Source organism: Candidatus Liberibacter africanus PTSAPSY (assembly GCF_001021085.1).
Classification (GTDB): domain Bacteria; phylum Pseudomonadota; class Alphaproteobacteria; order Rhizobiales; family Rhizobiaceae; genus Liberibacter; species Liberibacter africanus.
On record NZ_CP004021.1, the window covers coordinates 237,843 to 353,185 of the forward strand.

Here is a 115,343-nt window from a genome sequence, read left to right on the forward strand (position 1 = left end):
ACAAACCATCGCAGAAATCGGTGATCAACCAAAAGAACAGTCACCCTCTTCTCCTGTATATTCTCGTAAAGTTGATCAGTGGCAACGTTCTTATGCTACTGGAAAACGCAAAACTTCTATCGCACGCGTATGGATCAAGAGTGGCACTGGGAAATTTACAATTAATTATGTAGATATATCAAAATATTTTACACAGGATTTATTGATATTAAACATAAAAAGACCTTTCAACACAGTATCTCAAGATAATATGTATGATGTTTTTGCCACTGTATCTGGAGGAGGATTTTCTGGACAGGCCAACGCCATATGTCATGGCATTGCAAAAGCTCTAACGTACTTTCAACCAGAGCTAAGACCACAAATCAAAAAAGGTGGATTTTTGACACGAGATAGCCGTATTGTCGAACGTAAGAAGTACGGAAAAGCTAAGGCACGTCGTAGTTTCCAATTTTCTAAGCGCTAATATACTGGATTTTTATTTTAATAACTATACGATATGCGTAAATTTGTGGGAGTTGTATATCTTTATTTTCTATTGCAAAATAAATATTTTCACTGAATATTTAGTGCCATTAATAAAAAAAAATTCTGCTATTGTTGATGTAAATGATACGCATTATTCTGTGTTTTTGTGAAACCAATGTATAAGATTTTCATAGACGGAGAACATGGAACAACTGGATTGAAGATTCGTGATCGCATATTGCGACGCAAAGATTTGCATCTTCTCTCTATCCCAGTTGCAGAAAGGCACAATGTTCAATTGCGAGAAGATCTTTTAAATACAGCAGATGTTGCAATTCTTTGTTTGCCAGATGTAGCATCGCTAGAGACTGTCCAATTAATTAAGAAAAATGGTATAAATAGTCGCATTATTGACACCTCAACTGCGCATCGCATTGCGCCAGATTGGGTATATGGATTTCCTGAGATGGATAAGTCCCAAAAAGAAAAAATACGATCAGCACGCTATATATCTAATCCAGGATGTTATGCTACAGGAGCGATCGCAATTTTACGCCCATTACGTAAAACAAAAATTCTACCTGATGGATACCCTATTACTATAAATGCTGTTTCTGGATATACAGGAGGAGGAAAAAAATTAATATCCCGCATGGAACAAAAAAATATGCCGGATTCAATTAGTAGCAATCATTTTCTTTATAACCTCAATCTTCCGCATAAACATTTGCCAGAAATAATCCAGCATAGCTTGATAGAAAGTTATCCTATATTTTTACCATCAGTAGGTCGTTTCCCTCAAGGAATCGCTATTCAAATTCCACTTAACATAGAACAGCTTTCTTGGAAAACAAATCTAGAAGAAGTACACCATATTTTTCAAGAATATTATACTGGACAAGATGTAGTTTCCATTATCCCATTAGAAGAAAGCAAAAAATGTGATACTATAGATTGTGAAATGATGGCCGGAAATGACAGGCTGCATCTTTTCTTCTTTGGCTCATCTGAGTTACCATACATCAATATTATAGCCGTTCTTGATAACCTTGGAAAAGGAGCATCAGGAGCAGCGATTCAAAACATGGATTTGCTTCTTTCTTCTATTTGAAAAATAAAATAAATAATTGCAAAAAATAATAACTATACAATCAAGAATATTCCACAGAATCAAAATAAAGACCCTCTGAAGGAGATAAAGGCCCGCATTCTTTGCGATCTCGAGATTTTAATGCCTTTAATAAATCATCTGGCGTCCATTTTCCCTCACCTACTAATTTTAAACTACCTACAAAAGATCGTATTTGCGTATGCAAAAAACTCCGTGCAACAACCCTAATTTCAATTAAATCATTACATGAACTAATGTCAAAATGGTCAATTGTACGTATGGGAGATGTTGCCTGACAATTAATTGATCGAAAAGTAGTAAAATCATGCCGACCAATCAAATGTTGTGCCGCTATTCTCATTTTTTCACAATCTAACGGCTTAGGAATCCACCACGCACGTCCTTTTTCAAGAGCCAAAGGTGCTTGTCTAGTAATAATACGATAAAGATAACTACGACGAATCGCTGAAAAACGCGCATGGAATTGTTGATTCACTACTCTCACATTTAGTATAGAAACAGTATCAGATATCCTCAAATAAGCATTCAATGCTTTGCATAATATCTCTGGGCTCCATTCTCTCACTAAATCAAAAATGAGCGACCTGTCCAAGAGCATGAACCCCTGAATCGGTACGACCTGCACCATGCACAGTTACATCTTCGCCTGTTACTAAAAAAATGGCTTTTTCTATAGATCCTTGAATTGAAGACCCATTTTTCTGCCTTTGCCAACCAAAATAGCCATTTCCATTATATTCAATGATTAAACAATAACGTATCATCAACCAACTATGCAGCCCACTATGATAGAAGATCCTAAAATTAAATCTTCAATATTCAATGCCTTACCTCCTGCTCGTTGCAAACGCATAATACACACTGCTCCATGACTACATGCTATTGTAAAATTTTTGTCAATAATCTCACCAGGCATGCCTACACCATCTACTAATTGAGATTCCAATAATTTAACACGCTCACATTTACTTCCAATCATCATTTCTAACCATGCTCCTGGGAAAGGTGATAGCGCTCTAATATGATTATGAACATTTTCCGCAGATTGAAAAAAATCAACACGTGTCTCATCTTTAGCAATCTTTTCAGCAATAGCCATTTCCATTATATTCAATGATTAAACAATAACTTATCATCAACCAACTATGCAGCCCACTATTATCGGAGATCCTAAAATAAAATCTTCGATATTCAATGCCTTACCCCCTGCTCGTTGCAAACGCATAATACGCACCGCTCCATGACTACATGCTATTGTAAAATTTTTGTCAATAATCTCACCAGGCATGCCTACACCATCTACTAATTGAGATTCCAATAATTTAACACGCTCACATTTACTTCCAATCATCATTTCTAACCATGCTCCTGGGAAAGGTGATAGCGCTCTAATATGATTATGAACATTTTCCGCAGATTGAAAAAAATCAACACGTGTCTCATCTTTAGCAATCTTTTCAGCATATGTAATACCATTCGTGTCTTGAGGTAAAAGAGGAAGGTCATTTTTCTCAAGTTTATCCATAGCCTCCACCATCGCATTGGCACAAAGAATACTTAAATCTTGTTGCAATAATCCTGCGGTAACATTCAAAGATATTGGAATTTTTTTTAACAAGAGCAACTGAACCTGAATCCAAGTGCTCATCCATTTTCATGATTGCAACTCCAGTCTCACTATCACCAGCCATAATAGCACGCTGTATTGGAGCTGCTCCACGCCAACGCGGCAATAAAGATGCATGACCATTGTAAAACCCTAACTTCGTCGTATCTAAAATAAGCTTGGGAATAAGCAATCCATATGCAACTACTACGGCAACATCAGCATTAAAACTCAAGAATTGTTCATATTCTTCTTGGCCAAGCTTATGAGGAACAAACACACTAACACACAATTCCTGTGCTTTTTTATACACAGCAGAAGATACATCTTTTAAACCACGTCTTCCAGCTGGACGTGAAGGCCTCGTATACACAGATACAATCTGATGAGAAGAAGAAGCAAGAGCTTGTAAAGTAGAAGCCGCAAACTCTGATGTGCCCATAAAAACAACTCGCAATATTAATAACATCCTTTTTTATATTAATTAAAAGTTGAATCGCGTTACTTAGCTAATTTTGAAAACTTGTTTATCACCATATCACGTTTCAAACGTGATATGTGATCTATAAATAAGACCCCATTCAGATGATCAATTTCATGCTGCAAGCAAGTAGCTAATAGCCCATCAGCATATATAATATTAGGCTGTGCATTACGATCCATATATCTGACAGTTATAAAAGACGCTCTCTTTACATCAGCCCTATAATCTGGAATAGACAAACAACCTTCTTGATAAACTGAAAAACCATCCGATCGCGACAGTATAGTAGGATTAATAAGCACCATCGCCCCCCCATTATCAGCACAATCCTGCAAATCAATTACAATTACTCTGTATAAAACTCCAATTTGAACAGCCGCTAATCCAATACCTTCAGCAGAATACATAACTTCAAACATATTATCTATTAAGTTCATAATCTCCGAATCGATTTTCTCTATCGGACGAGATATTCTCCGTAAAATAGGATTTGGTAAAATAACAAGAGATCTTTTATCCATGGACTTATTTGTTCTCATTCTATCTAAATACTAAAGCTTTATAATCTTGATTGACACTTTATAGAAAAAAATATCAATTATGTATATAGTTTTGAAAATACTTAGTAAATTTTTAAAAAGAGAAATTAATTTTCTAGCTATCTAAAACCCACAATAAAATAAAATTTTTACTGATTTTGATATAAAAATATTTTCAATCATTTAATCAACATCATGAATTTATTAAGAGAAAATACAATTATGCGTATCTCCTAAGATGTACTAATCAAGAGCATAAATATTGGTATTAATTGACAAATGATTAAAAAAATGCTATAAATAGCGAGGTTTATGTAGCATATATATGCTATAAACGAGTTGTCAGGATTTATCCAACATAATTAACTTGCGATTTCAGTGTCGAGTTTTTGCAATTTTATTTCTGTATTTTAACAGAAAGTTCCTGATAAAGATATTCTTAAAAAATCAATTACTTAGTAATCTTAGGGGAGAGAACAAGATGTTCATAGCGTTGCCTCGTAACAATGCTTTAAAAACAAAAAAGGACGAATAATGAAGTGGTGTTTTTTACTCATAAATATAGTATTTAGTATTTTATCTTCTGTTCTTGTAAAAATTTCCACCATATCTCAAACAGGAGATATTAACACAGATCATTCGGTGCGCTTCGCAAATAATAAATTCTTCTGGCTTGGATTTTTCTTCTATGCCACAAGTTTCTTTTCATATATTATGGTCGTTGCACAGTTCCCACTACAAATTGCACAAACTATCGTTACTGCAGCTATTATAATAATTATTACCTTTATTTCATCTTTTGTATGGCATGAACCGTTTGATTGGAAAACTGGAATGGGGATAATACTTATTACCATCGGCATAGCATTGATATCATTTTGCAAAATATGATAGAGCCATTCCACCAAGAAAACAATTATCCCCTAAGCAAAAACATCTTTGATGCATTGAACAATAACTTTTCAAAAATCTATGGATAATACACATACTGATCAATGATCTAAATATAAACGATCTATCATCTGAGAAGCATTAAACCGATCATGCATACCATATGTTGATTGCCAATTACCAAAAAACCTTGCTTCCAGAAATATATCAGCTATATCGCTCATATCCACTTGATAAAGTGCAGCAGCAGAAGAAGCTACCGCTATTTTTTCAACCAAAAATCGCGCTGATCCCTTATCTTCTTTACATAAGGAAACCAAATCTTGTAGAAGAGAAACTACTTTTTTACCAGATAGACTAAGATCTTTTTCTAGATTAGCAAAGAGATGTTCAAATAAATTTGATCCTTTTTCCAAAATCTTAAGAACATCTAATACCATTGCATTGCCAGAACCTAATAAAATAGAATTAGCAGGAGATTCTCTATAATGACGCCCAATAGCACGTTCTTCTACATAACCAGAACCTCCAATACATTCCATTGCCTCTGCAATAATTGTCGGCGATATTTTACAACACCAATATTTAGTAATGGGCGCCATAATACGCGCATAAGCAGCTTCTTCAGAACGTGACTTGGCTTCATCAAAAGCATTAGCTAATCGAAAAGAAAGGGCTGTTGCAGCGGCAACATCCAAAGATATATCCGCTAAGACTCGCTTCATCACTGGTTGATCAATTAGAATACCACCATCAACATAACGTCTACGAGCATAATGAATGGCTTCAGCAAGGGAAGCACGCATTCCAGCGACAGACATAATAGCACAATCCAAATATACCAATATTTTCATGTCCTCGACAGGACTTGCATTGACCCCAAGTTCTCCAAGCAAAAATCCAAAAGTATTAGAAAATTCTACTTCAACAGTAGCATTAGATCTATTCCCAACTTTATTCTTTAATCTTTGATAGAAAAGACCATTAGGAGAACCATCTTCCAAAATCCTTGGAACCAAAAAACAACCAAAAAGCCCCTCTACTCGTGCAAGCATAATAAAAGCATCACTCATAGGAGATGATAAAAACCATTTATGTCCCGATAAACAATAGATACCATCACTGATCTTTTGACCCTGAGAAGTGATAGCAGCTATATCAGTCCCCCCTTTTTTCTCAGTTAATCCCAGCCCTATTGTCACAGAATTTTTCTGCATAGGCGCCTTATTAGTAGAATCATACTCCCTAGAAAATATTTTAGGAGCCCAATCTTTGTGTACGCTTGGAGTGGTCATTAATGCAACCATGGATGCACTAGTCATACTGGGAGAAATGAGATGTCCAGCTTCTAATTGAGCCATTAAATACAAACGTGCTGCTCTTATTTTATGTACTTGTTTGCGAACTACAGGCTTAAAACTTCTATCCCAAATAGAACAATGCAAACCATCATGTATAGAACGACGCAATAAGACATGCCAAGATGGATGAAATTCAATCCTATCCCAACGTTCTCCACCAGGACCATACGCATGCAACTGTGGAACATTATGATTCGCCATACGTGCTAATTCTTGTGCAGAAAAAGAAAAAACATATTGCCCTAATTCTTCAAGCTCCTTATGGAAAGCGCTGGGGAAATTTGCAGCAAGAGCAACAAGTAAAGAATCACCACGATATGCATTTGTGCCCATAAAAAGAGGTGGCTGATTCAATGCAGAAAGGGAATCTGATGGTTTATGTGCTTGATTCATAGCTTATCTTCGATCAATTTATTTAAATAACGTGAGAGGACACTTAATAATGTCACCGCCCAATTTAATTCCCTACAAATGTAAAATTATTTACAAATATAAACTGTTTTCCTAAAAATAGTCTAATAAAATCTGTCTCAAGTTTCCTTCTCTCTGTTATTAACAATTATTCTTCTTTATGTTAAGCAAAAGTAGTGGCTTTTTTTTGGAGAGCATGTGATGTATTCGTTTCCTTTGTACAATTTTGTTACTGTGAAAGATCTTTCTGCACAAGACGTAAATTACTTATTGGATCGCGCAAATAAATATTTTCAAATAAACCGCCAACTTAATCCACCAATCATGGAGTCGCGTGGTTTAACCCAAATTAACCTTTTCTTAGAGACATCAACGCGCACTCAAACTTCTTTTGAAATAGCAGGAAAACTTCTAGGACTCAATGTAATAAATATTAATATAAAAAATTCTTCTATGAAAAAGGGAGAAAACATTGCTGATACCATCGCTACACTCAATGCTACACGACCTAATATTATTGTAATCCGCCATCCATGTTCTGGTGCGATAAATTCTTTGATTCATAACATTGAAGGCACTAGCATCATCAACGCAGGTGATGGTACACATGAGCATCCATCTCAAGCATTGCTTGATGCTTTTGCTATTCGCCATTTTAAGGGACAAATATCTAATTTACATATAGCAATTTGCGGAGATATTTTACACTCAAGAGTTGCGAGATCTAATATTATTCTCCTTAATGCCATGGGGGCACGCGTACGCGTCATCGCCCCGATAACATTACTCCCAACCAATATATCTCATATGGGAGTAGAAGTTTTTCATGACATGAAAAAAGGATTAAAAGATGTCGATGTAATTATAATATTACGCATGCAACAAGAAAGAATGTCACAATCTCTTGTTCCATCAATGAGAGAGTATAGACATATGTATTCTCTTGACAATGAAAAGCTTCAATATGCTAAAAAAGAAGCGCTTGTTATGCATCCTGGACCCATAAATCGTAATTGCGAAATTTCATCTTGTGTGGCAAATGGATCACAAAGCATTATTCAATATCAAGTTGAAATAGGAATAGCTATTCGTATGGCCATCATCGAAGCGCTTATTGCAAACCAAAATAACATAAAAAAGAAAGAACTATGACATCGTTTATTTTAAATAATGCACGCATTATCGATCCCAGCCGAGATGTCGATGAAATTGGGGCAATCATTGTTGAAGATGGTATTATTGTAGCTTCTGGCGCTGAAGTTATTAATAAACAATTTCCAAAATCTTCTCCAGTACGTGATTGCACAGGACTTGTTGCAGCTCCTGGATTAATTGATGCACGAGTAACCCTTGCAGGACCACCGGAAAAATATAGTGAGAATATTTTTACTTTATCCAACGAAGCAGTGGCAGGAGGTGTGACATCTGTTATCCTAATGCCTTTAGGAATATCTTCTTTCAGTGACGAATATACTTTCATCAAATATGCCTTAAAAGATATACGAGCGAATTCCATCATTCATGTATACCCAACAGCTGGACTAACACATCAAATGGAAGGGAAAAAAATCAATGAAATACGCCTTCTACAAGAACAAGGTGTAGTCAGTTTCGTACAAAGCCCCGTGAGCATATACGACACACAGGTTCTTCTTAATTCCATGAAGTACGCCCATATGCTTAACGCGATAGTCGCACTCGATACCCATGATTATTTTCTTGATTCACAAGGAACTATCAACGAAGGTATAATCGCCAATTCTCTAGGATTGGTAGGAATAACCTCAATATCTGAAACCATACCCCTAACACGAGATTTACTGATAGCACAACACACTGGAGGGCACTATCACGCTTCTGTTATTTCCACACCTGAATCAATAGCTATATTAAAAAATGCAAAAGAAAATAACACAAAAGCAACATGTGGTATTTCAATCAACAATCTTGTATTAAATGAAAACGATGTCGCAATGTATAATAGCTTGTGCAAGGTATTACCTCCATTACGTTCTGAAGAAGATCGTATGAGTCTCGTTGAATCACTTGCAAAAGGTGATATAGACATCATCGTTTCTGACCATACTCCCCGCAAAATAGATACAAAGCTTGTGCCTTTTCCCGAGGCAAGTTTTGGATCAATAGGACTGGAAACAATGTTATCAGCAGCATTGCAATTATTTCATAGTCAAAAGATATCTCTTAAAAATCTCATTTATGCCATGTCAACACGCCCTGCTCAAATCTTTAATCTTCCAGGCGGCACATTACAGCCTAAGGCAACCGCTGATATTGCATTAATAGATTTAGACTATCAATGGACTGTGCAAAAAAATGATCCGCCATCTATTTATAGAAACACTGCTTTTGATAAAGCATTTTTTACAGGCAGAGTCGTAGAAACCTACGTCTCAGGAAAAAAGGTTTATACATTAGAAAGCTGATCCATTTATGTATAATTTACAATTTTCATCCTACCAATTCACCGCACAAATAATATCAATTATTCTAAGCTATATTATCGGCTCCATACCTTTTGGATTATTGCTCACACGCATGCTTGGATTTAAAGATATCCGATATACCGGATCTGGAAATATCGGTGCCACGAACGTACTAAGAAACAGCAATAAAAAACTTGCTGCCATTACTCTCTTTCTTGACGCAATCAAAGCAACTATTACTTTTATAATTGTCAATAAATTATTTAATTACAACGTTGGATCCCTTGCAGGATTTGCAGCATTTTTAGGACATATATTCCCTATATGGCTTAAATTCAAAGGCGGGAAAGGAGTATCCACATACCTTGGCTTCTTAATCGCAGTAAGATCAGATATAGCCATTCTTCTTGTAGTTATCTGGGTATCTTCTGCCTTAACTACAGGTTATTCTTCACTTTCATCTCTTTTTTCAATATTGATTATCACAATTGTAATATGGATCAAATATCCAGAAATCAATATACCTATCATATTTACATTAATGACTATAATAGTTTATTGGAAACATATAGAAAATATCAAACGTCTAATCTTAGGATCAGAACAAAAAATCATTTTTAAAAATAGAAATTTTATTAAAAGAAAGTAATAATGCAAAAAAACAATCCTCCTAAAAGAGGAGTATATCTGACAGATGATCAAAAAGTTTCTTGGTTACGTTTGATTCGCAGTGATAATATCGGCCCCGCAACCTTTCGAGATATGATTAATTATTTCGGTTCAGCGGAACAAGCTTTAGAGATGATTCCCGAACTTACACAACAAGGCGGTATAAACAAAAAGGCGCGCGTTTATCCAAAAGAATTAGCAGAAAAAGAAATAGAAATCGCACACTCCTACGGAGCACAATTTGTTGCTCTTAGTGAGCCAAACTATCCACCAGCGCTCCGTTATATAGATTGTCCTCCTCCTTTGCTATCCATAAAAGGAAATCTAAACGCAGTATGCAAAAAACCTGCTGTAGGAATTGTTGGCACACGCTATCCTTCTATAAGTGGGATAAAGTTCACAGAAAAAATTGCTCGTGAAATCGGCGCTGAAGACTATAGCATTGTATCAGGATTAGCACTAGGTATAGATGCCGCTGCTCATCGTGCTGCTCTCAAAACAGGAACTATTGCTGTGATGGCCGGAGGATTAGATCGTCTCTATCCACCAGAAAATCGTAGTTTATTAGAAGATATTTTGAGCAATGAAGGCATAGCAATTAGCGAAATGCCTTTTGGATGGGAACCTCGAGCATATGATTTTCCACGTCGTAATCGCCTCATTGCAGGCATAGGATTAGGATTAATAGTGATCGAAGCAGCCAAAAGATCAGGATCCCTTATAACATCTAGAATTGCAGGAGAATATGGAAGACTGGTTTTCTCAGTTCCTGGATCACCCTTAGACCCTCGCTGCGAAGGAACAAATCAGCTTATCAAAGACGTAGCAACCCTTATCACCTCTGCTCATGACGTTCTTCAAATGCTACATTCACAAGTAGAACAGAACTTCTTTTCATCATCATCATCAGATATAAATAAAACAAAAGACCTTAATATCGCCAATGGCATTGAATACACTCAAGATGAAAGAATGAGAATAACACAATCTTTAAATAACGTCCCAATCCATATAGATGATATCATCCATCATACAGGAATAAACGCTACCATTGTATATCTTGTGCTCTTAGAGTTAGATTTAGCTGGCAAACTATGCCATCATCCTGAAGGAAAGGTGTCGTTAACAATGCAATTTCCATCATCTCAATGACTCTGAAAGAAATCTAACTGTATACCTAAACACAATAATGCAATATATGGGGATTAATTGCGAAAAGGAAAATAATCTATCAAGACTGTATAAATTAAATTATCCATCACAGTATTGGTTATGGAATAACCATTATCAAAAAATCGAGTAATATGTTAGAATTGCATACTTGTATAGAGATTGAAAAATGAATGTTATAATTGTAGAATCGCCAGCCAAAGCAAAAACGATCAGCAAATATGTGGGATCAAATTATAAAGTACTATCATCTTTTGGACATATACGTGATTTACCTTCCAAAAAAGGATCAGTCCTCCCGGATAAAAACTTTGAAATGATTTGGGAAATTGATCCCTCATCTCAAAAACATCTAAACAATATATTCCGTGCCGTTAAATCATCTACATCCCTCATTCTTGCAACCGATCCCGATAGAGAAGGAGAAGCCATCTCTTGGCATATTTTAGATGTTCTTAGGCAAAATAACCTCATCGAAAACACAAAGATTCAACGCGTATCTTTTAATGCTATCACCAAAAAAACAGTATTACATGCTATAAACAATCCACGTGATATCAATATAGATCTCGTTCATGCTTATCTAGCTCGACGAGCATTGGATTATCTTGTGGGTTTTAATCTTTCACCAATTTTATGGCAAAAACTTCCAGGAGCTCGTTCAGCAGGTAGAGTCCAATCTGTAGCTTTACGCCTCATATGTGATCGCGAAAATCAAATAGAATGTTTTTCTTCAGAAGAATATTGGTCACTCTCAGCCTTATTAGAAACGCCTCATGGCGATCAATTTACAGCATATCTCACAGAATTTAATGGCAAACGCATCGAAAAAAAGTCTATCAGCAATAAAAAAGAAGCAGATGAAATACTCTCTTTCTTGAAAAAAGCCACTTATATTGTGAAAAAAGTTGAGAAAAAACCCGTAAAGCGCAATCCTTGGCCTGCATTTACCACCTCTACTCTTCAACAAACTGCCTCATCTAGATTGGGCTTTTCTGCTACACATACTATGCGCATAGCACAAAAGCTCTATGAAGGAATCGATGTTAACGGTGAAATTATTGGTTTAATTACCTATATGAGAACTGACGGCGTCCATATATCTACTGATGCTCTTGAAGAAGTACGCCATTCCATCTCTTCCAATTATGGGAATAATTATCTCCCTGAAAAACCAAGAATATACTCTTCTAAATCCAAAAATGCCCAAGAAGCACATGAAGCTATCCGCCCTACTGACTTTAATTTGTCACCGTCACAAATGGAGCAGTTTCTGGATTTCGAACAACTTCAGCTTTATACTTTGATATGGAAACGCAGTGTTGCTAGTCAGATGGCTTCTGCTGAATTTGAACGCACAACTTTTAGTATTGATGCTACATATAAGGATCAAATTGCACATATGACAACCATTGGTTCTTGTTTATGTTTTGATGGATTTCTAAAAGTATGGGACTATCAAACTGATCAAGAAAAAAAATCAAAGGAGAATATACTTCTTACGCGCATAAATAATAATACACAACTTATTACCAAAGAAACCAATGCATCTCAGCACTTTACCGAATCTCCGCCACGATATTCAGAATCTTCTTTAATCAAAAAAATGGAAGAAATAGGAATTGGACGACCCTCTACCTATGCCGTGACTTTAGAAACACTCAATAAAAGAAAATATGTCATTACCGAACAACGCAAGATTTTACCGCAAAATACAGGTAGGATCGTTACAGCCTTTTTAAAAAATTTCTTCGGGCAATATATAGAATATGATTTCACAGCAGATCTTGAAGAAAAATTAGATGAAATATCCACTGGTAAATTGGATTGGCAAAAAGTTTTACATGAATTTTGGGAAAAATTTATTGAGAAAATTGACAGCATAAAAGATCTTAGAATCTCAAATGTCTTGGATATTTTGAATGACACCTTATCCTCTGTAATATTTCCCCCTAAAGACACTAATGAAAACAATCGTACATGTCCTGGATGCAAAATCCATCCTTTATCTTTAAAACTCAGCAGTAAATATGGAGCTTTTGTTGGGTGTACTAATTATCCAGAATGTAAGTATACACGTCAATTGACGTCAAAACAAGAAGATACCTCTGAAATAAAAGAACCTATACTTCTCGGAGAAGATCCAGAAACAAAAGATCCTATCACATTACGATCAGGACGTTTTGGCTTTTATGTACAACGAGGCGATGGTAAGGATAGCAAGCGTTGTGCTCTACCCAAAAGTTGGGGACATGAGAGTATAGATTATGACAAAGCTATGTCTTTATTATCTTTACCAAAAGAAATAGGCATACATCCTGAAACTCAAAAAAACATCACCGCCGGTATTGGAAAATATGGCGGCTATCTCAACCACAATGGAAATTATACTAAATTAGAATCAATAGAACAGGTCCTAACAATCAATCTTGATCAAGCAGTTTCTCATATTACAAAAGATATGAATAACGAAAAAACCTCTCAAAGAAGGTCTAAAAACCAAGGCAATGTGATAGGTGTTCACCCAGAAGGCGGGTCTATCACGATTCGTCACGGACGTTATGGACCTTATCTTAATTGGAAAAAAATTAATGCAAGCCTTTCAAAACAAAAAAATCCTGATACAATCGATCTAGAAAGTGCCATAAACATTCTAACAGAAAAAATCAATCCTAAGAAAAAATAAAAAGCAATATAATCGCCAATTTTGTAAAAGCTGTCCTTGACTATTGTGTCTAAAATATTATCCTAGAATTGCGGTTCACGTTTTCAGAATTATATAAACAGTATTCGCATGATTGTTATAACATGTTTATTTGTTGAAAAGAATATGGCGTCATGGCATTCAAAATCGCGGTTGTTGGTGCAACAGGAAATGTTGGAAGGGAAATGCTCAATATTGTATATGAGCGTGGTTTCCCTGTTAGTGAAATCGTAGCATTAGCTTCCGAACGTTCAGTTGGTACCAAACTCCCATTTGGGGATAAAACAATTGAAGTACAAGATGTCAATTCCTACGATTTTTCTAATACAAATATTTGTCTTATGTCAGCAGGCAATGCATTATCTACTAAAATATCCCCCCAAATAGCAAAAACAGGTTGTATTGTTATAGATAACTCCTCTGCATGGCGATATCACCCTGATGTGCCTCTCATTGTACCTGAAGTTAATCCTGAAACGATATCTTTGGCTTCTCGCAAAAATATTATAGCAAATCCTAATTGTTCAACAATTCAGCTTGTAGTAGCACTAAAACCTTTGCATGATCTTGCAATAATCAAGCGTGTCATCGTCTCAACGTATCAATCTGTTTCTGGAGCCGGTAAAAAAGGTGTAAATGAACTTATCAGTCAAACGGAATCCGTTCTAGCACAAAAAAAAATCAAAAATCAAGTTTTTACCAAAAATATTGCGTTTAACATCATCCCACATATAGATGTTTTTCTAGATGATGGTTATACAAAAGAAGAATGGAAAGTTATAGTAGAAACGAAAAAAATTTTAGACCAAAACATAAAGGTTAGCTGCACAGCTGCCCGCGTTCCCGTTTTCATAGGTCACTCGGAGTCTGTGAATATAGAATTTGAAAAAGATATCTCTATCCAAAGCGCAATAAATGCTATAAACCAATCTTTAGGATGTGTAGTAGTAGACAAAATAGAAAAAAGCGGATACACTACACCTATTGAGTGTATAGGCAGAGACCCTGTATTCGTTTCACGGATTAGAAAAGATCCTACTGTCAAAAGTGGACTGAATTTATGGATTGTTGCAAATAATCTGCGCAAAGGGGCAGCGTTAAACGCCGTGCAAATTGCTGAACTTTTAGTATAAAAAGGTTGAGACAAACAATAAGTAGTACCCTCTAATCTATTTCCGTATATTAAGAGAAAGGTTGCATGATGTCTTTTAGAGAAATAAAATCCTTGTTCCTGCTATTTACAATACTAATGTATCCAACATTATCACAAGCAATTTGCTCCGAATCTCCCGATCGATTTAACGAATGGATATCAGATACACGCGAGCAAGCTTTAAAAAATGGCGTTCATAAAGAAATTGCTGATGAAGTATTTTCTAATCTCCAATATCGAGAGGCAACTATTAATGCAGATAGAAAAATGTTTTCCTCTCCACCACTATCTTTCAAAGAATACCTAGAAACCATTCCTTACTCTACTATCATTGCTACCGGTAAACAATTGAAGAAAAAGAATGAAGAAGCATTTAGACATCTTAAGCGTAAATATGGAGTTCCAGCAGGTGTCATAATATCTTTGTGGGGATTAGAAAGTAGTTTTGGAACAAGAATGGGGAAAGTTCCTATACTTTCAACTCTTGCTACACTTGCCTATGACTGTCGTCGTTCTAAATTCTTTACCGAAGAGTTTTTTGCTGCCCTTTATCTTGTAGATAAAAATATCATATCCCCTACATCCCTTGGTGCCATGTATGGAGAAATTGGACAATTTCAGTTCCTTCCAAGCAATGTAAAGAAATTTGCCGTAGATGCAGATGAAGATGGTCAAGCAAATTTAATAGAATCTCCTACAGATGCAATTGTATCAGCAGCTAATTTCTTATCAAAAAATGGATGGGTAAGATGCAAAGGATATCAGCCTACAGAGGCAAATTTTGCAACTCTAAAACGTTGGAATTCTTCTACAAATTATATTAAAACAGTTGCATATATAGCAGCACACATTGATGGTATAAAACTAAATCGTAAATATGACTAATTCGTCATAGAAGATAAATAAACTTTCCAAATCACTAAACATTTTAATTTTTTAGTGATTTGGAAAAAGTCAAAATACTGACCTTCTCTGCCCCTGCTTTCTTTAATGCAACATCAGCAAATTTCGCTGTTGAACCTGTTGTATAAACATCATCTATCAAAACAACTTTTGATCCGTCCACATACTTATAGAAATATTGAGGAACATTAAATGCATTATGCAAGTTCCTTTTTCTAGCAGATAAAGATAAATCTACCTGCTGTTTAGTAAAACGATGGCGCACTAAAATTCCAGAAATAAATGGCTTTTTTGCATACTCAGCAATAAGTCGCGCGAGTTCTGCTGACTGATTGTATCGTCGGCAAATAAGACGAAACCGATGCAATGGAATAGCAACAATCAAATCAGAATCCATTACTAGATCCTTCCCCGAACGGAACATCCACTTAGCCATCATAATAGCCAAGTCAGTTCTATCATGGTATTTTAAAAGGCGCACTAAAACACGCGACATATCGCAGTAAACAGTTACAGAACATATATGATTTAATAGGGAATCATCTTTATCATTGGTATTATTTTTATCGTCCAAAATATTATCAGTAGAAGATATAAAATAAACTTTTGACCAACAATGTGCACATAAACAAAAACGACGATCTATCACTCTATTACAAACTGGACAAATAGTAGGATAGATATAATAAAATAATTTCCCGATAATAGACTTTATTATCTGCGTCGCTGAGAGCATATATAAAAAATCTTTCAAAATAATTATTAAAATAACTGTCCGATTTATATGTTCGAACCACAAAAGATCTATGAAATGTTCATTACCATCATCAATACATCCAGTCGTAAAAATACTGAATGAATACAGCGCTTATCTCAACTAATTGCACTACAAAAAAACAAAATATATATCATGCAAACGATATTTTTTGCACATATTAGTTAAATCTTGGACAATTCATTAAAATGCAAAAAAAATTATTAATCACAAGCAATCTTAAAAAAATAATAAAAATTAATATGGTAAATCAAGGTACTTAGAAAAATTCTTTTTTACCAGGTATCCTTAATCACAAAAAGATCTTTTTGAATATTGAATAAAATAAATTGACAATAAAGGAATAAAATTCAAAATAGACCACGTGCCCAGGTGGCGGAATCGGTATACGCGCAGGTTTCAGATACCTGTACCGCAAGGTGTGGAGGTTCAAGTCCTCTCCTGGGCACCAAAAAATAGTTATCTATATTGTTATTTAAATATCTATTTTAATTTTTCAAAACATGGAATACTGAGTCATTTTATATAGTCTCTTTCTTTGAAAAACATCATATATAATAATTATCCCCCCGCCCACCACCGAAAGGTCAGATAAAAATTATATTCTTCAATTCAAAAAAACACTTCCATATTAATGAATATAGATACTCAAGTGAGTGATTTATTTTTAGTTTTTCTTAATAACTTGTAAGACATTTTCAGGAGAAGAAATTTCATACGGATCTGTAGCATGATTGTCAGAAAATCCCTCTTCTATAAACCAACGTGTCACTACCATATTTTCGATAAGAGCTCCATAGCGCCAAGAACGAAATCCAAATCCTACATTATCTTTGCAAACGAGCATTCCCATTTTACGTGTAAACTCACCAGAACCATCAGGCAATAACTTAACATTTTTAATCTCTAAACTTTTACCCCAAGCATTCATAACAAAAGCATCATTAACCGAGAGGCAATAAACCTCATCAATTCCATGACAACGCAAATCTTCATAAATCTTTTCAAAACCAGGAAGCTGCCGATTAGAACAAGTAGGAGTGAAAGCTCCTGGCAAAGCAAAAAGAAACACTTTTTTATTTGAAAATAAATCTTGCGTACTTACATCTTTCCATTGAAAATCTTTAGAGCCATCTGGCAATTCTTTGCTAACACGTGTATGGAAAATAACTTCTGGTATTGTAAATTTTCTCATTTTTCACAGACTCCTAATCATTAGTATATGTATAAAAAACAACAATATCATACATTAAAAAGACACTTCATTCAACGAGCAACTCATTTGATAACTATATAGAAAGATATGCCATAATCTTATCAGATCAAAAGATAGACTATTCTATCTTTGCATATCCTGCTTATATAAAAGTACTTTCATTAGCGTACAGCATTATGAAATTTAAAACACTATAATAGCAATTTAAATGATAAAAATTTTTAGGTTAAAACCACTCATCTATATGTATAAAAAACCATACCATGGACATTAAATGATCGTATAATAAAGGAAATTTTCATACTGTTGATAATCAATCAACACTTATAAATCATATGTTATAAATCATATGTTTAAAATTAATATTCATTAAATCTATTTAATTGAGGAATAAGAATGCATTAACAAGACAAAAGACCTAATAGGTTCTATAATTATCTCGAAAAAATAAATAGCTTATACCGACCGAACCTAGTAATTGCTGAAATGGTGAGTCATTGATTCCACGCAACTATTTTTATATTCTCCCCTAACTTTCTCAATTATAAATAATAGTATAGACCGAATTAATTGCAACTATGTTGATTCATCGCTTGTGTTTCAGAAACAGGGAGAATAAAATTACTAATAGATATTTCTTAAGGAATAATGCTATTTACTATTTAAAAGCAAAACTGTTAAAGACATAAGATTCGTTGTAGATGATATCTAGAAATAAAATGTTCATTCATGTATTAATGAAGATATTTCTGTTTAAATAAATGGTAATGTTATAAAGATCAAACTAGTATTTTAAGATAGCGGTTCTATACGATGAGTCAAAAAATTTTGCTCGCTGAAGACGACAATGATATGCGGCGTTTCTTAATAAAAGCTTTAGGGAAAGCTGGGTATGAAGTAATATCCTGCAATAATGGAGCTAGCGCATATGATAAAGTGCGTGAAGAACCTTTTTCTTTGCTTTTAACGGATATTGTAATGCCAGAAATGGATGGTATCGAGTTAGCACGTCGAGCAACTGAATTAGATCCTGATTTAAAAGTAATGTTTATTACAGGATTTGCTGCCGTTGCTTTAAATCCTGATTCCAATGCTCCTAAAAATGCAAAAGTTCTATCAAAACCTTTTCATTTACGAGACCTCGTTAATGAAGTAAATAGGTTGTTAACTATATAAAATAAAATGTAAAACCAATAAATTAGTTGACGAAATTAGATAATATGTTTTAGAAATGATACATATACGACTATTTGAAAAAGGGCATGTAGTTCATTGGTAGAACACTACGTTGACATCGTAGGGGTAACAAGTTCGATTCTTGTCATGCCCACCATTGAAAATTTAAGTTGTTGATTTAACGGTATTTTTTATAATGTTTGATCGCCTCTTTGGGAAGGTAAGACTAACGTTTTACTTCCTTCTTCAATTATAAACCTTTTTGATGTATAGTAGAGGGAAAAGGAACGGAAGAAATACAATGAATAAAGCAGCCGATATACCATCCGGAGACAAGGAAAAGTACGTTACCAAATTAGATCTCTTGAATAAAGATCATGAACACTTAAGCGAAAAAATAGACAGAGTAGATCATAGGGTTGATAAATTTGAACAGATAATAGATAGACTCTCTGATAGAATAGATACCCGATTTGATAAAATCGATACTTGGTTTGAAAAAATAGATAGCCGGTTTGAAAAAATAAATTTACGTTTTGAAAATATACGTGTTGAGATGCAGAATATTATTTGGAAAATACCAGCCATACTTGCGGTTATCATGACAACTTTAAGCGGAGTAGCTAAATTATTCCACTGGATCTAACCCCTCCTCTTCTGCACGATTTTGTCCGTGTACCAAAAGACAAAAATGCACGCAATAATCCCTTATTCAAAGGGAGTAAGAACAGCAAGAAGACTTTGACTAAAGAGGTTCTCTTTTACCCCCCACCATACCAATAAGGGATAAATGATACTCCAAAAAACGGTCGTCAGAGGCCGAACCATTGCCGTGAATCTTAAACCCATTGAACACCGCTTTTGTCATGCCCACAATTGATAAAGAAAATTTCGGAACATGTGCTATTTCAATATTAGAATTGAATTACAAATTTTATAGTATGAAGCACTATCATTTTGTATAACATATATTTTTTATGAAAATAGTTATGGAGTAAAAAGAAAATATTTAAGTAATTTTCAGAAAACTTATTCTGGTTAAAGAGTCATTGATTTTACATTATAAAACCATTTAGGATATATAATACGACAATATCGCTATATATTTTAGGAATTTTATTTTGCAAAATAATTGATCTATTCGACAAACTATATTTTTGCACAATATTTACAATAATATTATTAAATACCAAAGTGAATAAAAACTGTGTCAATCATTATTGATGAGACTATACAACTATTAAATGGATATTTTATACCTTCTTTTGATGATTAAGAATAATTAGCCATCCATAAAAACGAATGAGTCGCTGGGGAAAAGTATCCACTAATCCCAAGAACTCCTCTCTTATTTTTTATAATTTTATGAAAGTGATAAAAAAACAGTCAAAACATTTTATTAATATGCATTATTATATTATTTATTGAAGAGACTTGGACAGCGCACAAAGTAAGAAAAACGAAAGTTATGTATTTACGCAATGGATGCTATGTTGTCTGCAGTAAAACAATACCAAAAAACAAAAGAGTAAAATTATTTACCTTGAAGCATTCTGCGCAACATAAAGATGAATTAAATTCAATAAAAATTCTTAATTATCATAAAATAGCTAGTTATTATTTTTTAAATCCTGTAGCAAGCATAAACATTTCTACTGATTCTGTACGAGATGCCATTGGTTTAATATGGATAACTTTTTGAAAATTTTTTTTGAGCAGACAAAGTATATCGTTCGTCGTTCCTCCTTGAAACGTTTTAACAAGAAAATCGCCACCTACATTCAACGTTTCCAAAGCAAAAAATGCTGCAGCTTCACATAAACTCATAGTACGCAAATGATCAATTTTACGATTACCAATAGTCGGATATGCCATGTCAGACAATACAAGATCAGGATTTCCACCTATCGCCTGATGTATAAATTCCCAAGAATTTAAATCTAAAAAATCAAATTTGAAAAATTTAACCCCTATAATAGGTTCCATTTCCAATATATCTATAGCAACTACACGAATATTTTTATCATTAGAACCAGTAATACGTGCCGCTACTTGTGACCAACTTCCTGGATAAGATCCAAGATCAACAATACGTCTATTAGATTGAAGTATCCGGTGTTTTTCATTAATCTGGAGCAATTTATACGCAGAGCGTGCGCGCCAACCTTCTAATTGTGCTTTTTGCACATAAGGATCATTAATATGGCGATTCAACCAATTTCGCGAAGATCCTTGACAAGAATCATTCTTTACCTTCTGAGTTAAACTACGTCGTAAAGAACTACTAGATAATTTGACCATAAATTTTATTTTTTCCCTATTGTAAAAAATACTTTTGATATCAAAGTTATTTTGTTATCACGAGAGATCCTTCTAAAAATACCTTTTCCCAAGCACTATAAATTTGTACAAATAAAAAATAATCGAAAACAATATATTATGTCAAATATTCATAATAGTAAAATATAAATAATCAAATCAAAAGAGTGAATGTTAATGTATATTGACAAAAAAAGAGAGAATATTGACCTTTTAATGAATTTATAGTTTAAAAACCACAAATTTTTATCTATAGTCAATGTACTGGGGAATAGTTCAATGGCAGAACGACGGACTCTGACTCCGTTAATCTTGGTTCGAATCCAAGTTCCCCAACCAAATATCAAATGCATTTAATAACAGTATAATGTTTTTTGATTATTAAAAACCGATGGGTAAATAGCAAAAAACTGAATCAGCGTTCATTTGACATGTTCATTGTTTGTTTTATATATTCACCAAAACCGTAAAAAAATTAGATGGCAAATCTTCCCTATAATCTGAAAATATTTATAGCTAATTAACATAGGAAAATGAACAATTATATCTTAGTTGGTCTTATTATCTGTTTTATAAATGTATAATAAAGCCCATCGATAAATTACTTGTACCCATTCATGTCAAATTGATGGATAAAAGCACTCATATTAGCTGTATATTATTTTGATATTCAAAATAAAAACCTGCTATTAATGTGAACCTATTCAGGATGAGTATCAGCAATGAAATTGCATATACTTAAATAGAAATAAATATTCAATTATCTATCAACCCTACCCTGTAAATTACTTTTGTATGTCTTTTACCATTATTCAAGATTATTAAAAAAGTACAGACACCCATAACAGTATAAATGTAGTGTCATGATTTTGAAATATTTCAAAGATTTAAACAGTAGGTGTTTTGTCTTTGTGTGAAAAATGACGAATAAAAATTGTGACTAAAATCAACCACAATAATCCACTTGATAAATTCAACAAATTGAAAGCATATTCACGCCCCCATAGATAAATAATCTTAGAAGCCTCAATACCTAAAATAAATACTATCATACCGATCATCGACATAGCAGCAGAAACAGTCCCTTTGCTAATATCACTGGAAAATAATGTTAGTCTAGTCAAACAGGCATTAGATATACCAAGACCAAATGTATATAAACTTAAACCAGCTGTAATCCATATAAAATCACTTGATGGGTAAAGTTCTGAACCTAAAAAAGCAACTATCAGACCAATAATCATGGGCTTTTCACTCAATTTTATCAGATTAATGAGAGTTATTTTTTCGGTTAAATAACTCAACGTGAAATTACCAACAATTAGTCCACCTAAAACAGGTACTTGTAAAAAAGAATAGGTAATAATCGAAAGCCCTTTTCCACTAATAAGAATAACAGGAGAAAGAGCGATCCAAGCAAACAATGGAACATTTGCTAATCCTATTGCAAGTGAACCATTAATAAAAAGTTTATTTTTTAGCACATCCTTATAATCACATCCTAGACGATAAAAGGATAATGTTTCTCCTTTCTTCTGTACTGTTTCTGGCATAAACAACAACAAACCTACGAATGAAAATAAAGATACAATCGCAACAATTACAAACATACCCTGCCAAGGAAGAATGTTAACTAATACTGCACCAACCAATGGACCCAGCAGAGGAGAAACCAACGCAATATTTGCCATCAGCGCAATAATTTTAACACAAATTTTTTCCTCAAACGCCTCTTGAATCGTCGCATAACCAACAGAACCAATAAAACATAATCCTATGCCTTGTAGGAATCTCATGAACATGAACTGCTCAATGCTTGAAGAAAATAGAATTGCAAAACAGCTAATAATAAAGAAAATAACACCTAGAAGCATAACCGGACGTCTTCCACGTATATCTGACAAAGGCCCAAAAAACCATTGTAATAGAACACCTCCAGCGAGATAAGCAGTGAACGAAGTAGGAACCCATTCAATCCCTGCGTTGAAATTTGCTACGATCTCCAACATAGCTGGCTGAATCATATCATTAGCGATATAAGCAGCGAATTCAAATATTGCCAAACTCAAAGAAAATAATATACTATCACGTTTTGATAAAGATGGCATACACATAAATCCTTATTAATATATACAACAGACCTATCCAGATAAGTGAAGATCTAATAGCAAATAACGCATTAAATTTAATTTAATTTCACTAATTTATTAGAAGCTTTTCTTTAAACCAAATGATAAATCAATGCCTGATTTTTCTTTCTCATATTTATAATTCACAGATGTTTTTGCTTGTAATCCGCGAGGCATATCATATCTAACTTCAACACCAGAAGAAAATAGATTATTTTTTGGCGATTCATTAGATTTCACCTTCCAAAAATACTGTCCTCCTAAAGAAACGCTGACATCTTGTAAAACGCTCATCTTATATCCACCAAAAACAGAATATCTAGATTGATCATAATAAGAATTAGCACCACTAGCCCATATAGCGCCAAAATCAACAGTACCTTTATTACCCAAAGAAGAACTGACATTACCACGCATAACTATGTTTTTAGTCTTAACATCATAACCACCAGTAACCGTAGAAGTCATATTTCCAAGAGCGTACGAAGCCATATAACCAAGACCAAACCCCTGTTTATTATCTGTTTTTTGCAAAAGATCCACAGAAATACCTGCTTTGTAACTACCATAACTACGTTGATAAGCAAGAGATGTCATCTTATCTAAATCATCATTAACATTACGTAGAACAGCCGAATCATAAACAGAACTAACTTCATCACTCCAAGGAGTATAATGACCTACCTTTAACCCATTCATACTGACATATAACTGATCCAAAACAAATTTAATAGATGGAAGAGTAAATGAAATAGAGCGAATACTAGGATTAGAAAAGCCTATCGATGACAAATCCGAAGCTTCCATATTCCACTTTGTATTACCTTTAATAGGCCCAAAAATAGTAGGCTGCATCAAACCTAATTCAACCATTCCTTTTATAGGAAACTTATGAAGAGAAGTAGTGCTGGCACCATTTGCCCACTGATGGACAAAACTTCCACCAATAGATCCATTCGATTTCACATAAGGCAAAAAATCACTTATTTTACTATAACCTTTCTCGCAATTATTGCGACAAATAACTGCTTTATTCTTACGAACTTCCGCGAAAGATTCGCTGTAAGAAATAATCGCAAAAACAGCAACAGATCCTAAAAAAAATTTTTTACATTTCATAACATATCCTATCTAATTTATACTCAAATCAAGATCATAGTTTTTACCAAAATGCTCAATACAGAACGAGCAAACGACAAGACAAACCACACTTATCATCCCATCTAACAACGGGCATAAGTAAAAGTTAACAAAAAAACAATAAATAATTTAATTAATTCACATCTTTATTTTTTTTGTTAAAAATGTAGCATATAAGGTATATAATGGTGTATTTTTATCGCTTGTTTCATGCAAATATATTTAATTCCTGTTTCATGATAAATATCAAAAATGGAAAACAGATAACGCGTATTCAAAATACACACAGACATAAAGTGGTATTATCAACTTATATTTTTCTGTTATTGACCGGATAAAATACGATTTTACGCATCAAAATCTCAGTCAAAGCAATATATTATCTGTATATCCAAAAAAATGATAGATATCAAAAGTGCATGAAACATACAAAGTATAGAGGAGAAATAACTATTTTTAAAACCATTAATTACATATTTCTCACTCTATCAATGTATATAAAAGATTATTAACTCAGGAAGAACGCAAAACCGCATTCGTGCTTTGAAAAACATTTTCTATAATACGCTTTGTCAATTCCTGAATTTCATCATCACGCAAAGTTTCTTTCATAGGCTGTATCGAAACTTCAAGTGCAACAGATTTTTTATCTATCCCTAATGATTCACCTGAAAAAACATCAAAAACCCTAACATCAGTTATTATGTTACAATCAACTTTTTTAACTGCATCAACCAACATACTTGAAGGAACAGATCGATCTACAACAAAAGAAAAATCACGCTTTATTGGATGCAATGAAGAAAGATGAAGGATTCCTTTCGTTTTTGTACGTTTCTTCTGCGAAACAGGAATAGAATCAATATAAATCTCAAAACCACAAATAGGATTAGATAATCCAAAAAAATATAAAATTTGAGGATGAAATTCTCCAAAATATCCTAGAACTGTTTTCCCTAGTTTAATCGTCCCAGAAAGCCCTGGATGATACCATGAAGGTGCAACCGGCTCAATATGAAGAGAATCTACAGAAACAAAAGGCTCAAGGACAGCTAATGCATCTGCTTTAGCATCAAATACATCTACATTTCTACATCTTGCCCCAGATTTTTCAAACCAAAATCTTCCAAACCCTTCAATACAAGAGGATCCCTTTCTAATGCCTGCAGCCATACATTTTTGTCCTTCAGGCCTATCATTTTCATAAACATGAGACACCTCAAATATAGAAAGATCCGCAATAGAACGATCAACATTACAGTTAACGGCTTTCAATAAACCAGGGAAAAGAGAAGTACGCATATCAGACATCTCTACAGAAATTGGATTTAAAATCTCCAACTCAGAATGCCCTCCTCCAAAAAGAACTGACTGTTCTTTAGAAATAAAAGACCACGTTATTACTTCCATCATAGCACGAGAAGCAAGTACTCGCTTAGCGTAACGAATCCTATTCTGTTGCACAGACAAAGGTCTTTTATCCTCCACTTGCACGAGAGGGAGCGGTTTACTTGTAATACGGTCTACGCCATAAATGCGCAAAATTTCCTCTACTAAATCAGCTTTTTCTTCCACATCCCCACGCCATGAAGGGGCGGAAACCGTGAAAGCACCTTTTCCCTCCTCAATATAAAATCCTAATTTCTCCAAAATACGTAAACTATCTTCGACAGGAACATCTATACCTGCCAATCGCTTAACATCAGAATTCATAAATGAAATTTTATGCGGTTTATAGGTTTTATTCTTTGCAATATGAATATCAGAAGCTTTTCCACCACATAAAGAAAGTACTAAAGATACTGCATGCTTCATGATAGGAATCATATCCTGTGAATCAACCCCACGCTCAAAACGATATCGAGAATCAGTATTGATCCCTAAAGCATGTCCAGAATGCGCTATATTACGAGGATCCCATAAAGCAACCTCAAGCAAAACATCTATGGTATCATTATCACAAGAAGCATGCTTTCCACCTATAATTCCAGCAATAGATTCGACAACATCATCGGATGCAACTACTACATTATTTGAAGATAAATCATATTCTTGATCATTTAGAGCTAGGATTTTTTCACCTATACGTGCACGACGAATTGTAAGATCACCAACTATTTTAGAAGCATCAAACACATGCGAAGGATATCCTCGATCTAAAGAAATGTAGTTTGTGATATCCACGAGAGTACTGATAGAACGTAATCCAACAGCTTCTAATCGTCGACGCATCCAATCAGGAGCAACACCATTGCGCACACCTTTAATGCAACACATTGCAAATCCCTGACACAAATTCGCATCATCTAAATCTAGTCGAATTTCTAACGGAAATGATTCAGATGAAGAAAAAATGGGCGTATCTATTTCCTTGAATTTTCCTAAACCAGTAGCAGCCAAATCGAACGCAATACCACGCACACCAGTACAATCAGCTCGATTAGGAGTCAATGAAACATCAATGATCGGATCTGAAAGCCCTAAATAATCAATTAATTTGCCACCTACAGGAGCATCAATTGGCAACTCCATTATATTACTACAATTATTTGAGAGCATCAATTCTTTTTCAGAACACATCATGCCTGCACTTTTCACACCACGAATCGTGCTAACATCGATTTTCTTGTTACTTTCTGGAATACAACTTCCTGGAGGAGCCCATACTCCTAATAATCCAACACGAACATTAGGAGCACCACAAACAACTTGAATGGGATCTTGCTTGCCTACATCAATTTGAAGTATTGAAAGGTGATCTGAATCAGCATTTTGTTCTACAGATAATATTTTTACTATTGTAAAAGGAATTAAAGAAGAACGATCATCAACCTTTTCAACTTCAAGCCCAATAGAAGTCAATTTATCGCATATTTTTTCAATACTCACATCTGTATCAAGATGATCTTTTAGCCAAGATAGTGTGAATTTCAAGGAAAAAGTCTCCTATTTTAAATGAGAAAACAAGGGGGGAACATCAAGAGGAGAAAAACCATAGTGATCAACCCAACGTACATCAGCTTCAAAAAAATCACGAACATCTGACATACCGTATTTTAGCATTGCTATACGCTCAAGCCCTATTCCCCAAGCAAATCCTTGATAAACATCTGGATCAATGCCGACACCACGTAACACTCTAGGATCAACCATACCACATCCTAAAATTTCCATCCATTCCGTCCCTTGATCGAACTTTATTACATTTCCCAAACGACTGTATCGAATATCAACTTCAAAAGAAGGTTCTGTAAAAGGGAAAAAAGAAGGACGAAAACGCATCTCAAGAGAACTTACTTCAAAAAATGCTTTGCAAAAGGACTCCAAAACCCACCGAAGATTTGCAATAGTTGCAGATTGATCGACAACCAACCCCTCAATTTGATGAAACATCGGAGAATGCGTCGAATCGGAATCCCTCCGGTAGGTTTTCCCTGGAATAACCACTTTGAGTGGTAGATCACGAGATTCCATAAGCCGAATCTGAACTGGAGAAGTATGCGTACGCAACAATTTATTCTTTCCTTCTGCAGTACCGGGCATAAAAAAAGTATCGTGCATCTGTCGCGCAGGATGTTCATTTGGAAAGTTCAACGCAGTAAAATTATAGTAATCACTCTCAATATCAGACCCCTCTTCCAAGGAAAATCCCATATCCATAAAAATACAAGTTACTTCATCAATAACTTGTGTCAGCGGATGAATCCTTCCTCGGCGACATGGAGAAGAAAAAACTGGCAAAGACACATCCACAGATTGAGATGATACTTGTTCAGAAATCAACTGATCACGTATAAACTCTTTGCGAGAAGATATCTTTTCAGAAATATCAAGTTTAAACTGATTGAGAATAGCTCCTCTAGAGCGAACCTTATCTGGATCCAATCCCTTTAAATCCCTTAAAAGAGAAGATATAGAGCCATTTTTCCCCAAAGCAGCAACACGAATTGCATTAAGAGAATTCATATCAGTAACAGATGAAATAGATTCATAAAGAGAAGATCTCATCCTCTCGATATCATCTTCAAAACGATCATTTCCAGTCATATACCCCCCCAATCCAAATTATAATTAATCTAAAAAAACTAGACCTAGGGAGAAAAACTACATTGATACGAAGAGATAAATGATAAAATCTCTCAACCCTACGCTGTCTTGTGCGATAAATTAGATTCTGAAATATCAACAAATCTTTTAAAACAATCTGGCTTCGCAATGGCAATCTCAGAGAGGACTTTACGATCAAGAACTACGCCTGCTTTATTCAAACCATCAATAAACTGGGAATAATTTAAACCATATAGACGAACAGCTGCATTAATGCGCTGAATCCAAAGAGACCTAAAATCACGCTTTTTAGTTCTACGATCACGATACGCATACTGCAAAGAACGATCTACTGCTGCTTTAGCGACACGTATGGTATTCTTACGGCGCCCATAAAAACCTTTAGCGGCTTTCAAAACTTTTTTATGTTTAGCGTTAGAAACAACGCCTCTCTTAATACGAGTCATTATCTCACCCCTTCAAAAGACGGAATAGCTTATCTAAAAGAATTAAATACCATTCGGCAAATAATTCCTTATAATTTTTTTTGCATCAGCGGGTGCCAGAACCATAGCCCCACGTGCATTCCTAATAAACTTATTTGATCTCTTGATCATCCCGTGACGCTTTCCAGCAGCTTGCGCCTTAACTTTTCCAGTAGCAGTAGTGCTGAAACGCTTCTTAGAAGAAGAATGCGTTTTCATCTTAGGCATTTATCACCTCAACCTCAAAAACAAACATAAAATTTATCAACACTAAAACAAGAATCAATAAAACCATAATAATTGATTCTAAAACTACGCAAACTAGGAAAGATAGTCAAGAAAATATAGAAAAATAAAATCAGACGCATTTCGAAGACAAAATCATATTCATCTGCCTTCCTTCTAATTTAGGATCACAATCAATCCTAGACACTTCACTAACATACTCTTTTATATCCTCTAGGAGTTTATATCCTAGGTTCTGATGCATAATTTCACGCCCACGAAACTTGACGGAAATTTTTACTTTACAGCCATCCCTTAAAAATCCATCTATAGCTTTAAGCTTAACTTGAAAATCATGCGGATCAATAACGGGACGAATCTTTACTTCTTTTATCCCAGTACTTTTTTGCTTTTTACGTGCTTCCGCTGCATTTTTTTGTATAGTATATTTTAATTTTCGCAAATCAAGTATCTTGCAAATAGAAGGGGTAACCGAAGAATCAATCTCAACAAGATCCAAGTTACTCTCCCTAGCCATTCTTAAAGCCTCAGAAGAACTGATCTCATTACTTTGACCATCAGCTGTAATAAGCTTAACAACCTCAGGATTATGCAACAAAACCTCATCGTTAACACGATAATTATCTTTAGAGCCTACATCTAATTTAGATGATCTAGATATCTTGCGAATCGCCATATTATCCTTTACTAAAAAACGTCTTCAAAAATATGCAGTAACTACACATTTTAGTCAAGCATATTTAAATGTTATCAAAAGAACTTTAACCACCAATAAGAAGCAAAGATCAAAATAGTTCGTTAAGAACACCATAATATTCTTTCACAAAATTCTATCATTATCAAAAATAACTTTCAAACTTGTAAATTGAGAAAATACTTCTTTTTCTTTTGCGACAATGACAATCTCTTGCTATAGTTATAAAATGCAGAAAAAACCTACCCCCCTATCAAGAATACGCAATTTTTCTATAGTAGCCCATATTGACCATGGAAAATCAACTCTTGCCGATCGATTTATTCAATACTGTAGAGGGCTTACTGAACGCGAAATGTCATCACAAGTCCTTGACAACATGGATATAGAACGCGAACGAGGAATTACAATTAAGGCACAAACAGTTCGCCTCACTTATACGGCTGAAGATGCTCAAGATTATCAATTAAATCTCATAGATACCCCAGGACATGTGGATTTTACATATGAGGTTTCTCGCTCTCTTTCAGCATGCGAAGGATCTCTACTAGTTGTGGATGCATCTCAGGGCGTGGAGGCACAGACTCTTGCAAATGTTTACCAAGCAATTGATAATAATCATGAACTTATCACTGTTCTTAACAAAGCAGATCTTCCATCAGCGGATCCAGATCGTGTAAAAAAACAAATTGAAGAAACAATCGGAATTAGCACAGAAGATGCCTTACTTGTTTCAGCAAAAACAGGAGAAGGAATACCTTTACTTCTAGAAAAGATTGTCCAACGATTACCGCCCCCTATAAGCCCAGAAGGAGAAAATTCTCCCCTTAAAGCCCTGCTAATTGATAGTTGGTATAACAGTTATCTTGGTGTCATGGTTCTAGTGCGAATTATAAACGGGAAACTGACCAAAGGACAATCTATACGATTAATGGGAACTAATGCAAAATACCAAGTAGAACGCATTGGAATTTTAACACCTAAAATGATAGATGTAGAAGCGTTATATCCCGGAGAAATTGGAACCATCATAGCCTCAATTAAGGACGTATCACACACACGTGTTGGCGATACCATAACCGACGATAATACGCCTACTACTTCCGCCTTACCCGGATTCAAACCAATACAACCCGTAGTGTTTTGTGGAATTTTTCCTGTTGACGCTACCCAATTTGAAAATTTACGAACAGCGATCAATAAATTACGCCTTAATGACGCATCTTTTTCTTTTGAATTAGAAAATTCCACCGCCCTAGGGTTTGGTTTTAGATGCGGATTTCTCGGTCTCCTGCATCTAGAAATCATTCAAGAACGCCTCGAAAGGGAATTTGACTTAGATCTCATCGGCACTTCTCCATCTGTCGTATACCAGCTGCATATGCATAATGGTAATATGCTAGAGCTCAGCAATCCAATAGATATGCCAGATGCAACTAAAATTTCTGAATTGCGAGAGCCTTGGATTAAAGTAACCATCATAACACCAAGCGAATATCTAGGGCATATTCTTAAACTATGCCAAGAAAGACGTGGAATACAAATAAACATGAGTCACGTAAGCAATCGCACGGTGCTGACATACGAACTGCCTCTCAATGAAGTTATTTTCGATTTTTATGATCGCCTAAAATCAGTCTCAAAGGGATACGCATCTTTCGATTATCATGTAATTGATTATAGAGAAAGTGATCTAGTAAAGTTAACTATCCTAGTTAATAACGAAACAATAGATGCACTTTCCATATTAGTCCACCGTTCCATTTCTGAAAAACGTGGTCGCGCGATATGTGAAAAATTAAAAAATCTCATTCCACAACAAATGTTTCAAATAGCAATTCAGGCAGCAATCGGAGGTCGTATAATCGCGAGAGAAACTGTAAAAGCACGCCGCAAAGATGTGACAGCAAAGTGCTATGGAGGAGATATAACACGTAAACGCAAATTATTAGAAAAACAAAAAAAAGGAAAGAAACTCATGCGCCGCTTTGGAAAAGTAGATATACCACAAAATGCCTTTATTTCTATTTTGAAAACCAACAACGAATAAACCATATAGCAATATAACGCCACCAATATATCACACACCAAATAGAGCACTTTATCCTTTTTTAATGTCATAACATCCTTTTTCTACATTTTAAATGTTATTGCGTATTTGTCTTTTACTCGTTTACTCATGAAACATTTAATTCCAAAATTAGATAGACAAAGATCACGGATAGAAGAAATACAAAATACACGACATCATAAGCAAAAACAGCTAACCTCTTGATGTTCTCTGTTTTAAAAGTGGCAAAGTAATGAATAAAAAATTTATAATGATAGCCTTGAATAGGCTTAGCTATTGATGATATGAAGCAATATTATTTCTCAAGTCTATGTGGGATTTTATAGGGCCTACTATTCATTTGAAAGTATCATTAACTTTATCTATAAAATCGTATTTTAGCCTTCTATCGAATCTACAAATATATTGAAAGATCTGTGATGGATATTCTTTTTGACACGAAATTAATTAATATAAATCGCCTACGATCTTTTCGACAAAAAAACTTTTCTTCTTATTTCCTTTTAGACAGAGTAGCTAAAGAACTCGCCTTTCGACTGAATATGATCAACCAAAATTTCGAAAATGCCCTAGAATTACATGGCATAACAGGAATAGTTGGATCTACATGTATGGAAAAAAATAATATTCAGCGCATGATCCGCACCGAAATATCAGAAGAATTTTCTAATTCAAAAGATGAATTTATCACCTGTCCACTAGAGGAAATTCCATTAATTTCTAAACCCATTGACTTAATTTTATCTCCTCTAAATATACATATCATCAATGATACTTTAGCAACACTTCTAAAAATTAACCATACACTAATACCAGGAGGAGTTTTTTTAGCAGCAATTCCCGGAACAGGAACTCTCCTTGAACTTCGTAAATCATTGCTCAAGGCGGAAACAGAATTAACTGGCGGTGCTAGCCCCCGAATCATTCCATTCATGGATATTAAAAGCACAGGAGCACTCATCCAAAAAGCTGGATTCATTTCTCCCATTATAGATCAAGATACTTACACCGTATACTACAAATCAATGTTTCACCTAATGCATGATCTACGTAGAATGGGTATGTCTAATCCCCTTATCAATCGAAGCAAAATCCCTCCTCATAAATCACTTTTCAAACACGCTTCTAAAATATATACAGCAGAAAACTCTGATTCAACGGGAAACATAACCGCTAGTTTTTCTATTATTTACGTTATCGGATGGAAACCTGTTTCTAAAAAGATATAGACATAAATACACCATATCAAAAAACAATACCAAATAAACAATACACCTCTGAAAGAAAAAACTTTTTCTCATTCCAACACTAAAGAAAATCTATATCAAATAACACGTTTTAAAACTAAAGATTAAAAAATTTAACACGATGATCTTAATATCAATAATTTAAAGACCCCCATCTAAATAGGGGGTCTTATAAGGTTACTTATTCCTTACTAATAAGTCGTGTGTATTCTCCATTTAACTTAACAATCACATATAACCAAACAAACGTAAGGACCAAAAAGATAGCAGTTAAAATAGGAGAAATACTCGAAAAAGTTGCCATAGGAAATATCGTAAAGATAGAAAACTGAATTATAGCTCCACCAGACTTAGCAAGCCTTCCTCCTATAACATCTACTACTGCCTTACCCTTGATTCTAAATTCATCATCCAAAGGAATAAAGGCCATTTCCTTAGTCGCATCAAACATCGTATATTTAGTTGCCTTACTCAAAACATTCTGTAAAGCACCTAAAAAAACTGCTAATGCCAAAGGAGTTATTTTTATAATATTTTCTGTTATAGGCAAAAGACTGTTTTCACAAATAACAAACACAAAAAATCCACCTCCTGTAATCAATATCATTAAAGGAGTGAGGATAGCGGAAGTAAACCATCTAAATCTTTTTAAAATATTACTCCCTAGAATCATAAACATAATAGTCACAACACCAGTCCATTGTACAAACTGACCCATGAAATACGCATAATCACCCTGTGCTGGATATAATTGTCGAATTTTTGCTTTCCAAGGACCTTCAACCAAATTGATGGTAGTTCCATAGCAAATTACTAGCAAAATGATATAACCCAAGTACTTAGACTGCAACGCCATCTTTATACTGTCAAATACTGATAACTTTAATTTTTGCTTGAGAGCGCCCTTTTTAGGAGAATATTGATTCGGATCCGTTAAAACATATACATTCATCCATCTGTATATGGCCATCAGCAAAACACTAGAAAATATTAACGTAAGCATCGAATAAGAAATCATTTCATCATTCGAAAGACTGGAAAACTTTACTATAATACTACCAGCAAGTATCAAACCTATATTACCAACTAATCCAAAAGTCGCATAAAAACGGCTTGCCTCTTCTGTCTTGGTAATTCTATTTGCAAATTGCCAAAACATAAGATTAATCATCACAGCACCCCAAAGCTCTGCAAAAACATAAAACAGAGCAAAAGACCACTTGCCAACTAAATAAATAAACCATTTACAATAAGGCAATGAATCTGCTAACGCACGCACCGATTCTGCAGAAGGATGGATAAAATCACGATACGGATAGAGAATAAAAGCAAAAACTGCGAAAAAAGAAACGAAGAAACAAGTAACTACATAAAAAAGTTTCTCACCATCTAAAATATTAGATAACTTCATATACACAACAGTAAAAAGAATCGCGGAAGGAAGAACACACCATAACTTCACGAAACTTATTACTTCTGCCCCCATATTCGGAATAATCAAAGTATCTTTCAAAGGCCTCAAAGTACTAAAATTAAATAATACAAGAAACATCATAAGGGTCATAGGGATAAATTTCTTCGCCTCTGACATCTTCACGGCACAAAAAATCTGCCATATTTTCAACAAAAAATTACATGTCTTCTGATTGCATACCACGATAAAAATCTTTCAAAAGAGGTTAAAGCCTAATACTCACGACAATTGTTTTTGAATCAAATACTTTCATCAAGTTTGACTTAAAAAAAAAGTATTTATACATATAATATCAAACCAACTGAACACAAGTATTACTTATCGTATTAATAATACTTTTTCCACATTTGATACAATAACAAGGATTTAATTCCAATTTTAAAACGACAGTATCTTATGCATCTCAAGAGAAAAAATAAAATTTTTCATTTTATAATACAATTAATCACGGTTATCTCAATATATTGCAAAAGAGAATATTCCCACCATAAAATCTCTTGTCAATAAGAACAAAAATAGGCAACAACACAGACCCAATGTTCTAATAATACTATACTAAAGGAAAAAGATGAGCAGCCATAAGACACATATATAATCTTATTCATCTTAATAATGTAGATTATTCCACTAAAATCAGAATGAAAAATCACATGTTATAGAAAATAATCTTTATATACTTTGTAATCATTGTAAAAATGATTCCCATCCACGTAATCAACAACGCGACTTGAAAAAGAAATGGAAAAATAAACTACTACTATACCAAATAAAAACCAAACGTTACCGCTGCTCCATTTTATACCTAATGAAACAATTTTATCTCTAAAAGTTATATGATCAATACTATGTTCCATAATCATTTTCTCCCCTATTCTGGATTTTAAATTATTTAGTCCAAGAAAAGATATATTTTATTAAGGTTAAATACTTCCTAATAAATAGAAAACATTCTTCCCATTAATCTAAATGCCGTCTATGTAAAGAATAGTTGCGCAATAAAGAAATAAGGGGCTGGTCTGCTGGCAGTATAGAATAATTTTGCAAATCCTTAAGAGTTACCCATTGTATTTTCTGTCCTTCACAAGATTGTGGAATTCCCTCAAAATAATGACAAACAAAAAAAGGCATTAAAAGATGAAATTTCTCGTATGGATGACTGATAAAAGTCAGGGGAATCAATGAACATGGATTAACAACAATGGCCAATTCCTCAAACAATTCTCGTACTATCGCCTCTTCTGGCGTTTCTCCAGCTTCGATCTTTCCTCCCGGAAACTCCCAAAAACCCCCATGCGATCTATTCTCAGGACGATGAGAAAGTAAAACTTTTCCATTTGATTCAAAAACTGCGCACGCAGTTACCAATAATATTTTTTTTACATCCATAAAAATTCCATTTTTCATAACGACATGATAAATTGTTGCAGAGAACTAACAACACAAGCATTTGGAAACTCCAACAACAAAAGAAACACTTCCTTTGCATAATAAAACTTGCCGAAAAATTCCCGTAAAAATCCACACGATATCAAGAAATATTAACTTTGAATGCTGCTATTAAAATGCACATATTCTTGGCTAAAATCACACGTCCAAGCAGTATGGACTCCATTTCCAATCTGAAGATCAACTGCAATCGACACACATTCCCCTTGCATGATCGAATGAACTTTTTCCTGAGAAAAACCAATCTCTGGTTCACCATTATGCGCAATTCTTACATCTCCAAACCAAATAGATAATCTATCACGGTCTACTAATTCGCCAGATTTTCCAACAGCCATAACTATACGCCCCCACCATCCAATAGACCCGCCAGCAAAAGCGGTTTTAATTAAAGGAGAATTAGCAATAGAGAGAGCTATTTTCTTAGCAGATGCAGAGTTTTCAGCCCCCTTAACGGCGATTTCAAGAAGCTTTGACGCCCCCTCTCCATCGCATACTACTTGCAGAGCTAAATCCTTTAACAGATCAAAAAGGGCATGACGAAAAACAGACAAACGCTTGTCGTTTACGTCCGTAATAGACAAAATATTACTAGGGATAGTGCCTGTGGAAAACAATAAAAGAGTGTCAGAAGTTGAGGTGTCACTATCTACGGTAATGGAATTAAAGCTATGCTCCACCCCTTCAGATAAAAGATTTTGTAATACAAGAGGAGAAATATCAATATCTGTTACAACAAATGCAAGAGTAGTAGCCATGTCAGGAGCAATCATCCCCGCTCCTTTCGCCATACCATTGATTGTGACTTGAACTCCATCTATATCCACGGTACGAACTGCAGTTTTAGGATATTTATCTGTAGTCATCATCGCTTTAGCAGAATCAAGCCAAGAATCATCATTAGCATCGTTCAACATTTTACTAAAAACACCGTCGAAAACAGCAGATTCCAAGAATTCACCTATCGTACCAGTAGAAGCAACATAAACCTCATTTTCCTCGCAAGATATAAGGCGAGATACGGACTGAGCGACATAACGCACAGTATCCCGCCCTCTTTTACCTGTAAATGCATTAGCAATCCCAGAATTCACTACTAATGCCCTCGCAACACCATGAGATAAATTTTCTCGACAGAAATCCACTGGCGCTGATGAACAACGTGAACGAGTAAAAACGCCAGCCACAGATGCCGGCTTATCAAATACCATCAAAAAAACATCATCCCGTCCAATATATTTTATGCCTAAAGCGGCAGTAGATAACCTTACTCCTTTTATTGGTGAAAGAATCGGAATAACACGAGATCGCGACATAAAAGGAGAACAAGTAGTAGGAGACATCACATCGATCCAATCTAAATTTATCAAGAAATTACATTCGTTTTGATTTATAAAAATATCTAAACATTGATATGTTATTATCAATTGATAAATCAAAGGAACATTTATATTCATATTTACAGGTAAAGTATAGCTATACAAAAAAATTACAGCATCTGGATCCGTTGACATCAAACAAAAGATGATTGTATCTAAGTGTTACAGACCAAAACATTTACGCGTAATATATCGAAGACTTCCGAGTAACAACAATATATTAATACGGAATATTCTTTGAAGAGGAAAACATTTTTATGCTCAGTCATCTAGCAAAGATGGCAAGTAAGTTATTCACTCCTTCGAATGAACGAAGCTTGCGATCCTATTATGCAAAGGTTGTTGCAATAAACAACCTTGAAAAAGACATTGTCCAGCTATCCGATGATGCCCTTTCAAACAAAACATTAGAATTCAAAAAACGCATCAGTCATGGAGAAACGCTAGACGATCTATTAATCCCCGCATTTGCCGTGGTACGTGAGGTTGCTCGTCGAACTCTCAATATGCGTCCCTTTGATGTGCAAATATTAGGAGGGATGATACTTCACAAGGGTTGCGTGGCAGAAATGAAAACAGGTGAAGGTAAAACTTTAGCTGCTGCCCTTCCTACTTATTTAAACGCATTATCTGGCAAAGGCGTGCACGTCGTCACTGTTAATGATTATCTTGCTCGTAGAGATTCCAAGACAATGTCCCCTATCTATGAGTTTCTTGGTCTTTCAACAGGCGTTGTTGTCCACGATCTCCCTGACAACGAACGCCGATCCGCTTATGCCTGCGACATAACCTATATCACCAATAACGAACTTGGCTTTGATTACTTACGTGATAATATGCAATATACACGCGCAGACATGGTGCAACGTGGTCACAATTTTGCTATAATTGATGAAGTAGATTCCATTCTCATTGATGAGGCACGCACCCCTCTCATTATATCAGGACCAGTAGAAGATCAGTCTGATCTATATAAAACTATTGATTCAATCATCACCCGTCTACATCCTTCTGATTACGAAATTGACGAAAAACAACGAACCGTAACCTTTTCTGAGAAAGGAACTGAAAAAATAGAAGGGTTATTACATAGCTCAGACCTTCTAAAATCAGGAGGACTTTACGATTTTGAAAATGTAGCAATCGTTCATCTCATCAACAACGCACTTAAATCACATACTCTTTTCCTCCGAGACAGAGATTACATAGTCAAAAACGACGAAGTTGTCATCATTGATGAGTTCACTGGACGTATGACGCCAGGAAGAAGATATTCTGACGGACAACATCAGGCTCTAGAAGCGAAGGAGCACGTTACCATACACCCTGAGAATCAAACTCTCTCCTCTATTACATTTCAAAACTATTTTTTAAAATATAACAAATTATCTGGGATGACTGGAACAGCATCTACCGAGGCCGAAGAGCTCGCCAGTATTTATAATTTAGATGTTATCGAGATTCCTACCAATGCTCCAGTAATTCGTATTGATGAACATGATGAAATATATCGAACCTCCGAAGAGAAATATGACGCCATCATTGAGGAAATTATAAATGCACATCAAAAAGGACAGCCAGTTCTTGTAGGAACATCTTCAATCGAAAAATCAGAATTTCTAGCAGACCAACTTCGCAAGCATAAATTTAAAAATTTTCAAATTCTTAACGCCCTCTATCACGAACAAGAAGCCTATATTATTTCTCAAGCTGGAATCCCTAGCACTGTCACTATTGCCACTAATATGGCCGGCAGAGGAACCGATATCCAGCTCGGAGGAAATGCTGCTATGCGCATTGAACACGAGTTGTCCGATATTACCGACGAGAAAATACGGAGTAAGAGTATAAAGACAATCCATGCGGAAGTCCAATCTCTCAAAGAAAAAGCTATTGCTGCAGGCGGTCTTTATGTAATATCCGCAGAACGCCATGAAAGTAGACGCATAGACAATCAGCTACGCGGACGATCAGGCCGTCAGGGTGACCCTGGGAGAACGAAATTCTATTTATCTCTTCAAGATGATTTGATGCGTATATTTGGATCAAATCGCATGGACAAATTTTTACAAAAAGTAGGTTTGCAAAAGGGAGAGGCCATTATTCATCCATGGATTAATAAGGCAATTGAACGTGCTCAACAAAAAGTTGAAGCGCGTAATTTTGAAACAAGAAAAAATCTACTTAAATATGATGATGTCCTTAACGAGCAACGTAAAATAATTTTTGAACAACGTCTTGAAGTAATAGATGCAAAAAATATCTTAGAAATTATTTTTGATATGCGTCACGATACATTACACAATGTCATCGAACAATGCATTCCACAGAACTCATATCCAGAAAAATGGAATATTGAGAAATTAGACGCCGAAATTTATGAAATACTTGGAATCCATTTGCCTATATTAGAATGGCGCAATGAAAATGACATGGATCATAATGAAATGTCCAAAAGGATCATCGAAAAATCCGACAACATAGCCAAAGAACTAGAAAATTCTTTCGGGACAGAAAAGATGGAGGCCATAGGACGCCATATCCTCCTCTATACTTTGGACTCTTGTTGGCGCGAACATATAACAAGATTAGAGCATTCACGATCTATCATAGGATTTCGTGGTTATGCACAGCGAGATCCATTACAAGAATACAAATCAGAAGCATTTGATTGTTTCGACATGCTACTGATTAATTTACGAAGAGATGTAATTTCTCAAATCATGCGCATTAATCCGGATAACATTATCGATGAATCGGAGGATAACCCACCTATTTCTAAATACAATATAGCAAATGATCCTGATAGTCATATTGCACACACAATAAATGAAAAAGATGTATCCAACGTATCAGAAAAAAGAAAAATTAAACGCAATGATCCGTGCCCTTGTGGAAATGGGAAAAAATACAAACATTGCCATGGATCATATACTTAAAAAAAGGGATAATCAGTAAAAAAATATTATCACTTCATTACTATAAAATGATGATTTTAATAGAACCTTTGTTATGCAAAATAAAACCGTTTTTGTTGTTGGAGGCGCCGGATACATCGGCGCTCATACTTGTCGCCTCCTATATGAAAGAGGATTTCTGCCCGTCGTATTAGACAATTTATCAAGCGGACATGCTGAATTTGTTTTATGGGGTCCATTGGAAAAAGTAGACATCTGTAATCATGAAAGTCTTCGCAAAGTTTTTGCAAAGTACAAGCCAGCATCCGTAATGCACTTCGCAGGATTGACTAGCGTCAGTGAATCTGTGAGAAATCCTGCATTGTTTTATAATATTAATGTTATTGGTAGTTTAAATCTCATCGAAACCGCGATAGAAGCGAATGTTCAAAGATTTATATTTTCTTCTACTTGCGCAACATATGGCATACCTCAAAGCGCAATAATTACAGAAAATCACCCGCAAAAAGCAACCACCCCTTATGGATATACGAAATACGTAGTAGAAAGAGAGCTACTAAAGCATAATAAAGTTAATGGCATGCGATCTATTATACTGAGATATTTCAATGCAGCTGGCGCAACATTTGATAGCATAATTGGAGAATGGCATAATCCTGAAACTCACATTATTCCATTAGCAATTAAAACGGCCATGGGTTATCAGAAGTTTTTCGAAATTTTTGGACAAGATTATGAAACAGTTGATGGAACTTGTTTGCGTGATTACGTTCATGTCCTTGATTTAGCTAACGCACATATCATGTCGTTAGAATACTTATTAAATAGAGGCGAGAATATGGCCCTAAACCTTGGAACTGGAACAGGAAGCACAGTCAAAGAGATTATATCTACCATTCAATCAATGTATAAATGTACGCTTCCTATTTCTTACAAACCAAGACGCATAGGAGATTCCCCTTCTCTCATATCCAACAATCAAAAGGCGAAAAAAATTTTAGGGTGGAATCCACAATACAAACTACATGATATTATAAAATCTGCTTGGAACTGGCATCTCAAATATCCTCAATCACTGACAAATCAGCATGAATAAAACAAATCGTCGCGGTCTTCCTGTTCGCGGGCAGCGCACTCATACAAACTCTCGCACTAGAAAGAAGTCAGGTAAGGGCGGAGTATCTAGAAAAGAGATAGTCTTCGTGGTTTAATTTTTTTAAGTTTTAAGGAGTTTAATAAGTACTATTACCAAGTTCAAATGTTTTTCAATATCTTCAATCTTGAGATGAAAATAGGCGAAAAAATTTTAGGGTAGAATCCACAATACAAACTACATGATATTATAAAATCTGCTTGGAACTGGCACCTCAAATATCCTCAATCACCGATAAATCAGCATTAATAAACAAATCGTCGCGGTCTTCCTGTTCGCGGGCAGCGCACTCATACAACCGCTCGTACTAGAAAGAAGTCAGGTAAGGGCGGAGTCTCTAGAAAAGAGATAGTCTTCGTGGTTTAATTTTTTGAAGTTTTAAGGAGTTTAACAAGTACTATTACCAAGTTAAAATGTTTTCAATATCTTCAATCTTGAGATAAAAAATAGGCGAAAAAAATTTTAGGGTGTAATCCACAATACAAACTACATGATATTATAAAATCTGCTTGGAACTGGCATCTCAAATATCCTCAATCACTGACAAATCAGCATGAATAAAACAAATCGTCGCGGTCTTCCTGTTCGCGGGCATCGCACTCATACAAACGCTCGTACTAGAAAGCACTCATACAAATGCTCGCACTAGAAAGAAGTCAGGTAAGGGTGGAGTCTCTAGAAAAGAGATAGTCTTCGTGGTTTAATTTTTTTAAGTTTTAAGGAGTTTAATAAGTACTATTACCAAGTTCAAATGTTTTTCAATATCTTCAATCTTGAGATGAAAATATTTGAGCTCATTTATTCTTCAACTATGCCGTGAGTAATGAATATTTATTCATGATCACTTATCGAAAAAAAACATAATAATCACTTTTCAGTTCAATCCTTTTGTTTCATGAATATTAACTCACAATTATCAAAATAAACTATAGAAATAACTTAATCGAATACAATCTTAATATCTCCATACATTGAGTATCATAAAGCTTGATAGCCTCTTGATTTTTGAAATAAATGCATGTACCGTCTTTGTCTTGAATGAGTGTTTTGGTTGCGTCCACTAATATTTTTTTTGCAAAAAGCCAGAAATATTTTAGGATAAACCAGATTATTCGTTGATATATCAGATCTATATGATGAATTAAAGAAACATAGGAATAAAAACGCTAAAAAAGGCAATTAAGTATGAATCTCTACGAGCATGTTTTCCTCTTGCGACAAGATATCCCAAGTCAACAGATTAAGGATACAATCGGACGGTATCAATCCTTGGTTAAGGAAAATGGTGGCGAGGTTCGTTTGGTAAACGAATGGGGAATGCGAACCATTGCATATCACATCAAAAAACATCGTAAGGCCTATTACGTTTTAATGAATATTGCCTCTCCTCCTGCTACTATCCATGAACTGGAACGAAAGATGCGTATTGATGAAAATGTTTTACGCTATCTTACTGTTACAGTTGCTTCTCATGAAGATTCACCCACTTTAACAATGCACAGAAATGATCGCGACGATCGAAATGAGCGATTTTCCAAAGATCGCAACGCTGATCGTAAGCAAAATGTTCCCGAAGAAAAATCTTTATCATAGGAGTTATTAAACGTGGCTGAAGTTGCACCTGTCCCTTTATTACGCAGACATATGAGTAATCGCCGCAAATCTTGTCCTTTTTCTGGCAAAGATGCGCCCCGTATTGATTATAAAGATGTTCGCCTTTTAAACCGTTTTTTATCTCAACGTGGAAAAATAATTCCCTCTCGTATTTCTTCTGTTTCTCATAAAAAGCAACGCGAACTGGCTAAAGCAATCAAGATAGCACGGTATCTTGGATTAATTGCTTATGTAAATCTCTAGATTTTGCATATATTGGGTGTCAGTATGCTTTTTCATTAGAGCTAGTCCATATGTTTTTGTGTATTTTAGAAAGCATTATTTTTTATTTTTTATCTGTATTTCAGCAGTTTTTATATACTATTCCGCAACAAAGTATAAGACTTAATGCTTGCTGATACATCGTAATTTGTGATAATAATCTAGTGACTGTCACGCAGAACATATTTTATACGTAAAAACTTTTGCAAAGGAAAAACTAATGGAAGTAATTCTTCTTCAGAAGATGGCTAATCTTGGACCTATGGGTAAAATAGTCAAGGTTAAAAACGGTTATGCACGTAATTATCTATTGCCAATGAAAAAAGCCTTGCGCGCTAATGAGAAAAATAAAGCAATTTTCGAATATCAGCGTTCAATTCTAGAAGCAAAAGACCTTGAAAAAAAGATCCAATTTGAAGAAATGGCTACGATTTTAGAAAAGAAAGATTTCTTCCTCATCCGTTCTGCAGGAGAAACAGGGAATCTTTATGGATCAGTTTCGAGCCGCGATATAGCTGATTTATTGGCAGAAGAAGGTTTTCAAATTAATCGTGGGCAAATTGATCTAAGATCACCTATAAAATCAATCGGAACACACAATATAACTATATTACTCCATGCTGATGTTTCTACTAAAATTACGGTAAGTATCGCTCGTTCTTCCGAAGAAATAATCCAGAAGGAAAAAACATTAGAAAAAGCAGAAGCAGATACAAAAGCAGAAGCAGAGTCCGAAGCAGAAGAAGTAAATAGTTAAATTCATTCTATCTCATCACTAGGGATTCTATTATACGATGAATCCCAAAATCTCTTAATTTTGTATTAAAATGAAAGCAGTAGTATCATTCTTACCCTAGATGAGTAATCAGGAGAGTTTTCCTTTTCTTGAGATTACTCATAGTTATTTTTAGTGTAAACATTTTGATAATATTGGAAACTAGAAAATGATTAATACTTCTCAAAATATCATTTTACCTGTTCCTCAAAGAGAGCCCCCTCAACATCGAGAATCTCCTAATAACATTGAAGCAGAACAAGCTCTTTTAGGAGCTATTCTAGTGAACAATGATGCTTTTTATCGAGTGTCAGATTTTTTAAAACCGTGGCATTTTTTTGAAGGAATTCATCAAAAGATTTTTGAAATAGCAGGCAAGTTAATCCATATGGGGAAAACAGCTAATCCTGTTACGATTAAAACTTTCTTGTCTACTACAGATATGTTAGGGGATCTGACGGTACCACAGTATTTAGCACGCCTAGCTTCTGAAGCAGTTTCAATAATAAATTCCGAAGATTATGGCCGAACGATATACGGATTAGCACTACGCCGTACTCTGATCACTATTGGCGAAGAAATGGTAAATGCCGCTTACAAGGCCTCTCTTGACCTCCCCCCTTCAATTCAAATAGAAGAAGCAGAACGCAAACTATTCGATTTAGCAGAAAATGGTCGATATAATGGAGGATTTCATACATTTTCTGATGCGATGACAGCTGCCATTGATATGGCTGGACAAGCCTTTCGTAGAGATGGAAGACTAGCTGGAATTTCTACAGGAATTCAAACTCTTGATAAACAAATGGGAGGATTACAACGTTCCGATCTGATAGTTATTGCAGGACGTCCAGGTATGGGGAAAACATCCTTAGCAACGAATATTGCCTATAATGTTGCAGATGCGTATAAAGAGGAACTACAAGAAGATGGGTCCTACAAAACTATTAATGGGGGAATTGTTGGATTCTATTCTTTGGAAATGTCTTCTGAACAACTCGCCACCCGTATTATTTCTGAACAAACAGAAGTTCCATCCTCAAAAATACGAAGAGGAGAACTAACACAACCTGATTATGAGAAAATAGTTGCTTGCTCTCAAGTAATGCAAAAACTACCACTCTATATTGATCAAACTGGTGGCATTTCTATGAGTCAATTAGCAACACGTGCACGTCGGTTAAAACGCCAACGCGGACTTGATCTCCTAATTATAGACTATATACAACTTATGACAACATCTAGGAAAGTAGAAGAAAATCGTGTCTTAGAAATAACAGGTATTACCATGGCATTAAAAGCTCTAGCAAAAGAACTTGACATACCAATTATTGCCCTGTCACAACTTTCTCGACAAGTAGAAAATCGTGATAACAAACGACCTCAACTCTCAGATTTGCGCGAATCCGGCTCCATTGAACAGGATGCAGATGTAGTGCTATTTGTCATTCGTGATGAATATTATGTGAAAAACAGAGAACCTACGAATAAAGATGATGTCCTCGCTTATACAAAATGGCAGGAAGATCTTAAACGAGTAAAGGGTATTGCGGATATTATTATAGCCAAACAGCGTCATGGACCAACAGGCACAGTTACCCTTGCATTTCAATCAGAATTTACACGATTTTCCGCACTATCTGATTCATCTTATGATAACATAGAAAATTTTAACCCATAATAAAAAAATTTTTCACATGCATTCAAACGAATTTCTGAAACTTACAATTGATCTTACAGCCCTTAAAAATAATTGGCATAGTGTGAATCAACTTTCTGGTAGCGCAAGAACAGCAGCAGTAGTAAAAGACGATGCATATGGACTTGGCCTTGAGAAAATAGCTATAGCGCTCTACAATGCTGGAGCACAGGATTTTTTTGTGACCGATGTAGCAGAAGGAGTGAAGCTACGTTCATACCTCCCAAAAGCAAAAATTTTTGTTTTATATGGAATAAATCCAGGAGAGGAAAAGCATCTCTTTAATGCAAATTTAATACCTGTTATCTCCTCCATTTCTCAGCTTTCTTTTTACGGAAAGTTAATATCCAGTGGCGTTTGTCATCCTTATGCCTTGCAAGTAGATACAGGCTTCAATAGATTAGGACTCAGTCTGGAAGAAGCATTAGATTTTGCGCAAAATTATTTGAATAAAAAATCAGATAATCTATCTCTTATAATGAGTCATCTTGCTTGTGCCGATGATCCAAAATCTCATGTAAATTCCGTACAATTAAAGAGATTTCGTACTCTTGTCACATATTATAAAGGCGTAGAAGCAAGTTTAGTTTCTTCAGCAGGAATATTACTAGGTTCAGATTATCACTTTCAACTAACTCGTCCTGGCATATCATTGTACGGAGGAACTCATACAATAAATAAATCACATCCTATGGAAACTGTTGTAACAGCAGAAGCGCGTATTATTCAAATCCGTAAATCGCTTGCAGGAGAAATAATCAGCTACGGAGGGGGAAAAAAATTGACACGTAATAGCCTAATAGCTGTTGCATCTATTGGATACGCTGATGGTTATCCTTTAACTATGTCAAGATTAGACTCAAAAAACAAACCTTTTTTATTTTCTGGAGGAGAAGGCTTCGTTAAAGGGTATACAGCCCCTGTTTTAGGGAAAATAACAATGGACATGACAATGTTTGACATTACTGATTCTCCTGGCATAAAAGTGGGGGACTATATCCAGGTTTTTGGATCTCATATCAAATTAGACGATGTTGCCGTTGCATCTGGAACTACTAATTATGATCTTCTCGTTAGAATAGGTAAACGCTATGCCAAGTTTTACAGATAAATAATGTCTGAAAATATAATTAATCCAAATCATTGATGTGAAAATTTGAAAGTAATCCAATAAATGGCAAAAATACGCTCTCAATACTTTTGTCAAACCTGTGGTGCAATTCATTCGCGTTGGATTGGAAAATGCGATTCATGTAATGAGTGGAATACAATTGTTGAAGACAATTCCAGAAAAGAAAACGATCAAAGATTTAATAAAACAATTGGTAAATCCATCCCTCTTGTTATGCTATCGGAAGAACTAATAGAAGAGGAATTACGCATTCACACTCATATTGGTGAGCTTGACCGTGTCACAGGAGGAGGATTCGTACGTGGTTCAGTCATATTAGTAGGAGGAGATCCAGGAATTGGAAAATCCACCTTACTCATGCAAACAGCAGCATCTTTAGCATATAAAAACAACCGAATAACCTATGTATCTGGTGAAGAGGCAATAGGACAGATTAGATTACGTGCCCAACGATTAAATACCATTAATAGCTCTGTCTATATAGCTATTGAAACCAATGTTGAAGATATCATAGCCACTCTTTCGGAAAACGAAAAACCCGATCTTGTTATCATAGATTCTATCCAAACTTTATGGAGCCAAACAGCCGAATCTTCTCCTGGAACAGTGATACAGGTGCGTACCAGTGTTCAAGCAATGATTCAATATGCAAAAACGAACAGTGTTGCTATGGTATTAGTTGGACATGTTACTAAAGAAGGACAAATCGCAGGACCACGAGTTATTGAACATATGGTAGATGCGGTCTTATATTTTGAAGGTGGGACACGAAACACACAATATGATTATCGTATATTGCGAAGTGTTAAGAATCGTTTTGGACCAACCGATGAAATAGGTGTTTTTGAAATGTCTGATAAAGGACTCCAAGAGGTATCCGATCCTTCTAAAATATTTTTATCAGATCGAGATTCGACATCTCCAGGAACAGCTGTTTTCGCTGGGATAGAGGGTACACGGGCTCTTTTAGTAGAGATACAATCTTTGGTTGTCCCAACTTCTCTCGGCATGCCTCGTCGTACCGTCGTCGGATGGGATTCATCTCGCTTAGCAATGATTTTAGCTGTATTAGAAGCACGTTGTAATATCAAGTTTGGAAATCATGATGTTCATCTTAATGTCGCTGGTGGTTATCGCATTTCAGAACCAGCTGCTGATGTTGCCGTTGCTGCAGCATTAATTTCATCTATACTGTCCATACCTCTACCAAGTGATTTTATCTACTTCGGGGAAGTAAGTTTATCGGGATCTATCAGAGCTGTTGGACATATGCAACAAAGGATAAAAGAAGCAGAAAAAATAGGATTTTTATCAGGAATATTCCCAGAACCTTCCAAAGGAGAGTGGAAAAATGGAACTTTCGATTGTCAACACATCAAAAACCTTAATGATCTAGTCGAAAAAATAACTTCTCTTCAAAAAATAGAAAAAAAACCATAATGAAAAACAGGAGATTAAATTAATAATGGAAATAACATATTTCGATATTGGTTGCTTTATATTTATATTTATTTCGTCCATATTGGCAATGGCTAGGGGAATATTGAATGAACTGATTTCTTTGACTAATTGGATTTTGGCTGCCATAATGACCCGTTTTTTATATCCGACGCTCTTAGGAAAGGTGTCGGGCATTATGAAAAACAAACAAATAGAAATGATCGCAACTATCGTACCATTATTCTTATTTATATTGATTGCTGTATCTGTTTTATTAAACATAATAAGCAAGCCGATTCGTATCCGCTCTGTGTTGTTAGATAAAATATTAGGGTGTTTTTTTGGAGGAATTCGCGGAATATTTCTGCTTGTAATTGCAGTTTCCTGCTGGAATTTAACTGTATATGACGGCACCGAACCTGAATGGATTAAAAAGTCTATATCTAAAAAATATTTAGATCATATGGAGAAACAATTTAAATCAATCATTCAATAAAATTAAAAAGTATATATTAAAATATATTAGTAGTTTAATTTAAAAAATCATTGATATCTCCCACATATAAAAACTATACATGAGGTGATATGTTCTTTAACAAAAAAAGCATCAACTAATGCTAAGAATAGAATTGCTCACCCTTGAATATACAGAAAGAAACGATGAATACCTCTTTTAAATCCATATGTTCTAATCGAAAAAATTACAATCAGATAAACGAGAAGTGCGGAGTATTTGGAATCCTTGGACATCCAGATGCTGCAACCTTAACCGCTATCGGATTACATGCTCTTCAACACCGTGGACAAGAAGCTACTGGAATAATATCTTTCAATGGCAATAAGTTCCACTCTGAAAGACATTTGGGATTAGTTGGAGATCACTTTACTAATCCAGAAACGTTATCTTTATTGCCAGGGAATATGGCTATTGGACATGTCCGATATTCCACCACAGGTGATCACATAACAAGAAATATACAGCCATTGTTTGCAGATCTGCAAGTAGGAGGAATTGCTATCGCACATAATGGCAATTTTACAAATGGTTTATCTTTACGGAAAAAACTCATTTCTAGTGGAGCTATTTTTCAATCTACTTCTGATACAGAAGTTATCCTACATCTCATTGCACGATCTCAAAAAAAAGGATCTTGTGAACGTTTTATTGATTCTTTACAGCATGTACAAGGTTCGTATGCAATGCTCGCTCTAACACGCACTAAATTAATTGCTACACGTGATCCCATAGGAATTCGTCCACTCATCATGGGTGAGTTACATGGCAAGCCTATTTTTTGTTCTGAAACATGCGCTCTTGAGATCACGGGAGCCAAATACATTCGCGACGTAGAAAACGGAGAAACCGTTGTATGTGAACTTCAAGAAAACGGTTCTATCTCCATTAAATCTTATAAAAATCCTTCTCCATCTCCTGAACGTATGTGTATTTTTGAATATGTTTATTTTGCACGACCTGATTCGATGGTTAGTGGACGTAGTATCTATGTATCTCGCCAAAATATGGGTAAAAATCTCGCAAAAGAATCTCCTGTTGATGCTGATATTGTTGTTCCAATTCCAGATGGAGGAGTTCCTGCGGCTATAGGATATGCAAAAGAAAGTGGTATTCCTTTTGAAATAGGTATTATTAGAAATCATTATGTCGGACGTACTTTTATTGAACCTTCTCATCATATTCGCGCTTTTGGTGTTAAACTCAAACATTCTGCGAACCCTACAATTCTCGCAGGAAAACGCGTTGTACTCATCGATGATTCAATCGTTCGTGGAACTACATCTGTAAAAATCGTACAAATGATACGAAGTGCAGGTGCTATAGAAGTGCACCTTCGAGTAGCTAGCCCAATGATATTATACCCTGATTTTTATGGCATAGATATTCCAGATCCTGATACACTTCTAGCTAATAAATATTCTTCTTTACAAGAAATGTGTAAGTTTATAGGCGTAGATTCTTTAGGATTTTTATCTGTAGATGGTTTATATAAAGCTATTTGCGGTGCACCGCGTGATCCCCAAAAACCTGCTTTTTCTGATCACTGTTTTACAGGAGATTATCCTACTCCCCTTGTAGATAGGCAATCTCAACATAACGATCAAGAATTATCTATGATGATTAGCTCATGATAAATTTAGATTCTCATATTAATCTAAAGAATCGCTTAGCACTTGTTACAGGATCATCTCGTGGTATTGGTTATTATACTGCATTAGAATTAGCAAAATCTGATGCACATGTTATCGCTTGTGGTCGTGATGTTAGTCAACTAGAAAAACTACGAAATACTCTAGTAAAAATTAACAAGAAAATAGATATCATGTCATTTGATCTCAAAGATGGCAAAGCTCTTGAATTAACCAAAAAATATATTGCAAAACGCTGGGGGAAATTAGATATTTTAGTAGCCAATGCAGGCATTCTTGGACCAATTAATCCTATTAGGCAAATACAAGAAAAATATTTTGCAGATGTCATGTCAGTAAATGTCATGGTAAACTTGAATATTATGCGCACCTTTGATCCTTGGCTTAAGAAATCACATTGTGGACGAGCGATTATTCTTTCATCTGGAGCCGCCCATAAATGTCGCCCATTTTGGGGAGCTTACTCGACTTCTAAAGCAGCAGTAGAAGCATTAGCGCGCACTTGGAGCAAAGAAACATCTCATACTAACTTACGTATTATAAACGTAGATCCTGGACCAACGCGTACATCCATGCGAGAAAAGGCTATGCCTGAAGAAGATCCAAATACTATCCAACATCCACAAAAGGTTGCAAAAATAATATCATGGTTATGTTCCATGCAAATAGTTGAAACAGGAAAATTATTTTCCATTCCCAAAAACCGTTTTGTAAACTATACTATGCCCGAGTAAAACATACCAATAAATAACGAAAGATAATCGTTATTTGAGCATATGAATATAAAGAAATATTCTCCTGATTCTGCTCTTTCTGCACTTAAATATAGTGAGCAATAAAACTTATATTAATGATATTTTATTCGGTGATAAAAATGATAAATAAAGTCAATCTTTATCTTTCATAAGACAAAAGCAATGTCGTTGATTGTGAAGAATACGAAAAGGATTCAATAAACAAATAAAATTTGACAATGTTTTGTAATAACAGAGTCAGTGGATAAAAAATATCCCATTCCACGATACCAGCAATTTATGTGTCGTGAACTGAAAATATTAGTCACAATAGCAGCTCTCTCGCACCTATTGTTTATAAAAAATAAGCTTGCAAACGTATCCAAACCAAATGAAATATCAATTTCATACGGAATATTGAAAAAAAATATTGCTGTAAGACTCATTATATAAAAGTATTAGTTCTAAAAAATATAACCATAAATATTATAATAAGATAACATTACTTCTAATTATATGATCTGATTAAAATATATTGTTATTTTCTTTACATTAAAAAAAATTCTTACAAGAAGAAAGGCCTTTAATAATATCTATAGCAGTAATAATACCAACAACTTTATCATCCACAATCACTCCTATTTTCACCGAATTATCAGCTACCATATCAATAATATCTATCAAAGGTGTTTGTCGAGGAATTTTACAAACAATATCTGATTCACCCTCTACCGAACAAACACGCATAACATCACCTGCAACCAGGGCAGTAATAGGATTTAATTTTTGTATGAACTCTGAAACATAACAATTAGCTGGATGTAAAATTATTTCTTGCGGCGTCCCACATTGAACAATACGCCCACCTTCCATAATCGCAATACGATTACCTAAGCGAAAAGCCTCATTAATATCATGACTCACAAAAACAATTGTCTTTTTTAACTTCCTTTGCAACGCTAGCAATTCATCTTGAAGACGCATCCTGATTAATGGATCCAAAGATGAAAATGGTTCATCCATGAGTAAAATAGGAGCGCCTGTAGCGAATGCTCGAGCGAAACCTACACGTTGTTTCATCCCTCCCGATAACATGTTAATTTTACAATTAGCCCATTTAGTCAGATTTACAATTTCAAGTTGCTCTGCAACCCTAGACTTTATTTCTTCATCAGAAATATTAAGAAACTCTAGCCCTAACTCAACATTACGAGCAACAGTTCTCCACGGTAAAAGAGCAAATTGCTGAAATACCATCGAAACAGTATGCATCCGCAATTTACGCAAAACACTTGCATCTGCAGTATATGGATTTACGAATCCATCTACCGTATCAACCAACACCTCACCTCGTACTACAGGTGCTAGTCCATTAATAGAACGCAACAGAGTAGATTTCCCTGCCCCTGAAAGCCCCATCAGTACAAGGATTTCTCCTTTTTTTACTTCAAGATTAGCCTTGGTAACCGCTGAAATAACCCCATAATCTGTGACATTTTTCTTTATACTATATAACAATCTATTTCTATTTTTTTTTGAAGAATCTCCAAAAACAATATCAACATCTTGAATTTTTACTGCACATTCATTCATGTCATATCTCTTTGATCTGGAATGCTAAACCAACGGTCCAATATAATTGCTAAAATAACAATACAAAGACCCGATTCAAATCCTTTACTGATATCAACCGTATTGAGAGCACGCAACACAGGAACTCCTAGCCCATTAGATCCAACCAGTGCAGTAACTACAACCATAGACAAAGAAAGCATGATTGTTTGCGTCAAACCTGCCACAATTTGTGGAATAGCAAATGGAAACTCTACTTTACGAAAAATCTGCAAAGGCGTTGCTCCAAATGCACGCGCTGCTTCTTTAAGTATTGGTGGGGTAGAAATAATACCCAGTCGAGTAAAACGAACAGGAATTGGAATAGAGAATACAATCGTTGAAATAATCCCCGGAACCATTCCTAAACCAAAAAGAACCAATGCTGGAATAAGGTAGACAAATGTCGGAATAGTCTGCATAGAATCAAGAAGTAATCGTATAATAGAATAAAATCTTGGATACCAAGCAGCTAAAACACCAATCGGAATACCTATTAACATCGAAATGACAGTAGAAACCAATACCAAAGATAGAGTTTCTGTTGTTTCCTGCCAATATCCTTGATTAATAATTAACAACAAACCTATAGCCGTGCCGATAGCAATGGTAATAGAACGCTTGATCATCAATACTAATAAAGATACCACACCAACAGATACTAGAGGAGAAAAATACTGCAGAACACATAAAACAAAGTTTACAATATTAAGCAAACAAAATGATAAAGTATTGAAAAACCATTCCCCGCTATTAGTAAAATACAAGAATAATTCTTGCAAATAATCTCCTAAAGGAATACGCGCCTGGATAATCCGATTCAATTTCTAATCCTATTTATCATACAAAAAGTCGCTACGAATTATAATACATTGTACAATCATTGCAAAAGTTACTTATTCATCAATCTTTCCAATGCATCCAAAGGATTTTGTCCATCAAACCTAGTAACCCCTACTAGCCAATTTTTAATGAGATCCGGATTATCACGAATCATTTTTATTCCTACAGATTTAGGATCTTGCTTATTATTCAATATAAGTTTCATCATCTCATTTTCCAATGGGACAGAAAATTTAATATTTTTTAGCAATCTAGCTATATTAGGACATTTATCAAGATAATCTGAACGCACTACAGTGTAAACAGATGCTTTACCAAATCCAGAGATATTTTCACCGCCAAGTAAATAATGAATATTAAGATCAAGATTAATAGGATGAGGCTCCCAACTTAAAAATACGGCAGGAATATTCTTTTTCTGATCACGCCGAACTTGGGCAAAAGACGCTTGTTCAGAAGATTCTATTAAGTGAAAATCTTTAAGAGAAAGCTCATTATTCTCAATCATATCCAAAATACGCTTATTACCACTGTTGCCAGGTTCAATAGCGTAAATCTTGGCACCAAGCTCTTTTCGATATTTTGCTATATCCTGATATCTTTTGATACCGAGCGCAAACCCTGCATCATTGACTGCGAGCATATATTTTGCTCCTTGAAGATTTTCAGATACTACTTTAATTGATCCTTCTTTGAGATATGGAGCGATCGCCATTTCATCTGATGGATACCAATATCCCATAAAAACATCTATTTCTTTATTTTTCAATGATTTAAAAGTAATCGGCACTGCAAGCAATTTAATATTAGTTTTATATCCTAGTATCTCGTCTAAAACAATTGAAGTCATAGCTGTTGTCGCAGCAATATCAGTCCAACCTGTATCTGCAAAACGCACCGACGAACAAAATTCGGCATCCTTGGTATGAACGACTGAACACGATATGGTTAAAAAAAAACAGATAGACACTAATACCTTATATATCATCAAGTACCCTTCCATTAGATTACTTCATCAATGCTTACTGACAATCAAAAATGCATATTCAAGAAGCCTACTATCAACAAATCAATAATTGTAATATCAAATACTATATCATACGGAATGCATTTTAATATACCATATTGATTTATGTAGCTTATTAAAAAACGAACAAAACAGATAGTTATTGACATAAATTCAACATAATCCCCAAAATATGGCATACTCCTATTACTTTTATTAAATTTTAATACATGCAATCGATCAACAAAAAATCCAGCTAAATATCTCACTAATTATATAATTAGTTAATGACTTTTAATCATCATTTGTGGTATGATGGGTGGGCGTTTTTATTTTCTATATTGCACGATTACAACTATCCGCAAATATATCTTAAAAGACAAAAATATTGAATGAAAGTAGATGATCAAAAAAATGTGATGCAAATGGCGTTATGGGGAATGTTGATATCTATAACCATCACTGCCTTGAAAATTACCGCATGGTACATTACCGGATTTATCTCGCTGCTGTCTGATGGACTTGAATCAATAGTTAATATTATAACAGCAATTATATCGTATTTCACACTAAAATATGCATATCGCCCAGCAGACAAAACTCATCCTTTTGGACATCAGAAAGCTGAATATATTGCAGCAATCGTAGAAGGCTTACTGATGGCTAATATCTCCCTCATAATACTTTACGAATCTTGGAATAATCTATCTCATTTTCCCTCCAATGATGTTTCAATCATAGGACTCCTTATTAGCATGATTGCCAACATCATTGGCTTATTTTGGGGAAAGTGGCTAATATACTATGGAGAGAAAAACTTTTCTCCTACATTCAAAGCAAACGGACAACATTTTGTCGCAGACGTTATTTTATCTATCGGTGTAGTATGTGGACTACTCCTAGTAATGATCACAGGATATACAAAACTGGATTCCACAATAGCTATTTTAATAGCCTTAAGCATTTTATATCAAGGATGCAAGGTAATATCATCTTCTATAAAAAATCTCATGGATGCTGCAGTTAAACCAGAATACTTCGAAAAAATAAAAGAAATTATTGCCCTCAATGCCTCAGGATCGATTGGAATACATGATTTAAAAATAAGACAAGCTGGTGCTACATTTTTTATAAATTTTCATCTAGTAGTTAATTCAAACATGACGGTTTTCAATGCACATAAAATCTGCAACAATATCGAAAAATCATTAGAAGAAAATATCAGTCAATCTGTTGTCACCATACATATTGAACCAGAAAGTGAAGCAACCCATGGAATTCAAATACAATTATAGGAAAATAAAAATCAATGTCTGAAAAAACCATAGAGGGATTATCTATCCTTGGGGGAAAAGGAAAATTGTTCAATACTCCACAAGAAGCATTATTAGAAAAAATCCCATCCCAGAACCAACAATTAAACTATGTTGTAAGGTTTACAATACCAGAATTTACCTCACTATGCCCCGTCACTTCTCAACCAGATTTTGCACATATCATCATAGATTATATACCAAAAGATTGGCTGGTAGAATCAAAATCTCTCAAACTATTTATGGCATCTTTCCGTAATTATCACTCATTTCACGAGGATTGCACTCTTTATATTGCACAACGATTAATGTCCTCTCTAGAACCAAAATGGCTGCGCATTGGTGCTTATTGGTATCCCCGCGGTGGTATTCCTATTGATATATTCTGGCAAAATTGCGCTCCTCCAACAGGAATATTCTTACCTAATCAAGATGTCCCACAATACCGTGGTCGAGGTTAAAGCAAAAAATACCCATTACAATAGTCTCATTTACTAATGGAGATTCAAAAAAGAAAACAACCTATCATACAGCAGAATCACTGTTTCTTTTCTTAACTTCTTCTTTACGGGAGACTTTATCTAAAACAGCATTAATAAATTTTGGCTCATCCCCATAAAAAAAATCATATGCTATACAAACATATTCAGAAATAATAACTTCCACTGGAACAGAATGACATTCGATTAACTCAAATACACCAGCCCTAAGAATAGAACATAAAATCAAATCTAATCTAGAAAAACTCCATTGCTCTGACAAACAAGATGAAATCAATGAATCAATCTGCTGTTTTTTACCAGTAACACCATACACAATGGTACGAAACCATTCTGAATCAACATACGCATAAACATTGTCTACATCTAACGTTGTATCTGCACAGAATTGATTTGTTTCATATTCTGAAACCACTTCTATTGCACTACAAGCGACAATATCAAGTTGGTATAATGCCTGTACTGCTGAAAGCCTTGCTATCCCTCTCCGATGAGATAACTTAAATTCTATTTTATCATCTTGTATAGTCATAAAACTTATTGAGACAATCTATTTTTCAATTCAATCATTGTAAGAACAGAACGTGCTGCACATCCACCTCTATCTAAAAGATAAGGATCAACACGCTCAATGGCTTGTTGTTCATTATCTACTACAACAATTCCATTTCCTAAAGGAAAAGAATATTTTATCGAAAGGTCTACGAGCCCGTGTGTTACTGCACGTGCTATAATATCACAATGAGAAGTCTCTCCTCTCATCACAACACCAAGAACAATAATTCCATTATATTCTATATCACGCTTTTCAGCATTCATTACCATGCTAATAGCAGCTGGTATTTCTAAAACACCCGGCGTTACTATATGATCCCATCCAACATCTCTATTTTCCAGCACATTGACACAACCTGTAAGAAGATTTGCAGAATGCTCTTCATAGAAACGAGCCTCTACAATCAAAACACGAGGGATCAAAACTTCCATCACTGATACTCCACTATACTCTTCATTTATAAAATTTTAAATATTACTATCATCTTTACAAATAATAGGCATACACAATTGAGAGAAATAACGCATCATATAATCTACTTCTATGTTGATCAAATCACCTGTTTTATGCATCTTCCAAGTGGTTTTCTCGATAGTATGGCGAATCAATAATACATCAAAAAAAAGATCATCTACTAAATTCACCGTCAATGATACTCCATTAAGGCATACGGACCCCTTCACTACTATAAATTTCTTCAAATGACGGGGAAGACTTAAACGACAATACATGGAATCACCGATAAAATCTAGAAAAAGAATCTCTACTGTACCATCAATATGTCCTGATACAAGATGCCCATCCAACCGATCACTTAATTTCATAGAACGTTCTAAATTAATAAAAGTACCAATATCCCATGAAGATGTATTTGTCAGACGATTAGTCTCCGCCCAAATTTCCACTTCATACCAATTATCAACTGAATTATCTTCTGGTAGTCGTACAACTGTTAAACAAATACCAGCATGCGCTATAGAACAACCGATCTTCATTTCAGAAGTATTGTAAGAGGTCATGATACACAATCGCATACCTTTAGCTATTGGTGTCATAGCTACAATTTTTCCTATATCCGTCACGATTCCCGTAAACACAAATTTTTCCTTACATACTCACAACAAACGTCAGAACCAAAATAATCACGTCGAACACATATAAAATTTTTTTCAAGATATTCTTCTTCTAAAGGAAAAGAAATACCACCCTTACCGATCACTTTCTTTGATCTATAAATAAAAATAGAATCTACCAATTGAGCATTGACGAAAGAACGAGACACCATCGCTCCTCCTTCTACTAATAAAGAAGTAATACCACGATCTACCAATATGGCTAATAATCTTTCCAAATGATGACAGTCACAATAGATAATGTCTATATTCTTTTTTTTAAAAGAAAGAGCAAGCACAGGATCATGATTTTCCGTGACTATAATCACAGGGGCTAATGATCTAGTTTTTATAATTTGAGAATCAAGAGATAATTTGAAATGCGGATCTAAAATAACACGAACAGGAGAACGATCATTCAAGCCATTCAATCTACAAGTTAATTGCGGATTGTCAGAAAGTACTGTACCTATACCTACAAGAATAGCATCTGACTGCGCTCTCAATAAATGCACCTGATTTCTTGAAATAAATCCCGTAATAGGAATAGATCCACATCCTATCATACCAATCATATTATCTTGAGATACAGCAATCTTGAGTGTTACATGAGGACGATTTTTCACTTGACGAGTTAAATAAGGATCAAGAAGTATTTTTCCTTCTCTTTCCATTATTCTATCAACAATAATTCCATTTTGCAGTAGCCATTGTAACCCTTCCCCCGACACTCGCAAATCAGGATCATCCACACATACAACAACACGTTTCACTCCAGATTCAACAATATATTTTGCACAAGGAGGAACTTGTCCATAATGAGAACAAGGTTCTAAAGTAACATATGCTGTTGCACCTTGTGATTTTTCTTTTGCCTCTTCAAGAGCCAATGTTTCAGCGTGAGGACGCCCTCCACAAGCAGTTACCCCTCTTCCAACTATAATGTCATTCTTAACAATCAAACAAGCAACGGAAGGATTGGTCGCAGTCAAACCCGTATGCCAACGAGAAAATCTTAACGCAGCAGACATAAACCTTGCATCAAGAACAGATACGGACACTAGATGCGATTCCTATAGAACAAGACAATAACAGAAAATATGAAAGAGTCCCCCTTGCAATCAGTAGTTTCAAATAATCTCTCCTCTAAAGATGATCACATCATAATGTAAACCATAAAGAACACGACTAATTTATGCAGAAGAAGTGAAATCATAGATAGGGAAATGATTAATAAATTCTCGAACTTTATGCAAAACCGTCAACTCTAATGAACTATTTTGTTCACCAGACAAAGATCCATCCAGAACTTCTGAAATCAATTCTGCAATATATTCAAAATCTTTTTCTTTTAATCCTCTGGTTGTTCCAGAAGGAGTACCTAGACGAATACCCGAAGTGACAAATGGACTTTCAGGATCAAACGGAATGCTATTTTTATTACAAGTAATAGAAACTCGACCAAGAATGTTTGCAGCATTATTACCTTTTATCCCCTTAGAACGCAAATCCACCAACATCAAGTGATTATCCGTACCACCAGAAACGATATCAAATTCTAAAAATTGTAGCTTTTTAGAAAGAGCTTGCGCGTTAAGCACAATCTGTTTAGCATAATCTTTAAAATCAGAGCTTAGCGCTTCACCAAAAGCAACTGCTTTAGCTGCAATAGAATGCATAAAAGGCCCCCCTTGCATCCCTGGGAATATAGCCTTGTCAATTTTTTTAGCTAAATCTAACTCGTTGGTCATTATTAATCCACCACGCGGACCTCTTAAAGATTTATGAGTCGTAGTAGTTACTACATGACAATGAGGAATAGGAGAAGGATGCTGACCTCCTGCGACAAGACCAGAAACATGTGATATATCTGCCATCAGATACGCACCAATAGAATCCGCAATTGAACGAAAACGTCCCCAATCCCACAAACGAGAATAAGCCGTACCACCTGCTATAATCAACTTAGGTTTGTGTTCAAGAGCTAAACTCTCAATCTCATTCATATCAAGCAAACCATCTTCTTTTCTCACATTATAAGGAATAGCTTTAAACCACTTTCCAGACATGTTTACCGATGACCCATGAGTTAAATGTCCTCCCGAATCTAAACTCAAGCCCATAAAACTATCACCAGGATGCAACAATGCCAAGAATACTGCTTGATTCATCTGAGATCCAGAGTGAGCTTGAACATTAACGAAATTAACACTAAATAACTTTTTTGCCCTCTCAATTGCAATGTTTTCAATATCATCGACATACTTACAACCACCGTAATAACGATTGTCAGGATATCCTTCCGCATATTTATTGGTAAGAAGAGACCCCTGTGCTTCTAAAACAGCACGCGAAACTATATTTTCAGATGCAATCAACTGTATCTCATCACTTTGCCGACAAGATTCTTTTTCAATTAAAGAAAAAATATCTGGATCAGATTCTATCAAAGATTGATTTAAAAAATTATTCTTACTTATCATAACCATTGATGTAACTCCCTATGAATCGAGCGCTCTCCTACCATAGAGCAAAAGAACAAAGACCAGTTAAACATACACCCTACAACAAAAGATAAAAATTTAGGCAGAATCTACAGAATGTTCTTCCGGAAGAGGGATCGACTCTATATGAATATTATCTAATCCATAAATATCATCCCGAAACTGTATAATAGAATCCTTTGTCGACCATGCCGAGATGTAAATAAAATGAATAGGAATCTCTTTAGTGAGCTGAACTGGAGTAGTTTTACGCGTCTTTACAACTTCTTCTATATTATAGCGCGACCAATTAGAATTGTTTTTAAGAAGCCATATGTTTAAATCCATTATATTCCTTACACGTACACATCCAGAAGTTTCAAAGCGTAAAACATTATCGAATAAAGTCGGGTCAGGAGTATCATGCATGTAAGTGTTGTTTCTACTATAAAATTCAATTTTAGTTGAAGCCATTGCGTTAATCTTCCCAGGATCTTGCCGAAAAAGAAAATTAGGAGCATCGGCGCTATCCCAATCAACTTCATCTGCAAAAACCTCTTTACCCCGATCATTAATCATATGGATGTTATTCTCCTTCAAGTATTGAGGATCTTGACGCTGAATAGCCATTATATCTTTTTGAATAATAGAACGGGGAATAACCCAATAAGGATTAAAAACAATACGATTGATTCTAGAGTGTAAAATGGGAGTTTGACGATCTACCTTACCAACTATAACCACGCTGCGCAGTTCTACTCTACCACTGTCTACAGCTTCTAGAGATGCAGAAGGAATATTCACCATTACATAACGGACGCCCATCTTTTTTCCGAGAAGATTATTAATGCGTAAAAGATTCACACGTAACTGTCGAATTCTCATTTCTACTGAAACATTGAGAGCCTGGAGAGTGGAATCGTCCACGATTCCACTGGGCAGTAATCCATGCCGTATTTGAAAAAATTTAACCGCAGATTCAACATATGAATCGAAAACCGAAGAAAATCCCTTTGAAGAATCAAGATCTCCTGAAATAATGAGTCTTTCTCGTAATCTTTGCACTAGAACGCTAGAAGATCCCAAATGTAAATGATGGGATTCTAATTGTGGCCATCCTCCTCTATCCTGTATACTTTGGTAAAATGCAATCGCTTTCTCCATTTGAGCAACGGTCATCTTACTGACAAGTGCAGAATCTGAATTAACACTCATTTCTGAACGAGAAAGAACGTTATCGAAACGACCATCTATCGAAGTATGGTAAGATTCTTTAATCATTTCATCTAGTACATCAGCACGAGCGGGATATCTTATAACAAAAACAACCATAGGTAACATCAAATAAACAAAAAAACGATGCAAAATCTTATTTCTTTTCAAATATTCAATCATACTTATCCCTAATGTTTTTGATATCGAGAATACCGTATAAAAAGTATCATATATTTCTAAAAATCACAAAATAAAATTGCAAACACAATATCAAATATAAAATATCACAGGAAACTTTGAATATTAAAGTATTTTGAAATGAAATAGTAAATATTTAAATGGCTATCCGCATAACTTTCACGCTCATTACTCAGAGACGATATGCAATTTGATCTCCCCAGAAACGATTTAAACGATGTAAGAGTCTATTCATTAAAATAAAATCATCCGCCGATAATCCTCCCACTTTATCAATCGACTCTACATGACGTTGATAAAGATTAGAAATGATATTTGCTATCTCTTTTCCAGAATCGGTCAAACTAATACGAATAGATCTCTTGTCAATACGAGATCTTTGATGATTAATAAAACCGAGCTCTATTAATTTTTTCAAATTGTACGAAACATTAGAACCTAAATAATATCCTCGTGAACGTAATTCTCCAGCAGTTAATTCAAGGTCACCAATATTAAAAAGTAAGAGTGCTTGTACGGCATTTACATCGCTCCGCCCTCTTCTTTCAAACTCATCTCTTGTCACATCTAAAAGACCTCTATGTGACCGTTCAACCAAACGTAAAAATTCTGTATATAAAATAGATAGATCATGTTCGACAACACAAGTTGTCCTTGATTGTATATTATTTTTCATATAAAGCCCCTTGGTTTTAAAAAAAAATATAATTCTTGTAACCATACAAGGGGAACATTAACACATACTATTCAAGTTCTAATTAAAACTCAGCCTTAATACCACGTTATCAATTATGCTATTTATATTATTAACATCAGCTATCAGCTTATTACGATCACGTATACTACAAATCTCAAACATTAATAATACAAATAAAACAAAGAAAAATTAAGAGAATAATAGAACAAAATTGATCCCTAATAATTCTTATTTCTTATGAAGAAAAACTATCAAAATTCATTTATAAATGGGTAGTTCATAGCAAAAATAGCAGATATGATATTAAGGTAAAATTAAAAATTGAGATCCATCAACTAATGAGTAAATTCTCCAATTTATCGTTGTATTTTAACTTTTACCTTGATGTTTTATGTGATACTGCTTGTGAAAAATAATCTACGAGGATACGACTTTGTGTGAGACTAATGCAATTAATAATAAAATATATTGCCATCGACGCATGAGAAGAAACCGTAAAGCAGATTGGATACGAAAACTTGTTTGTGAACAGCAGTTATCTGTCAATGATCTTATATTTCCCATATTTTTAACTTCTGGAAAAAAAATAATAGAACCAATAGATTCTATGCCTGATGTTACGCGTATGAGTATTGATATTGCAGTAGAAAAAATCAAAAAAGCAGCTGATTTAGGAATACCAGCTATCACCATATTGCCTAATATACCGATAGATTTACGCGACAATATGGGATCAAATATTCTGGACTATAATAATCTTATTAATGAAGGGATTAGCACTATCAAAAAAAATATCCCTGATATAGGCATAATCACAGATGTTGCCTTAGATCCCTTCACCATACATGGGCATGATGGCATATTACATAATGGTGAAATTATTAATGATGAAACAGTAGAAATAATATCACGTGCGGCAGTCGTGCAAGCAGATGCTGGAGCAGATATCATCGCTCCATCAGATATGATGGACGGGCGCGTGCGGGAAATTAGAAAAAAGCTTGACAGTAATGGACATATAAACGTTAGCATTATGCCACATGCTGTCAAATTCAGTTCTTCATTCTATGGACCATATCGTGATGCAATTTCTACACGAAAACTTTTGAAAGGAGATAAAAAAACTTATTATCTCGATCCCGCTAACGCAAAAGAATCAATTCGTGAAGCTTGTATCGATATACAAGAAAGCGCCGACATGCTTTTAATAAAGCCTGGATTACCTTACCTAGACATCTGTTTTCGCATCAAAGAAAAATTCGGATTACCCACTTTTGCCTATCAAGTATCCGGTGAATACGCTATGATCAAAGCCGCTTCTCTTCAAGGATGGATAAATCAAAACGATACCATGATGGAAAGTCTATTAGCCTTTAAACGTGCAGGATGCGATGGAATTTTTACTTATTTTGCAATAGAAGCAGCCCAGATTCTTAATCATCTTTAAAATGATTAAATATACTCGTTGAAATATTTATCAACAATGCACCTGCAAAGTAAAAAACACTTCAATACATCCTTACTCTTGAAAGAGTTTTCGGGAATGTCATTTATAGAGAAGTAATTTATTTGATACTTATTGGAACGCTCGAAAACTAATGGGATTTATTGAGGTGAGATGTTATTTTTGATTTGAGACCACTACAAACACGCTTTGATGCCATTTAAATTTCATGTATAAAAAAGTTTGACCTGACTAAGTAAGGATCATCAGAATATTCCTGGATGTCAGCAGTAAAGCGCTCTACTTATGAAATGGTTTCTTCGGTATTGATTGCAATCTTGGATGAAATATCTCCGAATTGTTCCGCTGACATGAACTCCATCCGCAAAGCAGCTAGTTTTTATATTCTCTTAGCTCACGAAGTGCTTGATTTTCACGATCAAGAAGGCAGAGAACACTCTCTACTCACTTTCTAACTAAAACCTCTATGATTCTTTTTTTCATCATTGGAAAAAAAGGATAATCAGTCCATAATCTTGGAATCAATCGAACTGTTGCTAACATCTTATTTTATAACAAACTATTTTTTATCATGTAGTTCATTCTTTATGTTATTATTGAAATAGGGATTTCACCTTTTACTGACAGCAAACAATCCAAAAATACTTACTCTCTTCCAGAAATTTTAAGTAGATATGCCTTGCATGACGTAGGTTCTATATCTTTACGCTTATAATAATTTTGAAGTGCACCATACTAATATTCATATCCCAAGATCTTGTAGCCTGAGAACATGATAGGTAAAATCCAATAACTTAAAAATTAGGTCTATGATTTATTGTTTTTAATGCTAATCATGAAATACACAACCCATTGATAATAAATGATAAAAACACTTAATTTTCATTATTTTTTTCTTATAACACTGCAGAAATACCAGCAACATTCAAATCCACTGCATAAAATATTACTGAATCAAAAACTTACCTGAACGAGGGAATCCTTTTGGAACAATGGAACCCGCCCCCCCACGCTTACCTAACCATCCTAATAAATCATTTTGAGATCGATTATAACAACGCCCTGCAGAATCTATCCAGTTAAGCCCATCACACATTTTGAAACATATAACATCAGAAATAGTTCCGTCTTTATACGATTGCAAACGCACACCTTTGCCACGAATCATCTCAGGAATCTGATCTATAGGAAATATTAATAATTTACGATTTTCTCCTACAACAGCAATGTGATCACCCGTTACCTTCACCGCTAACTTCATTGTCTCTTCAGCAGAAACTTTTAAAAATCGTTTGCCTTTACGAATATTAGAAATAATTTCTGATTCTTTCACTATAAAAGCATTTCCATTACTGGAAACGACTAATAATTTACCTGTAGGATCATGAACAAATGCCGTAACAATGTCTTGATTATGATTAAGATCAATTAAAAGCTGTATCGCTTCTCCATGACCCCGTCCACTTAACAAATTACTAGCAGGCAGAGTGTATGCTTTACCGTCCGTTGATAAAAGCAATATTCTTTCCGTAGTATAAGAATGAAAAGCTATTTTTAAATCATCACCTTCTTTAAAATTAAGAGAAGACAAATCAACCGCATGCCCCTTTAAAGATCGTATCCAACCTCTATTAGAAATGACAACTGTTATAGGCTCCTTTTCAATCATTGCCTGTTGCACTATTGCTCTATCGGTCCTTACATCATCACAGAATATTGTACGCCGCCTACCCAAATCTGTTGATTTAGAAAAAATATCCCTTACTTCACGAATCTCACCGGCTATTTGGTCCCATTGTTTGTCTTCCGAGCTTAACAATGAATTAATTTTTTCCCTCTCAATGAGCAAATCATCTAATTCCGACTTGATCTGATACTCTTCTAGCTTACGTAACGAACGCAATCTCAAATTGAGTATGGAATCCACCTGATTATCTGTCAGAGAAAAACGTGACATCATTACCGGTTTTGGCTTATCTTCATTCCTAATAATGGCGATAATCTCATCAATATTCAGATATGCAATCAATAAACCTTTTAATATTTCTACCCGTCGATCAATCGCTTGCATCCGAAAAGAAGATCTGCGAAAAAGAACTTCTCGGCGATGCGCAAGCCACTCTTTTAAAATACCATCAAGCGACATAACTTGAGGAACACGACCCATTGAAAGAACATTCATATTCAATGGAAATCGTGTTTCCATATCACTTAACATAAACATTGATTCCATCAACAAATCAGGATCTACTGAACGATTTTTAGGAAATAAAACAATTCGGACATCCTCAGCAGATTCATCACGTATGTCCTCTAACAAAGGTATTCTTTTGGTTATAATAAGCTCAGCAATTTTTTCAATTAATCGTGACTTTTGTACTTGATATGGGATCTCAGTAACAACAATACACCATGAACCACGCCCAAGCTCTTCAACAGACCACTTAGCACGGACTCGGAATCCCCCTCGACCTAAACGATAGGATTCTAAAATGCTTTCACGACTTTCAACAATAATACCACCTGTTGGAAAATCAGGGCCCACAATATATTCAAGTAACTTTTCTATCGAAATTTTTGGATCATCAATCAAAGCCAGAGCTGCGTCACAAATCTCGTGAACATTATGCGACGGAATAGAAGTTGCCATACCAACCGCTATACCAGATGAACCATTCGCTAAAAGATTTGGGAATTTCCCTGGGAAAACAATCGGCTCTAAATCTTCTTCATTATATGTATCACGAAAGTCGACTGCATCTTCATCAATCCCCTGCAAAATCAACTCAGCAACCTGAGTCATGCGCGCTTCCGTATAACGATACGCCGCCGCACTATCACCATCAATGTTCCCAAAATTACCTTGTCCGCTAATAAGAGGATATCTCTGAACAAAAGATTGCGAAAGACGTACTAAAGAATCATATACAGATTGGTCTCCATGGGGATGCAATCTACCAATAACCTCACCAACAATACGGGCACTTTTCTTAAAAGCAGAATTGAAGTCTAAACCCATTTCACTCATTGCATGAATAATGCGTCTGTGTACAGGCTTAAAGCCATCTCGCAAGTCAGGAATTGCACGCTCCTTAATTGTAGATAAGGCATATGCAAGATACCTTTCTTCCAAAGCAGAGCGCAGAGGAATAGATATAACATTTTCTTCAACTAAAGTATTTGAATTAGAAACGTTATCAGTAGCCATAAACCTCACTCTTCATAGAAAAACACCTTATTTTAACTTCCCAAAATCTGTAAATCACATAACTTCTAATACTGATTCTGCAATATAAAAATCAATCAAATTACGTACAAAACTAAACACAAATGATCATAATAAGAAAAATAAGGGTAACACTCCTCTATAAACTAAGATAATTTCAAAAATAATCCAAATAAAACAAAAGATTATCACAAACAATGAACAATTAAGAACCATGTCTTATGACTATTAAACTTACAATCACAAACAAACAAAGCCATTAACCACTAATACCTATACCTATTGGACTACTGACTTCTCTTTTCTATAGGGACATAATCTCGACTCAACGCCCCCACATAAAGTTGACGAGGCCGCCCTATCCGTCTCGATGGGTCCATTATCATCTCTTTCCACTGAGACACCCAACCCGCTGTACGCGCGATTGCAAACAACACCGTAAAAAAATTTGTTGGAAAACCCAACGATCTCAATGTGATTCCAGAATAAAAATCAACGTTAGGATAAAGTTGCCGCTCAATAAAGTATCCATCTTCAAGAGCAATTTTTTCTAATTCAATTGCAACTTGCGCTATCGGATCATTATGATTTCCCGTTTTATCCAGAACTTCATACATAGTCTCCCGCATAATTCTACACCTAGGATCATAATTTTTATAAACACGATGCCCAAAACCCATAATGCGAAATGGATCATTTTTATCTTTAGCGCGCATTATGTAATGCGGAATACGCTCAGGCGAACCTATTTCCATCAACATATTAAGAGCCTCTTCATTAGCTCCACCATGAGCACACCCACCAAGACAAGCTACGCCAGCTGCGATACAAGCGAAAGGATCTGCCCCAGAAGATCCCGCTAAACGTACCGTAGAAGTCGAAGCATTCTGTTCATGATCAGCATGTAATATAAATATACGATTCATAGCGCGGGCTAATAAAGGATCTACATGGTATTCTTCACAAGGCGTCGAAAAACACATATGTAAAAAATTTGAGGCGTAATCCAAATTACTCTTTGGATAAACAAAAGGTTGTCCTATGTAACGTTTATAAATCATTGCTGCTATAGTGGATATTTTAGCAATTATGCGCAAGGATACAGTCCCGCATTTTTCCAAAGTCTGAACATCAGAAGGATTATAGTAAAAAGACGATAAGGCGCCTATTGCACCCATCAACATAGACATGGGATGTGCATTGTATGGGAAACCAGTAAAAAAGCGCGACATACCCTCTTTGAGTAATGCTTTCTTTGAGATTTTATCATTAAAATCTCTTTGTTGGCTCACGTTGGGTAATTCCCCATATAGCAACAAGTAACAAACTTCTAAAAAATCACTCTTCTCTGACAACTGCTCAATCGGATAACCACGGTACAACAATATCCCATTACAACCATCAATGAAAGTTATTTGAGATTCGCAAGAAGCCGTAGAAGAAAAAGCAGGGTCATACGTAAAAATATCATTTGTGTAAAGAGATGATATATCTACTACAGGAAGGCCAAGACTACCTCTTCTTATTGGAAGATCAATTTCCTCATTTCCTAAACGGAGTTTCGCAAATTTATCCATCATAAACAATTTTCCTCAAAAAAATCTTTTGCTGCCGACAAACAGATTAACAATTAAACAATAATTACCAGTACCCAAATGAACAAATACTATGATATTACATAGCTAAAAATATTCTTTAAATTTCTAAAAATAATTTTGTAACAATCTATATTTTAGTAATCAATATATGCTTAAAAAAATTTTCACTCTGTTGCACTATAATATGCAATATTTAAAACACCTTATACAATTAGAACAAGAACATGGGAGGATTTTTTTATTTATTCCCGTTTTTCTCGCATTCGGAGCAATATCATGGTTTATTTATAACCCAGATATACCTCCTTGGGAAATTGGATTGAGTACTCTTATTATGGTTCTCATTCTAATCAAAACTCGATATTCGCATCCTCATATATTCCTTATCATAAGCGCATTCGTATATTTTTTAATAGGGATGATGCTAGCATTTATCGAAACTACACGCAATCCTACTACACTTCTTTCTCAGTCCATTACAACTAATTTACGCGGAATAGTCAAATGGAGCGAACCCTTACAAGATGGAAAATGGCGTTATCTAGTTCAAATTTCTGAGACGGACTATTATCAATCAGAGCTGTTATCACAACAAGTAATGTTATCTGTCACTGACAAACACGACCATTTTCCCTCTGGCACAAAAATAGATGGAATAGCAAAACTACCACCACCATCAGGGCCCGCTCTTCCTGGGCTTTTTGATTTTAGTTTTTTTTCTTATTATAAAGGTATTAGCGCAGTTGGATATTTTTATTCCATCCCCCAAATAGTATTTTTTTCTGAAACTCAAAATAATTTTAACCAATTTTTATCGTCAATACAATCTTTCTTAAATGAAGTTCGAACCAATATAGGAACATATATTCGAAGAAAAATTTCAGGAGATATTGGCGCTCTTGCTGCAGCACTCATAACCGATGAACGTCGTGCCATATCTAGCCAAACCATTGAAGATCTTCGAAGGTCTGGATTGTCGCATATAATAGCCATTTCTGGAATCAATATGACAATAGCAGCAGGTCTTTTGTTCTTCGGCATGCGCTCAATTCTCGCTTGTTTTCCAATTATTGCAGAAAACTTTTCAATCAAAAAGATTTCATCTTTTGGCGCACTTTTAACAGTAACTGCTTATTTTTTGATATCAGGAGCAAGCATCTCTGCACAAAGAGCCTATATAATGACAGTCATAACCCTTATTTCTTACTTGTGCGAAGTACACTCTATCGGATTACGTAGTATAGCATTAACTGCTATTTTCATAATCTGCATCGCCCCTTCAGAAGTAATAAACCCTAGTTTTCAAATGTCTTTTGCCACAACTGCCGCCCTTATAGCCAGTAATTCTAGCTGGGGGAAAAAACGAAATAATCCCCATCCTCTTCTCAAAATTCTGCCAAACAAAGGGAAAATTGTGACCACAATAATCCAATTTTTCAAAGTGATTTTTCTCACATCCCTTATAGGAAGTTGTTCCGCTTCAATTTTTTTGATAAAACATTTTCACTGCATACCAATATACGGAATAATTGCAAACATCCTTGCTATACCAATATTGTCATTTATAGTTATGCCAGCAGGGCTTGTAACAGCCTTATCAATGACTTTTTCCACAGCAGAAATACCTTTATCTGTAATGGCTTGGGGACTCAATATCATCATTCAAATCGCGAATACAATTTCAACAATTAGCGATGAATTATGTGTTGGAAGAATCCCTCAACCTGTATTCACAACTATGGTCATTGGATTTATATTATTAGTTTTTTTAAAAACAAATATGCGCCATATTGGAACAATCATGATCGGAATTGCAATAGCTATCCTCTTCATTCTTCCTTATTTTCCGTCTCCGGATCTTCTTATATCTGAAGATGGAAAAATCGTCGCATTAGTAGACAATAATACCCTTATTTCAAGTAGTTATAATCATAATTATTTCATATTTTCCCAATGGAAATCAGCTTTAAGCACCACATTCCACGAAACTCCTCAGAAACATCCAGAATATCTGCCGATCAACAATCAATTGTCTTTAAAAGAAACCCTTCAATCAATGAATCCAAGAAAATTTCTCTGTATTAACAAGTCATTTTGTGCTGGGCTCCATCATAAGAGTGGCACAATTATAGGCGTTCTTAAAAGAAAAGATAAAATCCACTTAGCTTGCCAATTATCCGACATCCTTGTAACGAAAATAAAAAATATGAATTCCCAATTATGCAACGTTCCATTAATAATTACGCCAGAAATGTTGCATAAATATGGATCACTAGAAATAACGATAATCCCGTCCTCAAATGACCTCGACAAACCAAAATTTATTATTAAAAAGTCCATAGAAAGTCTTCTTCATCCTTGGACCAAAAATAGAATACAGAAACCCTTTACACATTAAAAAAACGTTGTTCAATCAACCAATATTAGTTGCAAATATGCAATTAATAAACTTAAAATACACCAAAGTATTTTTCCTGAACCACATTAATATAACGAAGCATGTCACATACATTAAATTAAAGATAATAACTATTGTGTGCGATATATAAAACTAGAGACAAATCATATCAGGCGCTCATATTCATCGGATATTGACGTATCAATCCTACTAGTTTCCCCCTAATCTTTATATTGTTCAGGTGAAAGATACGGGTTTTATACGCGGAATTAGCAGATTCTAAGGCTATAGAATCACCCTTTTGTCGAAACCTCTTAATAGCTGCCATTTGATCATCGAAAAACGCTAGGACTATATCTCCTGGATCAGCAGACGTACTACTGAACATAACAACGATGTCGCCTCGCAAAATACCAACTCCGACCATAGAATCGTCTTTAACTTCAAGGGCATAATGATCACCCTTCTGCAACATTGTCGAAGGTACTGGAATATCGTGCATCCTATTTCTAACAGAATCAATCGATACTTCTGCGGCTATACAGCCCATAAAAGGAACTGTAGAACAACAAAAATTATCCTCCTTTATATCCGAAGTAGAACTAAAATCATGCGCAAGTCGTGTAAATAATCTCATATTTTCTGGCACTTTAATAATTTGCAAAGCTCGAGCACGTTTTGGAATCCTGCGAATAAAACCCCTTTCCTCTAGAGAAATAATAAGACGATATATTCCTGATTTAGAAGCAATACTCAATGCTTTTTTCATCTCATCAAAAGATGGAGATATACCTGTAGATTCGAAATACTCCTGAATAAAATATAAAAGCTCCCTCTGCTTAAGCGTCAACATTTTAGGATTTCTCCTCAAACAAAATATTTACCTATATAACATATAAAAATACAGTAATAACAATAACAAAAATCAATTTTCTTTTTTATCTACGTCTATAATATATAGTGTTTAGCGAAAAAGATAGATACCTTTTTCTGATTCTATATTACGCACAGGATTACACACTCTGCATATATTATTTATCCACAGAATACGAAGAAAATAACCTCGATTGGAATCACATGACACATACTAATTCAGAAATACGTCTTGGATACGGCACAACACAAGTCACATTTTGTAACAAAAAGCGTCTTGTACTCATTGCTGGCCCATGCCAAATAGAAAGCCATGAACATACCTTGATGATGGCAGAAAAACTACATGCGATGTGTCAAGATCTCAATATACAATTGATCTACAAATCGTCATTTGACAAAGCAAACCGTAGTTCTCTAACAGGGAAACGTGGTGTAGGACTTGAAAAAGGACGAGAAATTTTCCTGGATTTAAAAAAAAAATACAACTTCCCTATCCTAACAGACGTTCATAATGAACAACAATGTGAAGCAATAGCAGATAGTGTAGATATTTTACAAATTCCCGCACTTCTATGTCGGCAAACTGATTTGTTAATAGCAGCGGCTCGAACAGGACGTGTTATCAATGTGAAAAAAGGACAATTTTTATCACCATGGGAAATGCGTAATGTTCTACAAAAACTCAATGCCAACGGAGCAATGAAAGTGATTTTTTGCGAACGCGGTACTTCTTTTGGCTACAATAACCTCATTACTGATATGCGTTCTATGCCCATTATGGCTTCCATGGGCGTGCCTGTTGTCTTTGACGCCAGTCATTCCGTTCAACAGCCTGGAATACACGGAAATTGCTCTGGTGGAGAAAGACAATTCATCGCTACTCTCGCAAAGGCTGCAGTTGCTACAGGCATTGCTGGAATTTTTTTGGAAACACATCAAGATCCTGATAACGCCCCATCCGATGGACCAAATATGATCAATATAAATGATCTTCCCGAACTATTGTCTCAATTGATTGCTATCGACAAAGTTGTAAAATCACTATAAAAAACTATATTCAGAGGTACTCAACAATATAAAATCAGAAGAAAAAATGATGTTCATTAACAATATTATTGCCCGTGAGGTTATTGATAGCCGCGGTAACCCAACTATTGAAGTAGAAGTTTATCTTGAAGATGGCAGCACGGGACATGCTATGCTCCCTTCTGGGGCATCCACTGGAATTCATGAAGCTTTTGAATTACGAGATCAAGAAAAACGCTATTTTGGCAAAGGGGTTCTAAAAGCTGTTGCATTCGTTAATAATGAGATTCGTCCGGCATTGCTGGGAGAGGATGCAAGAAACCAAATCCTCATCGACAAAATAATGATTGATCTTGATGGAACCCCCAATAAATCTCGTTTGGGCGCCAACTCTATCCTCGGGGTATCCCTTGCCGTATCAAAAGCTGCGGCACAAAGCTGCAATCTCCCTTTATACAAATACCTAGGAGGATGTGCCGCCCATATTCTCCCTGTTCCCCTGATGAATATACTGAATGGCGGCATCCATGCCGATAATGATCTTGATTTTCAAGAATTTATGGTTGTCCCCGTAGGCGCAGAAAATATACGTGAAGCTATTCGCATGGGCGCAGAAGTATTCCACACCTTAAAAAAAGAATTAAAATCACAAGGGTATAGCACTAATGTCGGAGACGAAGGGGGATTATCTCCTAATCTGAAAAAAACTGACTATGCACTTGATTTAATTGTCAATTCTATCGAAAAAGCAGGATATAGTGCGAAAAAAGATTTTTTTATTGCTCTTGACTGTGCTGCCAGCGCGTTTTTTAAAAATGGAAAATATATTTTAAAAGGTGAAAATCTAGAATTTACGTCAGACGATATGGCTTCCTATCTTGCCAACCTTGTTGAGCGCTATCCCATCTGCTCCATAGAAGATGGCATGTCCGAAGATGATTGGCATGGATGGAAAGTTCTGACTCAGAAAATTGGCGCAAAATGTCAACTAGTAGGAGACGATTTATTTGTTACCAATCCTGAGCGTTTACACAAAGGGATAAAGGAAGGGGTCGCAAATTCAATACTCATCAAGCCTAATCAAATAGGTTGCGTTTCTGAAACGCTTAACACTATAGAAACGGCACGTATAGCAGGATATCCTAGCATTATATCCCACCGTTCCGGAGAAACAGAAGATCACACAATAGCAGATTTAGCAGTTGCGACTAATTGCAAACAAATCAAGACTGGATCTCTAACACGATCAGATAGACTCGCAAAATATAATCAATTGATTCGCATTGAAGAAAACCTTGGAAAACAAGCAACATTTGCGGGGAAATCCATTTTAATTTAATAAGAAATGCCTAGCCCAATATGGGTTTAATTGACGCGAACCATTTTATCATGCATCTATGTGAATGTTATTTAATTATACAATATTCTAATAAAATACTTTGATGGTCAAAATTTATGAAAGCGTGGACAGGATATTATAAAAAAAATAAGTTTTATAGAGCAATTTTTCGAATGATAGCTTTTTGTTCTGTAGTTTATTTTACTAATCATGCTATAGGCAATTATGGTTTGAAAGCAACTACAATTCTGGAAAAATCTCTCATTAAACGAAAGGAGTTTCTTTCTACTTTACAAGAAAATCGTTCTAAACTAGAACGTAAAGTCAAATTTATGAGTGATGGATCTTTGGAAAAAGATCTATTAGATGAAAAAGCGCGTTATAATCTTAACTTATCTCGCGGTGATGAAATTATTTTATTCTATTCTGATTTTTAGATGCAAGTCTATTCCTTGCCTGTAAAAGAAAATATATGATTGTTGCATTTGTATGAAATAAACGATGTATGAAATAAACGGTTCGAACACTGTTAATGTGGAGTAAGCTGACAAATAATATGTAGCAAAACAAGACGTGATGTTGGAGATATAAAATGGCTCTTAATCCATCTGAATCTGCTAAAGAAACTAAAACACCTTCAGCAGATATAGATATTCCTTTTTTAAAAGGATTTAAAGTTTCTGAATTTGATAAAAAACAAGAATTATCAGCATATAGATCAATGTTGTTAATTCGTCGCTTTGAAGAAAAAGCAGGGCAATTATATGGCATGGGGATGATAGGAGGATTTTGCCACCTCTGCATTGGTCAAGAAGCCGTTATCGTCGGAATGAAAATGTCTCTTGCAGAAGGCGATCAGATGATTACCGCATATCGAGACCATGGTCATATCCTTGCTTGTGGAGCAACAGAAAAAGAAATAATGTCAGAATTGACTGGTCGCCGAGGGGGTATATCAAAAGGCAAAGGTGGTTCTATGCATATGTTTTCTACTAAACATGGATTTTACGGAGGGCATGGAATTGTAGGAGCTCAAGTTTCTCTCGGAACAGGAATAGCGTTCGCCAACAAGTATCGTAAATCTGACAAAGTATGTGTTGTATGTTTTGGAGACGGAGCAGCTAATCAAGGGCAAGTATATGAAAGCTTCAATATAGCAGCACTTTGGAATTTAAATGTAATTTATGTAATTGAAAACAATCAATATGCTATGGGCACTTCTGTAACCCGATCATCTGCACAAACTAATTTATCCCGGAGAGGAATATCATTTAATATCCCTGGCATACAAGTTGACGGCATGGACGTGAGAGCTGTTAAAGAAACAATGGATAAAGCAGTTGCATATTGCCGTAATCACAAAGGACCAATTATAGTAGAAATGCTGACATATCGCTATAGAGGGCACTCTATGTCCGACCCAGCAAATTACCGTGCTCGTGAAGAAGTAAATGAAATGCGTGCAAATCATGATCCAATTGAACAAGTGCGTAAACGATTACTAGACAACAAATGGGCTACTGAAGATGATTTAAAAGCAATAGAAGTTAGCGTACGTAAAATTATAAATAATAGTGTAGAATTTGCCCAATCTGATAAAGAACCTGATCTTGAAGAACTTTATTCAGATATTCTGGCTTGATCAGGAGTAAATAAGAAATGCCGATTTTAGTAACTATGCCTTCACTTTCTCCTACAATGACAGAAGGAAATATAGCAGAGTGGAAAAAAAATGAAGGAGACTTTGTCAAACAAGGAGATATTCTTTGTGAAGTGGAAACTGATAAAGCAATTATGGAAGTTGAATCCGTAGACGAAGGAATTATAGGAAAAATATTCCACCCTAGCGGAACACAGAATATACGAGTTAATACTCCTATCGCTGCTATTATCCAAGAAGGTGAAAGTACTTCAGACATTGATAAGGTCATCTCAGACAAGGTCATCTCAGAAAATGCCAATATTGTCACATCTTCAGTATTGAATGATACATTTTCTACTAGCAAAGATGATACCGTTGATCATCAATTACCCCAAAATGATACTGAAAATCCTTCGCTTTCAAATGTCCCAACATCTTCTATAACCGTTCGAGAAGCATTGCGTGATGCCATAGCAGAGGAAATGCGGCGAGACAAAGATGTCTTTATCATGGGAGAAGAAGTGGCAGAATATCAAGGGGCCTATAAAGTAACCCAAGGTCTTCTCAAAGAATTTGGCAGTGAAAGGGTAATTGATACTCCTATTACTGAGCATGGTTTTACAGGCATTGGAATTGGCGCAAGCTTTGCAGGATTAAAACCAATTGTAGAATTTATGACTTTTAATTTTGCTATGCAAGCAATTGATCAAATTATTAATTCTGCAGCCAAGACTCGATATATGTCTGGCGGTCAGATGACTACTTCTATCGTATTTCGAGGCCCCAATGGAGCTGCAGCACGCGTTGCAGCACAACATTCCCAATGTTATGCTGCATGGTATAGTCATATCCCAGGGTTAAAAGTCATCATGCCATACACAGCAGCTGATGCTAAAGGTCTGCTTAAATCCGCTATTCGCGATCCTAATCCTGTTATTTTCCTAGAAAATGAAATTCTCTATGGCAGTAGCTTTGAAGTTCCTTTGGTAGATGATTTGGTTATTCCAATCGGTAAAGCACGTATTCATCGTAGCGGGAACGATGCTACCCTCATTTCTTTTGGAATTGGGATGACATATGCCGTAAAAGCAGCGCTTGAATTGGAAAAAAGTGGTATAGATGTAGAGTTGATAGATCTGCGTACTATCCGCCCAATAGACTGGCAAACAATATTTGAATCAGTAAAGAAAACCGGAAGACTAGTAACTGTTGAAGAAGGATATCCTCAATCATCCGTTGGCTCTACAATTGCTAATCAAGTACAAAAAGAAATTTTTGACTACCTTGACGCTCCTATCTTGACAATTTCGGGTAAAGATGTCCCAATGCCCTATGCTGCAAATCTTGAAAAAATGGCTCTTCCTAACGTGGATGAAATCATTAACTCCATTGAATCCGTTTGCTACAAACGAAAGGCAACAAAATAATTATGATACATACAATAACCATGCCTTCCTTATCGCCAACCATGAAAACAGGTAGTATCAAAAAATGGAAGATAAAAAAAGGCGATAAAATATTTCCAGGAGACATCCTCTGTGAGATTGAAACAGACAAAGCAATCATGGAATTTGAGTCCGTAGACGAAGGAGCAGTACATGAAATTATCGCCTTAGAAGGCACAGAAAATATCCCAGTAAATAGCCCTATATTAAGCATTGTAATGGACTATGCCCCCCCTCCTACTCCTGCAAAAGACAATCCTGTAGAGGTAGAAAAAGGATTTTCTGATATCCCTCTTATTTCTTTGGAAAAACAAAAAAGTCACAGAAAAAATAGTCCTATTTCTTCACCTCTTGCACGTCGATTAGCAAAAGAACACGGCATTGACTTATCATCTCTTTCTGGATCTGGTCCACATGGTCGTATAATTAAAGATGATGTTAAATCTTTTATTGCACAAAAAACAAACGTTAACAAATTTCCAAGCACCCAAAATTTTGAATCAATTAATACGTCTGTTGATGATGATATCATAAAAATCTTTGCCGAAGGATCATATGAAGTGATCCCGCATGATAATATGCGAAAAACTATTGCTTATCGTCTCCAGCAATCCAAGCAAACGATACCTCACTTTTATGTATCTATTGATTGTAACATCGATAATCTTCTTTCCTTAAGAGAACAGATGAACCTGATAATACAGGCCAATACAAAAGACACTCCTAACAAAATTTCTGTCAATGATGTGATTATAAAGGCTTTTGCATTAGCAATGACAAAAGTTCCAGAAGCAAATGTCTCTTGGACAACAAATGCACTGATTCAGCATAAGAACATTGATATCAGCGTTGCCGTCAGTATTCCAGGAGGAATCGTTACTCCTATTGTTCGTCAAGTAGATCAAAAAAGTATATCCAGTATTTCTCTTGAAGTTAAAGAACTCATCCAAAGAGCTAAACAACGGAAGCTTAAACCATCAGAATATCAAGGCGGAACAACTTCTATTTCTAATATGGGAATGTTAGGTGTTAATAGTTTTTGTGCTGTGATCAATCCTCCTCAATCAACAATTCTTGCTATAGGGGCTGGTGAAAAGAAAGTTGTTTTTAAAAATGGAGAAATAAAAGTGGCAACTATAATGAACGCCACTTTATCAGCAGACCATCGTTCAATAGATGGAGCTATCGCTTCGAAATTATTAGCTAAATTTAAAGAGTACATAGAAAATCCCGTATGGATGTTAATGTAACTATTTTTCTTAATTATCCTCTTTTAATATGCGCATACACTGTTCTTGTATAAACTAAAAGGATCCTTGCATGGAAGAATCGGTATCAAATTTATATTATGATGTAATTGTAATCGGCTCAGGACCTGGTGGGTATGTTGCAGCAATACGTGCTGCACAACTTGGCTTTAGAGTAGCTATTGTTGAGTATGCAGGATTAGGAGGTATTTGCTTGAATTGGGGATGTATCCCTACTAAATCTCTTTTACGCTCTGCAGAAATTCTTGATCATATTAAAAATGCAAAACATTATGGGTTAAATATAGAAGGAAAAGTACAACCTAATATCAAAGATATTGTAAAACGTTCCCGTGACGTATCACATAGATTAAATCGCGGTGTAGAATTTTTAATGCACAAAAACAAAATTGATATTATTTGGGGTAGAGCTGTTTTAAACAATCCATCTGAAATCATTGTGTCGAAACCTTCTCAACCAATAGTTACGCCACAACATCCTATCCCTAAAAAAACTTTGGGAGAAGGAATTTATAAGGCTAAGCATATTGTTATTGCTACAGGAGCTCGCCCGAGAAATATCGAAGGAATAGAGCCGGACGCTAATTTAATATGGACTTATTTTGATGCGTTAAAACCATCTAAAATACCTAAATCTCTTGTTATCATGGGATCAGGAGCTATTGGAGTGGAATTTGCTTCTTTTTACAAATCTTTAGGTGTAGATGTTTCTCTCATAGAAGTTAAAGACCGCATTCTCCCTGCAGAAGATGTAGATATTTCTCATTTTGTACAACAATCTCTTCAGAAAAAAGGCATAAAGATCCTTACTGAATCAAAAATTTCCAGTGTAAAAACAAAAGAAGAGACTGTATTGATTCAAATAGAAAAAAAAGATGGATCAAATTATTCTATGCAAGCTGAACGGCTTTTACTATCAGTTGGCGTCCAAGGGAACATCGAAAACCTCGGTTTAGATAAATTAGGAGTCAAAACTAACAATGGTTGCATTGTTGTAGATGATTATGGGGGCACGAACATTCCCGGAATTTATGCTATTGGTGATGTAGCAGGAGCACCGATGTTGGCTCACAAAGCTGAACATGAGGGAATAATATGTATCGAAAAAATTGCTAAATTATCTACAGTTTCTCCACTCAATAAAAGACAAATACCTGGATGTACCTATTGCAATCCTCAAGTGGCATCTATTGGTCTTACCGAAGAGAAAGCACGAGATCAAGGATTAGATATTCGGGTTGGCAAACATAGTTTTTCTGCTAATGGAAAGGCTATCACACTTGGAGAAGATTCTGGAATAATAAAAACTATTTTTGACAATAATACTGGAGAAGTATTAGGAGTTCATATGGTCGGAGCAGAAGTCACAGAACTAATTCAAGGTTTTTCTATAGCAATGAATTTGGAAAGTACTGAAGAAGAATTGATGCATACTGTATTCCCACATCCTACACTCTCCGAAACAATGAAAGAAAGTATCCTAGATGCTTATGGAAGGGCTATTCATTCTTAAGACAAGATCTGCTATAATAATCTTTGGAGAACTATTATACAATATTTTTTCATATGGTTTTGTTGTTTACGTTTGATCACTAAGAGTTAGAACATATGTTTCTACTAAATTTTAGGAATAAAACTAATGATTGTTTATTAAAATAGATTATTATCGTGTACTCAACAATTTTCTCATTGACTAAAGTAGATGATGTTTTTATCACCAAAAAATCATCTATCTGTTAATGATAAAGAGTTCTTTGTATTATACCAAATTTATTGGAAGATTCATGGTCACAGTTTTTGATACAGTCAACAAAAAAAAACATGCTTTACATGCCATTCCCAATAAAAAACAAGCTCGTCATCCTGAAAAAATACACAAGCCTGACACAGAAAAGATACAGAAGCCTGATTGGATTCGTGTGCGTGCACCCGTATCATCGTCAGGATATCAAGAAACTCATAAAATACTTCGATCTCGTAATTTAACTACTGTTTGCGAGGAAGCCGGCTGTCCTAACATCGGCGAATGTTGGAATAAAAATCATGCTACCTTTATGATTATGGGATCGATCTGCACGAGAGCCTGTACATTTTGCAATGTTGCAACAGGGAAGCCACAATCATTAGACGCTCAAGAACCACAAAATATATCATGGGCTGTTAAAGCCATGAAACTATCTCATGTTGTTATTACATCAGTAGATCGTGATGACTTAGAAGATGGAGGAGCACAACACTTTGCAGAAGTCATTTATGCGATCAGACAATATTCCCCATCCACAACTATTGAAGTGCTTACTCCCGATTTTTTACGTAAACCTCATGCCTTAGAAACAGTTGTTTTAGCAAAACCTGATGTTTTTAATCATAACCTTGAAACAGTAGCATCTAATTATCTAACGGTTCGTCCTGGTGCTCGCTATTTTCATTCACTGAGATTATTACAACGCGTAAAAGAATTAAATCCTTTTATTTTTACCAAATCAGGAATTATGTTGGGATTGGGAGAAACAAGAAATGAAGTATTGCAATTAATGGATGATTTACGTACAGCTGACGTCGATTTCTTAACTATGGGACAATATCTACAACCAACACGTAAACATCATAAAGTAGAATCCTTTATCACTCCACAAGACTTTAAATCCTATGAGACTATTGCTTATAGCAAGGGATTTTTAATGGTTTCTGCTAGCCCCCTCACTCGTTCTTCTTATCATGCAGGCGATGATTTCTTACGTCTAAAAGAAGCGCGCAAAAAAATCACATATGAAAATAAATCCATTAAAGTATCGCAAAATTGAATGATTCAATACGATAAAACAATATTTTAAAGGTTTATATTGGTATTATGCATTATTTTACAGCTGATCGTGTCGTGGATCATAGCTCTCAACAAATGCTGAAATTAGTAAGCGATATAGAAAAATATCCTGAATTTGTCCCACTGTGTAAAGAAATTATCATCCATAATCGCGAAAAACAAGGGAACGACGAAATACTTCTTGCGAGCATGCAAGTGAACTATGCCGGCATACAAAAGAGTTTCATGACACAGATACGAGTAAATAAAATTCAAAATAGAATCGCAGTTAAGCACATTAAAAATACATTCAATTTTTTAGAAAATGATTGGTATTTTGAAGAAATTGCCCCCAATAAATGCAAAATACGCTTCTCTATAAAATATGAACTAAAAAATCGCCTTTTTGATATGATGCTCAGAGCAGTATTCGATCATTCTTTTTTGTATTTCGCAAAAGCATTCGAAGATCGGGCTGATAAAATATATCGCCCTCTTATTTCCTATAAATAATTTTTTAAAATGTAACACTTGCGAAATATTGCTGTGTATTTATAACCTCATTGTAATTCATATACTCAAAACTAAAATTGTTATAGCACTATCAAACCACAAAAAGATAATAGGAAGGCTAAAAATACTTCATAGGAAACATGAGCAAAACAAACTACTAATTTTTTACATTTCCTATTTCAATCACAATTATAAAAAAATCTAAAATACACAAAAAGACAGAAAAAACACTTACAGAAAAAACAATAAATATAATTGTAGAAAAAGTATTTTTTTCATATCTCTGTTCCCTTTAAACTAATAATTTTACACGGAGTGAAAAGTTGAATATTCAAAGGAATGCTTGTAAATTATTGCAAAGATCCTTTTATATACTGATAACAAAGGATAGATGTGATCCCAACAAAAGCAGATGCAATGTATCCAGTGCGCATATCTATTAAAAGAATTTTTTATTAATAAGGTTAAATTTACTAAAACAATAGATTGAATGACAGTCCACTTATCTTTATTCTCTTTATGGAAACAAAAAAGTGATACAATATATACACACTAAATTATCATATATAGATGAAATCCACAAAATATGATAAACATGCCAGAACAGGATTATTAAAACGGAAAATATTATATGTTGTATTTAAATTGGTTTGATATTTTAATCATTACATTGCTATGCGTCACGTTTGGAATCAACTTCAAATACTTATTTTCTTTAATAGGCGATATAATAAAATATTTGCAAAACGGTATGCGCAGTGCTTTTTTTGCGATTTTCAAAAAAAACAACACAACATCATCCAACCAGAACTTCAAAAAAAAAATAATTTTAAAAAAAAAATCTATAAAAAAAGAACAATTGTCAGACTTGAATCCTCAAAACAATAAAAAAGATAAAAATAGATCTAAAAACGCATCCCCTATAAAAAGGAAGGAAAACATTGTTTCTTCTTCTAAACCAAATCCTAACCATAATGATTTCGATAAATAATCTATTTTATGACAAGAATTATTTGAAGATTATAATATGGAAATGCTCTTTCAAAAATCGCTCTTGCCTTCTTTATTTACCTCCTCTATTAACACTATTAAAATAACATTGATATAAAACGGAGAAAACCGAAGGTATCTACTATTATTTCTGAACTATCAAATAATTGACTGTTTTCTCGTCGAATTATAGGAAAATATGATGATAGACATGCAATGGATTCGCAAAAATCCAGACGATCTTGATAAAGCCTTAAAAAAACGTAATCTTAGTCCTCAATCCGAGTGTATTTTATCCTTAGATGAAAAACATCGCGCCTTACTCACAAAAATTGAAGAAATACGAGCTCAGCGTAACACCTATTCTGCAAAAATTGGACAAGCTATAGCAGAAGGTGATCAGTTACTTGCCACCAAGCTAAAAAATAAAGTAGCGAATTTCAAGAAGCAGTTACCTTCACTAGAAAAAGAAGAGAATGACGTACTCTGTTCATTAAATAAAAATCTCTCTTATATTCCTAATATTCCTTTAGAAGAAGTTCCTATTGGACAAAATACGGATGAAAATATTTTGATCCGTTCTGTGGGAGAAAAACCAACCGCGACACATCTGTCAAAAGAACATTATGAAATCGGCGAAAAACTAGGGTTAATGGACTTTGATCGTGCTGCCAAATTATCAGGAACACGTTTTTCTGTGCTCACAGGTCATCTTTCTCGTTTAGAAAGAGCATTAGGCCAATTTATGCTAGATGTGCATACTTTAGAACATGGTTATACTGAAGTATCTGCCCCTTTGTTAGTCCGTGATGAAGCAATGTATGGTACAGGCCAAATTCCAAAATTTGCAAATGATATGTTTTGTACAACCGATGGACGATGGCTTATACCAACTTCCGAAGTAAGCTTAACTAATCTCTACTCTCATGAAATAATAGAATCTACAGATCTACCTCTACGTTTTACGACTTTAGCTCCTTCTTTTAGATCAGAAGCAGGATCCGCTGGTAGAGATACGCGTGGCATGTTAAGACAACACCAATTTTGGAAATGCGAACTAGTCTCCGTAACAAAAGAAGAAGATTCACATGAAGAACATGAACGTATGTTATCTTGTGCAGAAGAAATTCTCAAACGACTAGATTTACATTATCGTGTTGTACTATTGTGTTCTGGAGATCTTGGTTTCAGTGCCCGTAAAACTTATGATTTAGAAGTATGGTTGCCTGGACAAAACATGTATCGTGAAATTTCTTCTTGTTCTAATTGTGGGAATTTTCAATCAAGACGAATGAATTCTCGATACCGTGATCCACATAACAAATCTTTAAAGTTTACACATACACTGAATGGTTCAGGAGTAGCGGTAGGACGTTGCCTTATTGCAATTTTAGAAAACTACCTCAATAGGGATGACTCAGTAACCGTTCCGAATGTTTTGCGACCATATATGAATAATTTAGAAATAATCAAAAAAGAACATATTTTGGAGTAAATAATGAGAATTTTATTAACAAATGACGATGGCATTAAATCTGAAGGATTAATAGCATTAGAAAATATAGCTAGAAGCATCTCAAACGATATCTGGATATGTGCTCCCGAAATGGATCAAAGCTGCTTATCAAATTCTTTGACAATATCCAAAAGCCTAGCTTGTCGTAAAATCAGCAATCAACGCTTTGCAGTCCGCGGGACGCCAGTTGATTGCGTCATTGTAGCTCTTCAAAAAATGGGGGACAAAAGACCAGATTTAATATTATCAGGAGTGAATATCGGAACCAATACCTCTAATCACGTAGCGTATTCTGGAACATTAGCAGCTGCATTTGAAGGAAGTTTACAAGGAATTCGTTCATTTGCTCTAAGCCAAGCCTATACCAATGAAAACATGATTCCCTGGGAAGTAGCAAAAACGCATGCACCGAATATTTTACACCAGTTACTAAAATTCAATAATATTCCAAATAGCACTCTATTTAACATTAATTTTCCTCATTGCTCTCCAAAAGACGTGGAAAAAATAGTCATCACGAAACAAGAGCACCCCTGCTTTTCACTTGACGCACAACAAATATCTGAAAATCATAATATAACTAACTATTCCTTAGAATTTCGTGATCATCCAAGAGATCTATGTGAAGATTCTGATGCCTTTGCTATAAAACATAATATGATTTCGGTAACTCCCATCAAAACCGATCTTACAGATTATAATTCTCAACAGCATATGGCTATATCACTTGAAAAATGATCCATATACGAACAATAGAATTTTTCTCTTGTGATATTGGTTTCTAAATTAATAAAAAAAAATCGTAAAGTTAAATTTATTACTATCTCTTAATGTTACTAATAATATGGCTGAAAAATATTTCATAACATAAAAAGTGATGTTCTAGCCGTTTATAAATTTTTTCCTTAGAAAATTAATTCGTGATTTGGGAGAGAGGTATTTAAATGAGATCAACCACTGTATTCCTAATCAAATACAAAATGATAATTTATAGTTATATTAGATCAATAAAACAGGTTAACAAATCCTTTTTATCCATACATAGATTATTTGTTTATCCCCCTCATTATAAAATATATAAAATTTTAATAAATATCAGCGCTTGGATAATGATAGTGATGCCGGTAGACTGCAAAGCAGATATAAAAACGCCTACCGATAGCATTAATGATCAGCAAATAGTAATACTCAAAAAAAATAAAAAATTGCGACATATTCCTATTCCTGACTTATCAGCAACCAAAAAAGGATCTCCAAAAAGTGATCCAAATAAAACAAGCGATCATATTGATAGATTAAAAGAAAAATTGCTCGCTGATAAAAATAATTCTTATGATAATCATTTAAATACCCAAATTCCTTTGCCAAATAATTTGCAAGCTAATAGCCAAATAGAAGAAAAATTTAAGCAAAATATCTCTGCTATAAAAAAAGATCAGAAAAAAAATATAAATAATTTAGGAAACACAGATCTAAAAACTAAAAAAAATCAAAACAAACACATTCACAATATATATTCTATAAGCGACAATAAACAAAAAAAACCTAGCAAATATTTTTGGCCTGTTACAGGAGATACAATTAATTTTACAAAAAATAATGATGGAATTGATATTGTCGTCCCTCCTCATACCCCAATAAAAGCAGCAGCAGATGGTATGGTTATTTATGTAGGCGACGATCTTGTAGAATTAGGCAATATAATATTAATCCGCCATGACAGCTCAACAGTAACTGTCTACAGCCATATTGACAAAATTTATGTGCATAAGGGGAAAAAAGTATCTCGCGGATACACGATTGGACGTTCGGGCACAAGTGGCAAAACAAAACAATCTACAATACATTTTGAATTTCGAAAAAATACGATAGCAATGGATCCTATAAAATTCCTTGAAGAGGGAGATTCTACATAAAAAAAGAAGGCCTATAATATAGTCATTATCAAATATTGGATTATATTCATAACCATAGGAACTTATGTTGATAAAATGAAAAAACTCATTTTCAAATAATATTTGACTTCACTTTATACCAAGTAATCTATCTAAATATCAAAAACATTCCTCCATATAACAATATGGAAGATCATTAAAAACGGGATAAAACATTAAAATTATGATCTATTACCTATCCTATATTCTTCTTTTATCCATATTAATAAGAACAAGTCTTGCATATTTACTTTTTCCGAGATAGGATAAGGATGTTTTTCTGGGAGAATTGGGGCTTTTTTTTGATTTTTATAGAGCTGTTTTATGAATTTTACTGATCTTGGTCTAAGCCCTAAAGTTGTTTGTGCTGTTTCAGATGCAGGATACGTTGAGCCTACTCCTATACAAATTAGAACTATACCTTTAGTTCTTCAAAGACATGATGTGTGCGGTATAGCACAAACAGGCACAGGGAAAACAGCATCCTTCGTATTGCCCATGTTGACTATTCTTGAAAAAGGTAGAGCTCGCGCTCGTATGCCTCGTACTTTAATATTAGAACCTACAAGAGAACTTGCGGCACAAGTTGCAGATAATTTTGAAAAGTATGGGAAGAATTATAATTTAAATGTTGCTCTGCTCATCGGAGGAATTCCATTCGAGGCGCAAAACAAAAAGTTAGAAAGAGGTGCAGATGTCCTAATATGCACTCCTGGCAGAATACTAGATCATTTTAGTCGAGGAAAATTGTTGATGAACAATATTGAAATCCTCGTAATTGATGAAGCCGATAGAATGCTTGATATGGGATTTATCCCCTATATTCAAAATATTACTAATCTAGTACCATTTACACGTCAAACACTTTTGTTTTCCGCCACCATGACATCCGAACTTCAAAAAGTATCTGAAAAATTTTTACAAAACCCTAAACACGTTGAAGTGAATACACCTTATTCAACCGCCGAAACTATAGAACACTACTTTGTTGCCACATATGCACAATATTCAAAAAAATGCGCTCTCTTGCAGCAATTATTGAAATCGCAGGATTCAATGAAAAATGCTATTGTTTTTTGTAATCAAAAAAAGGATGTTGCAAATCTTTATCGCTCATTAGAAAAACAAGGATTTTCAGTTTGTGCTATTCATGGAAACATGGATCAGAGATCTCGTATGAAAATATTATACGATTTTAAAGAAGGAGATATCCAGATAATGGTCGCCTCCGATCTAGCGGCTCGTGGATTAGATATCCCTGATGTTGGGCATGTATTTAACTTCGATGTTCCTAATCGCGCCGAAAACTATATTCACAGAATTGGACGCACAGGACGTGCAGGACGTAGTGGAAAAGCTTTTACACTCGTCACAAAAGAGGATGATAAATATATTAATGATATTGAAAATCTTATAGACAAAAAAGTCGATTGGCTCAATGGAGACCTCTCTGATTTAGCTCATCCTCTAAAAAATATAAATGAATCACAAAAAAATAAAATTACTAAAAATAAAAATAGCAAAAAGAAGTCCGTCGCTTTTGATAATAAGAAAAAAATATACACCTCTCAGAAAGCACAGGCTCCATCAAAAACACCCGAAACGGTATCTGAATTACAGCCGGACATCAAGGATAATGATGCGAATTGCATAGGATTCGGAGATAATATGCCTGCTTTCATGCTTACTAGACCTAAAGAAAATTAAAAAATATAATTGACAGAACAAATATCATCCTTTTGAACAGCTATACTTTGAAAAATATTTGCTGATACTTTTATACCTATAATGATTGTGAAATTATTTTTCATTTATTACTGTAAAGCTAAGGATCATGATGATTGTCCCAGAAAATAGCGATCTTTATCAAGAAAATAAATCCTTAGGATGCCTATACACCCCAGAAGAATTAGAGCGTATTTTTTATCTTTTTTCCTTAAAATGGCCTTTTCCTAAAGGAGAATTATATTATGTCAATCACTATACACTAATTATAGCAGTTTTGTTATCAGCGCAATCTACAGATATTAATGTCAATAAAGCAACAAAATATCTATTTGAAATAGCTGATACACCTCAAAAAATGCTTGCAATAGGAGAACAAAAACTCCAAAACTACATAAAAACTATTGGGATATATCGAATAAAAGCGCAAAATATCATCTCTTTGTCGCATATATTACTTAATGAATTCGACAATAAAATACCACAAACAAGAGAAGGGTTAATGCGATTTCCTGGAATAGGACGAAAAGGCGCTAATGTTATTTTATCCATGGCCTTTGGAAGGCCTACTATCGGCGTAGACACTCATATATTCCGCATTTCCAATAGGATTGGATTAGCTCCTGGGAAAACCCCTAATAAAGTCGAACAATCTTTATTGCGTATTATCCCCCAAAAACATCAATACAATGCTCACTATTGGCTTGTCCTGCACGGACGATACGTTTGCAAAGCTCGTAAACCACAATGCCAATCATGCGTGATCTCCAATATTTGCAAACGAACGCCCAAATAATCTGTAAAAAAAAAATTTTCCGATTTAATGATGCATTGTATCTAGAGTGGGCTGTAAAATGTTGTCAAAATGGCTTTCATTGTTCCCAAAAAATTCATTTTGCAATTCTTCTGACAAACCAATATTAGATGGAATACTGGATAAAATACGACCCTCTGCAAATCCATAGTCAATATAATGTCGCGTTGCAGCATCCCTATCAGAACCAAAAGATTTACGCAAATCATCATAATTATCAAGATATAAATATGGTTCAAAGGTAATATTTCTGCCTTCCAATAAACCAAAATTAGTAAAATGATCCTTACCAACCTGAACAAGATCTGCTGTGTGAGCATAAGCCTTTATCAAATCTTCATGTGATGCAATATATTCTAATGACTTGAATGCATCAGGACTACGACCCTCTTCAAATCCAGAGTTAATATAATGTCGCGTTGCAGCAACTTTATCAGAACCAAAAGACTTACGCAAATCATCATAACTGCCAAGATACAAATATGGTTCAAAGGTAATATTTCTGCCTTCCAATAAACCAAAATTAGTAAAATGATCCTTACCAGCCTGAACAAGATCTGCTGTGTGAGCACAATCCTTTATCAAATCTTCATGTGATGCAATATATTCTAATGACTTGAATGCATCAGGACTACGCCCCTCTTCAAATCCATAATCAATATAATGTCGCGCTGCAGCATCCCTATCAGAACCAAAAGACTTACGCAAATCATCATAACTGCCAAGATACAAATATGGTTCAAAGGTAATATTTCTGCCTTCTAATAAACCATAATCATAAAAATGTTTTATTGATCCCTCAACATTGCTTCCTATAGTTTTTATAAGATCATTATACGAGGCGGTATATTCTAAAATAGATTTCTTTTGTACATTAAGTAAATCAATTTTCTGATCAGAAAAATGCAACGCCTCAACACCTAAAAGCAAATCTCTTTTATGATTATCTGTATCATAAACAATTGTTTCATTTTCAAAACGGTAAATTTTATGGTCATCAATTGATGAATTATAAATAACTGTATCCAACCCTTGAGCACCATTGAAATAGTCATTTCCAGTAGATTCATAAAGAATATTATCGGCACTATTACCAATAACAGCATCATTACTATTACTGCCAACAACTGATTCTATAACAGTATCCCGTGCGATCGTCACATTTTTCTTGTATCCACCAATACTAGACCAAGCTTCCTCATTGAGATCAATATAATTATTATCAACGCGGCCAATTAGACTCAGATCTAATAAATCATGACCACCCGAATCATAAATTGTTTGAATGAAAGGATAATACTTTTGTTTAACCTCAATGACGTAAACGTCATTTTTTATATATTGTGCAGGCGCACCATATATTTTCTGCACAGCGACAATATCAGCAACCATTGGCGTAGCACAATAACCAAAAGAAGCATCTGTCGTAGTATTATGAAGTTGACTATAATAGGACATAATGGTGGTCAAAAAGGAATCATTCGCACAATCATTATCAATGCCATATATTGGATTACCACCGTTGTATGGACCAGCATGAGACAGCCCTAATGCGTGTCCAATTTCATGAAGAGCATTATGAGATAAAATAGTCCCTTTCCCCGAGTCATATATCTCGACATCTTTTTGATCAAGATTAATTTCCATATAATTTCTATGATCATATCGAGGATTACAAATATATCCATCACTGGAACTGATGAATTTAATATCAGGATTAATAGTAGTTTCTTCAAAAGAAATATCGACAACCTTAGACCATGTATCTAGCGCCCAAAGAACAACATCTCGTGCATTAGAATTTAATTGGCTTATATCAAAAGACAAATGATTCACATTAGGTTTACTATGTGTAAAATAATTAGCCCAATATTTATCACGCAATAAATGATCCGCCAACTCTTCAGTTGTATAAGTAGATTTTATATCATTCATATTTATATCTCTAGTAATTGTAAATATTTAAAATAAAAAAATTAATTTATATTTGTTATAATAGTAGTAATTATATATATACATATATAATAATAATAGTAATTATGTTTACATTAAAATTATTAATATCATAAATTAAAAATTATAAAATATATACTACCATATAAAGGTAACTATACAATAAATAGTGCTCATATTTTACAATACAAATACGATTTAGTAAATAGTTTAATGTGTATAAATATGCAATAACAAGGATTTTCTATGTACTATTTAAAATATTTATTTGATTTTATAAAAATATACTATAAATTTTTTTTTATAACTATATTCCCTAGTTTTTTTATAAATATTCTTTATTTAACAAATCCACTATACATGATGCATGTTTACGATAGCATTATCAGCATCCGAAGCAAAACCAATCTGGTTGCGTTAAGCACAATAGCAATTTTTCTTTATGCACTATTCTTTTGTTTTGACTTAATCCGCGCAAGATTACTCATAGAATCCTCCAATTCAATAGAACGTTTTTTTCAACCATATATCATAACCGTTACCAAAAAATATGATGTAGATGATGCGCATTTTCTTTCCATCGCCTCTTCTATTGATAAACTCAAACAATTTATCAAATCACCAGTTTTACCTGCTTTTCTTGACACCCTATTCAGCCCAATTTTTATTATATTAAGTTGTTGCATTCATCCAATATTAGGATCTTGGGCTCTCATAAGCGGGATATTAATCCTAACGATAACTTTTCTATTTCAAACAAAAAATGAAAAATTGGAACACCAATCTATCACAAGCAGACAAGATGAAATACATTTTGGAAACGCAATACTGCATAATCCAGGGTATATGTATACGTCTTCTACACGTGATTTTATATTAAAATATTGGAATAAAAAACGCTCTATTTCGCAAGACAATCTATTCCTTCTCGCAAAGAATCAATGTTTTGGAACATCTATCATAAAAACACTCCGCATGATTTTACAATCATCAATCCTAGGAATAGGCGCCTGGCTGGTTATCGATAAAAATTTATCAGCAGGCTCTATTATAGCGACCTCTATTATTGCTACTCGAGCAATCGCGCCCTTAGAACAAATAATAAATGCAAAAAAATATCTAAAAATTGGAATAGAATCTTTCAAACATCTCATAAGTTTGAATGATCTTACTACTACTATTATCAATGAATCTAGCCCAAAAGATTCAATAAGCATGCAACTACCAAACAATACTATCACCGCAAATAACATCACACTCCGTGACAAAAAAACATCTCAAATTATTTGCAAAAATTTATCCTTTATTATCCCAGAAGGGAAAAATTGCGTTATCTATGGGCCGCCCGGATGTGGGAAAAGCGATCTCTTACTTTCCATGATCGGTTTAATTACCCTAGGGAACGGAATTATCTCATTCGGCGACAAAAAAACATCCCGAAAATTCATTGAAAATTATTTTACACAAATTGGCTATCTTTCACAAAATTGCACTTTATTCCCAATAAGTATTATAGAAAATATCACTTTATCTCACTATCATGAGGAAAATTCATTATCCATTGCTCAAAAAGCAACCAAAATTATAGGATGTCACGAAGATATTTTATCCCTTGAGAAAGGATATCTAACTACTTGTAGTGCTAATCAAATATCCTATAATCTTACACAAAAAATTTGTTTATCACGCATCATAGCGAATGATCCCGCGATTCTTTTGATGGATGAACCCCTTCATTACTTAGATAAAGTAGCAAAGAATATTTTTTATACACTACTTGAAAAGTTCAAAGAGAATAAAAAAACAATTGTTATGGTCTCACATGATCCAACAGTTATTAGCATGTCAGATTTTTTGCTAGTATTCCATCCTACACAAGGGTTTGTTTTTGGACCAACAAACAAAATCGCAAATTCACAATCCTGTCTCACCGTTAGATAAAAAATTAAAATAATGCATAATTTTATTTGGAAAAATTTTAAAAAAAATCAATTTACACTTCTCGAAAAAACTACTTTATTATTCTCTATTGGAATTATTGGACTAATTACATGGTCTATTATAATGCCTATAGAAATACATGTTTCTGCTTCTGGAGAAATTTTAAATGACGATGATGTTGTTGAAGTAAAATCTCCCTTTTCTGGTATCATAAAAAAATTTTCAGCAAAAGATGGATCCCATATACTACAAGGAGCACCTATCCTAACATTCGAGGATACTGAAACTACAGATCTCATTGATTTGAAAAAATCATTTATTGATGATTTACGATGCCGCATAGAGACAACAAAAACTGCATTGAGCTTTCTACACAATAAATACGACAATATTGAAAAATCTTTTGCAACACAAGATAACAAACTACTAGACTTTTTAGAGGATTATCCTTCCACTTGTTCTCAATTTTTTAATTATAGAATATCCAGCATATATAGATCATTAAAGCTGAAATTAACACGTATAAAAAACATTTATTTGAATTATCTTGATCTCAAAAATAAAGCTCCTCTATTACATGCGCTCTTATCATCTCATCATAAAGATTTAACAATGATGCAAGAGCTTCTTAAACATAATGTGATTAGCAAAAACGATTTCAATCAACAAGAAAGAATCGTTTATAAAAGCCAACTTGAATTCCAAGACAATACAAATGAACAGAAGAATATATTGCGTCATATCAATGAATTACATGATGAAGCAAATGTAGAGTTTGCTAATTATCTCACAGAAATATCACGTGACTTAGAACAAAATCAACGTACTTTCACAGATGAAATGTCAAAACTCACTATCCTTGAAAAAAAAATAAGCCAACAAACAATTGTATCTCCAATTACTGGAACGGTTGTATATAATCAAAGTTTTTCTTCCAGTAACTACGCACAACAATCACAACTCTTAATGAAGATAGTTCCCCATAGTAAACTTACCTACATCAGAGCAAAAGTCACTCCTCAACAAATGCAACATGTTAAACACGGTCATACCGCCATAATACGTTTTCCACATTATGATGATATTCAGGAAAAACAATTTAAGGCAATTATAGAAAAAATAAATCCCATCATCTCACAAAAAAACAGTGATCTACAAATACAAAACTATTATGAAGTCATTTTAAAAATTATCGACCCTACTTACTTCAATAGTAAAATAGAACTACGCAATGGATTCCCTGCTGAAGTTCTATTTACAGCAGAGCGTACTACTCTTGCACAAGAAATAATCCGCCCAATCACGAATAACTTGCCCAAAATATTTGAAAGGTGATCAAATTGAATAAAAAATTACCATTTTTTATTCTCAAGATAACACAACATAGATCGAACACTATTCTCAAAAATAATAATTTGTTAGAAAAATAAGGATTTAATTTACTCTAAACTATACGTATAAGCCATAAAAATTATAAAAAATGTTATTCAAGCTATAATATCCGTTATTAATAAGAAATTTTTATAGATTTTATAGATCAATATGTGTAAAAATTATTTTCCAGAATGTTTATAAACTTTAGTGCTATACAAATTTGAGAGAACACTATGAAGGAATCGATCCAACTTCATGGAGGTAATCGGCCTCCTCTATACAAGATTCTATATATTCAAGTAATTATTGCGATTTCTGCTGGCATAGCTCTTGGACATTTTGCGCCTCAAATAGGCGCGCAAATGCAGCCACTTAGCGATATTTTTATAAAAATCACACGAATGCTAATAACACCAGTGATATTCCTTACCGTTTCTACAGGAATAGCACGCATGAAAGATATGAAAGTAATTGGACGGATATTTTGGAAATCCATGCTCCTCTTTTTTATATTCTCAATGTTAGCATTAATCATCGGCTTAATCGTTGGGAATATAGCTAAACCTGGCGTCGGAATGAATGTTGACTTAAATTCGATAAGTACCGCCAGTATCGCTCATATACAACAAGCTGAAAAAAAGCATTTTATTAGTTTTATAAAGGAGATAATCCCCGAAACAGCTGTGAGCGCATTGACGTCTGGAAATATATTACAAACGTTGACCGTTGCCTTGCTCTTTGGAATTGCTCTATCACTTGTTGGTGAAAAGTCAAATACTGTTAAGAAATTTCTTGAAGAGATTAATTTTCCTGTCTTTAAGATGGTATCTATTGTTATGAAAATTGCGCCTTTAGGAGCATTTGGCGCCATGTCCTTTACTATAGGAAAGTATGGTCTCTCTTCAGTATATAACCTTATTTTTCTAGTATCATGCTTATATTTCACATCTGCTTTTTTTATTTTAGTAGTCTTAGGATTGTTGGCACGATTTTGCAATTTTTCCGTGATCAAATTAATAATGTTTTTAAAAGAAGAAATTCTTTTAGTTTTAAGCACATCTTCTTCAGAATCCGCCCTTCCAGGATTAATGAAAAAAATGGAAGATGCTGGTTGCCATCGTTCAATCGTAAGTATGGTTGTTCCTACAGGATATTCTTTTAATCTCGATGGCAGCAATATTTACTTAACATTAGCAATACTATTCATTGCACAGGCAACTAATGTTCCTATAAGCATACAAGATCAGTTGGGTATTCTCTTAATAGCAATGCTATCATCAAAAGGAGCAGCAGGAGTAACAGGATCTGCTTTTATAACTCTAGCCGCCACGATAACTTTAGTTCCATCCTTACCAATTACTGGAATAACATTGATATTAGGCGTTGACAGATTCATGTCAGAATGCCGATCGGTAACAAATTTTATCGGCAATGCAGTAATGACAGTTGTTATTAGCCGCTGGGAAAATAAATTAGACTTAAATTTATTCCGAAAATATCTAGGGAATAAATGATTTTTATGCTTGATCCGATGGTCTTCGATGATTAATAGGGTTACTTTAATCTAAAATTAATCTAATCCATATGCATGAGAGTTTTATATAACAAATTTTATATTCAATGGATAATGTTATATAGATCCATAAAATAACAATTAAATATTATGATATATGTGCCGGTATATTCTTCCATTAGATCACAATACACTATCAAAAATACAACATATAAAATACAGTGTTTTGTAATCCAACGGAATAAATTTACTTGATGAATTAAATACGAAATTATATCTAATCAACGTATATTACTAAATATTTATCAATATATCAATTAACTCTAACAAATTATACGGTATCCATAAATTGTATTCCATATATTCTTATAAAATATAAAATGAGTATTCCCTCTAAGATAAATCTATAATATCCTATAAATTATAGAGACCCTCTTCCATTCCGAACAATAAAAAAATTGAAGATGTTTCAAGAAAAAGGAATAATCTTTTACAACTAATATTTATCTAATACTTATGTATTTAAACTCATCAAAATTTTTATAATCTAATCATAGCAAATATATTATCATCTATCTCTTATATTAAAAAATAATATTTTATTTTGTAATCTTAATTACTCGTTTGAAAATAGCATTTAATATTTTATCACGAAAAATTTTATTGAGTGCCTCAGAATCATCAGGTTTAAAAAAATATCCTGGAGTTGCACATGAACTCAATAATGCAAAAGATTTTTCTCTTTCCTGTAAGCTAACTGAAAAAGCCAGTGTTATTATTATTACACCACGTTTTTTAATTTCATTACAACGTTGTATTATTGGTGCATGATTCCCCAACATATCAGCTCCATCTGTCAAAAATATTAAATACCTGTCCAAATTGTTACCTTGCAGAGAGTTCATTTGTTTGTCTGCCTCAAGAATTGCCTTATAAATATCGGTGGAACTACCTTTATCCGACATGTCATTGTGTCTTACAGCACTTTTAACATGCTCCATACTCGATTGAAAACCTGTATTAATATCAATCTTATCCGAAAAAAAAATTGCTGACATCCAGACTCTATCTCTAAAATTCTTCATTTTACGGATAGCACTCATCAATACCGCCATAGCATCACGAACAACATATTTTTTAATAATAAAGTAATCTTGTATATCGAAAAGTGCCTTTTTTTCAGCATAAGATGGATACAATTCTGGGGGATAAAAAAAATTGTATAAATACTGATTACACGAAAGGGCATGTTTATATATCTCTCCATTTATACTATCTACAACATTTCTACTATCTACAACAGCAATTCTCGAGTTATAGTCTTTAGGAGAAGGAAGTATGTTTGAATGTAACCTTTTAGAAAGACAATTCATATGATAGAATCCACCTATTTCATCATACTTCAAGTAATTATGATCCATAGAGCCAGATGAATCTATGACCCATTGGATGTATATATCATTTTCCATTACGCTTTCGTCTTGCAAGTTGACTTCCCCTTTAGAAATAGCATGCACTGGGTATGATTTTATATTCATCATCCCTAGAATAAAAATCAATGGATTTGGCTTTAAATCATAACTCGAAGCAAGAGAAATCGTATTAACAGAGTTATTACCATTAAGTGTCACCGACATTTTCCTGTTATTGATAAGTTGTTCACAATCTGCTTCTGCAAAAATATTTTTGATATTTTCTTTAAAATTAGCTAACAAATTTTCTTTTAATTTGTACTCTGATAATTTAAAACCATGTTTATCACGGGCCTTACTTACAGAATTTGCTAAAACCACTGAAGTAGACAAAATAGATGCTTCAATAACTTGTGTTAAAGAACTGCGATAATGCATCCAACGAGCTATATCAATGAAAATGCCTCCCAATAATAATAATCCCGGCAACATCAATGCCAGCATTACAGCAAAAGCTCCTAAACAAGAATTTTTTAGTCTTTGAAAATGAAAATTAAACTTTTTGTAAAAAATCATACATTATCCCACAATATATTTTTTGAACTATATAATTTATAAAAAATATTTTCTGGACTATAATCTATGTGACATAAATATGATAGAGGGGGATTAAACTTATGATGAATAAATAAAAAACAACATTGTGAAATTATAAATATAAATCAAGCAATATAGCTGATTGCCCCTAATAATGGGTAATTTTTAAATATCGATAAAAAAATAACAACAAACTGTAAAAATCCATTTTAATAACTGAAGCAAGACCATGGATATGATTTTATAGTGCATTTTTCTCCTTGCCCCATAATTTAACAGAAAATATTTTCTGTTAAATTATAGATGCAAAAAAGAATCTATCTCTTATATTGCGATCGAATGAATGAAAAATATTGTGAACAAGTGTCATATATGAAAATTTGAAATATTTTACTCGTATACAAGGAATAAAAAGAAAAATTATCTCACAATTTCATTTTTAGCAAACCAATAAGATATTTCTTCTAAAGCAGTTTGCAACGAATCCGAACCATGTATAGAATTTTCACCTATTGAAATACCATATTTATTACGAATAGTACCTTTCAATGCTTTTTTAGGATCAGTATCTCCCATAACCTCACGGTTTTTGAAAACAGCTTTTTCCCCCTCAAGAACTTGCAAAAAAACCGGCCCCGAAGCCATTGTTTGCACTAATTCAGGAAAAAAATTGCGATCTTTGTGAACCATATAAAAACATTCCGCTTGTTTTTCACTCATCCAAGTAAATTTAGCTGCTACTATACGTAACCCAATATCTTCTAAATCTCTAATAATAGAGCCTATCAAATTACGCTTTACAGCATCAGGTTTGATCATTGAAAAAGTTTTTTCTATAGCCATATCAATCCTATTTTAAATATACATATAAATATTCTACTGATCACTAATTTTGATATTACACTAATTGCAAAATCTATTCCCAATATGGTGAAAATATCTTTAATATTGTGATAAATTTACTACATTAAAGCTTTTATATCCATACATGATCTTCTTATAAGAGCTGAATTACAAAGCATCCAGTGAATACCCTCTATTTTTAAGATTACGCCAATTTTCACGCCCCCATTCAAGGCTTTCTTGATCATCAGTATTTATAATAAAAACCAATTTCTTATAAAGGTCCACATCCCTCATTTGAAAAGACGCTCTATCAACAAAAAATCGTATAGAAGACGAATTAGCATTCAAAGAACTTATCGTCAACAAAACTGGTTGAAAAGATGAAAAAACCTCTTCATCCCCTACATCAACACCATGAGGGAGAAAACTATCCGCTTTCCACACCCATAAGTACTCATTGAATGCATCACGCATCCTTTCAGATCCAAATTGGATAGAAATTCGTTGACCATTTTCATATTCTCCTTGTAACAAAAATGATAAATCATCCTGCCAATCATTTTTGAATCGATAGAAAAGAAACGCACTCATTTCTCATAAAAAGATCTTACAAATTCGTCTAACAAACGTACTCCAAATCCCGATGCCCAAGATGGATTAATTTCTTTAAAATGATTGCCTGTAGCTGTTCCAGCAATATCTATATGCGCCCACAAAGTATCATTCACAAACTTCTCCAAGAACTGAGCAGCCACAATAGAGCCAGCACCCCGACCACCAATATTTTTCATATCAGCAAACTTACTTTCGATAAGTTTATTGTATTCCTCACTCATAGGCATACGCCATAGGAGCTCTCCCGTAGACAATCCAGAAGAAAGTAACTGTTCAGATAACGTATCATTATTTGCAAATAATCCAGCATAAATATTCCCCAAAGAAACGACCATTGCACCAGTCAACGTCGCCAAATCAACCATCAAACAAGGATTATAATGGGTATGACAATACCACAGTGCATCCGCAAGAATCAGCCTTCCTTCTGCATCCGTATTAATTACCTCAATAGTTTGACCAGACATTGATCGTACTATATCACCAGGACGCTGTGCAGAAGCATCTGGCATATTCTCAACTAAAGCTAAAATACCAATGGCATTAACCTTTGCTTTGCGCCCTGCTAAAACGCATAACAATCCAGTAACAGCTGCAGCACCAGCCAAATCACCTTTCATGTCTTCCATACCATTAGAAGGCTTAATAGAAATTCCCCCACTATCAAAAACAACACCTTTTCCCACAAAAGCAAGAGGTTTTTGCCCTGAATCTCCACCTTTCCACTTCATTACTACTAAATATGGAGGACGAGAAGATCCTTGAGATACAGCAAGAAGAGCTTGCATTCCCAAATTCTGCATAGAACTCTTATCAAGGATTTCTACTTCAACTCCAAGATCTTCAAGTTTTCTCACTTGTTCACAAAATTCATCCGTACCCAAAACATTTGCTGGTTCATTGACAATATTTCGAGCTAAATTAACCCCTTTAACAACAGATTTAACATCTTCTATAACTTTACTAAATTGCTCAAATTCTTGTGTAACAATCGTAACTGAGATATCCCCCTCACTAGATAGCATAGAAGAACCATCTGTCTTTTTTGTTTTATATCGATCAAAAGTATAACTTTTCAACATAAAACCAATAATAAAATCTCTGATTTCTGCTTTTGTTATAGAATATTCAGGAATATCAACAAAGATTTCAATGTTTTTGTCTTCTTCTACATAAGATGCTGCATATCCACCTGCTTTTAACCAAGAACAAACTCCCTTTCTAGGATCACCAATACCAACAACAACTAAACGATCCCACACACAATCCACGGGAACTAAAATATTTAAATGTGATTTAGATTCACCTGTAAATTTTTTTATAGATGCCGCACGCATTATAGAACTAGAAGAACCGATAAAAGAAAGACCTGAGATCTCGGAAAAACTTGTTTTCAAAAGAATCGCCAGCCCACCTTTTTTAATAGAAGGACTCTTTGCAAATGAAAAATTCATATCCATAATTGTGTTCTTACCTTTTTATATGACTTTCTACTACCCTATGAACACTTCCATTAATAAAATATAAAAATATAGATGACAACTACATTTATATGCGATAGAAGTGACACCTTACTATTTAGTATAATGTTCAGAAAAAATATGTAGTTTAAAAAATACAGTCTATCTTTTTTATCATTCCCAGAAACCATCTTTCAAGATTATAAATCTTTATCCATGAAAATATTTGAAATTTACATATTGCGTCAGATAAGTCGATCATTTTTCATAGCATGCTCATTTGTCATTTTTATCGCATGGACAATACAAGTTTTACGACAGATCAACCTTATATCGTATGATACTGAAAGTTTAACTGTTTTATTTAAAATATCCTATAATATTATCCCAACAATTTTCCCAATGGTTATTCCTTTTTGTTTCGCAATGGAAAGCACTAATATTCTGACTTCCATGAATAAAAATGCAGAACTTCTTATTGTTGATAATACAGGAACATCGCGCATTACACTTATAAAACCTGTTTTACTCTTAGCTACCCTCTTGAGTGTATTTTTATTCATATCAGAAAACAGCCTAGAACCCAAATGTCGCGCTATAATCAAACAAATAAGCGCAAGAGCGCAATTAACCCTTTTATTTAGCGCTTTAGAAGAAAACTCATTTTTCGAAATTAGTGACCAATTATATGTAGAAATTTCAAAATATAATCGCAATAATACCTTACAAGGAATTTTTGTGGTGGACGCACGTAATACTCAAATGCACAACATATACTATGCATTAAACGGATTCTTAGATTTAGATAAAAAATCTATAATCCTACAAGACGGTGAAACACATCGTAAATCACCTTTATCCAATGAAATATCAATTATAAAATTTAAATCTTATACTTTGGCGATGCAATCTCCCAATTCCACACAAACCATTGCACTCAAAGCACCAGAGCACAATCTATCCTTCCTTTTAAATCCAGACCCCAATAATCCTAGCTATCAAACAGGACTTATAGGAACATATCGTGCAGAACTTCATAAACGATTGACGCAATGGTTATTCCCTATAATATTTGGGCTCATTTCCATAATCGCAGCTGATAAAAGAGGATCTATGCGTCAACGATCAAAAATACACCCTATATTTATATCATTATCTATGTCTTTTGGATTTTTCGGAGGATTTTCTTATATCATAAATGGTATTGAGAAAAATCCTGGGTACATTCCATTGTTATATCTATTCCTTTTTTGTACATCCAGTACATTTATCTTTATGATTCAGAATAAATATACAAAAATATAGCAAGATAATTCATTATATTACTGCAATATTGGAGATTTTATGCCAGGGATTTTATGGAAGTATTTTTTTAAATATTATTTGAAGAATACTTTATACTTTTTATTAGCAATCACCGTATTAATTTTCGTTATTGACCTCAACGAAATACAAACGCGAATGGGTGGACTTCCTAAGTATGAAACATCTTGGGGGATCATACTAGTCTTCACGCGCGTACCGTTAATAATCCAACAAGTCATTCCATTCATAATCTTGGTTGCTAATATAGTTGTTTTTTTTAGACTCAATAAAACCAATGAATTAATTGTCTCGCGTGCCATAGGAATTTCCATATGGCAATTGCTTGCCCCTTTTGCCACTGGATCATTTTTGATAGGAATATTTATAATATTATTTGTCAATCCAATTTCTATTACAGGAGAAAAAATAGGGAATAATATTATAGAACAATGGCAAAATAATGATAATAAAAAATCAAAAATAATCCCTTGGGCTCATCTGAAAAATCCCCAACAAGAAATTTTTGTAGGAGCAAAAAAAATAATTCCAGGGAAAAATATATTGAAGGATGTCTCCATCATTACTGTTGATAAAAAAAGCAAAATCATTCACCGACAAGATGCTCATCATGCTATTATAAATAATAATGAAATTTACCTTAAAGACGTTTTTGAATATCAGTATGATACCGCTCCAATTTTTAGAGAATCAATGGTCCTAAACATCCCTATTAAAATTAATGGTTTTCAAAAAATATCAGAACAATTTTTACCTTATTCTTTCTATGATATCGTCAAAAAGATTATTTTTTATAATGAATCTAATGTTTTTCTTAATCATCGTTTGGAAACTCAATTCTATTTTCTCATCTCTATACCATTTATGCTTGTGGCTATGACATTGATCGCAGCTTCTGTGTCTTTAGATTTTAACAGATCTAATCAGCCTCGCATTATCATCGCATATGGAATATTTGCTGGAGTTATGCTTTATACTATTATAACACTTATGAAATCACTTGGGAAAAATGGCACTCTCCTTCCCTATGCTGCAGCATTAATTCCAATTGTTTCCACGGTATCCCTTAGCATATTAATTCTTCTGAAAAAAGAGGATGGTTAAAGTTGCGATATAATTACAAACACTGGCTTAGTATAATAGCCTTCCTAATGTTTAGTCTCATTCTCACAAATATCGAAGGAGAAATTCCCGCAGATACAAAGGTAATCCCAAATGATATTCCTCAAAACAATGGCAAAAAAACCATTAGTAATGCAGAAATAACAGTATCTTCCGACGATATGTTTTTTGATTCAACAAACAAGACTACAACTGCTATTGGAAAAGTAAAAATAAAATACAATGGTTATTATCTTACCGCCCAAAAAGTAATATTGGATCAAAAAAAACATAGAATTATTGCTAGTGGCAATATTACACTTATTGATCCTAATAAACATCTCATATATGCAGAATATATGGATATAACTGATGATTTTACAAACGGCATCATTAAAAATATCACTATAAATCTCCCTAATAAAAGTTATTTGACCGCTTCAAGCGCTGAAATGATTGACGGTAAAAGAACTGTTTTTGATCAAGGAACATATACTGCTTGTGCTAGTTGTTCTCAGGGGGAAAAACCTCTTTTTTGGATGGTAAAATCTAAAAGAATTGTGCTTAATAGGGAAGCACATACTATTCGCCTAGAGAAAACACATTTAGAGATTTTCGAAAATTCTGTAATCTATCTTCCAATTATCGAAATCCCAGATGAAACCGTGAAACGAAAAACAGGATTCCTAACACCAATATTTCATTCTGGAACAGATCAAAAATTTGGATTTGGTATACCTTACTATGTAGTGATATCTGATAGCGCAGATGCAACATTCACTTTTTCTCCTTATCCTACAAAAGGTTTTTTAAGTGAGATTGAACTGCGCAAATACTTTTATGATGGCACACATATATTAAATGCTGCTCACATGTATAATATATTTAATATTAGTAAATATCCTTTAGCAACACGTCACCAAGCAATAGTTTCATCCATGGCAAAATTCCAAATAAACCCCACATGGAATTTTGGATGGACACTAACAGCACAAACCCCTGGCCTGCATTATTACAACTATTATTCAGAACCCCTTTCCATAAGAACAAGGATAAATGAGGTATATTTGCATGGGAATAAGAAAAGACATGATGTTGATCTACGAGCATTACACTATTACATCCAGGAGCCATTATCTTGGCACGAAAAACAATTCCCACAAGCTAATATTTATCCTTCCATAAACTATAACTATGTTAATGCTCAATATCCTCAGCGCCAAAAAATATCTATTACTGGTAATTTGACCGCAATATCTCGTGCAAAAACAACAACAAGTAGTATCAATGCAAACGATTATTATCCAGAGATATGGGTCCCTTCCGGTTCAAATAAACGATTAAGTCTAGAAGCAGACTGGAGAAGAGCTTTTATAGGACCTTTAGGAACAATTTTTACCCCTATTGCAAATGTGAAAGGAGATCTACACTACCTTTCTTTTGAGAGAGATCATGTGAATCATACGCTAAGAAACAATCCAAATTTTACTGCACGCAAAATGCTAACTGCAGGGTTAGATGTAAGGTATCCAATTGTAGCTACCACTCAAAAATCACGCCATGTTTTAGAGGGAATAGGACAAATATACGCATCCACAGATGAACAATATATCACCAAAATACCTAATGAAGATTCTCAAAGCCTTGTACTTAATTCGGCATCCCTTTTTACACAAAATAGATTTTCTGGCTTTGATCGCACAGAAGGCGGAAGTCGCTCTAACTTAGGAATTCGCTACACAGGAAATTTTAATAATCTATTTACAATTAATGGAGTATTCGGGCAATCGATTCACATGCTTGGAACAAATTCTTTTTCTGTTCCTGACTCCATAGGTATAGGGGAAAACTCAGGACTTGAGGATAAATTTTCTGATTACGTTGGAGCAATAAGTATATCTTTCCCTCACAACATCATGCTTTCTACTCAAAATTTGATTAATAGCAAACATTGGTCTATACGCCGTACAGATACGAATATTAACTATACTATGAATTCATTCCAATCGAATTTCAGCTATACACATATTCCTAAATATCCTGTATATCATTACGATATTACGAGTGATATTATTCAATCCAATGTAAAATTCAAAATAAACGATTCTTTTTCTGCGAATGGATCATTAAGATGGAATATACATAATCGTGAAACAATACCGTCTCATTCAATTGGATTAACATATCAAAATGATTGCGCTACTTTCAAAATTTCTTATACCAATCTACCGTCAGCAAACAAGAGTGATTATAAAATTACAGCGGAATTATCACTCCGAACTATTGGAGAAATCAGCACATCTTCTTCATTATTTGACGGATCTGGAGGATACGTATAATCTATAAGTATGCGTTAAAAAGTATGCGTTAAAATTGCAATATATGCATTCAATACAAGGTATCTTAAATGATCTTCAATTTTTTTAGTTCATTGAACACTTTCATCAAAATGTTCATAACATATTTTATGTTTATCGTATGTGTTATTTCTATTACTTCATCTCAATCTTGGGCAATATCTAGTCAAATACAAATTACAGTGAATGGAGAAGCAATAACTGATGGTGATATCGCAAGACGCATAGCTCTTTTAAAACTTGAAGAAATCAACGGAGAATTGGGAAAAAGAGCAGAACAAGAACTTATAATGGAAACTTTAAAGAGTCAGGAAATAGCAAAATATGGAATGATACTAAACGAAGATACTATTAACTATTTTTTTGCACAACATGCTAGAAATAATGGAATGTCCGAAAAGGATTTTATCTCTCTTTTAAATGAAAAAGGCGTTGGTGAAAATCACTTCAAGAAGTATCTTGCGATCCAATTAACATGGGGTGATTTTATCAAGAGAGACTTTATGTTTAAACATCAAAATATTGAAAGAGAAATGCCACCTAATATACAAAAAATGAAAAATAATACCCGTGTTCACGAATATCTTATAAGGATAATGATTTTTTCAATACCTGATGACAAAATAAAAAATGAAGACTTCATTAATAAAAGAATGGATGAAGCACAAGAATCACGATTCAAATTTCCAAAAGATTGTAATAATATTGAAAATTTTGCTTCTAAGATACACGATGTATCGGTTAGCAAACCCCAATATATTGTAGAATACGATTTAAATCCTCGATTACAAGAGCTTTTAAAAAAGGAAGAGAATAATACAACTGATCCCTATGTGACAGAAAGAGGTGTAGAATACATAGCTATTTGCAGCAAAAAAGATTTAAATGGCGAAATTGCTTTGCAAGAATATTTTAAGAATCATAATATCCCTACAAAAATGGAAAAACACTCAGAAGAATACATGGAAAAATTACGTTCAAATGCAAATATCCATTACTACTAATAGGTTAAATATATTTTATGGATGAATATTTTTCCCCTTTACCGTTGATTCTTACTCAAGGAGATCCGGCAGGCATCGGTCCCGATATATCACTAAAAGCATGGAAAGATCGTAAGACAAAATCAATCCCTCCCTTTATTTATGTTGGAGATCCGGATGTCCTTAATATGCGCGCTAAACAACTTAACCTTGATATTCCTTTGTATGAAACAGATTGCAAAAATGCAGTTTCAGTTTTTAAAAAAGCATTGCCATTTATAAGTTGCCCATGTGGAGTGAAAGTTGTTGCGGGAAAACCAAATCCTCAAACAGCATCTAGTACCATTTCCAGTATTGAAAAAGGTGTATTCCTTACTCTGTCCGGCCAGGCACTCGCAATAGTTACCAATCCGATTTCAAAGTTTTTGCTATACCAAGAAAACTTCAAATTCCCTGGACACACAGAATTTTTAGCTGAATTAGCAAAAAAAAATACAGGCATTACTTTTAATCCAGTAATGATGTTATGTGGACCACAATTACGCACTGTACCAGTAACAATCCACATACCGATTACAGAAATTCATCATACACTCTCAACAAAAAAAATTATAGAAACATCTAATACCGTACATAATTCTCTGAAAAAATATTTCGGCATAAACCATCCTCGTATTGCCATATCAGGTCTTAACCCACACGCAGGAGAAAATGCAACTATTGGTCTAGAAGAAAAAAACATCATTGCTCCAGCCATTTTACATTTAAAAAATGATAATAAAGATGTTGTCGGCCCTCTTCCCGCTGACAGTATGTTTCATGATAGTGCACGCAAATGCTATGATGTCGCTATTTGTATGTATCATGATCAAGCGCTTATTCCGATAAAAACTCTTAACTTTAATCAAACAGTCAACATCACACTGGGTTTGCCCTTCATACGTACCTCTCCTGATCATGGCACAGCCTTTGATATTGCAGGAAGTTCTCTTACTCAAGAAGAAAGTCTTGTTTTTTCCCTTAAAATAGCCGCACAACTCGGATATCAAAAGAATTTATGCAATGCCCCTAAAAAATAAACCTTACTCTTTAAAAAACATTCTTTTCCATCATGCAATTGTTCCACATAAAAAAATGGGACAAAATTTTCTTTTTGATCTTAATATTCTAAAAAAAATTGCAGAAATATCAGGTCCATTACATGGAATAACTGTCATCGAAATTGGAGCAGGACCAGGCAACTTAACCCAAACTCTTTTAACATTAGGAGCAGAAAAAGTTATCGTTTTAGAAAAAGATCCACAGTTTTTCCCAATTTTAAAAAATCTCTCTTTGCAATATCTTAATCGATTGGAAATCATACAAGATGATGCATTAAAAGTAGATTTCAAACAATTTTCAAACATATCCTCCCCTACACGCATAATCGCAAATCTTCCATATAATATTGGAACACGATTATTATTTAACTGGATTACTGCAGATACTTGGCCTCCTTTTTGGGAATCATTAACTCTTCTTTTTCAAAAAGAAGTAGGGAAACGCATCACAGCCTCTCAAAACACTCCTCATTACGGAAGACTAAGCGTTCTGAGCAACTGGAGAACAAAAACCAAAATGGTATTTGATATTCCACCTCATGTGTTTTTCCCTCCTCCTAAAATAACTTCGACAGTTGTTCATTTTACTCCTCGTTTAAATCCTATCCCCTGTTGTTTAGAATCTCTCAAAAAAGTCACGCAAGAATCTTTCGGGAAAAGACGCAAAATGCTAAAACAAAGTTTGAAAACATTAGGAGGAGAAAATTTATTGCGCCAAGCAAATATAGAGCCTAGCCTCAGAGCAGAAAATATTTCAGTAGAAGATTTTTGCCGTATCACAAATATATTTGCTCAAAATAAAAATACTCAATGATAAAAAGTTGTTATACTTATTTAATTTTATAGTATGACTATAAAAATCATATAATCTAACATGTTACATCTAAAGTACTAAACGCCATGAAGATTAGAAAACTTTCTGATAAGATCATTAATCAGATCTCAGCCGGTGAAATCATTGAAAGGCCAGCCATTGCCATCAAGGAGTTAATAGAAAATTCTCTTGATGCAGAGTCAAAATGCATTGAAACAGTAATTGCAGGAGGAGGAAAATCTTTCTTTCAAATTACTGACAATGGTTTTGGCATAGTATCAGAAGAAATGCCAATGGCAGTAAAACGCCACTGTACATCGAAAATATTAGATGATTTTTCCAATATTCGCACCCTTGGTTTTAGAGGTGAAGCGCTACCTTCAATAGGGTCCGTATCTAATCTTACTTTAATGAGTCGACCTTATCACAATGATACTGGTGCACAAATAACCGTTTCTGGAGAAACAATATCGCCTGTTCGTCCGGTAGCCATGAATCCCGGAACTATTGTAGAAGTACGAGACCTTTTTTTTACAATCCCAGCAAGGTTAAATTTTTTAAAAAGCGAACAAATAGAAACTAACTTAATCACTGATGTGATCAAACGCATGGCTATTGCCTATCCTACAGTAAGATTCACATTCTCAACGATCAAAAGCAATCGTTGTAAAATAGATTTCAAATCTACCAATGGTGATTTTTCCAAGCGTATTTCTCAAGTTATTGGAGAAGATTTTATTAATAATGCAGTCGAAATTAACGAAAAATCGAATGAAATTAAGTTAAAAGGATATACAGGAATTCCTACTTTCAATAGAGGAAATACAAGTCAATTATATTTTTTTGTCAATGGTAGAATAATTCACGATAAATTTATTCTTTCGACTATTCGAATGGCTTACGCTGAAACTATACCATTAGGAAGATATCCTGTTGCTGTTCTTCTGTTGGAAATTGAACCAAGACAAATAGACGTCAACGTCCATCCTGCAAAGTATGATATTCGTTTTCGCAACCCTAAAATAGTGCGTAATTTGATTATTCAAAGCATTCAAAAAGCAATAAATAAAAAAGTAATATCTACTTCTTCCATTATATCTAACAAGATGATTGCTTCCTTTCATCAAAATAATTCAGAACAAATTCATCCGTATAAACATGAAGATTCATTGCATACCAATAATCAAGAAAAATTTTTCCTCCAAAACAAGGACATAGATATAAAATATTTAGTTCCGAAAGATAATATCACATATTTGTTGGACAATGATCCTGTTGAAGAAAATGATAAATCGCAATATCAACTTGGAATAGCATGTGCACAAATTCATCAAAACTATATTATTTCGCAAACCTCTGATGCATTAGTCATTGTAGATCAACATGCTGCACACGAACGAATTGTTTTTGAAAAAATGCGCAAAGATTTTTATAACGAAAACATTCCTTCACAAACATTATTAATTCCAGAAATAATAGATCTTCTTGAAGAAGAATGCACTCTCATCATAGAACATCATGAAAATCTACGCCGATTAGGAATCACAGTTGAACGTTTTGGCCCCAATGCTATTGTTGTCCGTGAAATTCCTGCAATTCTCTCTAAAAACAATATATTAAAACTCCTGCGAGATATTGTTGATGAAATTATAGACAATAATACAACACATAATGTAACAGATAAAATGGAAAAAATACTTGCAACTATAGCTTGTTATGGCTCTATCCGTTCAGGTAGAAAAATGCAATACACTGAAATGAATCAATTATTACGAGAAATGGAAAAAAGTACTAATAGCAGTCAATGCAATCATGGACGTCCTACTTTTATCAAATTACAATTATCTGATATAGAAAAATTATTCGGGCGTTGAAGGGAAATAATATTTACATATCAAGATCAAAAGAAGGTTGGCAATATGAATAATAAAGTTGATGAGAATGAAGCACTACTAAAATATAAAGATGGAACATTCGAAATTATACGCCCTGGAACATATGTCATATGCGCTGTCACAGGCAAACGTATTCCTCTAACAGAATTGTGTTATTGGAGTGTTGATAGACAAGTGCCTTATGCCAACGCAGAATCCTCTTTAAAAGCAGAGAAACTAGCGGGTATAATTCTTGATTAAAAACACGATTTTTTATTATTCTTATAAAAAGAGATAAAGGTCATTTCAATTAAATCCGCAATATTATTTGATTCTTCAAAAACAATATCGACTTCAACAACTATACTTTTGGATAAAAGTTCTTGAGCTATTCCAGGACGTTTATGTAAGCGCATCGCATCTTTCGCAGTTGTGACTAAAATAAGATTATCACGTTGAGCTTGATCAAGAATATGCGCTATCTTCTTACTTTTAATATGAGCATGATCTCCAAAAGAATAATGTTTTTCAACAAGTGCACCTAATTGTCTCATAGTAGTAAAAAATTTTTTTGTATCAGCAATACCAGAAAACGCAAGAACCTTCTTTCCAGAAAAGTCAAATTTCAAACGTGGTTCTAATTTAGCAAAATAAAAGGGCTTATTCTTAATACTAGAAACTACATTTTTTGTATTGCCAACATAAAGAATAGCATCAACATACGAAAGTTGTCTTGACAAAGGGACTCTCAAGGGGCCAGCTGGAAACACCAAGCCATTTCCCAATCCACGATGGCAATCCACTACTATCAAAGAAAAATCTGCGTGCAAACTAGCAGAATGGAAACCATCATCCATAATAATAATATCTACCCCTTCTTGGAGTAGCATTTGAACTCCTCTTTTCCGATCACTTGTAACAACAGTAACTGCTAATTGAGCGAGCAACAAAGGTTCATCCCCGACATCACAGGAATCATGTTTTTCCAAATCAACAAGAAGTGATGTTTTAGATTTTCTACCATATCCGCGTGATAAAAATCCCGGCTTGATATTTTTATCAATAACAGCTTTCGCAATAGCCAATGCGGTTGGAGTTTTCCCTGTTCCTCCCATCACAAAACCACCAATACAAAGAACAGGTATAGGAGCACGAAAGCGTTGACCATTTTTCATTAATATCGATGAAATAAACGAATAAATCAAAGATATAGGATATAACAATAACGAAAGAAAACCCCGTGGTTTCCACCAAAACAAAGGAGTTTTTATCATATACAATAGCCCATGAAACTAACCTTACGTAAATATCTTACAATCTATGTGAATTATGAAAGGAAAAATTCCTTGTACCTTTCACTTATCAAAAAATAGAAATCAAATACTTTCTTTTTTAAAAGAAGGTGCTTTGGAAAATAACTGATTTTGAAAAACCAAAGGATTAATATAGGGATCCAAAGAGTGTAACGTAATATCAAGAGGACCCTGCATTTTTTTAACCTCGTTCATAGCAGTATTAATCATTTTATACCGTAATTTTGATTGAGAAAGTAATGAGTATACTGTATTGGCTAATGTTTCAACTTCTTCTACCATACACACAGAACCAGAAGAAACCATTTTTAGATAAATATCGTGAAAATTTTCTACATTTGGACCAGATAAGACGGCACAACCAAGCATAATAGCTTCCAACGGATTCTGTCCTCCAGTAGCACAAAAAGAACGACCTATAAAGGCAATTTCAGTCATACGCAAATAAAGCCCCATCTCACCAATCGTATCTCCTAAAAAGATATCAACGTCTGCATCTAACGCATCTCCTCTGGAACGCCGCGCTACTTTAAACCCTTGAGCTACAAGTATTCGTTCTACCAAATCACAACGCTTCGGATGACGCGGTACGATAATAGTTAAAATATCTTTACGATATTTAATAAAATTATGAACATATACCGCAACATCTTCTTCACCTTTAAAAGTTGAAATTGCTGCCCAAGTACATCGCCCTTCAATTGCTCTTTTATACAAAGAAAGAGCTTCTTGATCATATGGTAAGGATTCAGCATCTATTTTCAAATTACCAGATACAACTAATTTTTGCACTCCTAACTCTTGATAGCGTTTAAAATCACATTCCGATTGAACCAAGACCAATGAAAATTGACGGAACAATTTTTTAGCAAAAGAACGAAAAAAACTCCAATTTTTAAAAGAACGAGAAGACATCCGTCCATTGACAATAATTTGTGGAATACACCGACGAGATAATTCAAAAACCGTCAATGGCCATATTTCTGATTCCGATAAAATCATACAATCTGGATTCCAATATTCTAAAAAACGTGAAAGAGAACACTGTATATCCAATGGAGCATACTGATAAATTGATTCTTTATCCAAATATTGTCGAGCTACTCTAGCAGAAGTAACTGTTCTCGTCGTTAACAAAACATTAATATTACGCTTTCTTATCTCTCGAATAAGTCTAACGAGTACTACCGTTTCTCCAACACTCGCGGCATGAAACCAAATAAGAGGTCCCATAGGACGTTCAACAGTTGGATAACCTAATTTTTCTACTAACCTTCTTTTTTTTTCCTTATTGATGAATAATCTGTAGAAAAATAGAAAAAGCATGAATATCATGCCACCCAAACGATATATTACTAAAAGTATATCACTTAAAACAACAGCCACTCAGATTATTCCTTTGCATGTCAAACGTTCTTGGATACTAAAAAATAAGAAATAATATCAAAATAGCACTTAAATATGCTCTATTCTTTTTCTACTTCACAATGTGGGAAACGAGTAATATCTACAACGAAATAGCGCATTAATGCGTTATCAACCGTTTGCTGAGATTTTTCTTTCCAAGCATCATACGCATTAGAATAATTGGGGAATATCCCAACGACATCTATCTCATGAGGATTGCGAATTTTTTTCTGTTTTATGTCTTCTAATTCTCCTCCAAATACCAAATATAAAACTTGTTCTTTCTGGATATTTTTAACCATAATTATTCCTTTCTACTCCTTATGATCTTTTTTTTGCTTTATAAAAACCCCTATAAAGTTGATAAATGCTGCCTGAAAGATGAAAAATGACATTTAGAAGAAGCAAATAATACTTTATGCAGTACTTGAGAACGGTTATATGTTAAAAAATTACCATCTGCATCAACTAATACACCGCCGGCACATTCAATTAACAAATCAGCGGCAGCAAGATCCCAATCATTGGCATTTCGATTCACAATAACAGCATCTATTTCTCCATTTGCAACCATTACTAAACGCAAACACAACGAAGAAATAGAACTTTTTCTCTTGAAATTAACATGAGATTCCAAGCCTTTTAACAAAAAATCAGCTGCCATAATCGTTAAACTATCTCCTGTTTTAGGAGAAGAAACAGATATTTTTTTGCCATTGAGAGTTGATTGCATACCAACAGAAACAAAGAACTCTTTTCCCAGAGCTGATGCATGTACTACACCGACTACAGGACGCCCACGATGTACAACTGCAACGCTAATACACCATTCTTTTTTTCCATCAATAAATGCCCTTGTTCCATCAATCGGATCAACTATAAAAATGGTTTCATAATTCAAGCGCTGTAGGTCATCATTCATTTCTTCCGACAACCATCCATACGAAGGACGCAACGGTCTTAAAAAAGATTCAAGATAATCATTAACAGCAATATCAGCATCACATACCGGAGAGGAGCCGTCTTTTTTCCAAACATTAGGAGAATGAAGAAAATACTTCATAGCTACCGCACTAGCTCCCTGAACAGCAGATCTGACTATATCAAGATCCTTTTTCCATTCATACATACAACCCATATCCATCAAACATAATTATTCCATACTAATAATAAATTTATTCCATCTAAAATACTATTTAATATTCATATTAATCGATAAAAATATCTCTAATTTTTAGCAACATCACGTAGGATTATAAGAAAAAAAATGGATCATTGTATCTCCATATATCCGCTTTTGGAGAAATTGAAACGCAGATCCAACCGATAGAAAAATTCCAACATTTTCCTCTATAATTACTAAAGAACCAGATTCTAACCATTTTTCTTTGTCTATTATATCAAGCGCTTGTTGCGCTAATCCTTGGCTATAAGGGGGATCTAAATACAATAACTGGAACGGTTTTAGATTTCTGATTTTTCCCAAATGCAGAACATCACGAAAAAAAATACCACAATTATTTTCTACCCCTAATAGTTCAGAATTTCTACGAATTAATCTTATGCTTTCAGGACTA

Annotated in this window: 96 protein-coding genes, 3 tRNA genes and 4 pseudogenes (2 of these 103 cut by a window edge); 61 read left to right on the forward strand and 42 right to left on the reverse strand. The window is 34.4% G+C overall.

The genetic code is table 11. The features are described from left to right. Positions 1-466: the 3' portion of a 30S ribosomal protein S9 gene (gene rpsI, locus G293_RS01085; protein ID WP_083965934.1), read on the forward strand. 47 nt of this gene lie to the left of the window's left edge; only the last 466 of its 513 coding nucleotides appear in the window; its start codon lies beyond the left edge, outside the window; the stop codon is at positions 464-466. A gap of 177 nt (positions 467-643) precedes the next feature. Further along, positions 644-1,579 (forward strand): N-acetyl-gamma-glutamyl-phosphate reductase, encoded by a 936-nt coding sequence (gene argC / locus G293_RS01090; RefSeq protein ID WP_083965935.1) that lies wholly within the window; start codon positions 644-646, stop codon positions 1,577-1,579. Positions 1,580-1,619: 40 nt separating this feature from the next. On the opposite strand, the pseudogene truA reads toward argC, so the two are convergent. From truA to def, 4 genes and pseudogenes are all read right to left on the reverse strand, one after another. After that, a pseudogene (gene truA, locus G293_RS01095) lies at positions 1,620-2,364 on the reverse strand (tRNA pseudouridine(38-40) synthase TruA). Then, entirely contained in the window at positions 2,364-2,699 is a 336-nt protein-coding gene (locus tag G293_RS01100) for a hypothetical protein (protein WP_244464423.1), read from the reverse strand. The pseudogene truA and the gene G293_RS01100 overlap by 1 nt, the downstream one beginning before the upstream one ends. Positions 2,700-2,735: 36 nt before the next feature. Further along, positions 2,736-3,663, reverse strand: a pseudogene (gene fmt, locus G293_RS01105) (methionyl-tRNA formyltransferase). A 44-nt stretch (positions 3,664-3,707) separates the two neighbouring features. Next, positions 3,708-4,211 (reverse strand): peptide deformylase, encoded by a 504-nt coding sequence (gene def, locus G293_RS01110; RefSeq protein ID WP_047263934.1) that lies wholly within the window; start codon positions 4,209-4,211, stop codon positions 3,708-3,710. Positions 4,212-4,763: 552 nt separating this feature from the next. Here def and G293_RS01115 point away from each other — a divergent pair. After that, complete coding sequence (locus G293_RS01115; RefSeq protein ID WP_047263935.1) at positions 4,764-5,120, forward strand: membrane protein; 357 nt, start codon at positions 4,764-4,766, stop codon at positions 5,118-5,120. A gap of 101 nt (positions 5,121-5,221) precedes the next feature. On the opposite strand, the gene G293_RS01120 is transcribed toward G293_RS01115, so the two are convergent. Continuing rightward, entirely contained in the window at positions 5,222-6,874 is a 1,653-nt protein-coding gene (locus tag G293_RS01120; RefSeq protein WP_047263936.1) for an acyl-CoA dehydrogenase family protein, read from the reverse strand. A gap of 219 nt (positions 6,875-7,093) precedes the next feature. On the opposite strand from G293_RS01120, the gene G293_RS01125 reads away from it, so the two are divergent. The 7 genes from G293_RS01125 (at position 7,094) to G293_RS01155 (ending at position 15,917) form a co-directional block, all read left to right on the forward strand. Next, on the forward strand, positions 7,094-8,044 hold the full coding sequence (locus tag G293_RS01125) for an aspartate carbamoyltransferase catalytic subunit (RefSeq protein ID WP_047263937.1): 951 nt from the start codon (positions 7,094-7,096) through the stop codon (positions 8,042-8,044). Then, positions 8,041-9,336 carry an amidohydrolase family protein gene (locus G293_RS01130; RefSeq protein ID WP_047263938.1) on the forward strand — a complete coding sequence of 432 codons (1,296 nt, stop codon included), beginning with the start codon at positions 8,041-8,043 and terminating at the stop codon, positions 9,334-9,336. The genes G293_RS01125 and G293_RS01130 overlap by 4 nt, the downstream gene beginning before the upstream one ends. 7 nt (positions 9,337-9,343) lie before the next feature. Beyond that, entirely contained in the window at positions 9,344-9,985 is a 642-nt protein-coding gene (plsY, locus tag G293_RS01135) for a glycerol-3-phosphate 1-O-acyltransferase PlsY (RefSeq protein WP_047263939.1), read from the forward strand. 2 nt (positions 9,986-9,987) lie between these two features. Then, the gene (gene dprA, locus G293_RS01140) at positions 9,988-11,157 is read left to right on the forward strand and encodes a DNA-processing protein DprA (protein WP_047263940.1); all 1,170 of its coding nucleotides are present in this window, start codon (positions 9,988-9,990) and stop codon (positions 11,155-11,157) included. A 187-nt stretch (positions 11,158-11,344) separates the two neighbouring features. Next, positions 11,345-13,861 carry a type I DNA topoisomerase gene (gene topA, locus G293_RS01145; protein WP_047263941.1) on the forward strand — a complete coding sequence of 839 codons (2,517 nt, stop codon included), beginning with the start codon at positions 11,345-11,347 and terminating at the stop codon, positions 13,859-13,861. 152 nt (positions 13,862-14,013) lie between these two features. Next, positions 14,014-15,012, forward strand: a complete 999-nt coding sequence (locus G293_RS01150; protein WP_047263942.1) for an aspartate-semialdehyde dehydrogenase — start codon at positions 14,014-14,016, stop codon at positions 15,010-15,012. 65 nt (positions 15,013-15,077) lie between these two features. Further along, positions 15,078-15,917: a lytic murein transglycosylase gene (locus G293_RS01155; protein ID WP_244464424.1), complete on the forward strand. Its 840-nt coding sequence runs from the start codon at positions 15,078-15,080 to the stop codon at positions 15,915-15,917. Between the two features lie 43 nt (positions 15,918-15,960). On the opposite strand, the gene G293_RS01160 is transcribed toward G293_RS01155, so the two are convergent. Next, a complete protein-coding gene (locus tag G293_RS01160; protein ID WP_047263943.1) occupies positions 15,961-16,671 on the reverse strand; it encodes a ComF family protein in 711 nt (236 codons plus the stop codon). Between the two features lie 405 nt (positions 16,672-17,076). Between G293_RS01160 and G293_RS01165 the strand changes: the two genes are divergently transcribed. Then, positions 17,077-17,161 (forward strand) — tRNA-Leu (locus G293_RS01165). A gap of 216 nt (positions 17,162-17,377) precedes the next feature. On the opposite strand, the gene G293_RS01170 is transcribed toward G293_RS01165, so the two are convergent. Continuing rightward, positions 17,378-17,905 (reverse strand): peroxiredoxin, encoded by a 528-nt coding sequence (locus G293_RS01170; protein ID WP_047263944.1) that lies wholly within the window; start codon positions 17,903-17,905, stop codon positions 17,378-17,380. Between the two features lie 834 nt (positions 17,906-18,739). Here G293_RS01170 and cpdR point away from each other — a divergent pair. The 3 genes from cpdR to G293_RS01185 all read left to right on the forward strand — a co-directional run bounded on the left by cpdR (position 18,740) and on the right by G293_RS01185 (position 19,748). Then, positions 18,740-19,102, forward strand: coding sequence for a cell cycle two-component system response regulator CpdR (gene cpdR, locus G293_RS01175; RefSeq protein ID WP_047263945.1), 363 nt, complete (start codon positions 18,740-18,742; stop codon positions 19,100-19,102). Positions 19,103-19,184: 82 nt separating this feature from the next. After that, positions 19,185-19,259, forward strand: a tRNA-Val gene (locus G293_RS01180). 144 nt (positions 19,260-19,403) lie between these two features. Next, complete coding sequence (locus G293_RS01185; protein ID WP_052775003.1) at positions 19,404-19,748, forward strand: hypothetical protein; 345 nt, start codon at positions 19,404-19,406, stop codon at positions 19,746-19,748. On the opposite strand, the pseudogene G293_RS05910 reads toward G293_RS01185, so the two are convergent. Beyond that, positions 19,745-19,965: pseudogene (locus tag G293_RS05910) on the reverse strand (hypothetical protein); the annotation flags it as partial. The gene G293_RS01185 and the pseudogene G293_RS05910 sit on opposite strands and share 4 nt — an antisense overlap. A gap of 754 nt (positions 19,966-20,719) precedes the next feature. After that, positions 20,720-21,403: an RlmE family RNA methyltransferase gene (locus tag G293_RS01190; protein ID WP_047263946.1), complete on the reverse strand. Its 684-nt coding sequence runs from the start codon at positions 21,401-21,403 to the stop codon at positions 20,720-20,722. Positions 21,404-21,686: 283 nt separating this feature from the next. Between G293_RS01190 and G293_RS01195 the strand changes: the two genes are divergently transcribed. After that, positions 21,687-21,760, forward strand: a tRNA-Gln gene (locus tag G293_RS01195). 548 nt (positions 21,761-22,308) lie between these two features. On the opposite strand, the gene G293_RS01200 is transcribed toward G293_RS01195, so the two are convergent. The 7 genes from G293_RS01200 to infC form a co-directional block, all read right to left on the reverse strand. Next, positions 22,309-23,529, reverse strand: coding sequence for an MFS transporter (locus tag G293_RS01200; protein ID WP_244464426.1), 1,221 nt, complete (start codon positions 23,527-23,529; stop codon positions 22,309-22,311). A gap of 99 nt (positions 23,530-23,628) precedes the next feature. Further along, positions 23,629-24,669: a porin gene (locus G293_RS01205; protein ID WP_047263948.1), complete on the reverse strand. Its 1,041-nt coding sequence runs from the start codon at positions 24,667-24,669 to the stop codon at positions 23,629-23,631. A gap of 534 nt (positions 24,670-25,203) precedes the next feature. Then, positions 25,204-27,624, reverse strand: a complete 2,421-nt coding sequence (gene pheT / locus G293_RS01210; RefSeq protein WP_047263949.1) for a phenylalanine--tRNA ligase subunit beta — start codon at positions 27,622-27,624, stop codon at positions 25,204-25,206. 12 nt (positions 27,625-27,636) lie between these two features. Beyond that, complete coding sequence (gene pheS / locus G293_RS01215) at positions 27,637-28,737, reverse strand: phenylalanine--tRNA ligase subunit alpha (protein ID WP_047263950.1); 1,101 nt, start codon at positions 28,735-28,737, stop codon at positions 27,637-27,639. 98 nt (positions 28,738-28,835) lie between these two features. Beyond that, entirely contained in the window at positions 28,836-29,204 is a 369-nt protein-coding gene (rplT, locus tag G293_RS01220) for a 50S ribosomal protein L20 (protein ID WP_047263951.1), read from the reverse strand. Positions 29,205-29,246: 42 nt separating this feature from the next. After that, positions 29,247-29,450 carry a 50S ribosomal protein L35 gene (gene rpmI, locus G293_RS01225; protein ID WP_047263952.1) on the reverse strand — a complete coding sequence of 68 codons (204 nt, stop codon included), beginning with the start codon at positions 29,448-29,450 and terminating at the stop codon, positions 29,247-29,249. Between the two features lie 130 nt (positions 29,451-29,580). Next, the gene (infC, locus tag G293_RS01230) at positions 29,581-30,144 is read right to left on the reverse strand and encodes a translation initiation factor IF-3 (protein ID WP_047263953.1); all 564 of its coding nucleotides are present in this window, start codon (positions 30,142-30,144) and stop codon (positions 29,581-29,583) included. 247 nt (positions 30,145-30,391) lie between these two features. Between infC and lepA the strand changes: the two genes are divergently transcribed. Beyond that, positions 30,392-32,212 carry a translation elongation factor 4 gene (gene lepA / locus G293_RS01235; RefSeq protein ID WP_047263954.1) on the forward strand — a complete coding sequence of 607 codons (1,821 nt, stop codon included), beginning with the start codon at positions 30,392-30,394 and terminating at the stop codon, positions 32,210-32,212. Positions 32,213-32,652: 440 nt separating this feature from the next. Then, entirely contained in the window at positions 32,653-33,462 is an 810-nt protein-coding gene (locus G293_RS01240; protein ID WP_047263955.1) for a methyltransferase domain-containing protein, read from the forward strand. A gap of 199 nt (positions 33,463-33,661) precedes the next feature. Here the strand turns inward: G293_RS01240 and G293_RS01245 are convergent, their stop codons facing one another. From G293_RS01245 to argJ, 3 genes are all read right to left on the reverse strand, one after another. Continuing rightward, positions 33,662-35,137, reverse strand: a complete 1,476-nt coding sequence (locus G293_RS01245; RefSeq protein WP_047263956.1) for an Npt1/Npt2 family nucleotide transporter — start codon at positions 35,135-35,137, stop codon at positions 33,662-33,664. Positions 35,138-35,911: 774 nt separating this feature from the next. After that, positions 35,912-36,340, reverse strand: a complete 429-nt coding sequence (mutT, locus tag G293_RS01255) for an 8-oxo-dGTP diphosphatase MutT (protein ID WP_083965937.1) — start codon at positions 36,338-36,340, stop codon at positions 35,912-35,914. 152 nt (positions 36,341-36,492) lie between these two features. Next, a complete protein-coding gene (gene argJ / locus G293_RS01260) occupies positions 36,493-37,743 on the reverse strand; it encodes a bifunctional glutamate N-acetyltransferase/amino-acid acetyltransferase ArgJ (protein WP_047264659.1) in 1,251 nt (416 codons plus the stop codon). 293 nt (positions 37,744-38,036) lie between these two features. Between argJ and secA the strand changes: the two are divergent. From secA to G293_RS01315, 13 genes and pseudogenes are all read left to right on the forward strand, one after another. Continuing rightward, a pseudogene (secA, locus tag G293_RS01265) lies at positions 38,037-40,491 on the forward strand (preprotein translocase subunit SecA); the annotation flags it as partial. 11 nt (positions 40,492-40,502) lie between these two features. Then, complete coding sequence (locus G293_RS06055) at positions 40,503-40,718, forward strand: SEC-C metal-binding domain-containing protein (RefSeq protein WP_425283410.1); 216 nt, start codon at positions 40,503-40,505, stop codon at positions 40,716-40,718. Between the two features lie 73 nt (positions 40,719-40,791). Next, a complete protein-coding gene (gene galE, locus G293_RS01270) occupies positions 40,792-41,793 on the forward strand; it encodes a UDP-glucose 4-epimerase GalE (protein ID WP_047263959.1) in 1,002 nt (333 codons plus the stop codon). Further along, positions 41,786-41,908: a hypothetical protein gene (locus G293_RS06005; protein WP_280136109.1), complete on the forward strand. Its 123-nt coding sequence runs from the start codon at positions 41,786-41,788 to the stop codon at positions 41,906-41,908. Before galE ends, G293_RS06005 begins: the two co-directional genes overlap by 8 nt. A gap of 1,127 nt (positions 41,909-43,035) precedes the next feature. Beyond that, positions 43,036-43,443, forward strand: a complete 408-nt coding sequence (rpsF, locus tag G293_RS01275; RefSeq protein WP_047263960.1) for a 30S ribosomal protein S6 — start codon at positions 43,036-43,038, stop codon at positions 43,441-43,443. A gap of 51 nt (positions 43,444-43,494) precedes the next feature. After that, positions 43,495-43,707, forward strand: a complete 213-nt coding sequence (gene rpsR / locus G293_RS01280) for a 30S ribosomal protein S18 (RefSeq protein ID WP_404990506.1) — start codon at positions 43,495-43,497, stop codon at positions 43,705-43,707. A gap of 238 nt (positions 43,708-43,945) precedes the next feature. Next, positions 43,946-44,482 carry a 50S ribosomal protein L9 gene (gene rplI / locus G293_RS01285; protein WP_047263962.1) on the forward strand — a complete coding sequence of 179 codons (537 nt, stop codon included), beginning with the start codon at positions 43,946-43,948 and terminating at the stop codon, positions 44,480-44,482. 187 nt (positions 44,483-44,669) lie between these two features. After that, positions 44,670-46,181, forward strand: a complete 1,512-nt coding sequence (locus G293_RS01290; protein ID WP_047263963.1) for a replicative DNA helicase — start codon at positions 44,670-44,672, stop codon at positions 46,179-46,181. 16 nt (positions 46,182-46,197) lie between these two features. Further along, positions 46,198-47,310: an alanine racemase gene (gene alr / locus G293_RS01295; RefSeq protein ID WP_047263964.1), complete on the forward strand. Its 1,113-nt coding sequence runs from the start codon at positions 46,198-46,200 to the stop codon at positions 47,308-47,310. A gap of 63 nt (positions 47,311-47,373) precedes the next feature. Further along, on the forward strand, positions 47,374-48,771 hold the full coding sequence (gene radA, locus G293_RS01300; RefSeq protein ID WP_047263965.1) for a DNA repair protein RadA: 1,398 nt from the start codon (positions 47,374-47,376) through the stop codon (positions 48,769-48,771). Positions 48,772-48,796: 25 nt separating this feature from the next. Further along, positions 48,797-49,267: a CvpA family protein gene (locus tag G293_RS01305; RefSeq protein WP_047263966.1), complete on the forward strand. Its 471-nt coding sequence runs from the start codon at positions 48,797-48,799 to the stop codon at positions 49,265-49,267. Between the two features lie 164 nt (positions 49,268-49,431). Next, complete coding sequence (gene purF / locus G293_RS01310; protein ID WP_047263967.1) at positions 49,432-50,919, forward strand: amidophosphoribosyltransferase; 1,488 nt, start codon at positions 49,432-49,434, stop codon at positions 50,917-50,919. Further along, positions 50,916-51,671 (forward strand): SDR family NAD(P)-dependent oxidoreductase, encoded by a 756-nt coding sequence (locus G293_RS01315; RefSeq protein ID WP_047263968.1) that lies wholly within the window; start codon positions 50,916-50,918, stop codon positions 51,669-51,671. The genes purF and G293_RS01315 overlap by 4 nt, the downstream gene beginning before the upstream one ends. A 552-nt stretch (positions 51,672-52,223) precedes the next feature. Here G293_RS01315 and G293_RS01320 read toward each other — a convergent pair. The 3 genes from G293_RS01320 to G293_RS01330 all read right to left on the reverse strand — a co-directional run bounded on the left by G293_RS01320 (position 52,224) and on the right by G293_RS01330 (position 55,113). Beyond that, positions 52,224-53,264, reverse strand: coding sequence for an ATP-binding cassette domain-containing protein (locus tag G293_RS01320; protein WP_047263969.1), 1,041 nt, complete (start codon positions 53,262-53,264; stop codon positions 52,224-52,226). Next, positions 53,261-54,106 carry an ABC transporter permease subunit gene (locus G293_RS01325; RefSeq protein ID WP_047263970.1) on the reverse strand — a complete coding sequence of 282 codons (846 nt, stop codon included), beginning with the start codon at positions 54,104-54,106 and terminating at the stop codon, positions 53,261-53,263. Before G293_RS01325 ends, G293_RS01320 begins: the two co-directional genes overlap by 4 nt. Positions 54,107-54,174: 68 nt before the next feature. Next, complete coding sequence (locus G293_RS01330) at positions 54,175-55,113, reverse strand: ABC transporter substrate-binding protein (protein WP_244464428.1); 939 nt, start codon at positions 55,111-55,113, stop codon at positions 54,175-54,177. A 410-nt stretch (positions 55,114-55,523) separates the two neighbouring features. Between G293_RS01330 and G293_RS01335 the strand changes: the two genes are divergently transcribed. Together G293_RS01335 and queF are read left to right on the forward strand one after the other, a co-directional pair. Beyond that, positions 55,524-56,426, forward strand: a complete 903-nt coding sequence (locus tag G293_RS01335; RefSeq protein ID WP_047263971.1) for a cation diffusion facilitator family transporter — start codon at positions 55,524-55,526, stop codon at positions 56,424-56,426. A gap of 14 nt (positions 56,427-56,440) precedes the next feature. Further along, positions 56,441-56,905, forward strand: coding sequence for a preQ(1) synthase (queF, locus tag G293_RS01340; protein ID WP_047263972.1), 465 nt, complete (start codon positions 56,441-56,443; stop codon positions 56,903-56,905). A 64-nt stretch (positions 56,906-56,969) separates the two neighbouring features. Here the strand turns inward: queF and nusB are convergent, their stop codons facing one another. The 7 genes from nusB to ldtR form a co-directional block, all read right to left on the reverse strand. Beyond that, positions 56,970-57,476 (reverse strand): transcription antitermination factor NusB, encoded by a 507-nt coding sequence (gene nusB, locus G293_RS01345; RefSeq protein ID WP_047263973.1) that lies wholly within the window; start codon positions 57,474-57,476, stop codon positions 56,970-56,972. A 5-nt stretch (positions 57,477-57,481) separates the two neighbouring features. After that, positions 57,482-57,931, reverse strand: coding sequence for a 6,7-dimethyl-8-ribityllumazine synthase (gene ribH / locus G293_RS01350; RefSeq protein ID WP_047263974.1), 450 nt, complete (start codon positions 57,929-57,931; stop codon positions 57,482-57,484). 36 nt (positions 57,932-57,967) lie between these two features. Beyond that, on the reverse strand, positions 57,968-58,597 hold the full coding sequence (locus tag G293_RS01355; protein WP_047263975.1) for a riboflavin synthase: 630 nt from the start codon (positions 58,595-58,597) through the stop codon (positions 57,968-57,970). Next, positions 58,579-59,673, reverse strand: coding sequence for a bifunctional diaminohydroxyphosphoribosylaminopyrimidine deaminase/5-amino-6-(5-phosphoribosylamino)uracil reductase RibD (ribD, locus tag G293_RS01360; protein ID WP_047263976.1), 1,095 nt, complete (start codon positions 59,671-59,673; stop codon positions 58,579-58,581). The genes G293_RS01355 and ribD overlap by 19 nt, the downstream gene beginning before the upstream one ends. 132 nt (positions 59,674-59,805) lie before the next feature. Next, positions 59,806-61,101, reverse strand: a complete 1,296-nt coding sequence (gene glyA, locus G293_RS01365) for a serine hydroxymethyltransferase (RefSeq protein ID WP_047263977.1) — start codon at positions 61,099-61,101, stop codon at positions 59,806-59,808. A 93-nt stretch (positions 61,102-61,194) separates the two neighbouring features. Further along, positions 61,195-62,490 carry a L,D-transpeptidase family protein gene (locus tag G293_RS01370; RefSeq protein WP_047263978.1) on the reverse strand — a complete coding sequence of 432 codons (1,296 nt, stop codon included), beginning with the start codon at positions 62,488-62,490 and terminating at the stop codon, positions 61,195-61,197. Between the two features lie 190 nt (positions 62,491-62,680). Beyond that, complete coding sequence (gene ldtR, locus G293_RS01375) at positions 62,681-63,184, reverse strand: transcriptional regulator LdtR (RefSeq protein WP_047263979.1); 504 nt, start codon at positions 63,182-63,184, stop codon at positions 62,681-62,683. A gap of 454 nt (positions 63,185-63,638) precedes the next feature. On the opposite strand from ldtR, the gene hemB reads away from it, so the two are divergent. Continuing rightward, on the forward strand, positions 63,639-64,652 hold the full coding sequence (hemB, locus tag G293_RS01380; RefSeq protein WP_404990470.1) for a porphobilinogen synthase: 1,014 nt from the start codon (positions 63,639-63,641) through the stop codon (positions 64,650-64,652). Positions 64,653-64,930: 278 nt separating this feature from the next. Next, on the forward strand, positions 64,931-65,125 hold the full coding sequence (locus tag G293_RS01385) for a hypothetical protein (protein WP_047263980.1): 195 nt from the start codon (positions 64,931-64,933) through the stop codon (positions 65,123-65,125). 491 nt (positions 65,126-65,616) lie between these two features. Here the strand turns inward: G293_RS01385 and parC are convergent, their stop codons facing one another. Further along, positions 65,617-67,878: a DNA topoisomerase IV subunit A gene (gene parC, locus G293_RS01390; RefSeq protein WP_047263981.1), complete on the reverse strand. Its 2,262-nt coding sequence runs from the start codon at positions 67,876-67,878 to the stop codon at positions 65,617-65,619. 305 nt (positions 67,879-68,183) lie between these two features. After that, positions 68,184-69,476, reverse strand: coding sequence for a citrate synthase (locus tag G293_RS01395; RefSeq protein ID WP_047263982.1), 1,293 nt, complete (start codon positions 69,474-69,476; stop codon positions 68,184-68,186). 202 nt (positions 69,477-69,678) lie between these two features. Here G293_RS01395 and G293_RS01400 point away from each other — a divergent pair, with 202 nt between their 5' ends. Continuing rightward, entirely contained in the window at positions 69,679-71,892 is a 2,214-nt protein-coding gene (locus G293_RS01400; protein ID WP_158402212.1) for a ComEC/Rec2 family competence protein, read from the forward strand. Positions 71,893-72,061: 169 nt separating this feature from the next. Here the strand turns inward: G293_RS01400 and lexA are convergent, their stop codons facing one another. Beyond that, on the reverse strand, positions 72,062-72,745 hold the full coding sequence (lexA, locus tag G293_RS01405; RefSeq protein ID WP_047263983.1) for a transcriptional repressor LexA: 684 nt from the start codon (positions 72,743-72,745) through the stop codon (positions 72,062-72,064). Positions 72,746-72,969: 224 nt separating this feature from the next. On the opposite strand from lexA, the gene kdsA reads away from it, so the two are divergent. The 15 genes from kdsA to nth all read left to right on the forward strand — a co-directional run bounded on the left by kdsA (position 72,970) and on the right by nth (position 89,765). Further along, positions 72,970-73,815 (forward strand): 3-deoxy-8-phosphooctulonate synthase, encoded by an 846-nt coding sequence (gene kdsA, locus G293_RS01410; RefSeq protein WP_047263984.1) that lies wholly within the window; start codon positions 72,970-72,972, stop codon positions 73,813-73,815. Between the two features lie 46 nt (positions 73,816-73,861). Further along, positions 73,862-75,133 carry a phosphopyruvate hydratase gene (gene eno, locus G293_RS01415; RefSeq protein WP_047263985.1) on the forward strand — a complete coding sequence of 424 codons (1,272 nt, stop codon included), beginning with the start codon at positions 73,862-73,864 and terminating at the stop codon, positions 75,131-75,133. A gap of 173 nt (positions 75,134-75,306) precedes the next feature. Next, positions 75,307-75,570 (forward strand): FtsB family cell division protein, encoded by a 264-nt coding sequence (locus G293_RS01420; protein ID WP_244464429.1) that lies wholly within the window; start codon positions 75,307-75,309, stop codon positions 75,568-75,570. Positions 75,571-75,854: 284 nt separating this feature from the next. After that, positions 75,855-76,775 (forward strand): pyruvate dehydrogenase (acetyl-transferring) E1 component subunit alpha, encoded by a 921-nt coding sequence (pdhA, locus tag G293_RS01425; RefSeq protein ID WP_244464467.1) that lies wholly within the window; start codon positions 75,855-75,857, stop codon positions 76,773-76,775. A gap of 17 nt (positions 76,776-76,792) precedes the next feature. Continuing rightward, positions 76,793-78,202 (forward strand): pyruvate dehydrogenase complex E1 component subunit beta, encoded by a 1,410-nt coding sequence (locus G293_RS01430; protein WP_047263988.1) that lies wholly within the window; start codon positions 76,793-76,795, stop codon positions 78,200-78,202. 2 nt (positions 78,203-78,204) lie between these two features. Continuing rightward, a complete protein-coding gene (locus tag G293_RS01435; protein ID WP_200897313.1) occupies positions 78,205-79,470 on the forward strand; it encodes a 2-oxo acid dehydrogenase subunit E2 in 1,266 nt (421 codons plus the stop codon). Between the two features lie 70 nt (positions 79,471-79,540). After that, the gene (gene lpdA / locus G293_RS01440; RefSeq protein ID WP_047263989.1) at positions 79,541-81,001 is read left to right on the forward strand and encodes a dihydrolipoyl dehydrogenase; all 1,461 of its coding nucleotides are present in this window, start codon (positions 79,541-79,543) and stop codon (positions 80,999-81,001) included. Positions 81,002-81,272: 271 nt separating this feature from the next. Then, positions 81,273-82,292 (forward strand): lipoyl synthase, encoded by a 1,020-nt coding sequence (gene lipA / locus G293_RS01445; RefSeq protein WP_047263990.1) that lies wholly within the window; start codon positions 81,273-81,275, stop codon positions 82,290-82,292. Between the two features lie 47 nt (positions 82,293-82,339). Then, positions 82,340-82,804 carry a type II toxin-antitoxin system RatA family toxin gene (locus G293_RS01450; protein ID WP_047263991.1) on the forward strand — a complete coding sequence of 155 codons (465 nt, stop codon included), beginning with the start codon at positions 82,340-82,342 and terminating at the stop codon, positions 82,802-82,804. Positions 82,805-83,435: 631 nt separating this feature from the next. After that, the gene (locus G293_RS01455) at positions 83,436-83,795 is read left to right on the forward strand and encodes a hypothetical protein (RefSeq protein ID WP_047263992.1); all 360 of its coding nucleotides are present in this window, start codon (positions 83,436-83,438) and stop codon (positions 83,793-83,795) included. A 201-nt stretch (positions 83,796-83,996) separates the two neighbouring features. Beyond that, a complete protein-coding gene (serS, locus tag G293_RS01460) occupies positions 83,997-85,289 on the forward strand; it encodes a serine--tRNA ligase (protein WP_047263993.1) in 1,293 nt (430 codons plus the stop codon). A 3-nt stretch (positions 85,290-85,292) separates the two neighbouring features. Beyond that, positions 85,293-86,048 (forward strand): 5'/3'-nucleotidase SurE, encoded by a 756-nt coding sequence (gene surE, locus G293_RS01465; protein WP_047263994.1) that lies wholly within the window; start codon positions 85,293-85,295, stop codon positions 86,046-86,048. A gap of 380 nt (positions 86,049-86,428) precedes the next feature. Beyond that, positions 86,429-87,226, forward strand: coding sequence for a murein hydrolase activator EnvC family protein (locus tag G293_RS01470; RefSeq protein ID WP_047263995.1), 798 nt, complete (start codon positions 86,429-86,431; stop codon positions 87,224-87,226). 342 nt (positions 87,227-87,568) lie between these two features. After that, positions 87,569-88,951 (forward strand): DEAD/DEAH box helicase, encoded by a 1,383-nt coding sequence (locus G293_RS01475; protein WP_047263996.1) that lies wholly within the window; start codon positions 87,569-87,571, stop codon positions 88,949-88,951. 130 nt (positions 88,952-89,081) lie between these two features. Further along, positions 89,082-89,765 carry an endonuclease III gene (nth, locus tag G293_RS01480; RefSeq protein WP_047263997.1) on the forward strand — a complete coding sequence of 228 codons (684 nt, stop codon included), beginning with the start codon at positions 89,082-89,084 and terminating at the stop codon, positions 89,763-89,765. Positions 89,766-89,789: 24 nt separating this feature from the next. Here nth and G293_RS01485 read toward each other — a convergent pair whose 3' ends face one another. Next, a complete protein-coding gene (locus tag G293_RS01485) occupies positions 89,790-91,718 on the reverse strand; it encodes a M10 family metallopeptidase C-terminal domain-containing protein (protein WP_052775005.1) in 1,929 nt (642 codons plus the stop codon). Between the two features lie 378 nt (positions 91,719-92,096). On the opposite strand from G293_RS01485, the gene G293_RS01490 reads away from it, so the two are divergent. The 3 genes from G293_RS01490 to dctA all read left to right on the forward strand — a co-directional run bounded on the left by G293_RS01490 (position 92,097) and on the right by dctA (position 96,565). Then, complete coding sequence (locus G293_RS01490) at positions 92,097-93,677, forward strand: ATP-binding cassette domain-containing protein (RefSeq protein WP_244464430.1); 1,581 nt, start codon at positions 92,097-92,099, stop codon at positions 93,675-93,677. Positions 93,678-93,800: 123 nt separating this feature from the next. Then, entirely contained in the window at positions 93,801-95,012 is a 1,212-nt protein-coding gene (locus G293_RS01495) for an HlyD family secretion protein (protein ID WP_244464431.1), read from the forward strand. 272 nt (positions 95,013-95,284) lie between these two features. Beyond that, a complete protein-coding gene (gene dctA, locus G293_RS01500) occupies positions 95,285-96,565 on the forward strand; it encodes a C4-dicarboxylate transporter DctA (RefSeq protein ID WP_047264000.1) in 1,281 nt (426 codons plus the stop codon). Between the two features lie 598 nt (positions 96,566-97,163). Here dctA and G293_RS01505 read toward each other — a convergent pair. The 4 genes from G293_RS01505 to G293_RS01520 form a co-directional block, all read right to left on the reverse strand. Beyond that, positions 97,164-98,552 (reverse strand): vWA domain-containing protein, encoded by a 1,389-nt coding sequence (locus tag G293_RS01505; protein ID WP_047264001.1) that lies wholly within the window; start codon positions 98,550-98,552, stop codon positions 97,164-97,166. 441 nt (positions 98,553-98,993) lie between these two features. After that, entirely contained in the window at positions 98,994-99,416 is a 423-nt protein-coding gene (gene ndk / locus G293_RS01510) for a nucleoside-diphosphate kinase (protein ID WP_047264002.1), read from the reverse strand. 168 nt (positions 99,417-99,584) lie between these two features. After that, positions 99,585-100,010 (reverse strand): DNA polymerase III subunit chi, encoded by a 426-nt coding sequence (locus G293_RS01515; protein ID WP_047264003.1) that lies wholly within the window; start codon positions 100,008-100,010, stop codon positions 99,585-99,587. Continuing rightward, positions 100,007-101,494: a leucyl aminopeptidase gene (locus G293_RS01520; protein ID WP_047264004.1), complete on the reverse strand. Its 1,488-nt coding sequence runs from the start codon at positions 101,492-101,494 to the stop codon at positions 100,007-100,009. The genes G293_RS01515 and G293_RS01520 overlap by 4 nt, the downstream gene beginning before the upstream one ends. Before the next feature lie 216 nt (positions 101,495-101,710). Here G293_RS01520 and G293_RS01525 point away from each other — a divergent pair, with 216 nt between their 5' ends. The 8 genes from G293_RS01525 to G293_RS01560 all read left to right on the forward strand — a co-directional run bounded on the left by G293_RS01525 (position 101,711) and on the right by G293_RS01560 (position 111,307). After that, positions 101,711-102,799, forward strand: a complete 1,089-nt coding sequence (locus G293_RS01525; protein WP_047264005.1) for an LptF/LptG family permease — start codon at positions 101,711-101,713, stop codon at positions 102,797-102,799. Between the two features lie 39 nt (positions 102,800-102,838). After that, entirely contained in the window at positions 102,839-103,921 is a 1,083-nt protein-coding gene (locus tag G293_RS01530; RefSeq protein WP_047264006.1) for an LptF/LptG family permease, read from the forward strand. A 47-nt stretch (positions 103,922-103,968) separates the two neighbouring features. After that, positions 103,969-106,257: an LPS-assembly protein LptD gene (locus tag G293_RS01535; RefSeq protein WP_244464434.1), complete on the forward strand. Its 2,289-nt coding sequence runs from the start codon at positions 103,969-103,971 to the stop codon at positions 106,255-106,257. 200 nt (positions 106,258-106,457) lie between these two features. Continuing rightward, positions 106,458-107,279: a peptidylprolyl isomerase gene (locus G293_RS01540; protein ID WP_244464435.1), complete on the forward strand. Its 822-nt coding sequence runs from the start codon at positions 106,458-106,460 to the stop codon at positions 107,277-107,279. 17 nt (positions 107,280-107,296) lie between these two features. After that, positions 107,297-108,337 (forward strand): 4-hydroxythreonine-4-phosphate dehydrogenase PdxA, encoded by a 1,041-nt coding sequence (pdxA, locus tag G293_RS01545; protein ID WP_047264009.1) that lies wholly within the window; start codon positions 107,297-107,299, stop codon positions 108,335-108,337. Beyond that, positions 108,321-109,172 (forward strand): 16S rRNA (adenine(1518)-N(6)/adenine(1519)-N(6))-dimethyltransferase RsmA, encoded by an 852-nt coding sequence (gene rsmA, locus G293_RS01550; protein ID WP_047264010.1) that lies wholly within the window; start codon positions 108,321-108,323, stop codon positions 109,170-109,172. Before pdxA ends, rsmA begins: the two co-directional genes overlap by 17 nt. 86 nt (positions 109,173-109,258) lie before the next feature. Next, on the forward strand, positions 109,259-111,046 hold the full coding sequence (gene mutL / locus G293_RS01555; protein ID WP_047264011.1) for a DNA mismatch repair endonuclease MutL: 1,788 nt from the start codon (positions 109,259-109,261) through the stop codon (positions 111,044-111,046). A 45-nt stretch (positions 111,047-111,091) separates the two neighbouring features. After that, complete coding sequence (locus G293_RS01560; RefSeq protein WP_047264012.1) at positions 111,092-111,307, forward strand: DUF2093 domain-containing protein; 216 nt, start codon at positions 111,092-111,094, stop codon at positions 111,305-111,307. Here G293_RS01560 and lpxK read toward each other — a convergent pair. The 5 genes from lpxK to rsmD form a co-directional block, all read right to left on the reverse strand. Next, positions 111,304-112,320, reverse strand: a complete 1,017-nt coding sequence (gene lpxK, locus G293_RS01565; RefSeq protein WP_047264013.1) for a tetraacyldisaccharide 4'-kinase — start codon at positions 112,318-112,320, stop codon at positions 111,304-111,306. The two genes, G293_RS01560 and lpxK, sit on opposite strands and share 4 nt — an antisense overlap. A gap of 102 nt (positions 112,321-112,422) precedes the next feature. Beyond that, entirely contained in the window at positions 112,423-113,694 is a 1,272-nt protein-coding gene (locus G293_RS01570) for a 3-deoxy-D-manno-octulosonic acid transferase (RefSeq protein WP_200897318.1), read from the reverse strand. Between the two features lie 131 nt (positions 113,695-113,825). After that, positions 113,826-114,068 (reverse strand): DUF4170 domain-containing protein, encoded by a 243-nt coding sequence (locus G293_RS01575; RefSeq protein ID WP_047264015.1) that lies wholly within the window; start codon positions 114,066-114,068, stop codon positions 113,826-113,828. A 50-nt stretch (positions 114,069-114,118) separates the two neighbouring features. Then, positions 114,119-114,910 (reverse strand): 3'(2'),5'-bisphosphate nucleotidase CysQ, encoded by a 792-nt coding sequence (locus tag G293_RS01580; protein WP_244464436.1) that lies wholly within the window; start codon positions 114,908-114,910, stop codon positions 114,119-114,121. A gap of 99 nt (positions 114,911-115,009) precedes the next feature. Next, positions 115,010-115,343, reverse strand: partial view of a 16S rRNA (guanine(966)-N(2))-methyltransferase RsmD gene (rsmD, locus tag G293_RS01585; protein ID WP_047264016.1) — the 3' portion only. Its footprint extends 227 nt past the window's final position; only the last 334 of its 561 coding nucleotides appear in the window; the start codon falls outside the window, past its right edge; its stop codon occupies positions 115,010-115,012.

Excerpts from the sequence above, each read along its gene's own strand:
- argC (WP_083965935.1), top strand. The coding sequence starts at position 644 with ATGTATAAGATTTTCATAGACGGAGAACATGGAACAACTGGATTGAAG.
- G293_RS01100 (WP_244464423.1), bottom strand. The coding sequence starts at position 2,699 with ATGGCTATTGCTGAAAAGATTGCTAAAGATGAGACACGTGTTGATTTT.
- def (WP_047263934.1), bottom strand. The coding sequence starts at position 4,211 with ATGGATAAAAGATCTCTTGTTATTTTACCAAATCCTATTTTACGGAGA.
- G293_RS01115 (WP_047263935.1), top strand. The coding sequence starts at position 4,764 with ATGAAGTGGTGTTTTTTACTCATAAATATAGTATTTAGTATTTTATCT.
- G293_RS01120 (WP_047263936.1), bottom strand. The coding sequence starts at position 6,874 with ATGAATCAAGCACATAAACCATCAGATTCCCTTTCTGCATTGAATCAG.
- G293_RS01125 (WP_047263937.1), top strand. The coding sequence starts at position 7,094 with ATGTATTCGTTTCCTTTGTACAATTTTGTTACTGTGAAAGATCTTTCT.
- G293_RS01130 (WP_047263938.1), top strand. The coding sequence starts at position 8,041 with ATGACATCGTTTATTTTAAATAATGCACGCATTATCGATCCCAGCCGA.
- plsY (WP_047263939.1), top strand. The coding sequence starts at position 9,344 with ATGTATAATTTACAATTTTCATCCTACCAATTCACCGCACAAATAATA.
- dprA (WP_047263940.1), top strand. The coding sequence starts at position 9,988 with ATGCAAAAAAACAATCCTCCTAAAAGAGGAGTATATCTGACAGATGAT.
- topA (WP_047263941.1), top strand. The coding sequence starts at position 11,345 with ATGAATGTTATAATTGTAGAATCGCCAGCCAAAGCAAAAACGATCAGC.
- G293_RS01150 (WP_047263942.1), top strand. The coding sequence starts at position 14,014 with ATGGCATTCAAAATCGCGGTTGTTGGTGCAACAGGAAATGTTGGAAGG.
- G293_RS01155 (WP_244464424.1), top strand. The coding sequence starts at position 15,078 with ATGATGTCTTTTAGAGAAATAAAATCCTTGTTCCTGCTATTTACAATA.
- G293_RS01160 (WP_047263943.1), bottom strand. The coding sequence starts at position 16,671 with ATGCTCTCAGCGACGCAGATAATAAAGTCTATTATCGGGAAATTATTT.
- G293_RS01170 (WP_047263944.1), bottom strand. The coding sequence starts at position 17,905 with ATGAGAAAATTTACAATACCAGAAGTTATTTTCCATACACGTGTTAGC.
- cpdR (WP_047263945.1), top strand. The coding sequence starts at position 18,740 with ATGAGTCAAAAAATTTTGCTCGCTGAAGACGACAATGATATGCGGCGT.
- G293_RS01185 (WP_052775003.1), top strand. The coding sequence starts at position 19,404 with ATGAATAAAGCAGCCGATATACCATCCGGAGACAAGGAAAAGTACGTT.
- G293_RS01190 (WP_047263946.1), bottom strand. The coding sequence starts at position 21,403 with ATGGTCAAATTATCTAGTAGTTCTTTACGACGTAGTTTAACTCAGAAG.
- G293_RS01200 (WP_244464426.1), bottom strand. The coding sequence starts at position 23,529 with ATGCCATCTTTATCAAAACGTGATAGTATATTATTTTCTTTGAGTTTG.
- G293_RS01205 (WP_047263948.1), bottom strand. The coding sequence starts at position 24,669 with ATGAAATGTAAAAAATTTTTTTTAGGATCTGTTGCTGTTTTTGCGATT.
- pheS (WP_047263950.1), bottom strand. The coding sequence starts at position 28,737 with ATGACTGGAAATGATCGTTTTGAAGATGATATCGAGAGGATGAGATCT.
- rplT (WP_047263951.1), bottom strand. The coding sequence starts at position 29,204 with ATGACTCGTATTAAGAGAGGCGTTGTTTCTAACGCTAAACATAAAAAA.
- rpmI (WP_047263952.1), bottom strand. The coding sequence starts at position 29,450 with ATGCCTAAGATGAAAACGCATTCTTCTTCTAAGAAGCGTTTCAGCACT.
- infC (WP_047263953.1), bottom strand. The coding sequence starts at position 30,144 with ATGGCGATTCGCAAGATATCTAGATCATCTAAATTAGATGTAGGCTCT.
- lepA (WP_047263954.1), top strand. The coding sequence starts at position 30,392 with ATGCAGAAAAAACCTACCCCCCTATCAAGAATACGCAATTTTTCTATA.
- G293_RS01240 (WP_047263955.1), top strand. The coding sequence starts at position 32,653 with ATGGATATTCTTTTTGACACGAAATTAATTAATATAAATCGCCTACGA.
- mutT (WP_083965937.1), bottom strand. The coding sequence starts at position 36,340 with ATGGATGTAAAAAAAATATTATTGGTAACTGCGTGCGCAGTTTTTGAA.
- argJ (WP_047264659.1), bottom strand. The coding sequence starts at position 37,743 with ATGTCTCCTACTACTTGTTCTCCTTTTATGTCGCGATCTCGTGTTATT.
- G293_RS06055 (WP_425283410.1), top strand. The coding sequence starts at position 40,503 with ATGCGCATTAATCCGGATAACATTATCGATGAATCGGAGGATAACCCA.
- galE (WP_047263959.1), top strand. The coding sequence starts at position 40,792 with ATGCAAAATAAAACCGTTTTTGTTGTTGGAGGCGCCGGATACATCGGC.
- G293_RS06005 (WP_280136109.1), top strand. The coding sequence starts at position 41,786 with ATGAATAAAACAAATCGTCGCGGTCTTCCTGTTCGCGGGCAGCGCACT.
- rpsF (WP_047263960.1), top strand. The coding sequence starts at position 43,036 with ATGAATCTCTACGAGCATGTTTTCCTCTTGCGACAAGATATCCCAAGT.
- rpsR (WP_404990506.1), top strand. The coding sequence starts at position 43,495 with ATGAGTAATCGCCGCAAATCTTGTCCTTTTTCTGGCAAAGATGCGCCC.
- rplI (WP_047263962.1), top strand. The coding sequence starts at position 43,946 with ATGGAAGTAATTCTTCTTCAGAAGATGGCTAATCTTGGACCTATGGGT.
- G293_RS01290 (WP_047263963.1), top strand. The coding sequence starts at position 44,670 with ATGATTAATACTTCTCAAAATATCATTTTACCTGTTCCTCAAAGAGAG.
- alr (WP_047263964.1), top strand. The coding sequence starts at position 46,198 with ATGCATTCAAACGAATTTCTGAAACTTACAATTGATCTTACAGCCCTT.
- radA (WP_047263965.1), top strand. The coding sequence starts at position 47,374 with ATGGCAAAAATACGCTCTCAATACTTTTGTCAAACCTGTGGTGCAATT.
- G293_RS01305 (WP_047263966.1), top strand. The coding sequence starts at position 48,797 with ATGGAAATAACATATTTCGATATTGGTTGCTTTATATTTATATTTATT.
- purF (WP_047263967.1), top strand. The coding sequence starts at position 49,432 with ATGAATACCTCTTTTAAATCCATATGTTCTAATCGAAAAAATTACAAT.
- G293_RS01315 (WP_047263968.1), top strand. The coding sequence starts at position 50,916 with ATGATAAATTTAGATTCTCATATTAATCTAAAGAATCGCTTAGCACTT.
- G293_RS01320 (WP_047263969.1), bottom strand. The coding sequence starts at position 53,264 with ATGAATGAATGTGCAGTAAAAATTCAAGATGTTGATATTGTTTTTGGA.
- G293_RS01330 (WP_244464428.1), bottom strand. The coding sequence starts at position 55,113 with ATGATATATAAGGTATTAGTGTCTATCTGTTTTTTTTTAACCATATCG.
- G293_RS01335 (WP_047263971.1), top strand. The coding sequence starts at position 55,524 with ATGAAAGTAGATGATCAAAAAAATGTGATGCAAATGGCGTTATGGGGA.
- queF (WP_047263972.1), top strand. The coding sequence starts at position 56,441 with ATGTCTGAAAAAACCATAGAGGGATTATCTATCCTTGGGGGAAAAGGA.
- nusB (WP_047263973.1), bottom strand. The coding sequence starts at position 57,476 with ATGACTATACAAGATGATAAAATAGAATTTAAGTTATCTCATCGGAGA.
- ribH (WP_047263974.1), bottom strand. The coding sequence starts at position 57,931 with ATGGAAGTTTTGATCCCTCGTGTTTTGATTGTAGAGGCTCGTTTCTAT.
- glyA (WP_047263977.1), bottom strand. The coding sequence starts at position 61,101 with ATGGTTATGATAAGTAAGAATAATTTTTTAAATCAATCTTTGATAGAA.
- G293_RS01370 (WP_047263978.1), bottom strand. The coding sequence starts at position 62,490 with ATGATTGAATATTTGAAAAGAAATAAGATTTTGCATCGTTTTTTTGTT.
- ldtR (WP_047263979.1), bottom strand. The coding sequence starts at position 63,184 with ATGAAAAATAATATACAATCAAGGACAACTTGTGTTGTCGAACATGAT.
- G293_RS01385 (WP_047263980.1), top strand. The coding sequence starts at position 64,931 with ATGTCAGCAGTAAAGCGCTCTACTTATGAAATGGTTTCTTCGGTATTG.
- parC (WP_047263981.1), bottom strand. The coding sequence starts at position 67,878 with ATGGCTACTGATAACGTTTCTAATTCAAATACTTTAGTTGAAGAAAAT.
- G293_RS01395 (WP_047263982.1), bottom strand. The coding sequence starts at position 69,476 with ATGATGGATAAATTTGCGAAACTCCGTTTAGGAAATGAGGAAATTGAT.
- G293_RS01400 (WP_158402212.1), top strand. The coding sequence starts at position 69,679 with ATGCAATATTTAAAACACCTTATACAATTAGAACAAGAACATGGGAGG.
- lexA (WP_047263983.1), bottom strand. The coding sequence starts at position 72,745 with ATGTTGACGCTTAAGCAGAGGGAGCTTTTATATTTTATTCAGGAGTAT.
- kdsA (WP_047263984.1), top strand. The coding sequence starts at position 72,970 with ATGACACATACTAATTCAGAAATACGTCTTGGATACGGCACAACACAA.
- eno (WP_047263985.1), top strand. The coding sequence starts at position 73,862 with ATGATGTTCATTAACAATATTATTGCCCGTGAGGTTATTGATAGCCGC.
- G293_RS01420 (WP_244464429.1), top strand. The coding sequence starts at position 75,307 with ATGATAGCTTTTTGTTCTGTAGTTTATTTTACTAATCATGCTATAGGC.
- pdhA (WP_244464467.1), top strand. The coding sequence starts at position 75,855 with ATGTTGTTAATTCGTCGCTTTGAAGAAAAAGCAGGGCAATTATATGGC.
- G293_RS01430 (WP_047263988.1), top strand. The coding sequence starts at position 76,793 with ATGCCGATTTTAGTAACTATGCCTTCACTTTCTCCTACAATGACAGAA.
- G293_RS01435 (WP_200897313.1), top strand. The coding sequence starts at position 78,205 with ATGATACATACAATAACCATGCCTTCCTTATCGCCAACCATGAAAACA.
- lpdA (WP_047263989.1), top strand. The coding sequence starts at position 79,541 with ATGGAAGAATCGGTATCAAATTTATATTATGATGTAATTGTAATCGGC.
- lipA (WP_047263990.1), top strand. The coding sequence starts at position 81,273 with ATGGTCACAGTTTTTGATACAGTCAACAAAAAAAAACATGCTTTACAT.
- G293_RS01450 (WP_047263991.1), top strand. The coding sequence starts at position 82,340 with ATGCATTATTTTACAGCTGATCGTGTCGTGGATCATAGCTCTCAACAA.
- G293_RS01455 (WP_047263992.1), top strand. The coding sequence starts at position 83,436 with ATGTTGTATTTAAATTGGTTTGATATTTTAATCATTACATTGCTATGC.
- serS (WP_047263993.1), top strand. The coding sequence starts at position 83,997 with ATGATAGACATGCAATGGATTCGCAAAAATCCAGACGATCTTGATAAA.
- surE (WP_047263994.1), top strand. The coding sequence starts at position 85,293 with ATGAGAATTTTATTAACAAATGACGATGGCATTAAATCTGAAGGATTA.
- G293_RS01470 (WP_047263995.1), top strand. The coding sequence starts at position 86,429 with ATGCCGGTAGACTGCAAAGCAGATATAAAAACGCCTACCGATAGCATT.
- G293_RS01475 (WP_047263996.1), top strand. The coding sequence starts at position 87,569 with ATGAATTTTACTGATCTTGGTCTAAGCCCTAAAGTTGTTTGTGCTGTT.
- nth (WP_047263997.1), top strand. The coding sequence starts at position 89,082 with ATGATTGTCCCAGAAAATAGCGATCTTTATCAAGAAAATAAATCCTTA.
- G293_RS01485 (WP_052775005.1), bottom strand. The coding sequence starts at position 91,718 with ATGAATGATATAAAATCTACTTATACAACTGAAGAGTTGGCGGATCAT.
- G293_RS01490 (WP_244464430.1), top strand. The coding sequence starts at position 92,097 with ATGATGCATGTTTACGATAGCATTATCAGCATCCGAAGCAAAACCAAT.
- G293_RS01495 (WP_244464431.1), top strand. The coding sequence starts at position 93,801 with ATGCCTATAGAAATACATGTTTCTGCTTCTGGAGAAATTTTAAATGAC.
- dctA (WP_047264000.1), top strand. The coding sequence starts at position 95,285 with ATGAAGGAATCGATCCAACTTCATGGAGGTAATCGGCCTCCTCTATAC.
- G293_RS01505 (WP_047264001.1), bottom strand. The coding sequence starts at position 98,552 with ATGATTTTTTACAAAAAGTTTAATTTTCATTTTCAAAGACTAAAAAAT.
- ndk (WP_047264002.1), bottom strand. The coding sequence starts at position 99,416 with ATGGCTATAGAAAAAACTTTTTCAATGATCAAACCTGATGCTGTAAAG.
- G293_RS01515 (WP_047264003.1), bottom strand. The coding sequence starts at position 100,010 with ATGAGTGCGTTTCTTTTCTATCGATTCAAAAATGATTGGCAGGATGAT.
- G293_RS01520 (WP_047264004.1), bottom strand. The coding sequence starts at position 101,494 with ATGGATATGAATTTTTCATTTGCAAAGAGTCCTTCTATTAAAAAAGGT.
- G293_RS01525 (WP_047264005.1), top strand. The coding sequence starts at position 101,711 with ATGAAAATATTTGAAATTTACATATTGCGTCAGATAAGTCGATCATTT.
- G293_RS01530 (WP_047264006.1), top strand. The coding sequence starts at position 102,839 with ATGCCAGGGATTTTATGGAAGTATTTTTTTAAATATTATTTGAAGAAT.
- G293_RS01535 (WP_244464434.1), top strand. The coding sequence starts at position 103,969 with ATGTTTAGTCTCATTCTCACAAATATCGAAGGAGAAATTCCCGCAGAT.
- pdxA (WP_047264009.1), top strand. The coding sequence starts at position 107,297 with ATGGATGAATATTTTTCCCCTTTACCGTTGATTCTTACTCAAGGAGAT.
- rsmA (WP_047264010.1), top strand. The coding sequence starts at position 108,321 with ATGCCCCTAAAAAATAAACCTTACTCTTTAAAAAACATTCTTTTCCAT.
- mutL (WP_047264011.1), top strand. The coding sequence starts at position 109,259 with ATGAAGATTAGAAAACTTTCTGATAAGATCATTAATCAGATCTCAGCC.
- G293_RS01560 (WP_047264012.1), top strand. The coding sequence starts at position 111,092 with ATGAATAATAAAGTTGATGAGAATGAAGCACTACTAAAATATAAAGAT.
- lpxK (WP_047264013.1), bottom strand. The coding sequence starts at position 112,320 with ATGATAAAAACTCCTTTGTTTTGGTGGAAACCACGGGGTTTTCTTTCG.
- G293_RS01570 (WP_200897318.1), bottom strand. The coding sequence starts at position 113,694 with ATGATATTCATGCTTTTTCTATTTTTCTACAGATTATTCATCAATAAG.
- G293_RS01575 (WP_047264015.1), bottom strand. The coding sequence starts at position 114,068 with ATGGTTAAAAATATCCAGAAAGAACAAGTTTTATATTTGGTATTTGGA.
- G293_RS01580 (WP_244464436.1), bottom strand. The coding sequence starts at position 114,910 with ATGGATATGGGTTGTATGTATGAATGGAAAAAGGATCTTGATATAGTC.